Annotated in this window: 109 protein-coding genes and 1 riboswitch (2 of these 110 cut by a window edge); of the genes, 88 read left to right on the top strand and 21 right to left on the bottom strand. The window is 74.6% G+C overall.

The genetic code is table 11. The features are described from left to right. The 6 genes from ruvB to TK50_RS25905 all read left to right on the top strand — a co-directional run. A protein-coding gene (gene ruvB / locus TK50_RS25880; protein WP_043967887.1) for a Holliday junction branch migration DNA helicase RuvB crosses the window boundary here: on the top strand, window positions 1-563 show its 3' portion. The gene continues 508 nt to the left of window position 1, outside the view; 563 of the gene's 1,071 nt are visible here — the last part of the coding sequence; its start codon lies beyond the left edge, outside the window; it ends in the stop codon at window positions 561-563. 139 nt (window positions 564-702) lie between these two features. Next, window positions 703-1,056, top strand: a complete 354-nt coding sequence (gene yajC / locus TK50_RS25885) for a preprotein translocase subunit YajC (protein ID WP_082106610.1) — start codon at window positions 703-705, stop codon at window positions 1,054-1,056. A gap of 247 nt (window positions 1,057-1,303) precedes the next feature. Further along, window positions 1,304-3,190, top strand: a complete 1,887-nt coding sequence (gene secD / locus TK50_RS25890; RefSeq protein WP_043967889.1) for a protein translocase subunit SecD — start codon at window positions 1,304-1,306, stop codon at window positions 3,188-3,190. Between the two features lies 1 nt (window position 3,191). Next, window positions 3,192-4,379, top strand: a complete 1,188-nt coding sequence (secF, locus tag TK50_RS25895) for a protein translocase subunit SecF (RefSeq protein WP_043967891.1) — start codon at window positions 3,192-3,194, stop codon at window positions 4,377-4,379. A 96-nt stretch (window positions 4,380-4,475) separates the two neighbouring features. Beyond that, window positions 4,476-5,042: an adenine phosphoribosyltransferase gene (locus TK50_RS25900; RefSeq protein WP_043967893.1), complete on the top strand. Its 567-nt coding sequence runs from the start codon at window positions 4,476-4,478 to the stop codon at window positions 5,040-5,042. 241 nt (window positions 5,043-5,283) lie between these two features. Beyond that, window positions 5,284-7,791: a RelA/SpoT family protein gene (locus tag TK50_RS25905; RefSeq protein ID WP_422119958.1), complete on the top strand. Its 2,508-nt coding sequence runs from the start codon at window positions 5,284-5,286 to the stop codon at window positions 7,789-7,791. Between the two features lie 82 nt (window positions 7,792-7,873). Here the strand turns inward: TK50_RS25905 and TK50_RS25910 are convergent, their stop codons facing one another. Together TK50_RS25910 and TK50_RS25915 are read right to left on the bottom strand one after the other, a co-directional pair. Next, window positions 7,874-8,713 carry a peptidylprolyl isomerase gene (locus TK50_RS25910; protein WP_043967896.1) on the bottom strand — a complete coding sequence of 280 codons (840 nt, stop codon included), beginning with the start codon at window positions 8,711-8,713 and terminating at the stop codon, window positions 7,874-7,876. Window positions 8,714-8,783: 70 nt separating this feature from the next. Then, window positions 8,784-9,659, bottom strand: coding sequence for a peptidylprolyl isomerase (locus TK50_RS25915; protein WP_043967898.1), 876 nt, complete (start codon window positions 9,657-9,659; stop codon window positions 8,784-8,786). Window positions 9,660-9,915: 256 nt separating this feature from the next. Between TK50_RS25915 and TK50_RS25920 the strand changes: the two genes are divergently transcribed. The 5 genes from TK50_RS25920 to TK50_RS25940 all read left to right on the top strand — a co-directional run bounded on the left by TK50_RS25920 (window position 9,916) and on the right by TK50_RS25940 (window position 16,034). Beyond that, entirely contained in the window at window positions 9,916-10,635 is a 720-nt protein-coding gene (locus TK50_RS25920; protein ID WP_043967900.1) for an MBL fold metallo-hydrolase, read from the top strand. Between the two features lie 52 nt (window positions 10,636-10,687). Next, entirely contained in the window at window positions 10,688-12,016 is a 1,329-nt protein-coding gene (gene hisS, locus TK50_RS25925; RefSeq protein ID WP_043967902.1) for a histidine--tRNA ligase, read from the top strand. Between the two features lie 88 nt (window positions 12,017-12,104). Beyond that, window positions 12,105-13,040: an acyl-ACP desaturase gene (locus TK50_RS25930; RefSeq protein ID WP_043967903.1), complete on the top strand. Its 936-nt coding sequence runs from the start codon at window positions 12,105-12,107 to the stop codon at window positions 13,038-13,040. A 184-nt stretch (window positions 13,041-13,224) separates the two neighbouring features. Further along, the gene (locus TK50_RS25935; protein WP_043967906.1) at window positions 13,225-14,274 is read left to right on the top strand and encodes a S1 family peptidase; all 1,050 of its coding nucleotides are present in this window, start codon (window positions 13,225-13,227) and stop codon (window positions 14,272-14,274) included. A 161-nt stretch (window positions 14,275-14,435) separates the two neighbouring features. Then, window positions 14,436-16,034 carry an MFS transporter gene (locus TK50_RS25940; RefSeq protein WP_043967908.1) on the top strand — a complete coding sequence of 533 codons (1,599 nt, stop codon included), beginning with the start codon at window positions 14,436-14,438 and terminating at the stop codon, window positions 16,032-16,034. A gap of 14 nt (window positions 16,035-16,048) precedes the next feature. On the opposite strand, the gene TK50_RS25945 is transcribed toward TK50_RS25940, so the two are convergent. Next, window positions 16,049-16,681, bottom strand: coding sequence for a DUF998 domain-containing protein (locus TK50_RS25945; RefSeq protein ID WP_043967911.1), 633 nt, complete (start codon window positions 16,679-16,681; stop codon window positions 16,049-16,051). Between the two features lie 229 nt (window positions 16,682-16,910). Here TK50_RS25945 and aspS point away from each other — a divergent pair, with 229 nt between their 5' ends. From aspS to TK50_RS26020, 15 genes are all read left to right on the top strand, one after another. Beyond that, window positions 16,911-18,716, top strand: coding sequence for an aspartate--tRNA ligase (gene aspS / locus TK50_RS25950; protein ID WP_043967913.1), 1,806 nt, complete (start codon window positions 16,911-16,913; stop codon window positions 18,714-18,716). Window positions 18,717-18,783: 67 nt separating this feature from the next. Further along, window positions 18,784-19,596, top strand: a complete 813-nt coding sequence (locus TK50_RS25955) for a sugar nucleotide-binding protein (protein ID WP_043967915.1) — start codon at window positions 18,784-18,786, stop codon at window positions 19,594-19,596. A gap of 71 nt (window positions 19,597-19,667) precedes the next feature. Then, window positions 19,668-20,333: an ArsR/SmtB family transcription factor gene (locus tag TK50_RS25960; RefSeq protein WP_043967916.1), complete on the top strand. Its 666-nt coding sequence runs from the start codon at window positions 19,668-19,670 to the stop codon at window positions 20,331-20,333. Continuing rightward, a complete protein-coding gene (locus TK50_RS25965) occupies window positions 20,330-21,640 on the top strand; it encodes an MFS transporter (protein ID WP_043967917.1) in 1,311 nt (436 codons plus the stop codon). The genes TK50_RS25960 and TK50_RS25965 overlap by 4 nt, the downstream gene beginning before the upstream one ends. Before the next feature lie 104 nt (window positions 21,641-21,744). Beyond that, window positions 21,745-21,957, top strand: a complete 213-nt coding sequence (locus tag TK50_RS25970; protein ID WP_043967919.1) for a hypothetical protein — start codon at window positions 21,745-21,747, stop codon at window positions 21,955-21,957. Window positions 21,958-22,032: 75 nt separating this feature from the next. Beyond that, complete coding sequence (locus TK50_RS25975; RefSeq protein WP_043967922.1) at window positions 22,033-23,529, top strand: replication-associated recombination protein A; 1,497 nt, start codon at window positions 22,033-22,035, stop codon at window positions 23,527-23,529. 2,924 nt (window positions 23,530-26,453) lie between these two features. Beyond that, complete coding sequence (locus TK50_RS25980) at window positions 26,454-27,080, top strand: hypothetical protein (RefSeq protein ID WP_043969382.1); 627 nt, start codon at window positions 26,454-26,456, stop codon at window positions 27,078-27,080. A 149-nt stretch (window positions 27,081-27,229) separates the two neighbouring features. Next, window positions 27,230-27,691, top strand: coding sequence for a DUF948 domain-containing protein (locus tag TK50_RS25985; protein ID WP_043967924.1), 462 nt, complete (start codon window positions 27,230-27,232; stop codon window positions 27,689-27,691). 27 nt (window positions 27,692-27,718) lie between these two features. Continuing rightward, window positions 27,719-28,024 (top strand): hypothetical protein, encoded by a 306-nt coding sequence (locus TK50_RS25990; RefSeq protein ID WP_043967926.1) that lies wholly within the window; start codon window positions 27,719-27,721, stop codon window positions 28,022-28,024. Then, window positions 28,021-30,699, top strand: a complete 2,679-nt coding sequence (alaS, locus tag TK50_RS25995) for an alanine--tRNA ligase (protein WP_043967928.1) — start codon at window positions 28,021-28,023, stop codon at window positions 30,697-30,699. The genes TK50_RS25990 and alaS overlap by 4 nt, the downstream gene beginning before the upstream one ends. Before the next feature lie 137 nt (window positions 30,700-30,836). Continuing rightward, window positions 30,837-31,298 carry a Holliday junction resolvase RuvX gene (gene ruvX, locus TK50_RS26000; RefSeq protein WP_043967933.1) on the top strand — a complete coding sequence of 154 codons (462 nt, stop codon included), beginning with the start codon at window positions 30,837-30,839 and terminating at the stop codon, window positions 31,296-31,298. Continuing rightward, window positions 31,295-32,497 carry an endolytic transglycosylase MltG gene (gene mltG / locus TK50_RS26005; protein ID WP_043967936.1) on the top strand — a complete coding sequence of 401 codons (1,203 nt, stop codon included), beginning with the start codon at window positions 31,295-31,297 and terminating at the stop codon, window positions 32,495-32,497. The genes ruvX and mltG overlap by 4 nt, the downstream gene beginning before the upstream one ends. 152 nt (window positions 32,498-32,649) lie before the next feature. After that, entirely contained in the window at window positions 32,650-33,003 is a 354-nt protein-coding gene (locus TK50_RS26010) for a hypothetical protein (RefSeq protein ID WP_043969383.1), read from the top strand. A gap of 26 nt (window positions 33,004-33,029) precedes the next feature. Further along, complete coding sequence (locus TK50_RS26015) at window positions 33,030-33,869, top strand: shikimate dehydrogenase (protein ID WP_082106618.1); 840 nt, start codon at window positions 33,030-33,032, stop codon at window positions 33,867-33,869. Between the two features lie 231 nt (window positions 33,870-34,100). After that, complete coding sequence (locus TK50_RS26020; RefSeq protein ID WP_043967942.1) at window positions 34,101-35,972, top strand: glycerophosphodiester phosphodiesterase family protein; 1,872 nt, start codon at window positions 34,101-34,103, stop codon at window positions 35,970-35,972. Window positions 35,973-36,125: 153 nt separating this feature from the next. Here the strand turns inward: TK50_RS26020 and TK50_RS26025 are convergent, their stop codons facing one another. After that, window positions 36,126-36,866: a helix-turn-helix domain-containing protein gene (locus TK50_RS26025; protein WP_043967945.1), complete on the bottom strand. Its 741-nt coding sequence runs from the start codon at window positions 36,864-36,866 to the stop codon at window positions 36,126-36,128. A 246-nt stretch (window positions 36,867-37,112) separates the two neighbouring features. Here TK50_RS26025 and TK50_RS35500 point away from each other — a divergent pair, with 246 nt between their 5' ends. From TK50_RS35500 to TK50_RS26045, 4 genes are all read left to right on the top strand, one after another. Further along, the gene (locus TK50_RS35500) at window positions 37,113-37,241 is read left to right on the top strand and encodes a hypothetical protein (protein ID WP_277814347.1); all 129 of its coding nucleotides are present in this window, start codon (window positions 37,113-37,115) and stop codon (window positions 37,239-37,241) included. Continuing rightward, window positions 37,238-38,446, top strand: coding sequence for a helix-turn-helix domain-containing protein (locus tag TK50_RS26035; RefSeq protein WP_043967947.1), 1,209 nt, complete (start codon window positions 37,238-37,240; stop codon window positions 38,444-38,446). Before TK50_RS35500 ends, TK50_RS26035 begins: the two co-directional genes overlap by 4 nt. A 175-nt stretch (window positions 38,447-38,621) precedes the next feature. After that, window positions 38,622-39,800, top strand: coding sequence for a chorismate synthase (gene aroC, locus TK50_RS26040; protein WP_043967948.1), 1,179 nt, complete (start codon window positions 38,622-38,624; stop codon window positions 39,798-39,800). 26 nt (window positions 39,801-39,826) lie between these two features. Next, window positions 39,827-40,354: a shikimate kinase gene (locus TK50_RS26045; protein WP_043969385.1), complete on the top strand. Its 528-nt coding sequence runs from the start codon at window positions 39,827-39,829 to the stop codon at window positions 40,352-40,354. Here TK50_RS26045 and TK50_RS35505 read toward each other — a convergent pair. The 3 genes from TK50_RS35505 to TK50_RS26060 are packed head-to-tail and all read right to left on the bottom strand — an operon-like array spanning window position 40,344 to window position 42,274. Next, window positions 40,344-40,940: a hypothetical protein gene (locus TK50_RS35505; protein WP_043967949.1), complete on the bottom strand. Its 597-nt coding sequence runs from the start codon at window positions 40,938-40,940 to the stop codon at window positions 40,344-40,346. The two genes, TK50_RS26045 and TK50_RS35505, sit on opposite strands and share 11 nt — an antisense overlap. After that, window positions 40,937-41,746, bottom strand: coding sequence for a cytochrome c oxidase assembly protein (locus TK50_RS26055; protein WP_043967952.1), 810 nt, complete (start codon window positions 41,744-41,746; stop codon window positions 40,937-40,939). The genes TK50_RS35505 and TK50_RS26055 overlap by 4 nt, the downstream gene beginning before the upstream one ends. Window positions 41,747-41,752: 6 nt before the next feature. After that, window positions 41,753-42,274, bottom strand: coding sequence for a DUF2243 domain-containing protein (locus tag TK50_RS26060; protein ID WP_043967954.1), 522 nt, complete (start codon window positions 42,272-42,274; stop codon window positions 41,753-41,755). Window positions 42,275-42,551: 277 nt separating this feature from the next. Here TK50_RS26060 and aroB point away from each other — a divergent pair, with 277 nt between their 5' ends. From aroB to nusB, 4 genes are all read left to right on the top strand, one after another. Then, entirely contained in the window at window positions 42,552-43,628 is a 1,077-nt protein-coding gene (gene aroB / locus TK50_RS26065; protein ID WP_043967957.1) for a 3-dehydroquinate synthase, read from the top strand. After that, window positions 43,625-44,110: a type II 3-dehydroquinate dehydratase gene (aroQ, locus tag TK50_RS26070; RefSeq protein ID WP_043967959.1), complete on the top strand. Its 486-nt coding sequence runs from the start codon at window positions 43,625-43,627 to the stop codon at window positions 44,108-44,110. Before aroB ends, aroQ begins: the two co-directional genes overlap by 4 nt. Before the next feature lie 73 nt (window positions 44,111-44,183). Further along, the gene (gene efp, locus TK50_RS26075) at window positions 44,184-44,741 is read left to right on the top strand and encodes an elongation factor P (protein ID WP_007075814.1); all 558 of its coding nucleotides are present in this window, start codon (window positions 44,184-44,186) and stop codon (window positions 44,739-44,741) included. 23 nt (window positions 44,742-44,764) lie between these two features. Beyond that, a complete protein-coding gene (nusB, locus tag TK50_RS26080; protein ID WP_176734315.1) occupies window positions 44,765-45,175 on the top strand; it encodes a transcription antitermination factor NusB in 411 nt (136 codons plus the stop codon). Between the two features lie 115 nt (window positions 45,176-45,290). On the opposite strand, the gene bldD is transcribed toward nusB, so the two are convergent. Continuing rightward, the gene (bldD, locus tag TK50_RS26085) at window positions 45,291-45,779 is read right to left on the bottom strand and encodes a transcriptional regulator BldD (protein WP_007075816.1); all 489 of its coding nucleotides are present in this window, start codon (window positions 45,777-45,779) and stop codon (window positions 45,291-45,293) included. A gap of 284 nt (window positions 45,780-46,063) precedes the next feature. Here bldD and pyrR point away from each other — a divergent pair, with 284 nt between their 5' ends. The 18 genes from pyrR (at window position 46,064) to TK50_RS26175 (ending at window position 66,899) form a co-directional block, all read left to right on the top strand. Continuing rightward, entirely contained in the window at window positions 46,064-46,651 is a 588-nt protein-coding gene (gene pyrR / locus TK50_RS26090; protein ID WP_043967965.1) for a bifunctional pyr operon transcriptional regulator/uracil phosphoribosyltransferase PyrR, read from the top strand. After that, on the top strand, window positions 46,648-47,574 hold the full coding sequence (locus TK50_RS26095; RefSeq protein ID WP_043967966.1) for an aspartate carbamoyltransferase catalytic subunit: 927 nt from the start codon (window positions 46,648-46,650) through the stop codon (window positions 47,572-47,574). Before pyrR ends, TK50_RS26095 begins: the two co-directional genes overlap by 4 nt. Continuing rightward, a complete protein-coding gene (locus TK50_RS26100; RefSeq protein WP_043967968.1) occupies window positions 47,571-48,902 on the top strand; it encodes a dihydroorotase in 1,332 nt (443 codons plus the stop codon). Before TK50_RS26095 ends, TK50_RS26100 begins: the two co-directional genes overlap by 4 nt. Window position 48,903: 1 nt before the next feature. After that, window positions 48,904-50,067 carry a glutamine-hydrolyzing carbamoyl-phosphate synthase small subunit gene (carA, locus tag TK50_RS26105; RefSeq protein WP_043967970.1) on the top strand — a complete coding sequence of 388 codons (1,164 nt, stop codon included), beginning with the start codon at window positions 48,904-48,906 and terminating at the stop codon, window positions 50,065-50,067. Continuing rightward, window positions 50,060-53,437 carry a carbamoyl-phosphate synthase large subunit gene (gene carB / locus TK50_RS26110; RefSeq protein ID WP_043967973.1) on the top strand — a complete coding sequence of 1,126 codons (3,378 nt, stop codon included), beginning with the start codon at window positions 50,060-50,062 and terminating at the stop codon, window positions 53,435-53,437. Before carA ends, carB begins: the two co-directional genes overlap by 8 nt. A gap of 25 nt (window positions 53,438-53,462) precedes the next feature. Next, window positions 53,463-54,509: a quinone-dependent dihydroorotate dehydrogenase gene (locus TK50_RS26115; protein ID WP_043967974.1), complete on the top strand. Its 1,047-nt coding sequence runs from the start codon at window positions 53,463-53,465 to the stop codon at window positions 54,507-54,509. 49 nt (window positions 54,510-54,558) lie between these two features. Beyond that, complete coding sequence (locus tag TK50_RS26120) at window positions 54,559-55,833, top strand: adenosylmethionine--8-amino-7-oxononanoate transaminase (RefSeq protein WP_043967975.1); 1,275 nt, start codon at window positions 54,559-54,561, stop codon at window positions 55,831-55,833. Between the two features lie 108 nt (window positions 55,834-55,941). Further along, the gene (gene pyrF, locus TK50_RS26125; RefSeq protein ID WP_043967977.1) at window positions 55,942-56,778 is read left to right on the top strand and encodes an orotidine-5'-phosphate decarboxylase; all 837 of its coding nucleotides are present in this window, start codon (window positions 55,942-55,944) and stop codon (window positions 56,776-56,778) included. Between the two features lie 179 nt (window positions 56,779-56,957). Further along, window positions 56,958-57,275 carry an integration host factor, actinobacterial type gene (mihF, locus tag TK50_RS26130; protein WP_007075824.1) on the top strand — a complete coding sequence of 106 codons (318 nt, stop codon included), beginning with the start codon at window positions 56,958-56,960 and terminating at the stop codon, window positions 57,273-57,275. Between the two features lie 49 nt (window positions 57,276-57,324). Continuing rightward, window positions 57,325-57,858: a nucleoside/nucleotide kinase family protein gene (locus TK50_RS26135; RefSeq protein ID WP_043967979.1), complete on the top strand. Its 534-nt coding sequence runs from the start codon at window positions 57,325-57,327 to the stop codon at window positions 57,856-57,858. Between the two features lie 79 nt (window positions 57,859-57,937). Beyond that, complete coding sequence (gene rpoZ, locus TK50_RS26140; protein ID WP_007075826.1) at window positions 57,938-58,201, top strand: DNA-directed RNA polymerase subunit omega; 264 nt, start codon at window positions 57,938-57,940, stop codon at window positions 58,199-58,201. A 15-nt stretch (window positions 58,202-58,216) separates the two neighbouring features. Further along, a complete protein-coding gene (gene coaBC / locus TK50_RS26145; protein WP_043967982.1) occupies window positions 58,217-59,455 on the top strand; it encodes a bifunctional phosphopantothenoylcysteine decarboxylase/phosphopantothenate--cysteine ligase CoaBC in 1,239 nt (412 codons plus the stop codon). Window positions 59,456-59,508: 53 nt separating this feature from the next. Further along, a complete protein-coding gene (metK, locus tag TK50_RS26150) occupies window positions 59,509-60,702 on the top strand; it encodes a methionine adenosyltransferase (protein ID WP_043967984.1) in 1,194 nt (397 codons plus the stop codon). Next, window positions 60,699-62,672: a primosomal protein N' gene (locus TK50_RS26155; RefSeq protein WP_082106620.1), complete on the top strand. Its 1,974-nt coding sequence runs from the start codon at window positions 60,699-60,701 to the stop codon at window positions 62,670-62,672. The genes metK and TK50_RS26155 overlap by 4 nt, the downstream gene beginning before the upstream one ends. A gap of 137 nt (window positions 62,673-62,809) precedes the next feature. Then, entirely contained in the window at window positions 62,810-63,793 is a 984-nt protein-coding gene (locus TK50_RS26160) for an AAA family ATPase (protein WP_043967986.1), read from the top strand. 88 nt (window positions 63,794-63,881) lie between these two features. Further along, window positions 63,882-64,439, top strand: a complete 558-nt coding sequence (gene def, locus TK50_RS26165) for a peptide deformylase (RefSeq protein ID WP_043967988.1) — start codon at window positions 63,882-63,884, stop codon at window positions 64,437-64,439. A gap of 4 nt (window positions 64,440-64,443) precedes the next feature. Further along, window positions 64,444-65,370 (top strand): methionyl-tRNA formyltransferase, encoded by a 927-nt coding sequence (gene fmt / locus TK50_RS26170; protein ID WP_043967991.1) that lies wholly within the window; start codon window positions 64,444-64,446, stop codon window positions 65,368-65,370. Then, window positions 65,367-66,899, top strand: coding sequence for an RsmB/NOP family class I SAM-dependent RNA methyltransferase (locus TK50_RS26175; protein ID WP_043967992.1), 1,533 nt, complete (start codon window positions 65,367-65,369; stop codon window positions 66,897-66,899). Before fmt ends, TK50_RS26175 begins: the two co-directional genes overlap by 4 nt. Before the next feature lie 64 nt (window positions 66,900-66,963). On the opposite strand, the gene TK50_RS26180 is transcribed toward TK50_RS26175, so the two are convergent. Both TK50_RS26180 and TK50_RS26185 read right to left on the bottom strand, forming a co-directional pair. Beyond that, on the bottom strand, window positions 66,964-67,851 hold the full coding sequence (locus tag TK50_RS26180) for a septum formation family protein (protein ID WP_043969387.1): 888 nt from the start codon (window positions 67,849-67,851) through the stop codon (window positions 66,964-66,966). A gap of 87 nt (window positions 67,852-67,938) precedes the next feature. Further along, window positions 67,939-68,829 carry a septum formation family protein gene (locus tag TK50_RS26185; protein WP_043967993.1) on the bottom strand — a complete coding sequence of 297 codons (891 nt, stop codon included), beginning with the start codon at window positions 68,827-68,829 and terminating at the stop codon, window positions 67,939-67,941. A 258-nt stretch (window positions 68,830-69,087) separates the two neighbouring features. On the opposite strand from TK50_RS26185, the gene rpe reads away from it, so the two are divergent. From rpe to ribH, 7 genes are all read left to right on the top strand, one after another. Then, window positions 69,088-69,768: a ribulose-phosphate 3-epimerase gene (gene rpe, locus TK50_RS26190; protein WP_043967995.1), complete on the top strand. Its 681-nt coding sequence runs from the start codon at window positions 69,088-69,090 to the stop codon at window positions 69,766-69,768. Window position 69,769: 1 nt separating this feature from the next. Continuing rightward, the gene (locus TK50_RS26195; protein WP_043967997.1) at window positions 69,770-70,726 is read left to right on the top strand and encodes a GGDEF domain-containing response regulator; all 957 of its coding nucleotides are present in this window, start codon (window positions 69,770-69,772) and stop codon (window positions 70,724-70,726) included. An 80-nt stretch (window positions 70,727-70,806) separates the two neighbouring features. After that, window positions 70,807-70,979, top strand: a riboswitch (FMN riboswitch). A 150-nt stretch (window positions 70,980-71,129) separates the two neighbouring features. Beyond that, window positions 71,130-72,191: a bifunctional diaminohydroxyphosphoribosylaminopyrimidine deaminase/5-amino-6-(5-phosphoribosylamino)uracil reductase RibD gene (gene ribD, locus TK50_RS26200; protein ID WP_043967999.1), complete on the top strand. Its 1,062-nt coding sequence runs from the start codon at window positions 71,130-71,132 to the stop codon at window positions 72,189-72,191. A gap of 1 nt (window position 72,192) precedes the next feature. After that, window positions 72,193-72,870 carry a riboflavin synthase gene (locus TK50_RS26205; protein ID WP_043968001.1) on the top strand — a complete coding sequence of 226 codons (678 nt, stop codon included), beginning with the start codon at window positions 72,193-72,195 and terminating at the stop codon, window positions 72,868-72,870. After that, window positions 72,867-73,568 carry a nicotinamide riboside transporter PnuC gene (pnuC, locus tag TK50_RS26210; protein WP_043968003.1) on the top strand — a complete coding sequence of 234 codons (702 nt, stop codon included), beginning with the start codon at window positions 72,867-72,869 and terminating at the stop codon, window positions 73,566-73,568. Before TK50_RS26205 ends, pnuC begins: the two co-directional genes overlap by 4 nt. After that, window positions 73,565-74,830, top strand: a complete 1,266-nt coding sequence (locus tag TK50_RS26215; protein WP_043968005.1) for a bifunctional 3,4-dihydroxy-2-butanone-4-phosphate synthase/GTP cyclohydrolase II — start codon at window positions 73,565-73,567, stop codon at window positions 74,828-74,830. Before pnuC ends, TK50_RS26215 begins: the two co-directional genes overlap by 4 nt. 4 nt (window positions 74,831-74,834) lie before the next feature. After that, window positions 74,835-75,335 (top strand): 6,7-dimethyl-8-ribityllumazine synthase, encoded by a 501-nt coding sequence (gene ribH / locus TK50_RS26220; RefSeq protein WP_043968006.1) that lies wholly within the window; start codon window positions 74,835-74,837, stop codon window positions 75,333-75,335. Window positions 75,336-75,564: 229 nt separating this feature from the next. Here ribH and TK50_RS26225 read toward each other — a convergent pair whose 3' ends face one another. The 3 genes from TK50_RS26225 to TK50_RS26235 are packed head-to-tail and all read right to left on the bottom strand — an operon-like array spanning window position 75,565 to window position 78,028. Next, entirely contained in the window at window positions 75,565-76,308 is a 744-nt protein-coding gene (locus TK50_RS26225; RefSeq protein ID WP_043968007.1) for an amino acid ABC transporter ATP-binding protein, read from the bottom strand. Between the two features lie 5 nt (window positions 76,309-76,313). Further along, the gene (locus TK50_RS26230; protein WP_043968009.1) at window positions 76,314-77,156 is read right to left on the bottom strand and encodes an amino acid ABC transporter permease; all 843 of its coding nucleotides are present in this window, start codon (window positions 77,154-77,156) and stop codon (window positions 76,314-76,316) included. Then, on the bottom strand, window positions 77,153-78,028 hold the full coding sequence (locus TK50_RS26235) for an ABC transporter substrate-binding protein (protein ID WP_043968012.1): 876 nt from the start codon (window positions 78,026-78,028) through the stop codon (window positions 77,153-77,155). Before TK50_RS26235 ends, TK50_RS26230 begins: the two co-directional genes overlap by 4 nt. A 131-nt stretch (window positions 78,029-78,159) precedes the next feature. Here TK50_RS26235 and TK50_RS26240 point away from each other — a divergent pair, with 131 nt between their 5' ends. The 10 genes from TK50_RS26240 to pheT all read left to right on the top strand — a co-directional run bounded on the left by TK50_RS26240 (window position 78,160) and on the right by pheT (window position 87,160). After that, window positions 78,160-78,423 carry a phosphoribosyl-ATP diphosphatase gene (locus TK50_RS26240; RefSeq protein WP_036375234.1) on the top strand — a complete coding sequence of 88 codons (264 nt, stop codon included), beginning with the start codon at window positions 78,160-78,162 and terminating at the stop codon, window positions 78,421-78,423. 47 nt (window positions 78,424-78,470) lie between these two features. Further along, on the top strand, window positions 78,471-79,316 hold the full coding sequence (gene hisG, locus TK50_RS26245; protein ID WP_043968014.1) for an ATP phosphoribosyltransferase: 846 nt from the start codon (window positions 78,471-78,473) through the stop codon (window positions 79,314-79,316). Next, complete coding sequence (locus tag TK50_RS26250; RefSeq protein WP_043968016.1) at window positions 79,313-80,290, top strand: DMT family transporter; 978 nt, start codon at window positions 79,313-79,315, stop codon at window positions 80,288-80,290. The genes hisG and TK50_RS26250 overlap by 4 nt, the downstream gene beginning before the upstream one ends. Beyond that, entirely contained in the window at window positions 80,287-80,760 is a 474-nt protein-coding gene (locus TK50_RS26255) for a PH domain-containing protein (RefSeq protein WP_043968017.1), read from the top strand. The genes TK50_RS26250 and TK50_RS26255 overlap by 4 nt, the downstream gene beginning before the upstream one ends. A 342-nt stretch (window positions 80,761-81,102) precedes the next feature. Next, on the top strand, window positions 81,103-81,750 hold the full coding sequence (infC, locus tag TK50_RS26260; RefSeq protein WP_043968018.1) for a translation initiation factor IF-3: 648 nt from the start codon (window positions 81,103-81,105) through the stop codon (window positions 81,748-81,750). Between the two features lie 19 nt (window positions 81,751-81,769). After that, the gene (rpmI, locus tag TK50_RS26265; protein ID WP_043968020.1) at window positions 81,770-81,964 is read left to right on the top strand and encodes a 50S ribosomal protein L35; all 195 of its coding nucleotides are present in this window, start codon (window positions 81,770-81,772) and stop codon (window positions 81,962-81,964) included. A gap of 32 nt (window positions 81,965-81,996) precedes the next feature. Further along, complete coding sequence (rplT, locus tag TK50_RS26270; protein ID WP_007075852.1) at window positions 81,997-82,389, top strand: 50S ribosomal protein L20; 393 nt, start codon at window positions 81,997-81,999, stop codon at window positions 82,387-82,389. 83 nt (window positions 82,390-82,472) lie between these two features. Further along, window positions 82,473-83,279, top strand: a complete 807-nt coding sequence (locus TK50_RS26275) for a TrmH family RNA methyltransferase (RefSeq protein ID WP_043968022.1) — start codon at window positions 82,473-82,475, stop codon at window positions 83,277-83,279. Window positions 83,280-83,492: 213 nt separating this feature from the next. Next, the gene (gene pheS, locus TK50_RS26280) at window positions 83,493-84,572 is read left to right on the top strand and encodes a phenylalanine--tRNA ligase subunit alpha (protein WP_043968024.1); all 1,080 of its coding nucleotides are present in this window, start codon (window positions 83,493-83,495) and stop codon (window positions 84,570-84,572) included. 41 nt (window positions 84,573-84,613) lie between these two features. Further along, entirely contained in the window at window positions 84,614-87,160 is a 2,547-nt protein-coding gene (pheT, locus tag TK50_RS26285; protein ID WP_043968026.1) for a phenylalanine--tRNA ligase subunit beta, read from the top strand. A gap of 82 nt (window positions 87,161-87,242) precedes the next feature. Here the strand turns inward: pheT and TK50_RS26290 are convergent, their stop codons facing one another. Then, a complete protein-coding gene (locus TK50_RS26290; protein ID WP_229406717.1) occupies window positions 87,243-88,118 on the bottom strand; it encodes a Crp/Fnr family transcriptional regulator in 876 nt (291 codons plus the stop codon). 177 nt (window positions 88,119-88,295) lie between these two features. Between TK50_RS26290 and TK50_RS26295 the strand changes: the two genes are divergently transcribed. The 12 genes from TK50_RS26295 to TK50_RS34235 all read left to right on the top strand — a co-directional run bounded on the left by TK50_RS26295 (window position 88,296) and on the right by TK50_RS34235 (window position 101,409). Beyond that, a complete protein-coding gene (locus TK50_RS26295; protein ID WP_043969389.1) occupies window positions 88,296-89,111 on the top strand; it encodes a hypothetical protein in 816 nt (271 codons plus the stop codon). A gap of 191 nt (window positions 89,112-89,302) precedes the next feature. Then, a complete protein-coding gene (locus TK50_RS26300) occupies window positions 89,303-91,513 on the top strand; it encodes a hypothetical protein (protein ID WP_144420395.1) in 2,211 nt (736 codons plus the stop codon). Further along, window positions 91,510-92,337 (top strand): hypothetical protein, encoded by an 828-nt coding sequence (locus TK50_RS26305; RefSeq protein ID WP_043968030.1) that lies wholly within the window; start codon window positions 91,510-91,512, stop codon window positions 92,335-92,337. The genes TK50_RS26300 and TK50_RS26305 overlap by 4 nt, the downstream gene beginning before the upstream one ends. A 148-nt stretch (window positions 92,338-92,485) precedes the next feature. Beyond that, entirely contained in the window at window positions 92,486-93,487 is a 1,002-nt protein-coding gene (argC, locus tag TK50_RS26310) for an N-acetyl-gamma-glutamyl-phosphate reductase (RefSeq protein ID WP_043968032.1), read from the top strand. Further along, entirely contained in the window at window positions 93,484-94,656 is a 1,173-nt protein-coding gene (gene argJ, locus TK50_RS26315; RefSeq protein ID WP_043968034.1) for a bifunctional glutamate N-acetyltransferase/amino-acid acetyltransferase ArgJ, read from the top strand. The genes argC and argJ overlap by 4 nt, the downstream gene beginning before the upstream one ends. After that, on the top strand, window positions 94,653-95,540 hold the full coding sequence (gene argB / locus TK50_RS26320; protein ID WP_043968036.1) for an acetylglutamate kinase: 888 nt from the start codon (window positions 94,653-94,655) through the stop codon (window positions 95,538-95,540). The genes argJ and argB overlap by 4 nt, the downstream gene beginning before the upstream one ends. Further along, the gene (locus TK50_RS26325; protein WP_043968037.1) at window positions 95,537-96,718 is read left to right on the top strand and encodes an acetylornithine transaminase; all 1,182 of its coding nucleotides are present in this window, start codon (window positions 95,537-95,539) and stop codon (window positions 96,716-96,718) included. The genes argB and TK50_RS26325 overlap by 4 nt, the downstream gene beginning before the upstream one ends. Beyond that, window positions 96,715-97,641 (top strand): ornithine carbamoyltransferase, encoded by a 927-nt coding sequence (gene argF / locus TK50_RS26330; RefSeq protein WP_043968038.1) that lies wholly within the window; start codon window positions 96,715-96,717, stop codon window positions 97,639-97,641. The genes TK50_RS26325 and argF overlap by 4 nt, the downstream gene beginning before the upstream one ends. Further along, window positions 97,638-98,153 (top strand): arginine repressor, encoded by a 516-nt coding sequence (locus TK50_RS26335; RefSeq protein ID WP_043968040.1) that lies wholly within the window; start codon window positions 97,638-97,640, stop codon window positions 98,151-98,153. Before argF ends, TK50_RS26335 begins: the two co-directional genes overlap by 4 nt. Next, window positions 98,150-99,355, top strand: a complete 1,206-nt coding sequence (locus tag TK50_RS26340) for an argininosuccinate synthase (protein WP_043968042.1) — start codon at window positions 98,150-98,152, stop codon at window positions 99,353-99,355. The genes TK50_RS26335 and TK50_RS26340 overlap by 4 nt, the downstream gene beginning before the upstream one ends. Before the next feature lie 14 nt (window positions 99,356-99,369). After that, complete coding sequence (argH, locus tag TK50_RS26345; RefSeq protein WP_043968044.1) at window positions 99,370-100,833, top strand: argininosuccinate lyase; 1,464 nt, start codon at window positions 99,370-99,372, stop codon at window positions 100,831-100,833. A gap of 411 nt (window positions 100,834-101,244) precedes the next feature. Continuing rightward, on the top strand, window positions 101,245-101,409 hold the full coding sequence (locus tag TK50_RS34235; RefSeq protein ID WP_158499196.1) for a hypothetical protein: 165 nt from the start codon (window positions 101,245-101,247) through the stop codon (window positions 101,407-101,409). A 19-nt stretch (window positions 101,410-101,428) separates the two neighbouring features. On the opposite strand, the gene TK50_RS26350 is transcribed toward TK50_RS34235, so the two are convergent. Further along, the gene (locus TK50_RS26350; protein WP_043968046.1) at window positions 101,429-101,785 is read right to left on the bottom strand and encodes an MmcQ/YjbR family DNA-binding protein; all 357 of its coding nucleotides are present in this window, start codon (window positions 101,783-101,785) and stop codon (window positions 101,429-101,431) included. Beyond that, a complete protein-coding gene (locus tag TK50_RS26355; protein ID WP_043968048.1) occupies window positions 101,785-102,243 on the bottom strand; it encodes a hypothetical protein in 459 nt (152 codons plus the stop codon). The genes TK50_RS26350 and TK50_RS26355 overlap by 1 nt, the downstream gene beginning before the upstream one ends. A gap of 214 nt (window positions 102,244-102,457) precedes the next feature. Between TK50_RS26355 and TK50_RS26360 the strand changes: the two genes are divergently transcribed. From TK50_RS26360 to TK50_RS26380, 5 genes are all read left to right on the top strand, one after another. Further along, window positions 102,458-103,081 carry a DNA-3-methyladenine glycosylase gene (locus TK50_RS26360; protein WP_043968050.1) on the top strand — a complete coding sequence of 208 codons (624 nt, stop codon included), beginning with the start codon at window positions 102,458-102,460 and terminating at the stop codon, window positions 103,079-103,081. A gap of 170 nt (window positions 103,082-103,251) precedes the next feature. Continuing rightward, window positions 103,252-104,337: a WD40/YVTN/BNR-like repeat-containing protein gene (locus TK50_RS26365; protein ID WP_043968052.1), complete on the top strand. Its 1,086-nt coding sequence runs from the start codon at window positions 103,252-103,254 to the stop codon at window positions 104,335-104,337. Further along, window positions 104,338-104,613: a ubiquitin-like small modifier protein 1 gene (locus TK50_RS26370; protein WP_043968054.1), complete on the top strand. Its 276-nt coding sequence runs from the start codon at window positions 104,338-104,340 to the stop codon at window positions 104,611-104,613. A gap of 140 nt (window positions 104,614-104,753) precedes the next feature. Then, a complete protein-coding gene (locus TK50_RS26375) occupies window positions 104,754-105,908 on the top strand; it encodes an LLM class flavin-dependent oxidoreductase (protein ID WP_043968056.1) in 1,155 nt (384 codons plus the stop codon). Next, window positions 105,905-106,528: an FMN reductase gene (locus TK50_RS26380; RefSeq protein ID WP_043968057.1), complete on the top strand. Its 624-nt coding sequence runs from the start codon at window positions 105,905-105,907 to the stop codon at window positions 106,526-106,528. Before TK50_RS26375 ends, TK50_RS26380 begins: the two co-directional genes overlap by 4 nt. A gap of 39 nt (window positions 106,529-106,567) precedes the next feature. Here TK50_RS26380 and TK50_RS26385 read toward each other — a convergent pair whose 3' ends face one another. The 3 genes from TK50_RS26385 to TK50_RS26395 all read right to left on the bottom strand — a co-directional run bounded on the left by TK50_RS26385 (window position 106,568) and on the right by TK50_RS26395 (window position 111,254). Next, window positions 106,568-107,452 carry a universal stress protein gene (locus tag TK50_RS26385; RefSeq protein ID WP_043968058.1) on the bottom strand — a complete coding sequence of 295 codons (885 nt, stop codon included), beginning with the start codon at window positions 107,450-107,452 and terminating at the stop codon, window positions 106,568-106,570. 207 nt (window positions 107,453-107,659) lie between these two features. Next, entirely contained in the window at window positions 107,660-108,541 is an 882-nt protein-coding gene (locus TK50_RS26390) for a universal stress protein (RefSeq protein WP_043968059.1), read from the bottom strand. A 49-nt stretch (window positions 108,542-108,590) separates the two neighbouring features. After that, the gene (locus tag TK50_RS26395) at window positions 108,591-111,254 is read right to left on the bottom strand and encodes a cation-translocating P-type ATPase (RefSeq protein ID WP_043968060.1); all 2,664 of its coding nucleotides are present in this window, start codon (window positions 111,252-111,254) and stop codon (window positions 108,591-108,593) included. Between the two features lie 210 nt (window positions 111,255-111,464). On the opposite strand from TK50_RS26395, the gene TK50_RS26400 reads away from it, so the two are divergent. Both TK50_RS26400 and TK50_RS26405 read left to right on the top strand, forming a co-directional pair. After that, window positions 111,465-111,884: an Hsp20/alpha crystallin family protein gene (locus tag TK50_RS26400; RefSeq protein WP_091283338.1), complete on the top strand. Its 420-nt coding sequence runs from the start codon at window positions 111,465-111,467 to the stop codon at window positions 111,882-111,884. Window positions 111,885-111,941: 57 nt separating this feature from the next. Beyond that, window positions 111,942-112,418, top strand: a complete 477-nt coding sequence (locus TK50_RS26405; RefSeq protein WP_043968061.1) for a cyclic nucleotide-binding domain-containing protein — start codon at window positions 111,942-111,944, stop codon at window positions 112,416-112,418. A gap of 319 nt (window positions 112,419-112,737) precedes the next feature. Here the strand turns inward: TK50_RS26405 and TK50_RS26410 are convergent, their stop codons facing one another. Together TK50_RS26410 and pflA are read right to left on the bottom strand one after the other, a co-directional pair. Continuing rightward, window positions 112,738-113,043, bottom strand: coding sequence for a hypothetical protein (locus TK50_RS26410; RefSeq protein ID WP_082106624.1), 306 nt, complete (start codon window positions 113,041-113,043; stop codon window positions 112,738-112,740). Between the two features lie 62 nt (window positions 113,044-113,105). Continuing rightward, window positions 113,106-113,552 carry the 3' portion of a pyruvate formate-lyase-activating protein gene (gene pflA / locus TK50_RS26415; protein ID WP_338390912.1) on the bottom strand. It continues 345 nt past the right edge of the window, so 447 of the gene's 792 nt are visible here — the last part of the coding sequence; the start codon falls outside the window, past its right edge; the stop codon is at window positions 113,106-113,108.

Below are 113,552 nucleotides of genomic sequence, written 5' to 3' on the forward strand. Positions count from 1 at the left end.
GGCCGATGCGGGACCGCTTCGGCTTCGTCGCGCACCTCGACTTCTACTCGCCGGCCGACCTGGAGGTGCTGCTGCGCCGGTCGGCGCGCATCCTCGGGGTGCCGATCACCGACGACGGGGCCGCCGAGATCGCCGGCCGGTCCCGGGGCACCCCCCGGATCGCCAACCGGCTGCTGCGCCGGGTGCGCGACTTCGCCGAGGTCCGGGCCGACGGCACGGTCACGGTGGAGACGGCCCGGGCGGCCCTGACGGTGTACGACGTCGACGCGCTCGGGCTGGACCGGCTGGACCGGGCGGTGGTCACCGCGCTGGTCGACTCGTTCCGGGGCGGCCCGGTGGGCCTGTCGACGCTGGCCGTGGCGGTGGGGGAGCAGCCGGACACCGTCGAGGAGGTGTGCGAGCCGTTCCTGGTGCGGGCCGGGCTGCTCGCGCGTACGCCCCGGGGGCGGGTGGCCACCGAGGCGGCCTGGCGTCATCTGGGTCGTACCCCACCGAATGGTACATTTGGCACCGGTGCCCCTCCCGCGCCCGATCTGTTCTCCGCCGCGCCCGATGAGCCGTGATCCGTTCGTGATCTGTGCCGCATTCGGCGTTCCCAGGTGCAGGGACTAGACTCGCCGCGGTCTGTACAGGACGTGAGAATCCGCCTCCGCTCCGGTGCCCCTCGTGCCGAGCCGGAGGCCAATCGGAAGGTCAGTAACCGTGCTTTACGCAGCAGCGGGTGGCGGGGGAGCCGGCGGTCTCACGCCGATCCTCATGATCGCCCTGCTCTTCGGCGTCATGTACTTCATGATGATCCGCCCCCAGCAGAAGCGCCGCCGCGAGGCGGAGCGGATGCAGTCCACCCTCGGTCCCGGCGACGAGGTGGTCACCATCGGCGGTCTCTACGGCACGGTCACCGGCGTGGACGACGAGACCGTCCTGCTCGAGGTCGCCCCCGGCGTGCAGACCCGGTACGCCCGTCCGGCCATCGCCCGCGTCGTCAGCCAGGCCGAGCGGCCCGAGTCGACCGAGGCTACCGAGGCCACCGAGGACGCCGAGACCGTCAAGGAGTGACCGTCGTCCCGGGGACGGGGCAGCGGAGACAGCGATAAAACTGGATAGTTGGGCCCACGCCCGACGCCGACGCGTGAGCGCTGCCGGCTGCCGCCCCCGCGACGGCCGTGGGCAGCCGTGTCGACGTCGGGTCGCCGGCCCGGACACCCGTCGCCGGGACCCCCGGCCCGACCCTCGTGCCGCCGCCGAAGGCGGTGCGACCGTAACAGGGAGACAGACAGCCGTGGCACCACCACCTCAGGGACAGATGCGGCCCGGACGGCAGCTCGCCGTGCTCGGGCTCATCTTCGTCGTCCTCTATCTCTTGGTGTTCTTCTCGGGCGGCGCCAGTGGTGGCTTCAAGGACCGGCTGGAGCCCCGGCTCGGCCTGGACCTGGTCGGCGGCACCCGGATGACGCTGGAGGCGACGAACAGCCTCGACGGCCGGCCCCCGACGGCGGAGAACCTCGAAGAGGCCCGCCAGATCATCGAGAACCGGGTCAACGCCTACGGCGTGGCCGAGGCCGAGGTGGTCACCGAGGGCAACCGGAACATCGTCATCTCCCTGCCCGGCGAGAACCGCGACCTCACCGACGTCGGCAGCGCTGCCGAGCTGCGCTTCCGCAAGGTGCTCAAGGCCGCCGACGGCAGCGGCGCGGCGGCGGCCCCGGCGCCCACCCCGACGCCGGCCCCGTCCGGCAGCGCGTCGCCGAAGCCGTCCGGCAGCGCCAAGCCGTCGGGCAGCGCGTCGCCGTCCGGCGCGAAGGCCACCGCGTCGCCGAGCGCGGGCGGCCAGGGCGGCGGGGCGCCGGCCCCGAGCGCCAGCGCCACCCCGTCGCCCTCGGCGAGCGCCGCGCCGTCGTCGAGCGCCAGCGCCGAGCCGGTGCCGGCGGGCGTCGAGGAGCAGCGCAAGGCCGTCGAGCAGAAGGTCGGCGCCGCCGCCTGGCAGGCCGCGAGCGGCCTGCAGGCCCCGGCCGACCTGACCGCCGACCCGTCGCTGGCCGACAAGCTCAAGCCGTTCGGCGCGCTCAGCCCGCGCGAGGTCGCCGTGCTGCCGGCGGAGATGCAGTTCAACGTGCCGATGATCACCTGCGCGCAGCTCGACCAGCGCCCCCCGGCGTCGATCAAGGACGAGAAGCAGAAGGCGGTCGCCTGCGAGGACGGCGTCCAGAAATACCTGCTGGACGTGGCGAAGGTGCTCGGCACCGACGTCGGCGACGCCAACGCGGTGCTCGACCAGACCAGCTCCTGGGTGGTGAGCCTCGACTTCAAGGGCGCGGGCCAGGAGAAGTGGACCAACCTGACCCGCGAGGCGTTCAACAACGAGGGCCAGGCCTGTGACCAGACCGCGCTGGGCCAGGACGGCAAGTGCCGGGTCGCCGTGGTGCTGGACAACAAGGTCGTCTCCTCGCCGGAGATCCAGGGCGTGCTCACCGGTGACTCGCAGATCACCGGCAGCTTCGACAACAAGACGGCCAACGCCCTGGCCGGCCAGCTGCGCTACGGCGCGCTGCCGGTGACCTTCGAGGCGCAGGAGCAGCAGAACGTCACCGCCACCCTCGGCGCGAGCCACCTGCGCGCGGGCCTGCTCGCCGCCGGCATCGGCATGCTGCTGGTCATCATCTACTCGTTCTTCTACTACCGGCTGCTCGGCTCGGTCATCTTCCTGAGCCTGGTGCTGTCGGGTCTGCTGGTCTTCGGCGCGCTGGTCTTCCTGGGGCGGCAGATCGGCTTCACCCTCACGCTCGCCGGCATCGCCGGCATGATCGTCTCACTCGGTGTGGCGGCGGACTCGTTCGTCATCTACTTCGAGCGGCTCAAGGACGAGATCCGGGAGGGCCGCAGCCCGCGCAGCGCGGTGCCCCGGGCGTGGATCCGGGCCCGCCGCACGATCATCTCGGCCAACGCGATCACGATCATGTCGGCCGTGGTGCTCTACATCGTCTCGGTCGGCGCGGTGAAGGGCTTCGCCTTCGCGCTCGGCCTGGCCACGGTGCTCGACCTGGTCGTGGTCTTCCTGTTCCGTCACCCGATCATGACGATGTTCGCCCGGACCCGGGCGTTCCTGTCCCCGCGGGTCAGCGGTCTCGGCCGGATCCTTCCGCCCGCGCGGAGCGAGCAGGCCACCCGCACCTCGCGCGTCAAGGAGGCCTGAGATGGCTAAGACTGGTTTGGCGAGCCGCCTCTACGCGGGTGAGGCCGGCCTCGACGTCATCGGCCGGCGCAAGCTGTGGTTCGGCGTGGCCGGGGCGCTGATCCTCGTCGCCGTGCTCAGCTTCGCCCTGCGTGGCTTCACCCTGGGCATCGAGTTCGCCGGCGGCAACTCGTTCCAGGTGCCGGCCAGCGTCGGCACCCTCGACGACGCCGAGAAGACGGTCGACACGGCGCTGGCGAGCACCGCGGCGGGCGCCGAGGTGGTCACCGCGCAGAAGGTCGGCGGCACCGGCGGCGACTTCTACGAGATGCGCACCACGCAGCTCAACGCCGAGCAGGCCAACGCGGCGAAGGCCGAGATGGCCCGCGCGTTCGGCATCCAGCCCGACCAGATCAGCGGCAACCAGGTCAGCGAGGCGTGGGGCAGCCAGGTCACGTCCCGGGCGCTGCTCGGTCTGGTGATCTTCGTCCTGCTGGTGACGGTCTACCTGGTCCTGCGGTTCGAGTGGCGGATGGCGGCCGCCGCCGTCTCCTCGCTGTTCATGAACCTGATCCTCACCGCCGGCATCTACTCGCTGGTCGGCTTCGAGGTCACCCCGTCGACGATCATCGGCTTCCTCACGATCCTGGGCTTCGCGCTCTACGACGTGGTGGTGGTCTTCGACAAGGTGCAGGAGAACACCCGGGGCATCACGGCGAACAACAACCAGACGTACGGCGAGGCGGCCAACCTGGCCATCAACCAGAGCCTCATGCGGTCGCTGAACACCTCGGTGGTCGCGCTGCTGCCCGTCGGTGGTCTGCTCTTCATCGGCGCGGGCCTGCTGGGCGCGGGCACGCTGAAGGACCTCGGCCTGGTGCTGTTCGTCGGTATGGCGGTCGCCTTCCTGACCTCCATCCTGCTGGCCACCCCGCTGCTGGTGCTGCTGAAGAACTACGAGCCGCGGATCCAGGCGCACAACAAGCGGGTCCTGGCCCGGCGGACCGCCCTCGCCCGGGGCGAGATCACCCCGAAGGGCGCGGCGCGCCCGGCCGCCGACGCCGACGAGCCCGTCGACGCCGACGCGGCCCTGGCCGGGGCCGCCCCGAAGGTGGGTGCCCGGCCCGCCGGCAAGCGCGCGACCGGTGCCCGGGGCGGTCGCCCCGCCGGTGGCGGCGGCAACCGGCCGGGCGGCGCCAAGCGGCGCTGATCGGCCACACCGGTAGGAAACACGTTCCGGCGGCGTCCCGCAGGCTGTGCGAGCAGCGTGCGGGACGCCGTCGGCCATGAAGGGAGACGGGCCGCCGTGACGGAGACGCACAGCGCCGGGGTACGGGGAGACAGCGGCCCGCGGGTCGCCGAGCTGGTCGCCAGCCGCGTGCTGGACGTGCCGGACTTCCCGAAGCCGGGCGTGATGTTCAAGGACCTGATGCCGCTCTTCGCCGACGGCGAGGTGTTCCGACAGGTCGTCGACGGGATCGTGGCGTACCACGGGCGGGACGCGTTCGACGCCGTGGTGGGCATCGAGGCCCGGGGCTTCGTCGTCGCGGCGGCCATCGCGTACGCGGCGGGGGTGGGCGTGGTGCCGGTGCGCAAGGCCGGCAAGCTGCCCCGCCCCGCCTACTCGGCCTCCTACGCCCTGGAGTACGGCGAGGCGACGCTGGAGGTGCACGAGGACGCGTTCACCGCCGGGCACCGGGTGCTGGTGGTCGACGACGTGCTCGCCACCGGCGGCACCGCCGAGGCCACCCTCGATCTGGTGGAGCGGGCCGGCGGCACGGTGGCCGGCTTCACGGTGCTGCTGGAGCTGGGGTTCCTCGGCGGGCGCGAGCGGCTCGCCCCGCGCCCCGTGCACGCCCTGCTGAGCGTGTGAGCCGTCCGGGCCGCCCCGCGCCCCGGCGCCGACGACCCGGGGCGCGGCGCGCCGAGTGCCTGTTCGTGCCCCGGTGCCCGATTGGTGGCCCCGGCCGCCGGGCGGACCCGGTGGGGACCGTCCGGCGGAGCGGCGGGGCACCGTGCGTGCGGGTAGCATTGCCCATTGCTGACCGGGCGGGTGACCGTCCGGGCGGCGCGAGACCAGGCCGGCCGGACGGTCGGCGCATCCCCGGCGAGCGGTGAGGAGGCCGGTGTCCCACGATGTCGTCCCTCCGGTGGAGGGCACGGTGCACCCGACAGGCGACGCTGACGGTTCGGTGACCGATCGGGGCGCTGACGCCCTGGCCGTGGCGGGTGGGAACGGCGCGGGCCCCGGGTCCGCCGACGGCGCGGCGGCGGGTGCCGGGGCGTCGTTGTTCCCGGCCGACGCCGCCGACGATCCGTCGCAGCTCACCGGCGATCCGTCGCCGAGCGGCGGCTTCGCCCTCTCCAACGCGCCCACCGGGCGGCGGGTGCGGGCGAGGCTGGCCCGGTTCAACGCGCCCTGGCAGACCTCCCAGGTCAGCGAGGTGCTGGAGCCGCTGATCTCCAGCCACCGGGAGAACCACCCGAAGGCCGACGCGAAGCTGATCCAGACCGCGTTCGACACCGCCAACCGCTGGCACTCCGGTCAATACCGCAAGTCCGGCGACCCGTACATCACCCATCCCCTCGCGGTGGCCACCATCCTGGCCAACCTGGGCATGGACACCACGACGCTGGTCGCCGCGCTGCTGCACGACACGATCGAGGACACCGAATACACCCTCGACCAGATGAAGGCCGACTTCGGCCCCGAGGTGACCCTGCTCGTCGACGGGGTGACCAAGCTCGACAAGGTCAAGCTCGGCGACGCCGCGAAGGCGGAGACGATCCGCAAGATGGTCGTGGCGATGGCGAAGGACCCGCGGGTCCTGGTGATCAAGCTGGCCGACCGGCTGCACAACATGCGTACCCTCTCCTTCCTGCCCGCGCCGAAGCGGGAGCAGAAGGCGAAGGAGACGCTGGAGATCCTGGCGCCGTTGGCGCACCGCCTCGGCATGAACACGATCAAGTGGGAGCTGGAGGACCTCGCCTTCGGCACGCTGTTCCCGAAGCGGTACGAGGAGATCCTGCGCCTGATCGGGGAGCACCAGCCGCAGCGGGAGTCGCTGCTGCGCCAGGTGACGCAGAAGGTGGGCACCGATCTGAAGGCCGCCAAGATCAAGGCGGAGACGACGGGCCGGCCGAAGCACCTCTACTCGATCTACCAGAAGATGATCGTGCGGGGCCGCGACTTCAACGACATCTACGACCTGGTCGGGGTGCGCATCCTGGTCGACACGGTGCGCGACTGCTACGCCGCGCTGGGCGTGATCCACGCGAACTGGCAGCCCGTGCCGGGCCGGTTCAAGGACTACATCGCGATGCCCAAGTTCAACATGTACCAGTCGCTGCACACGACGGTCATCGGGCCCACCGGCAAGCCGGTGGAGATGCAGATCCGCACGTACGCGATGCACCGCACCGCCGAGTTCGGCATCGCCGCGCACTGGAAGTACAAGGAGCACAAGGGCACCCAGATCGTCGGCCCGCCCGCGCACATCGACGAGATGACGTGGCTGCGGCAGCTGCTGGACTGGCAGCGGGAGGCGGCGGACCCGAGCGAGTTCCTCGACGCGTTGCGCTTCGACCTGTCGAGCCAGGAGGTGTACGTCTTCACCCCGAAGGGTGACGTCATCCCCCTGCCGACGGGGTCGACGCCGGTGGACTTCGCGTACGCGGTGCACACCGAGGTCGGGCACAAGTGCATCGGGGCGCGGGTCAACGGCAAGCTGGTGCCCCTGGAGTCGACGCTGTCCAACGGCGACGTGATCGAGATCTTCACGTCGAAGTCCGACACGGCCGGGCCGACGCAGGACTGGCTGGGCTTCGTGAAGAGCCCCCGGGCGCGCACGAAGATCCGACAATACTTCAACAAGGAGCGGCGCGAGGAGGCGATCGAGGCCGGCAAGGACGCGATCGTCAAGGCGATGCGCAAGCAGGGCATGCCGTTGCAGCGGATGCTCACCTCCGACGCGCTGATGGCGATCGCCCGGGACCTGCACCTGGCCGACGTGGCGTCGCTGTACGCGGCGGTCGGTGACAGCCAGGTCTCCGCGCAGTCGGTGGTGCAGAAGCTGATGGCCGCGTACGGGGGCGAGGAGGGCGCGGCGGAGGACATCGCCGAGACCGCCGTTGCCACCCGGCCCCCGCGCAGCCGGCAGAGCAGCGCCGACCCGGGTGTGGTGGTGCGGGGCGTCAGCGACGTGTGGATCAAGCTGGCCCGCTGCTGCACCCCGGTGCCGCCCGACTCGGTCTTCGGGTTCGTCACCCGCTCCGGCGGGGTCAGCGTGCACCGCGACGACTGCGCCAACGCCGAGGACCTGCGGGCCCAGGCCGAGCGGGTGGTCGAGGTCAGCTGGAAGCTCACCTCCGCCTCCACGTTCCTGGTGGCCATCCAGGTGGAGGCCCTCGACCGGCACAAGCTCCTCGCCGACGTCACCCGGGTGCTCTCCGACGAGCGGGTCAACATCCTCTCCGCGACGGTCACCACCACCCGCGACCGGGTGGCGGTGAGCCGGTTCAGCTTCGAGATGGCCGACCCGAAGCACCTGGGGCACCTGCTGGCCGCCGTCCGCAAGGTCGACGGGGTGTTCGACGCCTACCGGGTCACCTCGGGGTCCTGAGCCACCCCGGGAAAGCCCGGACACGACAGCGCCCGCCGGCGGTGACCGGCGGGCGCTTCGTCGTGCGGGGTGGGGCGGGCGGTCAGCCCTGCGCCTCGCTCATCGTCATCTTCTTGATGACGACCTCCTTCTTGGGGTGGCCGCCGCCGGCCTGCTTGGCGTACGCGCCGTCGTCGCCGGCCTTCGCGACGTCCTTGACGATGTCCATCCCGCCGGTGATGGTGCCGAGCACGGTGTAGTTCGCGTCCAGCGGCGAGTCGCCGTAGACGATGAAGAACTGGCTGCCCGTGCTGCCCGGCTGCCCCGAGTTGGCCATCGCGATGACGCCCTCCGGGTACGGCGGGCGCTTGTCGGTCGGCAGGTTCTCCTCGGCCATCCGGTAGCTCGGGCCGCCGGTGCCGTCGGTGTCCCGCCAGCCCTTGCCGGTGGCGCTCGGGTCGCCGCACTGGAGCACCTTGATGCCCTCGGTGACCAGGCGGTGGCACTTGGTGTTGTCGAGGAAGCCCTTGCTCGCCAGGTGGGTGAAGCTCGCGGCGGTGCACGGCGCGGCCGACCGGTCGACCTTGGCGGTGATCGGGCCCAGGTTGGTGTCGAACGTCAGCGTCTGGGTGCCCGTGTTCGGTTGCTGGGCGGCCGGCAGCCCGACGTCCTTGATCTCCTTGGTCCGCTGCTCCTTGGGGACCTCGGTCCAGGCGCACTGCACGAAGCCGGGGGCGGCGGCGGTGTCCTGCTTCTTGTCGTCGTCGCCGCCGATGCTGGCGGCGAGCCAGACGGTGCCGGCGACCACGAGCAGCAGGGCCGCCCCGGCCCCGACGATCGCCTGCGTCTGCCGGCGCTTGCGGGCCCTGGCCGCGCGCTCGGCCATCTCCCGCTCGAGCCGGGCGCGCGCCGCCGCGCGCTGCCGCTCTCTGGTGGACGTCACGGTCGATCCTCCTGGACTGTCTCGGGCGCGGCCGGTGCCGCAAAAGGCTGTGGTGTGTGGGGGAGCCGGGTCAGCCGGCGCTCGGGCTGGCCGACGCGCCGCTGGGGGCCGGGGCCGGCGCGGTCGTCGGCTCGCCGACGGTGAGACTCTGGATCACCACGTCGGTCTTCGGCTTGACCTTGGCTCCACTCCCATTGTCCACGGTCGGCAGGGCACCGATCTTCGTGACCACGTCCAGGCCGCCGGTGACCTTGCCGATCACCGGGTAGGCCGGCTTGTCCGGGTCGAAGTCCTTGAAGAAGATCAGGAACTGGCTGCCGTTGGCGCCCGGCGGGTTGGCGACCATCGCCACCGTGCCCTTCGGGTACGCCGGGGGCTGGTCGGGCGCGGGGCTCGCCGACGGGCTGGCCTCGGGGGCCACCGGGACGTTCTCGTCGTAGAACGAGTACGTCGGGCCACCCAGCCCGGTGCCGCTCGGGTCGCCACAGCGCAGCGCGCCCTCGGAGGTGATCTCGTGGCACTTCGTGTTGTCGTAGAAGCCCTTGCTCGCCAGGTGGGCGATGCTCGCCCCGGCGCACGGGGCCGACGCGAGGTCCAGCTCGGCGGTGATCGGGGCGCCCTGGTTGGTGGTGACGGTCAGCGCCCGGGTGCCGGAGGTCGGCAGGCCCTGGGTGGCCGGGGTGCCCACGTCCTTGAGGTTGGTGTTCGCGGTGGCGTCCTGCGGCGTCCAGAGGCAGACGTCCTCGGCGGCCGTGTCCTGCTTCGGGTCGTCGTCGAAGGCGCCCAGCGCCCAGGCCGAACCGGCCACGATCAGCACGAGCACCACGGCGGCGCCGACACCGGCCTGGATCTGCCGTCGGCGTCTGGTCCGGGCGGCCCGTCGCGCCAGCTGCCGGTCGAGCTTGGCCCGCGCCAGTTTGCGCTGCCGGTCCCTGCTGGAAGCCACCCGTGCTCCCCTTCCTCTACCCTGATGGTCACCGGCGGTCGGCGTCGCGCCCCGTCGGGTGCCACGTGCGCCACGCCACACGCCCGCCAGAGTGTACGGGTAGCGGCTGGGAAAGTGGTGTACGAGGTCCGGGCTGGCTTTATCGGAGTTGCTCACTGGGCTGGTGGTGTCACGGGGGCGGGTGGGCCGGCGCGATGCGCCCGCCGCTGCGGCTAGGCTTCCGGTGCAGGCTAGACAGCGACGGAAGGGGAGCGCCGTGCTCGTGGCGAGCTTTCCCGCGGACGCCTTCGGCACCAACTGCTATGTGGTGGCGACCGGGCCGGGGGAGCAGTGCGTGGTGGTCGACCCGGGCATCGGGGTGATCGACCGGCTCGACGCCGTACTCGCCGAGCATCGCCTGCACCCCGCCGCCGTGCTGCTCACCCACGGCCACCTCGACCACACGTTCTCCGTCGCGCCGGTCTGCGGCGCGCGGGGCGTCACCGCGTACGTCCACCCGGAGGACCGGGAGCTGCTGGCCGACCCGGCCAAGGGGCTGTCGATGGACCTCCGCGGGCTCTTCGGCGGCCGGCTGCCCTACTCCGAGCCCGACGACGTCGCCGAGCTGACCGACGGCGCGACCCTGTCGCTCGCCGGGCTGGAGATCACCGTCGACCACGCCCCGGGCCATACCGGCGGGTCGGTGCTGTTCCGGCTGCCCGGCGCGGGCTCGCAGTGGGAGGCCGAGCAGGTCTGCCTCTCCGGCGACGTGCTCTTCGCCGGCTCGATCGGCCGCACCGACCTGTGGGGCGGCAGCATGCCCCGGATGCTCACCAGCCTGCGCGACAAGATCCTCCCGCTGGCCGACGACACGGTGGTGCTGCCCGGCCACGGCCCCGCGACCACCATCGGCCGCGAGCGCGCGAGCAACCCGTACCTCATCGAGGTGGCGGCCTCGGGCGACGCGCGCCCGGCCGCACCCACCCGCGGTCTCTAGGCCGCGCCTCGACCTTTCCCGCGCCGTCGGCGCGGGTGTTGAACGGAGCGTCATGAGCAAGCCCACGCCCATCTCCGGCTTCCCCGAGTGGACCCCGGCGCAGCGGATGATCGAGCAGTTCGTACTGGACCGGATCCGCGCCACCTTCGAGCTGTACGGCTTCGCGCCGCTGGAGACCCGCTCCGTCGAGCCCCTCGATCAGCTGCTGCGCAAGGGGGAGACCTCCAAGGAGGTCTACGTGCTGCGCCGCCTCCAGGCCGACGCCGACGGCCCGGCCGGCGACGACGCCCTCGGCCTGCACTTCGACCTGACGGTGCCGTTCGCCCGCTACGTGCTGGAGAACGCCGGCAAGCTCCAGTTCCCATTCCGCCGCTACCAGATCCAGAAGGTGTGGCGGGGCGAGCGCCCGCAGGAGGGGCGCTACCGGGAGTTCCTCCAGGCCGACATCGACATCGTCGACCGGGACACCCTGCCCGCGCACTACGAGGCGGAGATGCCGCTGGTCATCGGCGACGCGCTGCGGTCGCTGCCGATCCCGCCGGTGACCATCCAGGTCAACAACCGCAAGATCTGCGAGGGGTTCTACCGGGGCATCGGCCTGACCGACCCGGAGGCCGCCCTGCGCGCGGTCGACAAGCTCGACAAGATCGGCCCGGCGAAGGTGGCCGAGCTGCTCGCCGAGACGGCCGGGGCGAGCGAGTCGCAGGCCAAGGCGTGCCTGGCCCTGGCCGAGATCTCCGCCCCGGACGCCTCGTTCGCCGACGCCGTGCGCGGCCTCGGGGTGACCCACCCGCTGCTCGACGAGGGCGTCGCCGAGCTGGTCGCGGTGGTGGAGACGGCCGCCGCGCACTCCCCGGGGCTGTGCGTGGCCGACCTGCGGATCGCCCGCGGGCTCGACTACTACACCGGCACCGTCTACGAGACGTCGCTGGCCGGCTACGAGCGGTTCGGCTCGATCTGCTCCGGCGGCCGGTACGACAACCTGGTCAGCGCCGGTGGCGCGTCCTTCCCCGGGGTCGGCATCTCGATCGGGGTGAGCCGGCTGCTCGGGCTGCTCTTCGGCGCGGGCGCGCTCACCGTGTCCCGCAGCGTGCCGACGTGCGTGCTGGTCGCGGTGACCAGCGAGGAGCGGCGGGCGGCGAGCAACGCCGTCGCCGACGCGCTGCGCCGCCGGGGGGTGCCCACGGAGGTCGCGCCGAGCGCGGCGAAGTTCGGCAAGCAGATCCGGCACGCCGAGCGGCGCGGCATCCCGTACGTGTGGTTCCCCGGCGCCGACGGGGCGCCCGACGAGGTGAAGGACATCCGCTCCGGCGAGCAGGTGGTCGCGGCGGCCGGGGAGTGGACCCCGCCCCGGGCCGACCTGTCGCCCCTGGTGAGCTGAGGGGACGCCGCGCGGGCCGGGCGCTACTGGCGCGTACGGCGCGGAAGACCTACGGTGGCGTAAGTTACGCCACCGTAGGGAGAACCTCGTGACCGAACTCAGCCAGACCGCCCTGCTCGTCGAGCTCGAACCCGTCGTGGCGAAGAACCTCGACCGCCACCTCTCGATGGCGAAGGAGTGGTTCCCGCACGAGTACGTGCCGTGGAGCGAGGGGCGCACCTTCGACGGCCCGCTCGGTGGGCAGGCGTGGTCGCCGCAGGACTCGACGATCCCCGAGATCGCGCGCACCGCGCTGATCGTGAACCTGCTGACCGAGGACAACCTCCCCTCGTACCACCACCAGATCGCCACCCTCTTCGGCCCGGACGGGGCGTGGGGGACGTGGGTGGGCCGGTGGACCGCCGAGGAGGGCCGGCACGGCACCGCCATCCGCGACTACCTGACGGTGACCCGGGCGGTGGACCCGGTGGCGCTGGAGCGGGCCCGGATGGTGCACATGACCGCCGGCTACACCAACTCCCACGACGACTCGATGCTGCGCTCGCTGGCATACGTGTCGTTCCAGGAGCTGGCCACCCGGATCTCGCACCGCAACACGGGCCGGGTGGCCGGCGACCCGGTGTGCGAGGCGCTGCTGGCCCGCGTCGCCGCCGACGAGAACCTGCACATGGTCTTCTACCGCAACCTGCTCGCCGCCGCCCTGGAGGTGGCCCCGAGCCAGGCGATGCGGGCCATCGCCGAGGTCCTCGCCGACTTCCAGATGCCCGGCGTGGGCATCGAGGGCTTCGCCCGCAAGTCGGTGGCGATCGCCCTGGCCGGCATCTACGACCTGCGTCAGCACCGCGACGAGGTGGTCGTCCCGGTGCTGCGGCAGTGGGACATCTTCAACGTGACCGGGCTGAACGCCGACGGCGAGGCCGCCCGCGACCAGATCGCCGCCCACCTGGACACCCTCCAGGTGCACGCGTCCCGTTTCGAGGAGAAGCGCGACGCCCGCGCGGCCCGCCTGGCCGCCGCCCGCTGACCCGTCCCCCGGAACGGGGGTGGCGGGTGGCTCGGGTGAAACGGGGCGAAGCCGGGTCTTGCGAGTGAATCCAAGTATGTGAATACTTCAGTTCACTCGGCCGGTTCACCCCAGCTCCGGCCGGTGGTCCTCGGGTCCGTCACCCCCGGCGCGACCCGTTCACCCCCTTCCGGGAGGTTGTTACATGCGACCCACGAGGTCAACGCTCCTCCGCGCCGTGTCCGTCGCCGCCGCCGGCACCCTGGTCGCCACCGCGCTGATCGGCGCCCCCGCCCAGGCCGCCCCCGCCGCCTCGCCCGACGCTGCCGCCACCCTGGCCGAGCGGCTCGGTGACCGCTCCGCCGGCACGTACGCCGACGCCAGCGGCAGGATGGTCGTCACCGTGACCGACGCGGCCGCCGCCCGCCAGGTCCGCGCCTCCGGCGCCATCGCCAAGCTCGTCAAGCGGGGCGCCGCCGAGCTGGACCGGGCCACCGCCGAGCTGGAGCGCTCCGCGAAGATCCCGGGCACCGCGTGGTGGACCGACCCGGTCACCAACCAGGTCGTCGTCTCCGTCGACAGCACCGTCACCGGCGCCAAGCTGGAGCGCGTCAAGGCCGCCGCCGCCCGGACCGGCGGCGCCGTCCGCATCGAGGCCGAGGCCGGCGTGCTGAGCACCCGCATCTCCGGCGGCCAGGCGATCTACGCCGCCGGCGGCGGCCGCTGCTCGCTCGGCTTCAACGTGCGCAGCAGCTCCGGCGTGACCTACTTCCTGACCGCCGGGCACTGCACCAACATCGCCTCGACCTGGTACTCGAACTCGGGCCAGACCAGCGTCCTGGGCACCCGCGCCGGCACCAGCTTCCCGGGCAACGACTACGGCATCGTCCGGCACAGCAACTCCGCCAACGCGACCGGCAACGTCTCCCTCTACAACGGCAGCTACCAGGACGTCACCGGCGCGGCCAACGCGTTCGTCGGCCAGAGCGTGCAACGCTCCGGCAGCACCACCGGCCTGCGCGGCGGCACGGTCGGGGCGCTCAACGCCACGGTGAACTACGCCGAGGGCTCCGTCTCCGGCCTGATCCGCACCAACGTCTGCGCCGAGCCGGGCGACAGCGGCGGCTCGCTGTTCAGCGGCACCAGCGCCATCGGCCTCACCTCCGGCGGTAGCGGCAACTGCACCCGCGGCGGCACCACCTACTTCCAGCCGGTCACCGAGGCGCTCAGCGTCTACGGCGTCAGCATCATCTGATCCACCGCGCCCTCGCGAAGCGGGTCGCCGGCCTCCGGCGGCCCGCTTCCGGCGTACCCCGGCACCCGGCGGAGCCGGAAGAGGCCGGGACCGGCGGCCCGGTCGGGCGGGATCCGCGCGCGGATCGACTGGGCGGGCCGAACCGGGGTACCTTGCGCCCGGTGAGCGCCACACCGCCTTCCGCCCCGCCCGCGTCGGCCTGGGCCCCGCTGCGCCTCGCCGTGTTCCGCAGCCTGTGGCTGGCCGTGCTGGCCAGCAACGTCGGCACCTGGATGCAGACCGTCGGCGCCCAGTGGCTGCTGGTCGACCAACCCAACGCCCCCACCCTGGTCGCCCTCGTGCAGACCGCGAGCATGCTGCCGGTGCTGCTGCTGGCCCTGCCGGCCGGCGCGCTCGCCGACACCCTCGACCGGCGTCGGCTGCTCATCGGCGTGCAGTGCTTCCTGGCCGCCGTGGGGGTGCTGCTGACCGCGCTCACCGCCGCCGACCGGATGCCGCCGGCCCTGCTGCTCAACCTCACCTTCGCCCTCGGCGTCGGCCAGGCCCTCACCCTGCCCGCCTGGCAGGCGGTGATCCCGGAGCTGGTGCCCCGGGAACAGCTCGTCAACGCCTCCGCGCTCGGCTCGATCAGCGTCAACCTGGCCCGCTCCGTCGGCCCGGCGGTGGCCGGCGTGCTGGTCGCCCAGGCCGGGGTGGCGGTGGTCTTCGCGGTGAACACCGCGTCCTTCGCGATCTTCGCCGGGGCGCTGCTGCGCTGGCGGCCGGACCGCCCCGACGGCCCGGCCATGCCGGAGCGGTTCACCGCCGCGCTGCGCGCCGGCGGCCGGTACGTGCGCCACTCGCCGGTCGTCCGCCGCATCCTGCTGCGGGCCGCGCTGTTCGTGGTGCCCGGCAGCGCGCTGTGGGCGCTGCTGCCGCTGGTGGCCAGCCAGCGCCTCGGCCTGGGCCCCGGCGGGTACGGCGTGCTGCTCGCCGCGCTCGGCGTCGGCGCGGTCGCCGGCGCGCTCGTGCTGCCCCGGGTGCGCCGGGCGCTCACCGCCAGCCAGCTCCTCCTCGTCGCCGGGCTGGTCTACGGCGGGGCGCTGCTGGTGCTGGCCCTCGTGCCCGTGCCGGCCCTGGTCACGGCGGCGCTGGTGCCCGCCGGGCTGGCCTGGATGACCGTGCTGTCCACCGTGAACGCCGCGATGCAGCTCTTCCTCCCCGGCTGGGTACGCGCCCGGGGGCTGTCGGTCTACCAGATGGTCTTCGCCGGCGGGCAGGCGCTCGGCGCCCTCGCCTGGGGCGCACTCGGCGAGCTCGCCGGCCTGGTCACCGCGCTCGCCGTGGCCGGGGCGGCCATGGCCGTCGCCGCGCTCACCGTGCCGTTGTGGCCGCTGCGCGACACCCGCGGGGTCGACCGGGACCCGGCCGTCTACTGGCCCGAGCCGCACCTGATGCTGGACGCGCACCCGCGCACCGGGCCCGTGCTGGTGACCGTCTCCTACACCGTGCCGCCCGAGCGGCAGGACGCCTTCGTCGAGGCGATGCGGGCGGTGGGCCGGTCGCGGCGGCGCACCGGGGCGATGCGCTGGGGGCTGTTCCGGGCGGGGGAGCGGGCGCACGGCTTCGTCGAGGTGTACCAGGTGCCGTCCTGGGAGGAACACCTGCGCCAGCACGGCGGCCGGCTCACCGGCGCCGACCGGGCGGCGGAGGAGCGGGCGAGGGCGCTCACCGAGGGCGACGTCCACGTCGCCCACCTCCTCCCCGCCGACGAGCCGTAGCGACCGCGCCGTGGTCAGCGCCGGCTCAGCCACCCGGCGACCAGCGCGGGGCAGAGCGCCTCCGCGCCGGCGGCCACCCGCTCGGCCAGGCCGATCCGCTCCCCGCCGGTGGCCAGCTCGATCGCGAACCAGGCCACCGGCACCAGCAGCCCCACCGCAAGCGCGGCCCAGGCGGCCCGCCCGTGGGTGTGGTGAGCCGGGTGCCCGCCTCCCGGGCGCAGCGCGTCCCCGCGCGGGCGGCCGGCCCGTGGCCCCCCGGTGCCGGCGGGGGCGAACGCCGGCCAGACGGCCAGCGCGCCGAACGCTACGGCGGCGGCCAGCGCGTGCGGTGCCGAGCCGCCGTCGGCCGGCAGCGGGAACGCCGCCACCGCGAGCGTGGCGACCCCGCCCAGCGCGAGCAGCGCCCGCCCCCCGACCGCCAGCGGCCGCAACCCGGCGGCGGTCACGCAGTGGCACAGGCCGAGCCCGACGAGGCCGAGCGTCATGATCCACCGGTCGGCCGCGCCGACGGCCGCGAGCGCGCTGATCGTGCCGGAGACCTGGTCGAACCCGCCGGGCTGCCGGGCCGCGCCGAGCAGCCAGCCGCCGACCAGGAACACCGGCGCCGCGCCGGCGGAGAGCAGGGCCCACGGGGGTACGACACGCATCCGGCACACCGTACGCGGCGCGGGGCGGGTCGGCGCGTCGGCGGTGCTCCGGCGGCGCATCGGCGGCGCTCCCGCGGCGCGGGACGGGTTCGCAGGGGTCCCTTGTACAACAGAAAGCGTTGACAAGGGCCCTCCTTACCCCCCAACCGCGCCCGGTGACGGCAGGGGGCGGGGCACCCTGACAGAATGCGAGGGCAGACCGAACGCAGACGATGAGGAGACGCAAGCCGTGATCCGTACCCATGACGCCGGCAGCCTGCGCGCGACGGACGCCGGCACCACGGTGACGCTCGCCGGGTGGGTCGCCCGCCGGCGCGACCACGGCGGTGTCATCTTCGTCGATCTGCGCGACGCCTCGGGCGTCGTGCAGGTGGTCTTCCGCGAGGAGGACGCCCACGCGCTGCGCAACGAGTTCTGCGTGAAGGTGACCGGCGAGGTGACCCGCCGGCCCGAGGGCAACGAGAACCCGGAGCTGCCCACCGGCGGGATCGAGGTGACCGCGAGCGGGCTGGAGGTGCTCTCGGAGGCCGCGCCGCTGCCGCTGCCCGTCGACGACCAGGTCGAGGCCGGCGACGACATCCGGCTCAAGTACCGCTACCTGGACCTGCGCCGGGGCGGCCCGGCGAAGGCGATGCGGCTGCGGTCGCGGGCCAACCAGCTCGCCCGGGGCGTGCTGCACGAGCGCGACTTCCTGGAGATCGAGACGCCGACGCTGACCCGGTCCACCCCGGAGGGCGCGCGCGACTTCCTGGTCCCGGTCCGGCTCCAGCCGGGCAGCTGGTACGCGCTGCCGCAGTCCCCGCAGCTGTTCAAGCAGCTGCTGATGGTCGGCGGCATGGAGCGCTACTACCAGATCGCCCGCTGCTACCGCGACGAGGACTTCCGCGCCGACCGGCAGCCGGAGTTCACCCAGCTCGACATCGAGATGTCCTTCGTCACCGAGGACGACGTGATCGACCTCGGCGAGGCGATCGTGTCGGCGCTCTGGTCCGACCTGGCCGGCTACGAGATCCCCCGGCCCATCCCGCGCATCACCTGGCACGACGCGATGGCCCGGTACGGCTCCGACAAGCCGGACCTGCGCTACGGCGTGGAGCTGACCGAGCTGACGGACTACCTGCGCGGCACGGCGTTCCGGGTGTTCGCCGGGGCGATCGACGCGGGCGGGTACGTCGGCGCGGTCGTCATGCCGGGCGGCGCGGGCCAGACCCGCAAGGAGCTGGACGGCTGGCAGGACTGGGCGAAGGCGCGCGGCGCGAAGGGCCTCGCGTACGTGGTGCTCGACGCCGAGACCGGCGCGCCGCGGGGCCCGGTGGCGAAGAACCTCTCCGAGGAGCACCTGGCGGGGCTGGCCGACGCGGTCGGCGCGAAGCCCGGCGACGCGGTGTTCTTCGCGGCCAGCGCCGACGCCCGGGAGGCGCAGGAGCTGCTCGGCGCGGCCCGCATCGAGATCGCCAAGCGGGCGAAGCTGATCGACGAGTCGGCGTGGGCGTTCTGCTGGGTGGTCGACGCCCCGATGTTCGAGAAGACCGACGAGGGCGGCTGGACGGCCGTGCACCACCCGTTCACCTCGCCGAACGCCGAGTGGGTGGACCGGTTCGAGGAGGCACCGGACCGGGCGCTGGCGTACGCGTACGACATCGTCTGCAACGGCAACGAGATCGGCGGCGGGTCGATCCGTATCCACCGGGGCGACGTGCAGCAGCGGGTGTTCGACCTGCTCGGCATCACCCCCGCCGAGGCGCAGGACAAGTTCGGCTTCCTGCTGGAGGCGTTCAAGTACGGCGCCCCGCCGCACGGCGGCATCGCGTTCGGCTGGGACCGGGTCTGCATGCTGCTGGCCGGCGCGGACTCGATCCGCGAGGTGATCGCGTTCCCGAAGACCCGGGGCGGCTTCGACCCGCTGACGGGCGCGCCGACGCCGATCACCGCGCAGCAGCGCGCCGAGGCGGGCATCGACGCCAAGCCGAAGGCCCCGACCGGCGCGCACGCCGGCACCGCCGGCCCGGCCGCCCCGGTGGCCGACCCGGTCTGAGCGAGCGGCGATCCCGGCGGGCGGCGCTTCGGCGGCCGTCCGCCGGCCGGCGGGAGGAAGCGGGGGCGTGACGCTGCTCGTGGTGGGTGCCAGCGGGTACCTCGGCGGCGAGGTGTGCCGCCGGGCCGTCGCGGCGGGGCAGCGGGTGGTCGGCACGTACCACGCCAACCCCGGCGCGCCGGCCGGCGTCGAGGCGCGCCGGCTCGACGTGACCGACCGGGCCGCCGTGCGCGCGCTGGTCGCGGCGGTGCGGCCGGCCGCCGTGGTGAGCACCCCCTACCGGTACGACGACTGGACGGTCACCGCCGACGGCGCGGCGAACGTGGCGTACGCCGCCGCGGAGGCGGGCGCGCGGCTGGTGCACCTGTCCAGTGACGCGCTGCACGCCGGCCGGCCCGAGCCGTACGCCGACGACGACGTGCCGACGCCGGTGTTCGCGTACGGGGCGGCGAAGGCGGCGGCGGAGACCGCCGTGCGGGCGGTCGACCCGGGCGCGGCGCTGGTGCGTACCTCGTTGATCGTGGGCGACGAGCGGAGCAAGCAGGTCCGGCTCTGCCTGGCCGCCCTCGCGGGCCGGGGTGCCCTGTTCACCGACGAGCTGCGCTGCCCGGTCGACGTGGGCGATCTGGCCGCCGCCGTGCTGGAGCTGGCCGCGTCGGACTACGCCGGCCCGCTCAACGTGGCGGGCCCGGACGCGGTCAGCCGCGCCGAGCTGGGGCTGCTGGTGGCCCGGCGGTTCGGGCTCGACCCGGGCGGCCTGCGGACCGCCACGAGCGCCGCGTCGGGCCTGGCCCGCCCCGTCGAGGTACGCCTCGACAGCTCCCGCGCCGCCGGCCTGCTGCGCACCCGCCTGCGCGGGGTGCACGAGCTGCTCGGCTGAACCGACCCGTCGCATCCCCGACTCTGCACAGATGTTGTGCACAACTTCTGTGCACAGTTATTGTGCATGCCATGGAGAACGTCTCGGAAACCTCGGAGAACGGGGCGGCGCGGCCCGCGCCGCGTACCGTCCGGCTCGACCACCGGCAGGTGCGGGTGCTCGCCCACCCCCTGCGCATGCGCCTCGTCGGGGCGCTGCGGGTGAAGGGCCCGGCCACCGCCACCGACCTCGCCGAGACGCTCGGCACCAACACCGGCGCGACCAGCTACCACCTGCGGCAGCTCGCCGAGGTCGGCCTGGTCGTGGAGGACCCGGAGCTGGGCACCGGGCGGCAGCGCTACTGGCGCGCCGCGCACCAGGTGACCCAGTGGGAGCCCAGCGACTACGACGACGACCCCGACGCCCGCGCCGCGATCGAGTGGATCGAGGGCGACCAGGTGCGCTACCTGACGCAACACGCCGAGCAGTGGTTCGCCCGGCGGCACGAGTGGTCGCCGGCCTGGCGCGACGCGTTCGGCATGGGCGACGTGTTCATGACCGTCCCGCCCGAGCGCCTCCAGGCCCTCAAGGACGAGCTCTGGGCGGTCTTCGAGCGCTACCGGGCGGAGGCCGACCCCGCCGCGCCCGGCGCCGAGCAGGTGCAGATCTACCTGGCCGCCTACCCGATGCTGGCCGAGCTGCGGCTCGCCGCCCCGATCTCCGACACCGCCCCGCTTCCCGACGAGGACAAGCCGTGACTGCGCTGACCGTACGCCAGGTCCACGTCCGCTACCTGGTCCTGTACGGCCTGCGCTGGCTGCCGGGCGGCCTGATGATCCCGGTGATGATCCTGCTGATGCAGGAGCGCGGGATGTCGCTGTCCCAGATCGGCCTGGCCGGCATCGCGCAGGGCCTCATCGTCCTCGCGCTGGAACTGCCGACCGGCGGGCTCGCCGACGCGCTCGGCCGCAAGCCGGTGCTCGCCGCGGCCTGGGCCGTCGGCCTCGTCTCGTTCGCCGTCTTCGCCGTGGCGCACTCGTTCTGGCTGTTCTTCCTGGCCTGGGCGTTGCAGGGCGTCTACCGCGCGCTCGACAGCGGCCCCCTGGAGTCCTGGTACGTCGACGCCACCCTCGCCGCCGACCCCGACGCCGAGTACGAGCGCGGCCTCGGCCACGCCGGCACCGTCATCGGCCTCGCCATCGGCGCGGGCGCGTTGATCAGCGGCGGCCTCGTCGCCCTCGGCCCGGTCGGGCCGGTCAGCGCGCTGACCCTGCCGGTGCTGGCCGCCATCGTGCTGCAGGCCGTGCTGCTGGTCGCGTTGCTGGTCCTGCTCCGGGAGGCCCGCACCGCCCGGGGGCCGGCGGCCCTGCGCGCCTCGGTGGCGGCGGCCCCCCGCATGGTCGGGCAGGCGGTCGGCCTGCTGCGCCGCTCCCGGGTGCTGCTCGCCCTGGTCGCGGTCGAGCTGTTCTGGGGCTTCGGCATGGTCACCTTCGAGACGCTGCTGCCCGTACGCCTCGCCGAGGTGGTCGGCGACGCCGACCGGGCCGCCGCGCTGCTCGGCCCGGCCAGCTCGGCGGCCTGGCTGGCCAACGCCCTCGGCGCCGCGCTCATCCCGCTCCTGTCCCGCCGGATCGGGGCCGCGCCGGCCGCCGGGCTGCTGCGGATCCTGCAGGGCGCGACCGTGGTCGGCATGGGCCTGCTCGCCGGCCCGGTGGGGGTGATCGTCGCCTACCTGGCCTGCTACGCCGTGCACGGCGCGTCGAACCCGCTGCACATGGGGCTGCTGCACCGCCAGGTCGACGGCCCGTACCGCACCAGCGTGCTCTCGCTCAACTCGATGGTGGCCCAGCCGGCCGGTGCGCTCGGCGCGCTGACGCTGACGGCCCTCGCCGAGCACACCAGTGTCAGCGCGGCGATGCTGGTCGGCGCGGTGGTGCTCGCCATGGCCGCCCCGCTGTACCTGCCCGCCTGGCGGGCCGGTCGCGCCCCCGCCGTTGCCGATCCCACCCCCGCCCCCGCCGCTTCCAGGGAGCCCGTTCCTGCACCGCGGGCGAGCGGGCGGTGACCCACCGTCGCGCAGGCGAGCCCGGTCCACCGTGGAGATTGGCGATCGGACCGATTGGGTACATCACGCGGCGACCTACTGGGAACCCCCACCGGAGGACCGTCATGCTCGCCATTCTCGCGGCCGTCGTCTTCGGCTTCGCCCTGTTGCTCGACCTGCTCGACACCGACTTCGGCGCGCCGGACCTGTTCAACGTGCACACCCTGCTGATGCTGGGCCTGCTGCTGCTCTCCCTCTACCTGGCCGGCGTGGGCAGCGGTCCGCGCGGCGGTGGTGGCGGCCGCTGGTACCGGGGCCGCCGCCCCGGCCGCGGCTGACCGTAAATGATCTAACCGGGCCGGGCCCGCAGCGCAGTTCCGGCGCGGCGGACCCGGCCCGGTACTGTCTTCGTGATGGAGTCCGACGCTCTCTTCTCGCTCGGCGCACCCGCCGGGGCGCACGGTGCCCCCACGGGTGCCGTCGGCGTCGACGGCTTCACCCCCGTGGCGGCCGACTCCCCGCTTCCCGTCCGGATGCGCCCGGCCAGCATCGACGAGCTGGTGGGGCAGCAGCACCTGCTCGCGCCGGGCGCGCCGCTGCGCCAACTCGTCGGCGGCGCCACCCCGATGTCGGTGATCCTCTGGGGGCCGCCCGGCTGCGGGAAGACCACGATCGCCCACCTTGTGGCGAACGCCACCGACCGCCGCTTCGTGGCCATGTCGGCGCTCACCGCCGGGGTCAAGGACGTCCGCGCGGTGATCGACACCGCCCGCCGGCAGCGCCGCTCCGGGGGCCCGCCGACCGTCCTGTTCATCGACGAGGTGCACCGGTTCAGCAAGACCCAGCAGGATTCGCTGCTCGCCGCGGTGGAGGACCGGACGGTCACCCTGCTCGCGGCGACCACGGAGAACCCGTACTTCTCGGTCATCTCACCGCTGCTGTCGCGGTGCGTGCTGCTCACCCTCCAGCCGCTGGACGACGCGGCCGTGCGCGACCTGCTGCGCCGGGCGGTCACCGACGCGCGCGGCCTCGCCGGCGCGTTCACCCTCCAGGCCGACGCCGAGGACCATCTCGTCCGCCTCGCCGGCGGCGACGTGCGCAAGGCCCTGACCGCCCTGGAGGCCGCGGCGGCCTCGGCGGCGGCGCTGGGCGTCGACCGGATCGACCTGGCCACCGCCGAGCAGGCGGTGGACGTCGCGGCGGTGCGCTACGACCGGGCCGGCGACGCGCACTACGACGTGACCAGCGCCTTCATCAAGAGCATGCGCGGCTCCGACGTCGACGCGGCGCTGCACTGGCTGGCCCGGATGCTGGTGGCCGGCGAGGACGCCCGGTTCATCGCCCGCCGCCTGGTCATCTTCGCCAGCGAGGACGTCGGGATGGCCGACCCGGGCGCGCTGGGTGTGGCCACCGCCGCCGCGCAGGCCGTGGAGTTCGTCGGCCTGCCCGAGGCGCAGCTCAACCTCGCCCAGGCCGTGATCCACCTGGCCACCGCGCCGAAGTCCAACTCGGCGACCACCGCGATCGGGGCCGCCACGGCCGACGTCCGCGCCGGCCGGGGCGGACCGGTCCCGCGCGGCCTGCGCGACGCCCACTACTCCGGCGCGCGGGGGCTCGGCCACGGCACGGGCTACCGCTACCCGCACGACGACCCCCGGGGAGTGGTCACCCAGCAGTACGCTCCCGACGATCTTGTCGGTGCCGACTACTACCGTCCCAGCGGGCACGGTGCGGAGCGGGCGGTGGCCGCCCGGCTGCCCCTGCTGCGCCGGATCGTCCGGGGGCTGCCGGCCCCGGCGCGTCCGGACGAACCCGCCCCGGCAGGGAACGGCCGCCACCCGTCGGGCAACGGGCACGCCAGCGCGGCGGACGAGGACGGCACGGGCGCCGTCGGGGAGGGTCAGCAGTGAGATCCCGTGGTTCGGAGCGACCGGAGGACGGCCCCGAGGAGCGGCGCGAGCCGCGCCCCAAGGGGCGCCGGTGGGGCCGGGGCCGACCCGACAGCGAGCCCGAGGAGCCGGTGGCCGGCGAGGAGTTCGGCTGGATCGACGACCTGCGCTCCGCCAAGCAGCAGCGCGGCGAGCTGGGGCCCGGCGGCGCGCCGGGGCAGGCCCCGCCGCCCGACCAGCCCGACCCGCAGGCACGACAGGCTCCGACCGCGCCTGCGGCCCCGGCGCGCGGCGGCGAACCGGGTCCGGCGCGTCCGCGACCGGTCGACGGCCCGTGGCCCGGCTCGCCGCAGCCGGCCCGCCGCCCCGGGCCCGCCGAGCCGCCCCGCCCGCCGCAGGCCGCACCGCCGCACCTCCTGCCGCAGGGCCCTCCGCAGCCGCCCCACCAGCCGAACCGCCCGCCGCACGGCTCGGCGGAACCGCCCCGGGCTCCCCAGCAGGCGGCCCGGCCACCGCAGGGCCCCGCGCAGCCGCCGGCAGGGCCGTCGGCCCCGCCGGCCGGGCCGATGCCGGGGCCGGCCCAGTCGTCGGTCCCGCCCCGCCCGACGGGTCAACCGTCCGGGCCGCCGTACCCGGCGGGTCAGCCCGCCCGGGCCCCGTACCCGGCGGACGCCGCGCCCCGGCGTCCGCGCGACGACGGTGAACCGTCCGGCGAACTGCCCCGAGCGGCGGCACCGGCGGGCGAGCGGGCCGGCGGACCCTCGGCGTCGGCGACCGGTGCACCCGGGCAGCGCCCCCGCCCGCTGGGTCCACCCGGAGCACCCGTGGCCCCGCCCGCGCGTGGTGGTCAGCCCTCGACCGGCGACTGGCCGGTCGTCCCCGCCGGGTCGCCCCCGGCCGGCCGGGCCGCCGCCCCGGCACCTCCCGCCGGCCGGGCCGCCGCCCCGGCACCTCCCGCCGGCCGGGCCGCTGCCCCGCCGCCGCCTGCCGGCCGGGCCGTCAGCCCGCCGCCTCCGGCCGGTCGGGCCGCGGCTCCGCCGTCCGGGCCGCACCGCGCCGCGCCGGGGCCCGCGGGCCCGCCCTACCCGGCCCCGATGCCTCCCGGCGACGAGCCCCGGCGCGGGCCGGCGGGCGAGCGCCCCGGCGGCCCCGCCGCACCCGCCGCGGACGAGCCGACGGGTCGTGGCACCGCCGGGCCGGTCGCGCCCGTGCCCGGCCCGGTCGGTCGCCGGCGGGCCGCCGAGGAGCAGCCGCCGATCGTCCCGCTCAGCGGCAACGCCCCCGAGGTGCCCGGGCTGCCCAACGGCCCCACCGGCGCGGATCCGGCCGTCGCCCAGGGGCCGGCGGCCGCAGGCCGGGAGCCCGGCCGCCGCCGGGCCCAGCCCGAGGCGGACCCGGGCGAGGCGACGTCGCACCGTCCGACCGGCCCCGTCGACGCCGGGTACCCCGGCCCCGTCGAGCCGGGCGGCCCCCCGCAGGGCCGGGGCGACCGGCCGCAGCGTCCGGCGGAGTGGCTGCGCCAGGCCGGTCGGGGCACCCACACGGACACCGCGATGCCGATGGTCAACCGGGCGGGCGTGCCCGCGCCGCCACCGGGTGTCGCGCCGCCGGTCGGGGAGCCGGGCCACCGGCCCGGTGACGGCGGCCGGGGCACCGGGGCGCCGCACGGCACCGGTGCCGGGCCGGCAGCCCCGATGGGCAGGGCCCGGCCCGCCACCGCGCCCGTCGACCCGGCGGAGGAGCCGGTCCCACTGCCCACCGGCCGGGCGGCGGCGCCGTCCCGTCCGCAGGTCGCGGGCCCACGCACCGGGGAACCCCGTCCGCCGGCAGATCCCCGTGCGGGAGGCCGCCGTCCGGCAGCGGACCCGCGTACGGGCGAGGTGGGCCGGCCACCGGTGGACCCGCGTACGGGTGAGCTGCGGCCGCCGGTGGCGGATCCGCGCACCGGTGACGTGCGTCCCGGGCCGGCGGAGGAGCGCCGCCCGCAGGCCCCGCCGGTCGGGTCCGGCCCTCGGCCCGGTGCCGGCCGCCGCTCCAACCCGGATCCCCGGTCCGGGGCTGCCGCCGGCCCTCGGCCCGCAGGCTCCGCCCCCGAGTCCGGGCCGACCGCCCGGGCGTCGGCGGCCCCCACCGCGCCCGGTCGAGCCACCCCACCCGGTGGTCCCGCCGCCGGCCGGGGGGTCGTTCCCGGGCCCGGTGGCGCCGGCCCGGTCCACCCGCCGTCCGGCCCCGCCGGCCGGGCCGCGCCTCCGTCCGGTCCCGCCGCACCTCCGCCCGGTCCTGCCGGCCGGGACGTGCCTCCGTCCGGTCCCGCAGGGCGCGCGACGCCACCGGGGGGTCCCGCCGGCCGGGCCGCGCCGCCCGGCGCACCGACCGCCGGCCCCCACCAGCCCGGCGTGGCACGGGCGGTGATCCCGCCCGGTCGCCCGGGCGAGCGGCCGGGCGACCAGGCCGACGGCCGCGCGGCCCCGCCGCAACGCGACTCCGGCAGCGCGGCGGTGCCGCAGCGCGACGCGGGCAGCGCGGCGGTGCCGCAGCGCGGCCCCGTGCCGCCGGCGCAGCCGGGCGGGCCCGGCGAGGCGCACCCGCACCACCGTCCGCCGGAGCCGTCCGCCGGTGCGGCGTCGGTGGTCCGCCCCGACCAGCCGCCCGCGGTGGCCCGGGCCGCCGCCGTGGTGCCGGCCGTCGACGCGCCCCCGTCCCGACCCGGCCCGGACGCGGACCGGTCCGGCCCGCAGGAGCACCGGCCCGGCCTGGAGGTGCACCGGCTCGGCCCGGGCCCCGCCGCCCGTCCGGGCGGCGACGCATCCGGCCCCGGCCCCGACGGCGCGGAGCCTGCCGGGGCGGCCCAGTTGCGCCGGGCCGCGAACGCGGACGACCCGGACGTTGCGGACGAGGACGCGTCGGGCGGCCTGCGCGGCGCCCGGTCGGAGCTGCGGCGGCAGATGCGGGAGCGCCGTCGGCTGCGGATGGGCGTGCTCGCGCTGGTCAGCGTGGTGCTGCTGGGTGCCCTGCCGCTCTACTTCGGCATCCGTACGCTGAGCCGCGACCCCGTCTTCGACACCCTCGACGGGCTGAACGTGCCCGGCTGGGCGGCCACGAAGACCGTCGACAACGTCAGCGGCAGCCGCTGGTGCGTGGAGGAGTGCCGGCTGCGCGAGCGCACCGTCGAGTCGCAGCGGCCGGTCGAGGAGACGGCGCGGGCCTACGAGCGGGCCCTGACCGAGTCCGGCTGGCAGCCGTGGAAGGTGACCCGCTGCCCCGAGCAGCCGGCGAAGGGCGACTACACCTGCTGGCGTCGCGACGAGCTGACCCTCGACCTGTGGGTACGCGAGCCGACCTGCGTCCCGCCGCCGATCGACGGGGAGCCCGCGCCGACGTCCCTGGCCACGCCCCCCGCAGCGGGGGAGTGCAATGGGTCGTTGGTGTCGGTGAAGGTCCGCAACGCCATCGACGACGAGCGGACCCGGCCCCAGCCGAGCACCGACCCGTCGCTCACCGGCGAGGATCCCTTCCCGACCCTGAGCGAGGATCCGCTCGGCGAGTTGACGCCGACACCGTCACCGTCGTGAGCCGGGTTTCATCACTGACGGTAGGGTCTGGGGCTGGTAGGCCCGCCTGCCCCCGCTGACCCGGGGCGGGTCGCCGTACGACGGTGTGGGTTTCACGGTCGCGCGTTCCGGGGCGTCGGGCCCCGGAACTCTGCTCGAGGAGGACAGGCGTGAGTTTTGGAGAGGTCGCGGCGCTGATCGCGGCGATCGCGTTCGCGATGCTCGTGTTGATCCTGACGCTGCCCATCCTGCGGCTGCGGCACACCGTGGACGCGGCCACCCGCATGATCAACGACCTCAACGACCGCACCGCGCCCCTGCTCGGTGACGTCAACACCACCGTGAAGAACGTCAACACCGCCCTGGAGCAGGTGCAGGTCTCGCTGGACGGGGTCAACCTCCAGCTGGCCAAGGTGGACACGATGACCACCCACGCCCAGAACGTCACCGCCAACGTGGCGAACCTGGCCACCGTGGTCTCCGCCGCCGCCGCGAACCCGCTGGTGAAGGTGGCCGCCTTCGGCTATGGCGTACGCCGGGCCGCGGCCGCCCGCCGGCACGCCGAGACCGAGCGCGAGGTGCGCGACACCATCAAGCAGCAGCGCCGCGCCGCCAAGCGCGGCAACGCCTGAGCCGGCCGGCGACGGAGGGATGAGATCATGAGGCGCCTGTTCTGGCTGGGCATCGGGCTGGCCGTCGGCGTGGTGGTGGTGCGCAAGGCGACCCAGGCCGCGCACGCGTACACGCCGGCCGGCATCGCCGGTGGCCTGTCGCAATCCGCTGGCGGTCTGGTGGAGTCGCTGCGTAGCTTCGTGGAGGACGTCCGGATCGGGATGGCCGAGCGCGAGCAGGAGATCCACGAGGCGTTCGCCCGGGGCGAGGCGTTCGACGACCAGTTCGCCGAGCTGCGGGAGGACCCGCGCATCGGCGACCGAGAGATCTTTCCGGAGGAGCACCAGCGATGAAGACGGCGGAGATCAAGCGGCGGTATCTCGCCCACTTCGAGGCGAACGGCCATGCCGTGGTGCCGTCCGCTCCGCTGCCCGCCATCAGCGACCCGAACCTGCTGTTCGTCAACGCCGGCATGGTGCAGTTCGTCCCCTACTTCCTGGGGCAGCACACCCCGCCCTACTCCCGGGCGGTCAGCGTGCAGAAGTGCATCCGCACCCCGGACATCGACGAGGTCGGCAAGACCAGCCGGCACGGCACGTTCTTCCAGATGAACGGCAACTTCTCCTTCGGTGACTACTTCAAGGCCGGGGCGATCCCGCTCGCCTGGGACCTGGTCACCAAGTCGGTCGCCGAGGGCGGCTTCGGGCTGGACCCGGAGCGGATCTGGGCGACGGTCTACCTCGACGACGACGAGGCGGCCGAGATCTGGCGTTCCGTCGGCATGCCGGCCGAGCGGATCGTCCGGCGGGGCAAGAAGGACAACTTCTGGTCGATGGGCATCCCCGGCCCGGCCGGCCCGTGCTCCGAGCTGTACTACGACCGGGGCCCCGCCTACGGGCGCGAGGGCGGCCCGGAGGTCGACGAGGACCGGTACCTGGAGTTCTGGAACCTCGTCTTCATGCAGTTCCAGATCGACGACGTGCAGAGCAAGGAAATCTTCCAGATCGTCGGCGACCTGCCGAAGAAGAACATCGACACCGGCATGGGCCTGGAGCGGATGGCGTCCCTGCTGCAGGGCGTCGACAACCTCTACGAGATCGACGAGGTCCGGCCGATCCTGGCCCGCGCCGCCGAGCTGACCGGCAAGCGGTACGGCGCGCACTCCGGCCACGTCGCCAGCGAGTCGCACCCCGACGACGTGCGGCTGCGGGTGATCGCCGACCACGTGCGCACCGCGCTGATGCTGATCGGCGACGGGGTCACCCCGAGCAACGAGGGGCGCGGGTACGTGCTGCGCCGCATCATGCGCCGCGCCATCCGGGCGGTGCGGCTGCTCGGCTGGCAGGACCGGGCGCTGCCCGAGCTGCTGCCGGTGGCGCGGGACTGCATGGCCCCGTCGTATCCGGAGCTGGCGGCCGAGTTCGACCGGATCTCGCAGTACGCGTACGCCGAGGAGGACGCCTTCCTGGCGACGCTGCGCGCCGGGACGACGATCCTGGACACGGCGATCGCCGAGACCAAGTCGGCGGGCAAGCCGGCGCTGTCGGGCGACAAGGCGTTCCAGCTGCACGACACCTACGGCTTCCCGATCGACCTGACCCTGGAGATCGCGGCCGAGCAGGGTCTCCAGGTCGACGCCGACGGCTTCCGCCGGCTGATGGCCGACCAGCGGGCCCGGGCCAAGGCCGACGCGCGGGCGCGCAAGACCGGGCACACCGACCTGTCGGCGTACCGGTCGGTGCTGGACGCGGGCGGGCCGGTGGAGTTCACCGGCTACACGGAGCTGAACCGGGAGTCCCGGGTCCGCGCCGTGCTCTCCGGCGGCGACCAGGTCGGCGCGGCCGCCGAGGGTGACACGGTCGAGCTGGTGCTCGACACCACCCCCTTCTACGCCGAGGGCGGCGGCCAGCAGCCCGACCAGGGCCTGATCACCGTCGGCGGCGGCCAGGTCGAGGTCTTCGACGTGCAGCAGCCGGTGCCGGGCCTGATCGTGCACCGCGCCCGCGTCGTCCGGGGCGAGGTGCGCGCCGGCGAGACCGGGTACGCCGAGATCGACGTGACCCGACGGCGGGCCATCTCCCGCTCGCACACGGCCACCCACCTGGTGCACCAGACGATGCGCAACTTCCTCGGCGAGTCGGCCACCCAGGCGGGTTCGCTGAACGCGCCGGGCCGGCTGCGGTTCGACTTCAACACGCCGACCGGGGTGTCGCCGAGCGTCCTGCACGACGTGGAGCAGCAGGTCAACGAGGTGCTCCTGGCCGACCTGGAGGTGCACGCCTTCGTCACCAGCCAGGAGGAGGCCCGCCGCATCGGCGCGATGGCGCTGTTCGGCGAGAAGTACGGCGAGCGGGTGCGGGTCGTCGAGGTCGGCGACTACGCCCGGGAGCTGTGCGGCGGCACCCACGTGGCCCGCTCGGCCCAGCTCGGCCTCGTCAAGATCCTCTCCGAGGCGTCGGTCGGTTCGGGCGTACGCCGCATCGAGGCGCTCGTCGGCATGGACGCGTTCGGCTTCCTGGCCCGCGAGCACCTGCTGGTCTCCCGGCTCGCCGAGCTGTTCCGGGTCCCCGGCGACCAGGTCGCCGACCGGGTGGAGCAGACCGTCACCCAGCTCCGCGACGCCGAGAAGGAGCTGGAGAAGCTGCGCGCCCAGCTCGTGCTCGGCGGAGCGGCGGCCCTCGCCGGGCAGGCGAAGGACGTGCGCGGGGTGGCGTACGTCGGCACCGAGGCGCCCGAGGGCGCGGCCGGCAACGACGTGCGGACCCTGGCCCAGGAGATCCGCGGCAAGATCGACCCGGCGCGGCCGGCCGTGGTGGCCGTGGCGGCCCGGTCGAACGGCAAGGCGTCCCTCGTGGTGGCCGTGAACGCGGCGGCCCGCAGCCGGGGCCTGGCGGCGAAGGACCTGGTCAAGGCGGCGTTCTCCGGTCGGGGCGGCGGCAGCGACGACCTGGCCCAGGGCGGCGGCCTGCCGGCGGCCGAGGCGCCGAAGCTGCTGGCCACGGTCGAGCAGGCGATCGCCGACGCGTAGCGCGCCGCACGTCGGGTCAGGGCGGGCCGTCACGGTCCGCCCTGACCCGTTCCAGGGCAGGACGAAAACCGCTTCCGGGCGGACAACGGTCTTTTCAGGGCAGGATGAACGGTCTTTCAGGGCAGGATGAACGGAAGATGACCGAAACGGTGCACGGTGTCCGGCTGGGCGTCGACGTGGGGCAGGTGCGGGTCGGGGTCGCCCGGTCCGACCCGCACGGGGTGCTGGCCACCCCGCTGGTGACACTCGCCCGGGACCTGACAACGGCCGAGGACGCGGTGCCCAGCGACATGGCCGAGCTCGTCGCCCTGATCGCCGAGCACGAGTGCGTCGAGGTGGTCGTCGGCCTACCGGTCAACCTCTCCGGCCAGCACGGCCCGGCCGCCCGGAATGTGAAGGCGTATGCTGACCGGTTGGCTGACGTAATAGCGCCCGTTCCGGTAACGCTCACCGACGAGAGGATGTCGACGGTCGTGGCTTCTCGTAGGCTTGCCGAGCGTGGCGTCCGGGGAAAGCGCCAACGCGCGGTGGTCGACCAGGCCGCCGCGGTCGAGATCCTGCAGAGCTGGCTGGACGCGCAGCGGAGGCGGACGCGATGATCGACGATCTGGACCTCGGTTTCGACGAGTCGGAACGGAGTGGTGACAAGGGCAAGCACCGGCGCAGCTACGTACGCAAGCGCAAGGGCGAGTCGGGCGGGAGCGGGGGCAAGACCGCGCTCGCCCTGCTGATGGCCTTCGTGCTGCTCGGCGTCATCGGCGGCGGGGCCTTCTACGGCTTCGACCGGGTGCAGAGCTACTTCGTCACCCCCGACTACGACGGGGCCGGCACGGGCGAGGTGACCGTCGAGATCAAGCAGGGCGCGCTGATCGCCGACATGGCCGTCGCGCTCTACGACGCCGGGGTGGTCAAGAGCGCCAAGGCGTTCATCGAGGCGGCCGAGGCCAACTCGCGCAGCAAGAACATCCAGCCCGGCACCTACAAGGTGCGCAAGCAGATGAGCGGCGAGCAGGCCCTGGTCATGCTGCTCGACCTGAAGAACAAGATCACCAACCAGATCACCATCCCCGAGGGGACCACGGCCAAGCGCACCTACAAGCTCCTGTCGGAGAAGACCAAGATCCCGATCAAGGAGTTCGAGGCCGCCGCGAAGGACCCGGAAGGGCTCGGCGTGCCGGACTGGTGGTTCAAGCGCACCGACGGCAAACCGGCGAAGAAGTCGATCGAGGGCTTCCTCTACCCGGACACGTACGAGATCCCGCCGAAGGCCACCGCCGAGATCCTGCTGTCGACGATGGTGCAGAACTTCCTCACCGTCACCGGCGAGATGAAGTTCGCCGACCGGGTGCAGGAGGAGCGGGGCGGCATCAGCCCGTACGAGGCGCTGATCGTCGCGTCCCTCGCCCAGGCCGAGGCCGGCAACAAGGACGACCTCGGCAAGGTCGCCCGGGTGGCCTACAACCGGGTGTACGGCGAGTTCCCGTGCAACTGCCTGGAGATGGACGTCACGGTCAACTACTACCTGGAGCTGACCGGGCAGAAGACCAAGACGTCGAAGGACATGACCGACGCCGAGTTGGACGACAAGAAGAACCCGTACAACCGCAAGCTGCGCGGGATGATCCCCAGCCCGATCAACAACCCTGGCAAGCAGGCCATGGAGGGGGCAATGGACCCGCCGCCCGGTAAGTGGCTCTACTTCGTGGCGATCGACAGGCAGGGGCACTCCGCCTTTGCCGAGACGTACGAGGAGCAGCTCCGCAATCAGAGGAAGGCGGAAGAGGCCGGAATCATCTGAGTTGCCGAGGGATCGTCCGGTCCGCCCAACGGGTGGGCCGGACCGTCGCGGGTCGGGTCTGCATCGATAATCACCTTGATGAGCTATTGATGGATCCCTACGCTCTGACGGACGGTAGTCACTACACGGACGGGGAGCGGGCTTTGATCAAGATGAACGCATGGGCCACGAGGGCTGGAATCGTCGCTACGGGCACCGCGGTGGTGCTCGCTTTCGCAGCGGTGCCGGCCCAGGCGGCCGAGATCACCAAGAGCACCACCGGCGCGTCGGGACGTGCTGTCTACATCAAGAATGGTGACTGGGACCTCTTTGCCACCGACACGCTGACCGACGGGCACTGCGCGCGTTGGCAGGAGCGGGCCCCCAGCAGTAGCAGTTGGTCTTACAAGGGCAACTCCATCTGCACCGCGACCGAGGGTTGGGCGGGTTTTGCGCGCTCCGGCTACTCCTACCGGATCTGCCGCACCGGTGTCGGCAACTGCTCGACGGTGGCTACGCTTCCCTAGTTCGGAACCTTGGATGAGGGAGTGACGTGTCGGTTTACAGGGCGGCGGTGGTCGGCAAGCCGATCAGTCACTCCCTCTCCCCGGTGATCCACAACGCCGGCTACGCCGCCGCCGGCCTCGCCGGGTGGTCGTACACGACGATCGAGTGCGCGGAGGCGGAGCTGGCGGCGATGGTCGCCGGCCTCGGCCCCGAGTGGGCCGGGCTGTCGGTGACCATGCCCTGCAAGGAGGCCACCCTCACCCTCGCGGCCGAGGTGTCGCCCGTCGCCGCCGCGATGGGCGCGGCGAACACGCTGGTCCACCGCCCCGACGGCTCCTGGTACGCGGACAACACCGACGCCGCCGGCATGATCGAGCTGCTCGGCGCGGCCGGCGTGCCGCCGGGGGCCCGGTTCACCGTGCTCGGCGCGGGCGGCACCGCGCGGGCCGCCCTGGCCGCCGCCGCCCGCCTCGGCTCGGGCACGGTGACCGTGGTGGCCCGCCGCGCGTCGGCCATCGACGAGCTGCGCCCGGCCGCCGACGCGCTCGGCCTGCGGCTGGCCGGTGCCGACTGGGCCGACGCGGCCGGGCACACCGACGCCGACGTGGTCGTCTCCACCGTCCCGAAGGGCGTCGCCGACCCGATCGCGGCGCAGGCCCGGTGGCGGCCCGGCGCGGTCTACTTCGACGCGTTGTACGACCCGTGGCCCACCCCCCTCGCCGCCTCGGCCGAGGCGGCCGGCTGCCGGGTGGTGTCCGGGCTGGACCTGCTGGTCGCCCAGGCGGTCGGCCAGTTCGAGCACTTCACCGGCATCCGCGCCCCGGTCGCGGCGATGGCCGCCGCGCTGTCGGCCGAGGTGGGCATCGAGATCCGCCCGACCCGCTAGCCCCGGTCCTGCCAGCCCCGGCTCGGTCGCCCGCCCCGCCCCGCGCGGCGGCGCGCTCGGTTCAGCGCCGCCATGTCGGCGACATGGCGGTATCCGCACCCACGGATACCGCTACCTCCCCGACATTCGCCGTCGACCGAGCGGGCCGGGCCCCCGGTGTGCATCCGGGGGCCGGCCGGCGTCAGTGGGGGCGACACCGGGAGTTCGGGTGCGGTTCCTAGCGTCCGGGGCATGTTGACCTTGAACCGACGGCCGCGCCGGCCCGTGGCCGTTCTCGCGGCACTCGCCACGACCGCCGGCCTGCTCGCCGCCGTCCAGATATCCGCCCCCGCCCCGGCCGCTGCGAAGCCCGGTGACGTCGTCGTCGCCGAGGACTTCTCCGCCGGTACGCTGCCCGCCGGCTGGCGGGCCATCGACGGGGAGTGGACGGTGCGCGACGGCCGGCTGCGCGGCACCGCCACCAGCGGCACCAAGAAGATCACCTTCGGCCGGCACCTCACCGACTTCCGGTTCTCCGCGACCGTCCGCTTCGAGTCCGTCGCCGAGGCGACCCGGTGGACGGCGCTCGGCCTCGACGTGCCCGCCGACGGGCGCACCCCGTGGTGGATCGCCACCATGCGCAGCGGCACCACCGCCGCGAACGGCCTGGAGTTCGCCCAGCTCACCACCGCCAACGCCTGGAACGTCACCAACACCGGCTCCGCGCCGTACGCCGCCGGGACCGGGCGGGACATGTTGGTCGCCGTGGAGGTGCACGGCAACCAGGCCCGCTGGTTCCTCGACGGCCGCCAGCTGCTGCGCACCACCAGCCTCACCCGGTCCACCGACGGCGGGCAGGCCCTGATCGTCAACGGCGGCAGCGTCTCCTTCGACGACGTGCTGGTCACCGAGCTGCCGCCGAACGGCTACCTACGCCCGGCCGGTGCCCCGATGACCATCATCGCCCACCGGGGCGCGTCCGCCGCCGCCCCCGAGAACACCCTCGTCGCGCAGGAGATCGCCCGCCGCTCCGGCGCGGACTTCGTCGAGAACGACGTCCAGCCCAGCCGCGACGGGGTGCCGTTCGTGCTGCACGACGCCACCGTCGACCGCACCACCGACGGTTCGGGCGCGATCCGTACGCTCACCGCCGCCCAGCTCAAGGCGCTCGACGCCGGCTCCTGGTTCGCCCCGCAGTACGCCGGGGCCCGGCTGCCCACCCTCGCCGAGCAGCTCGCCGACCTGCGGACCCGGGGCGGCAACCTGCTGCTGGAGATCAAGGGCGCGCACACCCGTGACGAGGTGGCCCGCATCGTCGAGGTGATCCGCGCCGAGAAGATGACGACCCGCGTCTTCGTGCAGAGCTTCGAGGTCGACGCCCTACGGTTCACCCGGGAACTCGCCCCCGAGCTGCCGACCGGCCTGCTGCGCAGCGGCCTGGACGCCGATCCGGTCGCCATGGCGCGGGAGCTGGGCGTCACGGCGTACAACCCGACGGGTACGGCGCTGCTGGCCCGGCCGTCGGTGATCGCCGACCTGCACGCCGCCGGTGTCGCCGTCATGGCCTGGACGGTCGACTCGCCGGCGCAGTGGCAGCAGCTGGAGCGGATCGGCACCGACGGGATCATCACCAACCGGCCGGCGGAGCTGGCCGGCTGGAACGCCGCCGGTCAGCTCGGCGCGGCGGTCCCCACCGTGTCGATCGCCGCCCCGGCCGACGGCGTCGAGCTGGACCGGGCGCAGCGGCCGGTGCTCACCGTGCCGGCCACCGACGCCGACACCGTGACCGTCACCCTTGACGGGGCGGCGGTGCCGGTGGGCAAGCCCCTCGACCTGACCGGGCTGGCGGCCGGCGCGCACCGGCTGCGCGCCGTGGCGAGCGGCCCGAAGGGCACCGCCACCGCCGAGGCCACCTTCACCGTCGCGGTGACCCCGGCCGGCCTCGGTCACCTGGTGCTCACCTCCGGCGCTGCGGACCAGGCGCTGACGGTGCTCACCAACCACCTGGTGAAGGGCCGGTACGCGCAGCTGGCCCGGTACGCCGAACGGCACGCCGGCCGCTTCCTGCCGGAGGCGAAGGCCCGCGTCATCGCCGCCGACGCCCGCACCCTGGCCACCCGCTAACCCCGCCCCGCCCCGCCCCCCGCTTGCGCCCCGCCCCGCCCCGCCCCGGTCGGTGATCAAGAGGTTTGCGTCATCGTGAAGATCAAACTTGACGCTTTTCTCTTGATCACCGGGCCCGGGGCGGGAGGGGAGGGGTGGCGTGGCGGTTGGGGCTCAGTGCCGTGGGGCAGGCTTGCCGTCGGTCCACAAGGACTCGAAGTGCTCGACATACCGATCGAACGCTCCCCCGTCCTGGCACCGTCGCAGGTGCAGCGTCACGGAGTCCTGCCCGAGCCCCGCCCCGATGTGTGTGGCGACTATGGCCTCCTCGTCGAAGACCCACACGGACATGGCGAGATGACGGGTAGAGAAGCGGACCGGAATCACGGTGCCGACCTTGCTCAGTTCTGCCCGTGTCATCGCGATACGAGTCGACAGCGTGAGCGGAGTCGCTTCGATCCTCTCCCGCTCGGCTGTGACCGGGCTGTCCGGATCCCCGAGCAGGAATCGCAGGTCGGCCCCGGCGCTTGCCTTGGCTTCGAGCGTGGCGGAGACACCGGGCATCTCCAGCCAGAGGAAGTAGCTGGTGTATCCGCCGAACCACAGCCGAGAACTGGCGCGCCCGATGGCGTCACGGAACACCGACTGGGGCAGGTCTGCGCGGCGTGGATAGACGCCGAGCAGTTCCCGGTCGCTTCCAACCTTCACGGCACGTCGGATCATCTCAGGCCACAGCACCCCCACATCCTCGCCCAGCACCTCTGCTACGCGCACTCTGGAGCGAGGATGAGGGACGCGTCCCCGGCTGACCCATCTCTGCACGGTCTTCGCGTCCACATCGCACCTCTCGGCGAGGTCGGCAAAGGAGAGACCGGCTGCCACGATCGCAGCCTTGAGTGCATCGTTCCGCGCCATGGCGAATAGGACCTTTCGTAGACGTCCCCGCATAGTCACACGCGAGCGGTCCCACCGTCCGTGACACGCTGGCAGCTTTCAGTGCATGCCATGTTCCGCGCAGCCGGTGCTGTTCGTTTCGCACCCGTCACAGGTAACGCGCCCCCTGTGCTGGGCCGGGTGGCTGGATCCGAGGGGCCCAGGCAGGCCAACGTGCCGACCCTCCATCCCCCAAGAAGGCGACGGTTTCTGGTGATCTCCGATGCCGTGTCGATTGTGTTCGGTGGGCTGGTGCCGGGCTTCCTGCTCGGGCTGCTCGCGTTCCGGGTCAAGTCCCGCTGGTGCCCGCGTTGCGGCGAGCACACCTACGCCATGCCGCCGGAGCAGGACAGATGACCGCGCCGGTTCCCCGCGCCCGCGCCGAGGTGCCGATCGGGCGGCGGATGGCCGAGTTACGGGCCCGCCGGGGGATGAGCCAGCAGGTCTTCGCCGACCGGATCGGCAGGTCGAAGAGCTGGGTCGACAAGGTCGAGCGAGGCGTACGCACCCTCGACCGGCTCTCCGTCATCGAGACCGTCGCCGGGGCGCTGGGGGTCGCCCCGGCGGTCCTGCTCGCCGACAAGCCGCGCCGGGAAGCCGTCACCGACACCGAGGCAGCCGTGGAACGCATCCGGGCGGCGCTGGCCCGCCACGACCCGCCCGATGCCGACGGCCCGTGCGTGCGGCAGCTCGACGACCAGGCCGGGTACGCCTGGGCCGCGTACCGCAAGGGCCATCATCCGCAGGTGCTGCGCACCCTGCCCGACCTGCTCGCCGCCAGCCGGCACGCCCACCACACCCCGACCGGGGACGCGTCCGTCGCCGATCCGCTCGTCCGCGTCTACCGGCTCGCCGCCCAGACGCTGGTCAAGCTCGGTGAACCCCACCTCGGCCTGCTGGCCGCCGACCGCGCCATGATCGCTGCCACCGGAGACGCACACCGCACCGGGCTCGCCGCCGTCTCCCTCGCCCAGGCGCTGCGCGCCCTGCGCCGGGGTCGCCTCGCGAAGGCTGCCGCGCTCAGCGCCGTACACCAGCTCGACCTGACGCCGTCGCGTGCCCTGCTGGCCGACGAACCGGGACTGACCGGGACCCTGTTGATCGAGGCCGCCGTCGCCGCCGCTACCTGTGGTGACGCCGCCACCGCCCACGACCTCACCGAACGCGCCGTCGCCCTCGCCCACGGCAACCGGCAGTACGACGGCGACGGCGTCGCCTTTGGCCCCGTCGCTGTCACCCTCGCCCGTGCCCTGGTCGCCACCCACCTCGGCGACCACCACCACGCCGTCACCCTCCACCGACACGCCGCCAACAGCGAGGGCTGGCACCGGCTCCCCGCCGAGCATCGCGCCGCCCACCTCGTCGACATCGCCCGCGCCCACCTCGACCTCGGCGACCCGGCGGCTGCCGGCCGTGCTCTCCTCACCGCCGACCGCCTCGCCCCCGCAGAGACCCGAGCCCGTTCCGCCGCCAGGGCCACCCTCACCACGATTCTTCGCACGGGCCCCACCTCTGCCGACGTCACCCGCCTGGCCGCCGTCCTCGGGCTGACCCGGCAGTAGGCGCCAGACCTTGGACACCTACTGTCAGCCGCTCGGACAGCAAGCGTCCAAGATCTCGTCTGTTCCGGGGTCGGGTACCCGCGCCGGGCCCGTGGCGTCCGGGCGGCGCGTCCGTAGGGCGGGACGCGGTGGGCGGCCCGGTGGGACGTAACCCGGGCGTGACAGACTTGCCCACGTGTTGCGCTGGTTGACTGCAGGTGAATCGCACGGTCCCGCCCTCGTCGCGATGCTGGAGGGCGTGCCCGCCGGGATCGAGGTGACCACCGGCGAGATCGCCGGTGAGCTGGCCCGCCGCCGGCTCGGCTACGGCCGGGGCGCCCGGATGGCCTTCGAGCAGGACGTCGTCGAGATCATCGGCGGCCTCCGGCACGGCGTCACCCTCGGCAGCCCCGTCGCCATCCGGGTCGGCAACTCCGAGTGGCCCAAGTGGCAGACGGTGATGGCCGCCGACCCGGTGGACCCCGACGAGCTGGCCCGGCAGGCCCGCAACGCGCCGCTGACCCGCCCGCGTCCGGGCCATGCCGATCTTGCCGGCATGCAGAAGTACGGCCACACCGACGCCCGGCCGATCCTGGAGCGGGCCAGCGCGCGGGAGACCGCCGCCCGGGTCGCCGTCGGCACCGTGGCGAAGGCCCTGGTGAAGCAGGCCCTCGGCATCGAGATCGTCTCGCACGTCGTGGAGCTGGGCCCGGTCGCCGCGAAGCCGGGGCTGCGCCCCACGCCGGAGGACGCCGAGCGGATCGACGCCGACCCGCTGCGCTGCCTCGACTCCGACGCGAGCGCCCGGATGGTCGCCGAGGTCGATGCCGCGAAGAAGGCCGCCGACACGCTGGGCGGCGTGGTCGAGGTGCTGGCGTACGGGGTGCCGCCGGGCCTGGGCAGCCACGTGCAGTGGGACCGCAAGCTCGACGCCCGGCTCGCCACCGCGCTGATGTCGATCCAGGCGATCAAGGGTGTGGAGATCGGCGACGGCTGGTTGCAGGCCCGCTCCCGTGGCTCGGAGGCGCACGACGAGATCGTGCCGACCGCGACCGGGGTGCGCCGGGTGACCGACCGGGCCGGTGGCCTGGAGGGCGGCATCACCACCGGCGAGCCGCTGCGGGTGAAGGCGGCGATGAAGCCGATCTCGTCGCTGAACCGGGCCCTGGCCACGGTGGACGTGACCACGAGGGAGCCGGCGACCGCCATCAACCAGCGCTCCGACGTGTGCGCCGTGCCGGCCGCCGCCGTGGTCGCCGAGGCGATGGTGGCGCTGGTGCTCGCCGAGGCCGCCGTGGAGAAGTTCGGCGGCGACTCGGTGGCCGAGATGCGCCGCAACCTGGCCGGCTACCTCGACTCCCTGGTGATCCGGTGAGCCCGACTTCGCCCGACGACTCGGCGCTGCCCGGTGACCCGGTCGGCCGGACGCGGCCGGTGGTCGTCCTCGTCGGGTCGCCCGGCTCCGGGAAGACCACCGTCGGGGAGACGCTCGCCGCGCTGCTCGGGGTGGAGTTCCGCGACACCGACGCCGACATCGAGGCGATGGCCGGCAAGCCGATCCCGGAGATCTTCGTCGACGAGGGCGAGGACCACTTCCGCGCCCTGGAGCGGGCCGCCACCGCCGCGGCGCTGACCTCCTGCGCCGGGGTGCTCGCCCTCGGCGGCGGCGCGGTGCTCGCCGAGGAGAACCGCGCCGCCCTGGTCGGGCACACCGTGGTGCACCTGAGCGTCGAGCTGGCCGACGCGGTGAAGCGGGTCGGGCTGGGTGCCGGCCGGCCGCTGCTGGCGATCAACCCGAGGGCGACGCTGAAGCACCTGATGGACCAGCGCCGCCCGCTCTACGCGGAGGTGGCGACCGCGACGGTGGTCACCGACGGGCGTACGCCGGAGGAGATCGCCGCCGAGGTCGCCGCCCTGCTCAAGCCCTGACGCGCTCCCCGCCCCCGGTTGCCTTCATGGAACTGAGCAGCCCGACCTCCGGCTCCAGCGCGCCGTCCTGACCCAGCGACAGGAAGTCGGCCTCGACCGCCGCCCGGTCGAGCACCCCCGCGCGCACCGCGTGGTAGCGCACCACCGACCAGACGAAGACGTCGAGGCTGTCGAAGCGGGTGCCGCCCTCGACGACCTCCTCCTCGTGGAACCACAGGCCGACCTGCCCGTTGGCGAGCACCACGTGCAGGTTGCCGCCCCCGTCGGCGCCGACGGAGTAGACGTCGTCGTCGGTGAGCACCGTCTCGTAGTCGGCGTCCAGGATTCCGCAGTCGTTGCCCGCGAAGTCGAACCCGTAGGACCAGTCGTAGATGTCCAGGAACTGGGGCATGCGCCCCGACCGCACGCGCTGGTCGAACGCCGCCAGGGCGGTGGCGGCCGTCGGCGGGAGCCGGTCGAGCATCGGCGCGACCGGCCGGGTCCCGGCGGGAACCGTGACGGGCGGACGGTCGGCGAACCAGCGGGCGAGGTCGGCGTCGAGCCCGTTGGCGACGTAGCCGACGAGGTCGTCAGGGGTGAGCGTCACCGGCGGATGCTAACCGGCCCCACCGACACGCGACGGTGCCCCACCTGAGGACGCCAGGTGGCGAGGAGGGCCAGCGCCAGGGCGATCTCGGCGAGGTCGCCGCCGTAGTACATGACCGTCGCCCCGGCGCGCAGCTGCTCCGGCGGGGCCGGGACGTCCACGGCGAGTCCCGCGTACAGCAGTTGGGCCAGGGTGGCGTGGGCGGCCACGGCGACCCCGAGCACCACGAGCCGCGCCGGCACCCGGGGGCGGTGCGGGCCGGGGTCGGGGCCGGCGACCGACCAGGTGAAGAGCAGCCCCGAGAGCAGGAAGTGCAGGTGCACCAGGTGGTGCAGGGCCGGGTGCGCCAGCGTCGCCCGGTACAGCGGCGTCAGGTACAGCACGTACAGCCCGCCGGTGGTGAGCGCGAGGCCGGTCACCGGGTGGGCGAGCGCGGCGAGGGCGGGGCGGCGCAGCAGCCGCACCAGGGCCCGGCCGCGCCGCCGGTCGATGCTGCGCAGCGCCAGGGTGACCGGCGCGCCGAGCACCAGCCCGAGCGGCGCGAGCATGCCGACCAGCAGGTGCTGCCAGGCGTGCGCGGCGAAGCCGCCGGCCGGCAGGGCCAGCCCCACCGCCAGCAGGCCGGCCCCCGCGCCGAAGGCCGCCGTGCGCCGGTGCGGCCAGCCGCCGCCGTCGGGCCCGCGCTGCCGCAGCGCGGCGGCGAGATAGACCCAGAAGATCACCAGGGGTACGAGCAGCGCGGGCCCCGGCGCGTACCCGTCGTGCCCGCCGTGGCTGCCTCCGCCCACTGCCAGGCCCCCGATCATGTCGGGTCACCGGCGGTCGGCGCAGACGTCCACGGTCGTGCCGCGGCGCTGCACCAGCCAACCGACGGCGACCAGCGCCGCCCCGAGCGCCAGGAACCCGAGGTCCCACCACGTCCGGTACGCGCCCTCGCGCACGTGGTGGATGCCGAGCAGGTGGTGGTCGACGATCCCCTCGACGAGGTTGAACAACCCCCAGCCGACCAGTGCCCAGCCCCACAGCACGGGGGAGCGCCACAGCAGCCCCCGCGACCCGGTGACCCGGGCGTAGAGCAGGGCCAGGCCGGTCAGCACCGCCACCCAGGTCACCACGTGGAAGATCCCGTCCCACAGGGTGTTCATCTCCAGGCCGGGCACGGTGTCCACCGGGTACGCCTTGACCCCGACGTTGTCGCTGCCGGTGCCGCTGAGCATGTGGTGCCACTGGAGCACCTGGTGCAGCACGATGCCGTCGGCGAAGCCGCCGAGGCCGACGCCGAGGATCGTGGCGGGCAGCCGGATGTCGGCGCCCTCGGTGCTGGGTGTGCTCATCGCGGGGTACCTCCGCCTCGTCGGCCGGCCCGTGCCGGAACGCCGTCCGTGCTGGAAACGCTGCCCCCGCCCTGCCCGGCTAAACGCCGCCGGCCGCCGCCGGTGACGTGCGGGTGGCGCTGCGCCGAGCGCGGGCGTCGCGCCGCGCGTGGTGTTAGGAAGGGGCCCTTCCTATGCAGGAAGCGTTAACAAGGTGCCCTTCCTTGCATGCGATCCGTGCGCCACGGAGTGGACAGGCGGCGTCGTGGGGGCCGTGGCTGGACTAGGCTGCCGGGCGATGGACGAGGTGACCCGGATTCCGGTCGGCGGCGAACGGCCGTACGACGTGTTGGTGGGACGCGACCTGCTCGATTCGCTCCCGACGTTGCTGCCCGGCGCGACCCGGGTGGCGGTGCTGCACGCGCCGCCGCTGAAGGGGCTGGCCGACGCGATCGGCGCGCGCCTGGCGGCGGCCGGGGCGGCCCCCCTGCTGGTGGAGGTGCCGGACGCCGAGGCGGGCAAGGCCATCGAGGTGGCCGCCGCGTGCTGGGACCGGCTCGGCGAGGCGGGCTTCACCCGCACCGACGCGGTGGTGGGGGTGGGCGGCGGCGCGGTCACCGACCTGGCCGGCTTCGTCGCGGCCTGCTGGCTGCGCGGGGTGCGCTGGGTGCCGGTGGCGACGTCGCTGCTGGGCATGGTCGACGCGGCGGTGGGCGGCAAGACGGGGATCAACACGGCGGCCGGCAAGAACCTCGTGGGCGGCTTCCACCCGCCGGTCGGGGTGCTGTGCGACCTCGCGGTGCTCGACAGCCTCCCGCCGGCCGACCTGGCGGCGGGGCTGGCCGAGGTGGTCAAGTGCGGGTTCATCGCCGACCCGGTGATCCTCGACCTGGTCGAGCGGGACCGCGCGGCGGCGACGGACCCGACGTCGCCGGTGGTCCGGGAGCTGATCGAGCGGGCGATCCGGGTGAAGGCCGACGTGGTCTCCGGCGACCTGCGCGAGTCCGGGGTGCGCGAGGTGCTCAACTACGGTCACACCCTGGCCCACGCGATCGAGAAGGTGGAGGGGTACCGCTGGCGGCACGGGCACGCCGTGTCCGTCGGCCTGGTCTACGCGGGGGAGTTGGCGCGGCTGGCGGGCCGGCTTGACCCGGAGACCACGGCGCGGCACCGCACGGTGCTGACGGCGCTGGGGCTGCCGACGGCGTACCGGGCCGACGCGTGGCCGCAGCTGCTGGCCGCGATGCGGGTCGACAAGAAGAGCCGCGGCTCGCGGCTGCGGTTCGTGGTGCTCGACGCGCTGGCCCGCCCGGCGATCCTGGAGGGCCCGGACGACGAGCTGCTGCACGCCGCCTACCGGGAGGTCTCCTCATGAGGGTGTACGTGCTCAACGGGCCGAACCTGGGCCGGCTGGGCACCCGCCAGGTCGACGTGTACGGGGCGACCAGCTACGCCGACCTGGTGGGGCTGTGCGAGGCCACCGGCCGGGAGCTGGGGCTGGACGTGACGGTGCGGCAGACCGACGCCGAGCACGAGCTGGTGGGCTGGCTGCACGAGGCGGCCGACGAGCAGGCGGCGGTGGTGCTCAACCCGGCCGCCTGGTCGCACTACTCGATCGCGGTGCGGGACGCCTGCGCCCTGCTGCGCGGCCCGCTGGTGGAGGTGCACATCTCCAACATCCACGCCCGGGAGGAGTTCCGCGCGCACTCGGTGGTCTCGGCGGTGGCGACGGGGGTGATCTGCGGGTTGGGCGTGGACGGCTACCGGCTCGCCCTGCACCACCTGGCGGCCCGCGCGGAGGCGGCCGGCGCGAGCGCGGAGGCTGCCCGCGCGGGCGCGGGAACGACCGGCGGCTGACGGCGGGTACGGCCGGCGGCGGCAGCTAGTAGACTTGCCAGGTCTGTCCGCCAATTGATGATCAAGGCAGGAAATGGCCACCACCAACGACCTGAAGAACGGCCTGGTACTCAACCTCGACGGGGAGCTCTGGGCCGTCGTGGAGTTCCAGCACGTCAAGCCCGGTAAGGGTGGCGCCTTCGTGCGTACCACGCTGAAGAACGTGCTGTCCGGCAAGGTGGTCGACAAGACCTTCAACGCGGGCACCAAGGTCGAGACCGCGACCGTGGACAAGCGCACGATGCAATACCTCTACGCCGACGGCGAGGACTACGTCTTCATGGATCTGGAGACGTTCGACCAGATCACCGTCCCCGGGGGCACCGTCGGCGAGGCCGCCAACTACCTCCTGCCGGAGGCCGAGGCGACCGTCGCCACCCACGAGGGCGTGCCGCTCTACATCGAGCTGCCGACCTCCGTGGTGCTGGAGATCACCTACACGGAGCCGGGCCTGCAGGGCGACCGGTCCACCGGCGGCAACAAGCCGGCGACGGTCGAGACCGGCGCGACCGTGCAGGTGCCGCTCTTCATCACCACCGGCGAGAAGATCAAGGTCGACACCCGCGACGGCCGTTACCTCGGCCGCGCCTGATGGCCGAGGGGCCCAAGCAGCAGATGCCGGCGCGCCGCAAGGCGCGCAAGCGGGCGCTGGACGTGCTCTTCGAGGCCGACCTGCGCGACCGGCCGCCGGTGGAGGTGCTCGCCGGCTACGTCGAGCGGATCGAGAAGCCCCACCCGGAGCACCTGGGGTACGCGGTCGGCCTCGTCGAGGGGGTGGCCGCGCACCTGGACCGGATCGACGAGCTGATCGCCAGCTACGCCGAGGGGTGGACGCTGGACCGGATGCCGGCGGTGGACCGCAACCTGGCCCGCATCGCCGTCTACGAGCTGCTCTACGTCGACGAGCTCGACGACGCGGTGGCGATCAGCGAGGCCGTCGAGCTGGCCCGGCAGATGTCGACCGACGACTCGCCGCGCTTCCTCAACGGGGTGCTCGGCCGGATCGCCGAGTACGCCACCCGCTGACCGTCGCCCCTCGGGGCGCCGGCCGGCGAGGCGGTGTCGAAAAGGGCCCGTGCCTGCGGCACGGGCCCTTTCGGCGTGACCTTTGTCGGGGCGCGAAGAGCTCCCCGTGGGCGCGTCAGGACGCGAAGAACGCCCGCGGGTCGGCGACGAGCACGCCGTGCTCGGTGAGGCGCTCGATCAGCCCGGACGGCGAGGCGTCGTAGACGATCGCCAGGGCGCGCAGGTCGTCGGCGCGGATGGAGAGCACCCGGCCGTTGTAGTCGCCCCGCTGCTGCTGGATGGCGCGGGCGTACCGGGCGACGTAGGCCAGGTCCTCGGAGGCGTCGTCGTAGAGCCGCTCCAGGTCCAGGACGATCTTGCTGGTGGGCTCGTGTCGCACCCCGCTGCCGTCGGGCAGCAGCTCGGAGACGGGCACCCGGTAGAAGTCGGCCAGCTCGGCCAGGCGGGACACCGTGACGGCGCGGTCACCGCGCTCGTACGAGCCGACCACCACGGCCTTCCACCGCCCGTTGGACTTCTCCTCCACTCCCTGCAGGGACAGGCCCTGCTGCTGGCGGATGGAGCGCAGGCGGGCGCCCAGCGACTTGGCGTATTCAGAGGGCATTCGGACACTCCCAGTGCTGCTCGGGGTTCACCCCGCGATCGCTACGGAGCGTGACGGTACGGGGATTGCGACAACTGGTCAAGTGGTCGTGACCCTACCGTTGGGCTGGGCGGGTGGAGTTATCCCGATTCGCCAGCCTGATTCTGGGGTCAGTGCCGGCGTCGGCCCCTCCCATGACCGCTGGTAACGTGGCATGCAGCCCCCGCCCGGGTCGCCCGCGGCCCGCCGGAGGCGTCAGACGTCCTTTAACGACCCGTCCCGTGAGGCGGGGAAGGAGGTCCGCCGTGGCCTACCCGTCGGCTGCCCACACGTCGCCACCGCGACAACCCTCGGTGAAGGTGATCCTCGCCGCAGCGGACGTCTCGCGCGTGGTCGACCGCATCGCACACCAGATCCTCGAGAAGACCCAGGGCGCCGCCGACACGGTGCTGCTCGGGATTCCCACCCGCGGGGTGCCGCTCGCCCGGCGACTCGCCGCCCGGATCGGCACCTTCGAGGACGTCGCCGTCCCGGCCGGCGTGCTCGACATCACCCTCTACCGCGACGACCTGCGCCGGCACGCCACCCGCGCGGTCGGCCCGACCCAGCTCCCGGCCGGCGGGATCGACGGCAAGCGGGTCGTCCTCGTCGACGACGTCCTCTTCTCCGGCCGCACCGTCCGGGCCGCCCTCGACGCGCTCAGCGACGTGGGCCGCCCCGCCTCGGTGCAGCTCGCCGTCCTGGTCGACCGCGGCCACCGGCAGCTCCCGATCCGCGCCGACTACGTCGGCAAGAACATCCCGACGGCGCTGGCCGAGAACGTGAAGGTCACCCTCGCCGAGACCGACGGCGCCGACGAGGTCAGGCTGTACGGGGAGGCGACCGCCGCATGATCCGCCACCTGCTCTCCGGCGCCGACCTGGACGCCGCCACCGCCACCCTGATCCTGGACACCGCCGCCGAGATGGCCACGGTCGCCGGCCGCGAGGTCAAGAAGCTGCCCGCGCTGCGCGGGCGGACCGTGGTGAACCTCTTCTACGAGGACTCCACCCGCACCCGGATCTCGTTCGAGGCGGCGGCGAAGCGGCTCAGCGCCGACGTGATCAACTTCTCGGCCAAGGGCTCCAGCGTGACCAAGGGCGAGAGCCTGAAGGACACCGCGCTCACCCTCCAGGCGATGGGGGCCGACGCGGTCGTCGTCCGGCACCCCGCCTCGGGCGCCCCGCACCGGCTGGCCGACTGGGTCGACGGGTCGGTGGTCAACGCCGGCGACGGCACCCACGAGCACCCCACCCAGGCGCTGCTCGACGCGTACACGATGCGGGCCCGGCTGGGGCGGCTCGCCGGCCTGCACGTCGCGGTCGTCGGGGACGTGCTGCACTCCCGGGTCGCCCGCTCCAACGTGCTGCTGCTGTCCACCCTCGGGGCGAAGGTCACCCTGGTCGGGCCGCCCACGCTGATCCCCGTCGACATCGCGCAGGCCCTCGCGCCCGGCATCGACGTCTCCTACGACCTCGACGCCGTGCTGCCGAACGTGGACGTGGTGATGATGCTGCGGGTGCAGCGGGAGCGGATGACCGACTCCTACTTCCCCTCGGCCCGCGAGTACGCCCGCCGCTACGGGCTCGACGCGCCCCGGATGCGCCGGCTGCCGGAGCACGCGATCGTCATGCACCCCGGGCCGATGAACCGGGGCATGGAGATCACGCCCGAGGTCGCCGACTCGCCCCGCTCCACCATCGTCGAACAGGTCGCCAACGGGGTCTCCGTGCGGATGGCCGTCCTCTACCTGCTGCTCGGGGGGAACAACCTGTGACCGCGTACCTGATCACCAACGTGAGCGTCGTCGGCGCCGCGCCGACCGACCTGCTGATCCGCGACGGCGTCGTCGCGCAGACCGGCGCCGCCCTCACCGCGCCCGACGCCACCGTGGTCGACGGCACCGGGCTGGTCGCCCTGCCCGGCCTGGTCGACCTGCACACCCATCTGCGCGAGCCGGGCCGCGAGGACGCCGAGACCGTGGAGTCCGGCTCCCGGGCGGCGGCGCTCGGCGGCTACACGGCGGTCTGCGCGATGGCGAACACCTCCCCGGTCGCCGACACCGCCGGCGTGGTCGAGCAGGTCTGGCGGCTCGGCCGGGAGGCCGGGCTGGTCGACGTGCAGCCGATCGGCGCGGTCACCGTCGGCCTGGCCGGCGAGCGCCTGGCCGAGCTGGGCGCGATGGCCGACTCTGCGGCCCGGGTGCGGATCTTCTCCGACGACGGGCACTGCGTCGCCGACCCGAAGCTGATGCGCCGGGCGCTGGAGTACGTCAAGGCGTTCGACGGGATCATCGCCCAGCACGCCGAGGAGCCCCGGCTCACCGAGGGCGCGCAGATGCACGAGGGCGAGGTGTCCACCCGGCTCGGGCTGACCGGCTGGCCGGCGGTCGCCGAGGAGGCGATCATCGCCCGGGACGTGCTGCTCGCCGAGCACGTCGGCAGCCGCCTGCACGTCTGCCACGTCTCCACCGCCGGCAGCGTCGAGGTGCTGCGCCAGGCCAAGGCCCGGGGGGTACGCGTCACCGCCGAGGTGACCCCGCACCACCTGCTGCTGACGGACGCCGTCGTGAGCGGGAGGAGCGAGCTTGCGAGCCCCGCACTCGCGAACAACTGGAGCCCAGCCGGAGCCTACGACCCGGTGTTCAAGGTCAACCCGCCGCTGCGCACGGCCACCGACATCGCCGCGCTGCGCGCCGCGCTGGCCGAGGGCGTGATCGACGTCATCGCCACCGACCACGCCCCGCACGCCGTGGAGGACAAGGAGTGCGAGTGGGCGTACGCCCGGCCGGGCATGCTCGGCCTGGAGACGGCGCTGTCGATCGCGCTGGACGTGCTCGGCCCGCAGTGGGACCTGATCGCCGAGCGCATGTCGCGCGCCCCGGCCCGCATCGCCGGGCTGGACGGCCACGGCGTCGACCCGGCCCCCGGCGTGCCGGCCAACCTGACCCTGGTCGACCCGGCGGCCCGCCGGGTGATCGAGCCCGCGGAGCTGGCCAGCCGCAGTCGCAACACCCCGTACGCCCGCATGACGCTGCCGGGTCGCATCGTGGCGACCTTCCTGCGCGGCGAGCCGACGGTCCTGGACGGAAAGGCTGTTAACTAATATGGAGAAGCGCAGGAGCGCGATCCTGGTCCTGGAGGACGGGCGTACGTTCCACGGCGAGGCGTACGGCAGCGTCGGCGAGACGTTCGGCGAGGCGGTCTTCAACACCGGCATGACCGGCTACCAGGAGACCCTGACCGACCCGTCCTACCACCGGCAGGTGGTGGTGCAGACCGCCCCGCACATCGGCAACACCGGCGTCAACGCCGAGGACGACGAGTCCGCCCGGATCTGGGTCGCCGGCTACGTCGTGCGCGACCCGGCCCGGGTCCCCTCGAACTGGCGGTCCACCGGCACGCTGGCGGACCGGCTCGCCGCCGAGGGCGTGGTCGGCATCAGCGGCGTGGACACCCGGGCGCTGACCCGGCACCTGCGCGAGCGCGGCGCGATGCGGGTCGGCATCTCCAGCGTCGACGACGACCCGCGCGCCCTGCTGGCCCGGGTCCGCCAGTCGCCGCAGATGGTCGGCGCGGACCTCTCCGCCGAGGTGAGCACCGCGCAGCCGTACGTCGTCGAGGCCGAGGGCACGCACCGGTTCACGGTGGCCGCCCTGGACCTGGGCATCAAGCGCAACGTGCCGCGCCGGCTCGCCGCGCGCGGCGTCACCACCCACGTGCTGCCCGCCGGGTCGAGCATCGACGACCTGCTCGCCACCGGCGCGGACGCCGTCTTCTTCTCGCCCGGTCCGGGCGACCCGGCGACCGCCGACGGCCCGGTGGGGCTGGCCCGGGAGGTGCTGACCCGGCGGATCCCGCTGTTCGGCATCTGCTTCGGCAGCCAGATCCTCGGCCGGGCGCTGGGCTTCGGCACCTACAAGCTCGGCTACGGCCACCGGGGCATCAACCAGCCGGTGCTCGACCGGGCCACCGGCAAGGTCGAGGTGACCAGCCACAACCACGGCTTCGCCGTGCAGGTGCCGGGGGCCGGGCAGGGCGCGGTCGTGCCCGACCAGGTGATCGACACCGAGTTCGGCGGCGTCGAGGTGTCACACGTCTGCCTCAACGACAACGTGGTCGAGGGGCTGCGGGCGCTCGACGTGCCCGCCTTCACCGTCCAGTACCACCCGGAGGCGGCGGCGGGCCCGCACGACGCGGACTACCTGTTCGACCGCTTCGCCGAGCTGATCGAAGGCCGGACCCACAGCGAGGGGCGCGCGCATGCCTAAGCGGACCGATCTCAAGCACATCATGGTGATCGGCTCGGGGCCGATCGTCATCGGGCAGGCCTGCGAGTTCGACTACTCCGGCACCCAGGCGTGCCGGGTGCTGCGCAGCGAGGGGATCCGGGTCAGCCTGGTCAACTCCAACCCGGCGACGATCATGACGGACCCGGAGTTCGCCGACGCCACGTACGTCGAGCCGATCACCCCGGAGTTCGTCGAGCTGGTCATCGCCAAGGAGCGCCCCGACGCGCTGCTGCCCACCCTCGGCGGGCAGACCGCGCTGAACACGGCGGTCGCCCTGCACGCGGCGGGCGTGCTCGACAAGTACGGCGTCGAGCTGATCGGCGCGAACATCGAGGCGATCAACCGGGGCGAGGACCGGCAGCTGTTCAAGGACATCGTCGCCAAGGCGGGCGTACGCCTGGGGCTGGACGACCCGGCGGGCCTGGTGCCCCGCTCGCGGGTCTGCCACTCGATGGCCGAGGTCGAGGCCACGGTCGCCGAGCTGGGCCTGCCGGTGGTGATCCGGCCGTCGTTCACGATGGGCGGCCTCGGCTCCGGCATGGCGCACACCGACGCCGACCTGCAGCGCATCGCCGGGGCCGGCCTGGCCGCCAGCCCCGTGCACGAGGTGCTCATCGAGGAGAGCGTGCTCGGCTGGAAGGAGTACGAGCTCGAACTGATGCGCGACCGCCACGACAACGTGGTGGTCGTGTGCTCGATCGAGAACGTCGACCCGATGGGCGTGCACACCGGCGACAGCGTGACCGTCGCCCCGGCGATGACGCTGACCGACCGGGAGTACCAGCGGCTGCGCGACCTCGGCATCGCGGTGCTGCGCGAGGTCGGGGTGGACACCGGCGGCTGCAACATCCAGTTCGCGGTGAACCCGGCCGACGGCCGGATCGTGGTGATCGAGATGAACCCCCGGGTGTCGCGCTCGTCGGCCCTGGCGTCGAAGGCGACCGGCTTCCCGATCGCGAAGATCGCCGCGAAGCTGGCCATCGGCTACACCCTCGACGAGATCCCCAACGACATCACGTTGAAGACCCCGGCGGCGTTCGAGCCGACCCTGGACTACGTGGTGGTGAAGATCCCCCGGTTCGCGTTCGAGAAGTTCCCCGGCGCGGACCCGGAGCTGACCACCACCATGAAGTCGGTCGGCGAGGCGATGAGCCTCGGGCGCAACTTCACCGAGGCGCTCAACAAGGCGATGCGCTCGATGGAAACCAAGGCGTCGGGTTTCTGGACCACCCCGGACCCGGAGGGTGCGACGAAGGAGAACACGCTCGCCGCGCTGGGCACGCCGCACGACGGCCGGCTCTACACCGTGGAGCGGGCGCTGCGGCTCGGCGCGTCGGTCGCGGAGGTCTCCGCCGCGTCCGGCGGGATCGACCCGTGGTTCCTGGACCAGATCGCCGCGCTGGTGGAGCTGCGCGCGGAGATCGTCGACGCCCCGGTGCTCGACGTGGACCTGCTGCGTCGCGCCAAGCGGGCCGGCCTGTCCGACCGGCAGCTCGCCGCGCTGCGCCCCGAACTGGCCGCCGAGGACGGGGTACGCACCCTGCGCCACCGGCTCGGCGTCCGCCCGGTCTACAAGACGGTGGACACCTGCGCCGCCGAGTTCGAGGCGACCACGCCCTACCACTACTCGACGTACGACTCGGAGACCGAGGTCGCGCCGTCGGCCCGGCCCAAGGTGATCATCCTGGGCTCGGGGCCGAACCGGATCGGCCAGGGCATCGAGTTCGACTACTCGTGCGTGCACGCCGTCCAGGCGCTGCGCGCCGCGCCCGTCGGCTCGGCCGCCGCCGGTGGCGGCGGCTACGAGACCGTCATGGTCAACTGCAACCCGGAGACCGTGTCGACGGACTACGACACGGCCGACCGGCTCTACTTCGAGCCGCTGACCTTCGAGGACGTCCTGGAGGTCTGGCACGCCGAGGACTCGTCCGGCAAGGCGGCCGGCGGGCCGGGCGTGGTCGGGGTGGTCGTGCAGCTCGGCGGGCAGACCCCGCTGGGCCTGGCGCAGCGGCTGAAGAACGCGGGCGTGCCGATCGTGGGCACCTCCCCGGAGTCGATCCACCTGGCCGAGGAGCGCGGCGCGTTCGGCGCGGTGCTGGCGCGGGCCGGGCTGCGCGCCCCGGCGCACGGCATGGCCACCTCCTACGAGGAGGCGAAGGCGATCGCCGCCGAGATCGGCTACCCGGTGCTGGTCCGCCCGTCCTACGTGCTCGGCGGGCGGGGCATGGAGATCGTCTACGACGACCCGACGCTGCGCGACTACATCGGGCGGGCCACCGACATCTCCCCGGACCACCCGGTGCTGGTGGACCGGTTCCTCGACGACGCCATCGAGATCGACGTGGACGCCCTCTGCGACGCCGACGGCGAGGTCTACCTCGGCGGCGTGATGGAGCACATCGAGGAGGCCGGCATCCACTCCGGCGACTCGTCCTGCGTGCTGCCGCCGATGACGCTGGCCGGCTCGCACCTGGCGCAGGTGCGCCGCTACACCGAGGCCATCGCCCGGGGCGTGGGGGTGCGCGGCCTGCTCAACGTCCAGTACGCCCTCAAGGACGACGTGCTGTACGTGCTGGAGGCCAACCCCCGCGCGTCGCGGACGGTGCCGTTCGTGTCGAAGGCCACGGCGGTGCCGCTGGCCAAGGCGGCGGCCCGGATCGCGCTCGGCGCGACGGTCGCCGAGCTGCGCGCCGAGGGGCTGCTCCCGCCGACGGGCGACGGCGGCACCCTCCCGGCCGACGCGCCGATCGCGGTGAAGGAGGCGGTGCTGCCGTTCAAGCGGTTCCGCACCCCGACCGGCAAGGGCGTCGACTCGCTGCTGGGCCCGGAGATGAAGTCCACCGGCGAGGTGATGGGCATCGACACCAAGTTCGGGCACGCCTTCGCCAAGAGCCAGTCCGCCGCGTACGGGTCGCTGCCGACGTCCGGGCGGATCTTCGTCTCGGTGGCCAACCGGGACAAGCGCGGCATGATCTTCCCGATCAAGCGCCTGGCCGACCTGGGCTTCGAGATCGTGGCGACCGCCGGCACGGCGGAGGTGCTGCGCCGGCACGGCATCGCCTGCGAGCAGATCCGCAAGCACTACGAGGCCGGGGCGGGCGCCGACGCGGTGTCGATGATCCTCGCCGGCGACGTGGCGCTGGTGGTGAACACCCCGCAGGGTTCCGGGGCGAGCGCCCGTTCCGACGGCTACGAGATCCGCAGCGCCGCCGTGACGGCGGACATCCCGTGCATCACCACCGTCCCGGGTGCGGCGGCGGCGGTGATGGGCATCGAGGCCCGCATCCGGGGCGACATGACCGTGCGTCCCCTGCAGGACCTGCACGCCACCCTGCGGGCGGGCGAGTGACCGCCGACGGCCGGGGGAGGGGCCGGTGATCTTCGAGCGGGTGGTGCGGCCCGGCCTGTTCCGCCTCGGCGGCGGCGACGCCGAGGCCGCCCACGAGTGGACGCTGCGCCGGCTGGCCGCCGTGTCGCGGTCGCCGGTGGCGCTCGCCGCGCTGCGGGCCCGCTACGCCGTGCGGGCGCCCCGGACGGTGTTCGGGGTGGACTTCCCGAACCCGGTGGGGCTGGCCGCCGGGATGGACAAGGACGGCGCGGCGCTGCCGGCGTGGCCGGCGCTGGGCTTCGGCTTCGTCGAGGTCGGCACGGTCACCGCGCACGCCCAGCCGGGCAACCCCCGGCCCCGGCTGTTCCGGCTGCGCGACAGCGAGGCCGTGGTCAACCGGATGGGCTTCAACAACGCCGGGGCGCGGGCCCTGGCGGACCGGCTGGCGGCGCTGCCCTGCCCGGTCGGCGCGCCGCTGGGGATCTCGCTCGGCAAGTCCAAGGTGACCCCGCTGGACGAGGCCGTGGAGGACTACCTCACCTCCTACCGGGCGCTGCGCGACCACGGCGACTACTTCGCCGTGAACGTCTCCTCGCCCAACACCCCGGGCCTGCGCTCGTTGCAGGACCGCGCCCACCTGGACGCGCTGCTGGCGGCCCTGGTGGGGGAGAAGCCGGTGCTGGTGAAGATCGCCCCGGACCTGACCGAGCCGGCGATCGCCGAGCTGCTGGAGGTCTGCCTCGACCGGGGTGCGGCCGGGGTGATCGCCACCAACACGACCCTGGCCCGCGACGGGCTCGCCCCCGCCGACCGGGAGCGCGGCGGGCAGGCGGGCGGCCTGTCGGGGCGTCCGCTGGCCGCGCGCGCCCGCGCGGTGGTGTCGTTCGTCCACCGGGAGACCGGCGGGCGGCTGCCGGTGATCGGCGTGGGCGGCATCGTCGACCCCGACGACGCCGCGCGCATGTTCGACGCGGGGGCGGCCCTGGTGCAGCTCTACACCGGCTTCATCTACCGGGGCCCCGGCCTCGTCCGCGCCGCCGCCCGGGCCGCCCGCCCGCTGCCCGCGCCGGTGCCGTCGGGCGGTCGGTCGTGACCGGGGAGCCGGCCACAGCGGGTCCCGCCGGGGGCCGGAGGGGGCGCGGGTGACGCCGGAGGAGATCCTCGCCGCCGATCGGCAGCACGTGTGGCACCCGTACGCGCCGCTGCCCCCCGCGACGCCCCCGTACGTGGTGGCGGGCGCGCGGGGGGTGCGGCTGCGGCTGGCCGACGGGCGGGAACTGGTCGACGGGATGTCGTCGTGGTGGGCGGCGATCCACGGCTACCGGCACCCCGTGCTGGACGCGGCGGTCGTCGACCAGCTCGGCCGGATGAGCCACGTGATGTTCGGCGGGCTCACCCACGAGCCGGCCGTGCGCCTGGCGCAGACGCTGGTCGAGCTGGCCCCGGAGGGGCTGGAGCGGGTCTTCCTGTGCGACTCGGGCTCGGTGAGCGTCGAGGTGGCGGTGAAGATGTGCCTGCAGTACCAGCGGGCGCTCGGGCGGCCGGAGCGCCGGCGGCTGGGCACCTGGCGGGGCGGCTACCACGGCGACACCTTCCACCCGATGAGCGTGTGCGACCCCGAGGGCGGCATGCACCACCTGTGGGGCGACGTGCTGCCCCGGCAGGTCTTCGCGCCCGTGCCGCCGGCCGGCTTCGACGCCCCGCCCGACCCCGCGTACTGCGCGGCGCTGGCCGACGCGGTGGCGCGGCACGCGCACGAGCTGGCCGCCGTGATCGTGGAGCCGGTGGTCCAGGGCGCGGGCGGGATGCGCTTCCACCACCCGCACTACCTGCGGGTGCTGCGCGAGGTGACCCGCGCCCACGGGGTGCTGCTGGTCTTCGACGAGATCGCCACCGGCTTCGGCCGCACCGGCACGATGTTCGCCGCCGAGCACGCCGGGGTGAGCCCCGACGTGCTCTGCGTCGGCAAGGCGCTCACCGGCGGCTACCTGACGCTGGCCGCCGCGCTGTGCACGGCGGAGGTGGCGGCGGGCATCTCCCGCGACGGGGTGCTCGCGCACGGGCCCACGTTCATGGCCAACCCGCTCGCCTGTGCGGTCGCGAACGCCTCCATCGGCCTGCTGCGGGCCGGAGACTGGGCGGCTGAGGTGTCAAGGGTGGGCGCGGCCCTGCGCGCTGGCCTGGAGCCGCTGCGGGGCGCCCCCGGGGTGGCGGACGTCCGCGTGCTGGGCGCGATCGGGGTGGTCCAGCTCGACCACGAGGTGGACCTGGCGGCGGCGACCGCCGCGGCGGTGGACCGGGGGGTGTGGCTGCGGCCGTTCCGCGACCTGGTCTACGCCATGCCGCCGTACGTCGCCGACGACGCGGACGTCGCCCGGATCGCCGCCGGGATGGCCGCCGCCGTGGCGGCCGGCTGACCGGCGTTCCCGGGCGGCCGTGCGGGGTGGCCGCATGACCGCGATCGGACAGGCATGGCGCGCCGGCGGACGCCGGGTGCCCGGAGGAGTCGAGAGGAAGAGGCGCGGATGGAGACCTTCGGTGACCGGTTGCACCGGGCGATGGAGCAGCGCGGCCCGCTCTGCGTGGGCATCGACCCGCACCCGGGGCTGCTGACCCGCTGGGGGCTGACGGACGACGTCGACGGGCTGGAGCGGTTCTGCCGCACCGTGGTGGAGGCCCTAGGCGACCGGGTCGCGGTGGTCAAGCCCCAGTCGGCGTTCTTCGAGCGCTTCGGAGCGCGGGGCGTGGCGGTGCTAGAGTCAACTATCCGACAGTTGCGGGATTCTGGCTCGCTCGTTCTGCTCGACGTCAAGCGCGGAGACATCGGCTCCACCGTCGCCGCGTACGCCTCCGCGTACCTCGATCCATCCAGCCCGCTGTATGTCGACGCGGTCACCGCGAGCCCCTACCTGGGAGTAATGTCGCTGGCCCCGATGTTCGAGCTCGCCGCCACGCACGGCGGCGGGGTGTTCGTCCTGGCGCTCACCTCCAACCCCGAGGGAGCCGCCGTGCAGCGCGCCGTGGGCGCCGACGGGCGCACCGTCGCGCAGGCGGTCATCGACGAGATTGCCCAGCTCAACCGGGGTGCGCAGACGCTGGGCAGCTTCGGTCTGGTGGTCGGGGCGACCATCGGCGACACCGGCCACGACCTGTCGGCGGTGCGCGGCCCGCTGCTCGCCCCGGGGCTCGGCGCGCAGGGCGCCACGGCCGCCGACCTACGGACCGTGTTCGGCGCGAGCCTGCCGTGGGTCCTGCCGTCGTACTCCCGCGAGGTGCTGCACGCCGGGCCCGACGTGGCCGCCCTGCGGGCCGCCGCGCAGCGGGCCCTGGCCGACTGCCGGGCGGCCCTCGACGGCTCCTGACTGAGTGACGGCTCGGTCATTTTGCCGTGGTCGTGGCGTGCCCACGTTGCCGAATGCGTCCGCGACCGCTAGTTTTCCCCGCGCTGGGAACCACGGACCCCTTTGGTTTCCGGCGACTCCACGTTTCACATCTGCGGCGTGGCGTCCCGCCCGTCGCGACAAGGACCTGAGGAGAACTGGTGCCCCTCCCGTCACTTACCCCCGAGCAGCGCGCAGCTGCGCTCGAGAAGGCTGCGGAGATCCGCAAGGCCCGCGCTGAGCTGAAGGAGCAGCTCAAGCAGGGCAAGACCACCCTCGCCGCGGTCCTGGAGCGGGCCGAGGGCGACGACGTCGTCGGCAAGCTGAAGGTCTCGGCCGTCCTGCAGGCGATGCCGGGCATCGGCAAGATCCGGGCGACCCAGATCATGGAGAAGCTCAAGATCGCCGACAGCCGTCGCCTGCGTGGTCTGGGCGAGCAGCAGCGCAAGGCCCTGCTCGGCGAGTTCGCCGCCAACTGAGCCCGGCGGTTCGCCGCCGGCCGCGCACGGCGCCGTGTAGAAACGAGCCGTGAGCACGGATGACGAGGCGCGCCCGGCGGCTCGGCTCACCGTCCTGACCGGTCCCTCCGGGGCTGGCGTGGGCAGTGTCGTCGAGCCGTTCCGGGCGCGTTCTCCGTCGGTCTGGATCCCGGTGCCGGCCACCACCCGGCCCCGCCGGGCGGGCGAGGTGGACGGCGTCGACCGGGTCTTCCTCGCCCCGGCGGCGTTCGACCGGCTGATCGCCGCCGGCCAGCTGCTGGAGTGGGCCCGCATCGGGCCGTACGCCCGCGGCACCCCGGCCCCGCCGGTGGCCGGGCGGCTCGCCGCCGGCCGGCCGGTGCTCCTCCCGCTCGACCTGCCCGGCGCGCTCGCCGTCCGCGCGGCGCATCCCGACGCCCGGCTGGTCCTGCTCGCCCCGCCCGGCTGGCGGCCGGAGGCGGTCGACCCGGCCGGCGACGCGCACGTCGTGGCGCACGACCACACCGAGCGGGCGGTGGATGAGCTGGTAGGCTTGTTCGGTTCTTCCCATCTGGCTCCGGCCCGACCGCGGCGGAGCGGCTGAGTGACCCACCAACCGCGTCCGCGTGGTGGGGCCAGACGAACCGCGTCCGCGCGGTGACGACAGACGCAGAGGTTATTTCGTGGGATCCATCGCCAACCCCGAGGGCATCACCAACCCGCCGATCGACGAGCTGCTCGAGAAGACGACGTCGAAGTACGCCCTGGTGATCTTCGCTGCCAAGCGCGCCCGCCAGGTCAACGCCTACTACAGCCAGCTCGGCGAGGGCCTGCTGGAGTACGTCGGTCCGCTCGTGGAGACCACCCCCCAGGAGAAGCCCCTCTCCATCGCCATGCGCGAGATCAACGCGGGCCTGCTCACCGCCGAGCCGACCGACCAGCCGTAACCGCGCCGCACGCCGATGTCCGCCGAGATCGTCCTCGGGGTCGGCGGCGGCATCGCCGCCTACAAGGCGTGTGAGCTGCTGCGGCTCTTCACCGAGTCGGGCCACCGGGTCCGCGTGGTGCCCACCGCGTCGGCGCTCCGCTTCGTCGGGGCGCCGACCTGGGCCGCCCTGTCCGGCCAGCCGGTCGCCGACGACGTCTGGGCCGACGTGCACGAGGTCCCGCACGTCCGGCTCGGCCAGCGGGCCGACCTGGTGGTGGTCGCCCCGGCCACGGCCGACCTGCTCGCCAGGGCGGCCCACGGCCTCGCCGACGACCTGCTCACCAACACCCTGCTCACCGCCCGGTGCCCGGTGCTGCTCGCCCCGGCGATGCACACCGAGATGTGGGAGCATCCCGCCACCGTGGCCAACGTCGCCACGCTGCGCTCCCGGGGCGTCCGCGTCGTCGAGCCCGCCGTCGGCCGGCTCACCGGCGCCGACACGGGCAAGGGCCGGCTGCCCGACCCGGCGGAGATCTTCGCCGTCGCCCGGCGGACCCTGGCCCGCGGCCCGCACGCCCCGGCCGACCTCGCCGGCCGGCACGTGGTGGTGACCGCGGGCGGCACCCGCGAGCCGCTCGACCCGGTGCGGTTCCTCGGCAACCGCTCCTCCGGCAAGCAGGGTTACGCCTTCGCCCGGTCGGCGGTCGCCCGGGGCGCCCGGGTCACCCTCGTCGCCGCCAACGTGGCGCTCGCCGACCCGGCCGGCGTGGACCTGGTGCGGGTCGGCACCACCGAGGAGCTGCGGGAGGCCACGCTTCGTGCGGCGGCCGGCGCGGACGCCGTGGTGATGGCCGCCGCGCCCGCGGATTTCCGCCCCGCCACCTACACGTCGGCCAAAATCAAGAAAACAGCAGCCGGGGCACCTACGATCGACCTCGTCACCAACCCGGACATCGCCGCCGAGCTGGGCCGGCAACGCCGACCGGAGCAGGTGCTGGTGGTGTTCGCCGCGGAGACGGACGACGCCGAGGCCAACGGCCGGGCCAAGCTCGCCCGCAAGCGGGCCGACCTCATCGTCATCAACGAGGTCGGGCCGGACAAGGTCTTCGGCGCCGAGACCAACGCGGCGACCGTCATCGGCGCGGACGGCTCGGTGCACCCGATGGCCGAGCAGTCCAAGGAGGATCTGGCCGACGCCGTCTGGGACCTCGTCGTGGCGCGCTGGCCACCTTCCCGACCAGTGACCGGGAACCGACCGTTTCAGCGCGGTTAGAGGTCGGATGACTACACTTCCGCGGAACGACTTTTCCATAACTTAGGAGTGCCGTGACACGCCGCCTCTTCACGTCCGAATCGGTCACGGAAGGCCACCCGGACAAGATCGCCGACCAGATCAGCGACGGCATTCTCGACGCACTGCTGGCTCAGGACGCGCACAGCCGCGTCGCCGTCGAGACCCTGATCACCACCGGCCAGGTGCACGTGGCCGGCGAGGTGACCACCAAGGCGTACGCCGACATCCCGACCATCGTGCGGGAGACGATCCTCGACATCGGCTACGACTCGTCGAAGAAGGGCTTCGACGGCGCGTCCTGCGGCGTCAGCGTCTCCATCGGCGCGCAGTCCCCCGACATCGCGCAGGGCGTCGACAACGCGATGGAGCTGCGCACCGGCTCCTCGGAGAGCGCGCTGGACGCCCAGGGCGCCGGCGACCAGGGCATGATGTTCGGCTTCGCCTGCTCCGAGACGCCCGAGCTGATGCCGCTGCCGATCGCCCTGGCGCACCGGCTCGCCCGCCGGCTCACCGCGGTCCGCAAGGACGGCACGATCCCCTACCTGCGGCCGGACGGCAAGACCCAGGTCACCATCGAGTACGAGGGGCTGCGCCCCGTCCGGCTGAACACCGTCGTCGTGTCCAGCCAGCACGCGGCCGACATCTCGCTGGACTCGCTGCTCACCCCGGACGTGCGCGACCACGTCATCGCGCCGGAGCTGGAGAGCCTCGGCCTGGACACCGACGGCTACCGGCTGCTGGTCAACCCGACCGGGCGGTTCGAGATCGGCGGCCCGATGGGCGACGCCGGCCTCACCGGCCGGAAGATCATCGTCGACACCTACGGCGGGTACGCCCGGCACGGTGGCGGCGCGTTCTCCGGCAAGGACCCGTCCAAGGTGGACCGCTCGGCGGCGTACGCGATGCGCTGGGTCGCCAAGAACGTGGTGGCCGCCGGCCTCGCCGAGCGCTGCGAGGCGCAGGTCGCGTACGCGATCGGCAAGGCGCACCCGGTGAGCCTGTTCATCGAGACGTTCGGCACCGAGACCGTGCCGGTCGCCTCGATCGAGAAGGCCGTGACCGAGGTCTTCGACCTCCGTCCGGCCGCCATCATCCGGGACCTGCACCTGCTGCGCCCGATCTACCGGCAGACCGCGGCGTACGGCCACTTCGGCCGGGAACTGCCCGAGCTGACCTGGGAGAGCACCGACCGGGCCGCCGACCTCAAGTCGGCCGCGGGAGCCTGACCGGCAACACGCGCGGCGACCGGCGACCCGCCGACGGGTCGCCGGTCGCTCGCGTCTGTGTCGACGTGCCCCTGGCCCACCTCGACCGCCCCTTCGACTACCTGGTCCCCGCCGAGCTGGCCGACGCGGCCGTCCCCGGCACCCGGGTGAAGGTGCGCTTCGCCGGCCAGCTCGTGGACGGCTGGCTGCTGGAACGGGCCGACGACTCGGGGCACACCGGCAGGCTGGCCTGCCTCGACCGGCTCGTCTCGCCCGAGCCCGTGCTCGCCGACGAGGTCGTCCGGCTGGCCCGGGCCGTCGCCGACCGGTACGCCGGCAGCCTCGCCGACGTGCTCCGGCTGGCCGTGCCGCCCCGGCACGCCCGGGTGGAGAAGGAGCCGCACGTCCCGCCGGAGCCGCCCGCGCCCCTGGCCCCGCCGGAGGCGGCCGGCTGGCGGGCGTACCCGGCCGGGCCGGCGTTCCTGCGGGCGCTGACCGAGGGCCGCCCCGCCCGGGCGGTCTGGTCCGCGCTGCCGGGGGAGGACTGGCCCGCCCGGTACGCCGAGGCGGTCGCCGCCACCGTGGCCGGCGGGCGGGGGGCGGTGGTCGTCGTGCCCGACGCCCGGGACCTCGACCGCCTCGACGCGGCGCTGACCGCCGCCCTCGGCCCCGGGCGGCACGTCAGCCTCTCCGCCGCCCTCGGCCCCGCCCGCCGCTACCGCGCGTTCCTGGCCGCCCGGCGCGGGGACGTGCCGGTCGTCATCGGCACCCGCGCGGCGATGTTCGCCCCGGTGGCCCGGCTCGGCCTGGTCGCCATCGTCGACGACGGCGACGACCTGCACGCCGAGCCGCGCGCCCCCTACCCGCACGCCCGCGACGTGCTGCTCACCCGCGCCCGGCTCGCCGACGCGGCCGCCCTGGTCGGCGGGTACGCCCGCAGCGCCGAGGCGCAGCTGCTGGTGGAGACCGGCTGGGCGCGGGAGGTGGTCGCCGACCGGGCCACCGTGCGGGCGCGTACCCCCGCCGTCGCGCCGACCGGGGACGACCCGCAGCTGGCCCGCGATCCCGGCGCGGCGACGGCCCGGCTGCCCAGCCTGGCCTGGGCCGCCGCCCGGGACGCGCTCGGCGCCGACGCCCCGGTGCTGGTCCAGGTGCCCCGCCGCGGCTACCTGCCGTCGATCTCCTGCGCGGACTGCCGCACCCCGGCCCGCTGCCCGCACTGCGCCGGCCCCCTCGCCCTGCCGTCGGCGCGGGGGACACCGGCCTGCCGCTGGTGCGGCCGGATCGCCGCCGCGTACGCCTGCCCGGAGTGCGGCGGGCGGCGGCTGCGCGCGGCCGTCACCGGCGCCCGGCGCACCGCCGAGGAACTGGGCCGGGCCTTCCCCGGGGTGCCGGTGCGCACCTCCGGCCGGGAGGAGGTGCTCACCACCGTGCCCGGCGGCGCCGGCCTCGTGGTGGCCACCCCGGGGGCCGAGCCGGTCGCCGACGGCGGCTACGGCGCGGTGCTGCTGCTCGACTCGTGGGCCCTGCTGACCCGGGCCGACCTGCGGGCCGGCGAGGAGGCGCTGCGCCGCTGGCTGGCCGCCGCCGCCCTGGCCCGACCCGCGACGGCCGGCGGCCGGGTGGTGGTGGTCGCCGACGGCGCCCTCGCGCCGGTGCAGGCCCTGCTGCGCTGGGACGCCGCCTGGTTCGCCGCCCGGGAGCTGGCCGAGCGCCGCGAGCTGGGGTTCCCGCCGGCGGTGCGGATGGCCAGCGTCACCGGCCCGCCCGAGGCGGTGGCCGACCTGCTGGCCGCCGCCCGGCTGCCCGAGGAGGCCGAGGTGCTGGGCCCGGTCCCCGCCGACGGCGAGAAGGAGCGGATGCTCGTCCGGGTGCCCCGGGCGCGGGCGGCGGCCCTCGCCGAGGCGCTGCACGCCGCCGCCGGGGCGCGCACTCTCCGTAAGGCCACCGATCCGGTCCGCGTCCAGATCGACCCTCTTTCGCTGTTCTAGTCGATCGGAGTGGCGGTCACGATCCGTGGTCGCCGCTGCGTGATAGCATCGCCCGTCATGCCCGGGCGCACGACGGCGTGTCGGTACGACGCCACGTCGACGACGCCAGTCAGCCGGTGATCAGGGGTGGACCAGTCGTGACCGTTCGTCAATCGATCGTCTTCAACGGTGACCTCGGCAGCGGCAAGAGCACCGTGTCCGTCGAGATCGCCAAGCGGCTCGGGCTGCGCCGGGTCAGCGTCGGCGACCTCTACCGCCAGATGGCGCAGGAGCGGCAGATGACCGCGCTCCAGCTCAACCTGCACGCCGAGCTGGACCAGGCCGTCGACGGCTACGTCGACCAGCTCCAGCAGGACATCGCGGCCTCCGGCGAGAGCCTGGTCATGGACTCCCGGCTCGCCTGGCACTTCTTCACCGACGCGCTCAAGGTGCACATGATCACCGAGCCGACCGAGGCGGCCCGCCGGGTCCTGGCCCGCCCCTCCGGCCCGGCCGAGAGCTACGCCTCGCTGGAGGAGGCCAGGGCCAAGCTGCGCGAGCGCAGCGAGAGCGAGCGGGGCCGGTTCATCGTCCGCTACGGCGTCGACAAGGCCCGGCTGCGCAACTACGACCTGATCTGCGACTCCACCCGGGCCAACCCGGAGCAGGTGATCGGCCACATCATCGACGTGTACGAGGGGCGGCTCGGCGCGGACGTGCTGCGCGACGCCCCGCCGCTGCTGCTGCTCGACCCGACCCGGGTCTACCCGACCGAGGACGTCGGTGCCCTGCGCGGCCTGTGGGACGCGGGCTTCGTCGACGAGGTCGCCGCCGCCGGCGACGAGGCGCTGGAGCCCCTGACCATCGGCTTCACCGGGGAATACTTCTTCGTCGTCGACGGCCACCGGCGGCTCAGCGCGGCCATCCGCAGCGGCTTCCCGCTGGTGCCCGCGCGGCTGGTCGCCGAGGTCGACGAGCCGGTGGTGGGCGGGACGAGCGCGGCGGAGTACTTCACCGCCCAGGTCCGCCCCGGCACCGTGTACGACTGGGAGGCCGCCCACGGCATCACCCTGCCGCTGCCGGCGCACTGCCTGCTGGCCGGCGACGCCGTGCTCGCCGGCGATCCGGCCCCCGGCGCCTGACCCGTCCCGGTCGCGGGCGGGGGGAGGCCCCCGGGCAGTCCGTAGACTGGTACGGCCCTGACCCGCCCGACCGAAGGAGCCATCCCGCGTGACCGTCCAGCCCATCCGTCTGTTCGGGGATCCGGTGTTGCGCACGCCGGCCGATCCGGTGGTCGACTTCGACGCCGAGCTGCGCAGGCTCGTTGCCGACCTCACCGACACGATGCGTGAGCAGAGCGGCGCGGGTCTCGCCGCGCCCCAGCTCGGAGTGGGCCTGCGGGTGTTCACCTTCGACGTCGACGACGTGCTCGGCCACCTGGTCAACCCGGTGCTGGAGTTCCCCGACGCCGAGGAGCAGGACGGCCCCGAGGGCTGCCTGTCCATCCCCGGGCTCTACTTCGACACCAAGCGCCGGCAGAACGTCGTCGCCAAGGGCTTCAACAGCTACGGCGACCCGGTCCAGATCGTCGGCACGGGCCTGATGGCCCGCTGCGTGCAGCACGAGACCGACCACCTCGACGGCGTGCTCTTCGTCGACCGGCTGGACCCGGCCGGCCGCAAGGAGGCGATGAAGGCGATCCGCCAGGCCGAGTGGTACGACGCGGCGGCCCCGCCGACGGTCAAGCTCGACCCGCACGCCGGCAACCCCTTCGGCCTGGGGCGGTGACCCGGTGCGCCTGATCTTCGCCGGCACGCCGGCCGTCGCCCTGCCCGCCCTGGACGCCATCGCGGCCTCCGGCCACGACCTCGTCGCCGTCGTCACCCGCCCCGACGCCCCCGCCGGCCGGGGCCGGGGCCTGGTCCGCTCGCCCGTCGGGGCCTGGGCCGACGAGCGCGGCGTCGAGGTGCTCACCCCGGCCCGCCCGCGCGAGCCGGAGTTCCTCGACCGGCTGCGCGCGCTGGCCCCCGACTGCGTCCCGGTGGTCGCCTACGGCGCGCTGGTGCCCCCGGTCGCGCTGGAGATCCCCCGGCACGGCTGGATCAACCTGCACTTCTCGCTGCTGCCCGCGTGGCGGGGCGCGGCCCCCGTCCAGCAGGCCGTGCTGCACGGCGACGAGCTGACCGGGGCGAGCGTCTTCGCGCTGGAGGAGGGGCTGGACACCGGCCCGGTCTACGGCACCGTCACCGACGAGATCCGCCCCACCGACACCTCCGGCGACCTGCTGGAGCGGCTCGCCCACTCCGGGTCCGGCCTGCTGGTGGCCGTCCTCGACGCGCTCGACGCGGGCACCGCCCGGGCCGAGCCGCAGCCGGCCGACGGGGTGTCGCTCGCGCCGAAGCTGACCGTCGACGACGCCCGGGTGCGCTGGGGCGACCCCGCGTTCGCGGTGGACCGGCGGATCCGGGCGTGCACCCCCGCGCCCGGCCCGTGGACCACGTTCCGGGGCGAGCGGGTCAAGCTCGGCCCGGTCGTCCCCGTGCCCGACGGCCCCGACCTGAAGCCCGGCGAGCTGCTGGCGGAGAAGTCCCGCGTGCTGGCCGGCACGGCCACCGTCCCGGTGGCCCTCGGCGAGGTGCGGGCCGCGGGCAAGAAGGCCATGCCGGCGAGCGACTGGGCGCGCGGCGCCCGGGTCGGCGCGGGGGAGGAGCTCGCGTGACCGGGCCCACGGAGCGGCCCCGACGACGGTACGACGAGCAGTCCGCCCCCCGCACCGACCGGCGGCCCGACCGGTCGACCGGCGGCCCCCGGGGCGACCGCCCGGCCTTCGGCGACCGCCCGGCCCGGGGCGGCCGGGGCGACGACCGGCGCGGCGCGCGGCCGGCGCGGCCCGCCGTCGACCTGCCCCGGCACGTCGCCTACCAGGCGGTCGCGGCGGTGCACCGCGACGACGCGTACGCCAACCTGGTGCTGCCGGCGTTGCTGCGGCAGGAGCGGCTGACCGGCCGGGACGCCGCCTTCGCCACCGAGCTGACGTACGGCACGCTGCGCCACATCGGCACCCTCGACGCGATCCTCACCGACGCGGCCGGCCGGGACGTGGCCCGGATCGACCCGCCCGTGCGCGACGCGCTGCGGCTGGGCGCCTACCAGCTGCTGCACACGCGGGTGCCGGCGCACGCGGCGGTCTCCTCGACCGTCGACCTGGTGCGCGCGGTCGGCATCGGGGCGACGGGCTTCGCCAACGCGGTGCTGCGCGAGGTGGCGGGGCGCGACGCCGACGCCTGGGTGGCGAAGCTCGCCCCGGCCTTCGAGACGGACCCGATCGGGCACCTGGCCCTGGCGTACAGCCACCCCCAGTGGATCGTGCGGTCCTTCGCCGAGGCGCTCGGCGGCGACCTCGGCGAGACCACCCGGCTGTTGATCGAGGACAACGAGCGCCCGCCGGTGCACCTGTGTGCCCGGCCCGGCCTGGCCGACCCGGTCGCCCTGGCCGACGAGGTCGGCGGCGCACCGGGGGCGTTCTCCCCGTACGCGGTCTATCTCGCCGGCGGCGCCCCGGGCGACCTGCCGGCGCTGGCCGAGGGGCGGGCGCACGTGCAGGACGAGGGCTCCCAGTTGGTGGCCAACGCCCTCGCGGTCGCCCCGCTCGACGGCCCGGACGCCCACTGGCTGGACCTGTGCGCCGGGCCGGGCGGCAAGTCCGGCCTGCTCGGGGCGCTCGCCGCCCAGCGGGGGGCCCGGCTGACCGCGGTGGAGGTCTCCGAGCACCGGGCCCGGCTCGTCGGCCAGGCCACGCGGGGGCTGCCGGTGACGGTGCTGCACACCGACGGCCGCACCGTGGGCGCCGACCCGGAGCTGCCGGAGGGGCACTTCGACCGGGTCCTGGTCGACGCCCCGTGCACCGGGCTGGGCGCGCTGCGTCGCCGGCCGGAGGCCCGCTGGCGCAAGCAGCCGTCGGACCTGCCGCCGCTGACCCGCCTGCAGCGGGAGCTGCTGTCGGCGGCGCTGCGGGCGGCCCGGCCGGGCGGCCTGGTGGCCTACGTGACGTGTTCCCCGCACACGGTGGAGACGCACGTGACGGTGACCGAGGCGGCGCGGCGGGCCGGGGTGCCGGCGGACTTCGTCGACGCCCGGCCGCTGCTGCCGGCCGGCATGCCGGGGCTGGGCGACGGGCCGTCGGTGCAGTTGTGGCCGCACCGGCACGGCACCGACGCCATGTTCCTGGCGGTCCTGCGCCGGGGCTGAGCCGAAACCGCGGTGGGGCGGCCCCTCCGGGCCGCCCCACCGCGTCAGCCGTCCGCCGGGCGGGTCACTGCACCGGCAGGCCCTTGGTGCCGACGCCCTTCACCGAGCGGGTGAGGTCGCGGTCGACCCAGAGGAAGCACTGCACGCCCCGGTTGCCGTCCTTCCACTCCTGCTCGAAGGGGTGGTAGAAGATGGTGCCCGCCCGATACTCCAGGTCGCCGTTGTTCGGCACCTTCGCGTACGAGGCGATCAGCGTCCGGCAGCCCTTGTGGATGCGCATCCGGTTCTTGTCGACCTGGGCGAAGGAGATGTCGGGGGCCTGGTAGACGCCGACGAACTCGACGCGGTGCTTCCTGGTGCAGGCGACGGGGGTCATCTCCTGCACGTCGTCCTTCTTGATCTTCGGGTTGAAGCAGCGGTGGGCCAGCGCCGAGGTGCCCTTCAACGCGCCGGCGAGGCTGCCGGTGCGGGGCACGGCGCTGGGGTCGTCGACGCTCTCCACCTCGCTCACGTCGCAGCGGAACCAGCGGGCCCCGCCCGACCAGGCCTGCCGGGACGGGAAGACGGTGGACAGGAACAGCCGCCCCGCGCGCCAGTCGGCCCCGAGGGCCTTGTTGACCTCCCGGTCGCACTCGGTGCGGACGGCCCGCATCCCGGCGGAACCGGCTGCGGGGGGCGCGCTCAGCTCGGCGGCTGACCCGGTCAGCGTGCCGACGTGCAGGGTCTCCACCCGGTGCGACGTCGCGCAGTCCACCGGGTTGTAGCCGCTGAGGTAGCCGACGTCGGCGAAGACGGTGTGGCACGTTCCGGCGGCGGGCACGAACTGCGTCGGCGCCGCCATCGTCCGCCAGTCGTCGGCGAGGTCACCGTCCAGCCCGGCCGGCGTGCCGCAGCCGGCCAGCGCAAGCGCCGCCCCCGCCGACACGGCGACCGCCGTCCACCATCGCCGCATCAGTCCGACCTCCCCGTCGCCGGTGGTCGCGGACACCGGCCTCCGTCGCCGGGCGCGCCACGGAGCGGCACTTTACGCCACCGGCGCTCAGCTCGCGGGTAGTCCCTTCGGCCCAGCGCCGCGCATCGACCGGGTGAGCTTGCGGTCGTCGCTCCACAGGAAACACCGCACCCCGCGGTCGCCCTCGTCCCACTCCCGCTGCGACGGGGGATAGAAGATCGACCCCGCCCGGTACGGCAACTCGCTGTTGTTGGGCACCTCGGCGAACTCGGCGATCAACCCCATGCAGCGGCGGTGCACCTTCTGGTTGGACCGGATGAACTCGGCCCAGGTCATGTCGCGTTCGGTGTAGACCCCGACGAACTCGGCGCGGTGCGGCTCGGTGCACAGCACGGGCGCCATGTAGTTCAGGTTCGCCCCGATCAGCTTCGGGTCGAAGCAGCGGTGGGTCAGCGGCGAGTCGCCGATCATCGCGCCGCGCAGGCTGCCGACGCGGTTGACCGGCCGGGTGTTGTCGATGCTGTCGGTCTCGCTGAGGTCGCAGCGGTACCAGCGGGCCCCGCTCGCCCAGGCCGACGTCGACGGCAGGGCGATGGTGAGGCTCAGCCGGGCCGAGTGCCAGTCGCCGCCGAGCACCTCCCGGGCCCGCTGGTCGCACTCGGCGCGGGCGACACGCAGGACGGGCGTGCCCGCCTCGGGGCGCGGGCCCGCGTCGATGGCCGGGTCGGTGAAGATGCCGACGTGGATCGTCTCGGCCAGGTGGCTGCGGGCGCAGTCCACCGTCTCGTACGTGCCGGCCTGCACGACCGCCGTGATCCGGGGCAGGCAGGCGTCGGTGGCCGGGATGAACATCTTCGGTTCCCGCAGCGTCGGCCAGTCGTCGGTGAGGTCGCCGTCTGCCCCGTGCGGGCGGGCGCAGCCGCCCAGCAGCATCACCACCGTGCCGGCCAGCGCCAGCGCCACAAGCCACCGTCGCATCGTCCGCCCTTTCCGGGAGCTGACGGTCGGGCGCCACGGCCCGTGGGGGCGTTTCCGCCACCGGGCGTGCAGCTTACGTGACCGTCCTGCATGGAGTCTTGCCGCGTTTCCCTCGATCGGCCAGTCGCGGCTGACTTTTCGTCCGGGATTCCCATCCGGACCGGTTTATCTTGCACCACCGGTCACGGCTGGGTCACAGCGCGTCCGGGAAGGTGCCGCGATGCGGGCGGCTGATGGCCGCGTTCGTACACTGACCTCGTGACCGTACCGCCGCCGATCATCGCGCCCAGCATCCTCGCCGCCGACTTCGCCCGCCTCGCCGAGGAGGTCCGCGCCGTCGAGGGCGCCGCGGACTGGTTGCACGTGGACGTCATGGACAACCACTTCGTGCCGAACCTGACCATCGGGCTGCCCGTCGTGCAGAGCCTGCGCGCCGCGACCGAGCTGCCGTTCGACGTGCACCTGATGATCACCGACCCGCGCCGGTGGGCCCCGGGGTACGCCGACGCCGGGGCGCACAACGTCACCTTCCACGCCGAGGCGTGCGACAACCCGGTGTCACTGGCCAAGGACCTGCGGGCGGCCGGGGCGAAGGCCGGGCTGGCGATCGACCGGGACACCCCGATCGAGCCCTACCTGGAGCTGCTGCCCAGCTTCGACACGCTGCTGATCATGACGATCAAGGCCGGCTTCGGCGGGCAGCGGTTCATCCCCGAGCTGCTCGACAAGGTGCGCGCCGCCCGCCGGCACGTCGACGCCGGCCACCTGGAGCTGCGCATCGAGGTCGACGGCGGGATCGCCGCCGACACCATCGAGCAGGCGGCCGCCGCGGGCGCGGACGCGTTCGTGGCCGGCACCGCCGTCTACGGCGCCGAGGACCCCGCCGAGGCGGTCCGCCGCCTGCGGGGCCTGGCGGAGCGCGCGACCGCCGGGGCCTGAGGTGGACCCGGCCGACGAGCGACCCGACCTCATCCTCGTCGTCGACGACGACGCCGACATCGCCCGGTTCGTCGAGTTCAACCTGCGGCTGCACGGCTTCGAGGTGATCCACGCCGGCGACGGCCAGGAGGCCCTGGAGGTGATCGAGCGGCAGCGGCCCGACCTGGCGGTCGTCGACCTGATGATGCCGCGCGTCGACGGGCTGGAGCTGACCCGGCGGCTGCGCGCCGACCCGATGACCTCCGCCCTGCCGGTGATCATGCTGACCGCCAAGGGGATGACCGTGGACAAGGTCCACGGGCTCAGCGCCGGCGCGGACGACTACCTGGTCAAGCCCTTCGACACCGCCGAACTGGTCGCCCGGGTCAGCTCCACGCTGCGCCGCAACAAGGAGTTCCGGGAGGTCTCCCCGCTGACCGGCCTGCCCGGCAACTCCCGGATCCGGCGGGAGATCAGCGACCGGGTCCGCAGCGGCGTCGACTACGCCGTCGGCTACGTCGACATCGACCGGTTCAAGAGCGTCAACGACCGGTACGGCTTCGTCCGGGGCGACGAGTTCATCTCCGCCCTGGCCCGCAGCCTGCACCGGGCTGTCGTGGCGATCGGGCTGCCACCGGCCTTCCTCGGCCACGTCGGCGGCGACGACTTCGTCATCGTCTGCGCCCCCGACCAGGTGCGCCCGCTCACCTCCCGGGCCGTCGTCGACTTCGAGACCGCCGCCGACAAGCTCTACGACCCCTCCGACGCCGCGCGCGGCTACGTCGAGCTGAAGGACCGGCGGGGCAACATCCGGCGGGCCGCCCTGGTCACCCTGTCGATCGGGGTGTCCGTCTCCGACGCCGGCAAGCGCCTGACCAACCCGCTGGACGCGATCGCGGTCGCCTCGGAGATGAAATCCGTGGCCAAGAGCCAACCCGGCTCGTACGTGGCGGTCGACCGGCGACGCAGCCTTTCTTGAATCTTGCCCACCTGTGTGAGGTAGCTCCCCGAGGGCAGACGCGCGGCGGGTGCCGTGCCACACTTCTCGCAGTACCCACCACGCGCTGGCGGGACTCGGTGTAATTCCGAACCGGCGGTGATCCACGGCTGCGGCCGTGGTAAGCCCGCGACCCGGACGGCCCTGCCGCCCGGTGGACCTGGTGAGACTCCGGGGCCGACGGTTGGGGGCGGGCCAACCCACCCCCAGACAGTCCGGATGGGAGACAGCGCGCGGGACGGGGCGGGCCCTGTGCCGACGGCTGTCCTCGGCCGCCGCGTGGGCTCCCCGGGGTCGGCTCTGCCGTCCCCGGACCGCCGCCGCCTGCCCGCGGCCTCCCGTGTTCGCCCGCGCGGACCGGCGAGTGAGAGGGCAGGACAGGGCGATGGCCAGCGTCTCCGTGGACGACGCGATGCGTCGGGCGATTGCGCTCGCGGCCCGTGGCCTCGGCACCACCAGCCCCAACCCCGTGGTCGGCTGCGTGCTGCTCGACCCGGACGGCGAGGTCGTCGGCGAGGGATTCCACGCGTACGCGGGCGGACCGCACGCCGAGATCGTCGCGCTCGCCCAGGCCGGCCGGCGGGCCCGGGGCGGCACCGCCGTCGTCACCCTGGAGCCCTGCGACCACACCGGCCGCACCGGCCCCTGCAGCCACGCCCTCATCGCCGCCGGCGTCGCCCGCGTGGTGATCGCCGTGCCCGACCCGAACCCGGTCGCCTCCGGCGGCGCCGCCACCCTGCGGGCCGGCGGCGTCGACGTCGAGCTGGGGGTGCGCGCCGCCGAGGCCGAGGCCGGCAACGTCGCCTGGCTGACCTCGATGCGCCGGGGCTGGCCGTACGTCGTCTGGAAGTACGCCGCCACCCTCGACGGGCGCTCCGCCGCCGCCGACGGCACCAGCATGTGGATCACCTCCGAGGCCGCCCGGACCGACGTGCACGCCCTGCGCGGCACCGTCGACGCGGTCATCGCCGGGGTCGGCACCGTCCTCGCCGACGACCCCCGGCTCACCGCCCGCAACCTGCGCGACGGCACCCTGGCCATCCGGCAGCCGCTGCGGGTGGTCGTGGACACGTTCGGGCGTACCCCCGCCGACGCCCGGGTCCGCGACGGCGCCGCCCGGACGTGGGTCGCCACCGCCGCCGAGGTCGGCACCGGCCCGGACGGCCGGGTCGACCTGCCGGCGCTGCTCGCGGAGCTGCACCACCGGGGGGTCCGGGCCGCGCTGCTGGAGGGCGGCCCGAAGCTGGCCGGCGCGTTCCTCGCCGCCGGCCTGGTCGACCGGGTCGTCGCCTACGTCGCGCCGAAGCTGCTCGGCGCCGGGCCGACCGCGCTGGCCGACGCCGGCGTGGGCACCATCGCCGACGCCATCGACCTGGAGATCACCGACGTCACGCAGGTCGGTCCGGACCTGCGCATCACCGCGCTGCCCCGGAAGAAGGAGGGCTGACATGTTCACCGGCATCGTCGAGGAGCTGGGCGAGGTCGTCCGGACGGCCGAGACCGGCGACGACTCCGCGCTGGTCGCCATCCGGGGGCCGCTGGTCACCGGCGACGCCCGGCACGGCGACTCCATCGCCGTCAACGGGGTCTGCCTGACCGTGGTCGACGTCGACGGCGACGTCTTCACCGCCGACGTCATGGGCGAGACGCTGCGCCGCTCCGCCCTCGGCGCGCTGCGCCCCGGCGCGCCGGTCAACCTGGAGCGCGCCGCCGCGCTGGGCAGCCGCCTCGGCGGGCACCTCGTGCAGGGCCACGTCGACGGCGTCGGCGCGGTGCTGTCCCGCCAGCCGGCGGCGCAGTGGGAGACGGTCCGCTTCCGGCTCCCCGCCGCCCTGTCGCGGTACGTGGTGGAGAAGGGCTCGATCACCGTCGACGGGGTGTCGCTGACCGTGGCCGGCGTCGGGCCCGACTGGTTCAGCGTCGGGCTGATCCCCACCACCCTCAAGCTGACCACCCTCGGCGAGCGCGCCGTCGGCGACCCGGTCAACCTGGAGGTGGACGTGCTCGCCAAGTACGTCGAGCGGCTCCTCGGCGACCGGCTGCCCGGTGGAAGCGACCAGCCGCCCGGTGCGGGCGGGCCGACTCCCGGCGCAGTGGAGCCGACTCCCGGCGGGGGCGGGCGGTGACCGGCCCGCTCGGCTGGCTGCTGGAGGCCCAGGTGCACGTCGCCGGCTCGCCCGTGCTGGTCCGCGAGATCGTCGGCAACGCCTTCGGCCTCGTATCCGCCCTGCTCGGGCTGCGCCGGCTGGTCTGGGCCTGGCCCGTCGGCATGGTCGGCAACGCGCTGCTGCTCACCGTGTTCCTCGGCGGGGCGTTCGCCACCCCGCAGGCCCACGACCTCTACGGCCAGGCCGGCCGGCAGGTGTTCTTCTTCGCCGTGAGCGTCTACGGCTGGTGGCGCTGGACGCGCAACCGCCGCGCGGGCTCCGGCGGCGACGACGCGGCGGTCGCCCCGCGCTGGGCCACCCGGCGGGAGCGCCTCGGCCTGCTGCTGGCCGCCGCGGCGGGCACCGCCGCCGCGTACCCCGTGCTGGCCGCGCTCGGCTCCTGGGGGCCGCTGCCCGACGCGTGGATCCTCACCGGCAGCCTGCTCGCCACCTACGGCATGGCCCGCGGCTGGGTCGAGTTCTGGCTGGTCTGGATCGCCGTGGACGCCGTCGGCGTGCCGCTGCTGCTGCGCGGCGGGTTCTACCCGTCGGCGGCCATGTACCTCGTCTACGGGGCGCTCTGCGTCTGGGGCTTCGTCTCCTGGTGGCGCACCTCGCGCGCCGCCCGCCCGGCCCCCGCCACCCTGTCACCCACCTACTCGGAGGTCGTGGCATGACCACCTTCGCCAGCATCGAGCAGGCCGTCGCGGACATCGCCGCCGGCCGGCCCGTCGTCGTGGTCGACGACGCCGACCGGGAGAACGAGGGGGACCTGATCTTCGCGGCCGAGCTGGCCACCCCGGAGCTGGTCGCGTTCATGGTCCGCTACACCTCCGGCTACGTCTGCGTGCCGCTGACCGAGGACGAGTGCGACCGGCTGGACCTGCCGCCCATGCACCACACCAACCAGGACCGCCGGGGCACCGCGTACACGGTGACGGTGGACGCCCGGGAGGGCGTCGACACCGGCATCTCGGCGGCCGACCGCGCGCACACCATCCGGCTGCTCGCCGCCGCCTCCACCGACCCGACCGACCTGGCCCGGCCGGGGCACGTGGTGCCGCTGCGCGCCCGCGCCGGCGGGGTGCTGCGCCGCCCCGGGCACACCGAGGCGGCCGTCGACCTGACCCGGCTGGCCGGCCTGCGCCCGGCCGGCGTGCTCTGCGAGCTGGTCAACGACGACGGCACCATGATGCGCCTGCCGGACCTGGAGAAGTTCTGCGCCGAGCACGGCCTGACCCTGGTCACCATCGCCGACCTGATCACCTACCGGCGGCGCACCGAGAAGCAGGTCGAGCAGGTCGCGGCGGCCCGGATGCCCACCCCGCACGGGGTGTTCACGGCCTTCGGATACCGCGCCGAGCACGACCCGGCCGAGCACGTCGCCCTGGTCATGGGCGACCTCGGCGACGGGCAGGACGTGTTGGTGCGGGTGCACTCGGAGTGCCTCACCGGCGACACGTTCGGCTCGCTGCGCTGCGACTGCGGCCCGCAGTTGCAGGCCGCGCTGGCCCGCGTCGCCGCAGAGGGGCGCGGGGTGGTGCTCTACGTGCGCGGGCACGAGGGGCGGGGGATCGGCCTGCTGCACAAGCTGCGGGCGTACCAGCTGCAGGACCTCGGCCGCGACACCGTGGACGCGAACCTCGACCTGGGGCTGCCGGCCGACGCCCGCGACTACGGCACCGGCGCGCAGATCCTGCACGACCTGGGCGTGCGGTCGATGCGGCTGCTGACGAACAACCCGGCCAAGCGGGCCGGGTTGGAGGGGTACGGCCTGACCGTCACCGGCCGCGAGTCGTTGCCGATCCGGCCGCACCCGGAGAACGTGCGCTACCTGCGCACCAAGCGGGACCGCATGGGCCACCTGCTGGACGAGTTGGACGAGACGACCGAGGCGCCGCTGGGCCGCCCGGTGGCGAACGACGAGATCGGAGCGTAGGGCGATGGCGGGTTTCGGTGAGCCGGGGGTGGCGGCGGTCGACGCCGGAGGGATGACGGTCGGCGTCGTCGCCGCCCGCTGGCACGGGGAGCTGACCGACCACATGCTCGACCGGGCGGTGGCCGCCGCGCAGGCGTGCGGGGCGCGGGCCGTGGTCGCCCGGGTCGCCGGCTCGGTGGAGCTGCCGGTGGTGGCGCAGGCGATGGCCCGCCGCTTCGACGTGGTGGTCGCCCTCGGCGTGGTGGTGCGCGGGGCCACCGCCCACTTCGACTACGTGTGCAAGTCGGTCACCGAGGGGCTGACCCGGGTCGCCCTCGACGAGGGCAAGCCGGTGGCGCACGGGGTGCTCACGGTGGACACGATCGAGCAGGCCCGGGACCGGGCCGGGCTGCCCGGCTCCGCCGAGGACAAGGGCTGGTCGGCGACGGTGGCGGCGCTGGACGCGGCGCTGGCGGTGCGCGGCCTGGACGCGGCGGCGGCCCACCGGGTCGGCTTCGGCCGCTGACCCGCCCCGCCCGGTCTGGCCCGCCCCGCCCGGCTGGGCTGGGCTGGGCGGCCTGGCTGGGCGGGACGGGGGCGGCCTGGCTGGGCTGGGCGGGCGTCGGGCGGGGCGGGCGTTTGGGCGTCGCCATGTCGGCGACATAGCGGTATCAGCGGGCTCGGGATACCGCCATGTCGCCGACATGACGCGGGCGTCGGGCGGCGCGGGGCGGACAGGCGGGCGGCCGGCGCCGTCAGAGGCGTCCCGCCTCGATGATGCGGCGCAGGAACTGGCGGGTGCGGGGCTCGGTCGGGTCGCCGAGCACCCGTTCCGGCGGCCCCGACTCGACGACCCGCCCGCCGTCGAGGAAGCACACCTGGTCGGCGACCTCGCGGGCGAAGCCCATCTCGTGGGTGGCCAGCACCATCGTCATCCCGTCGGCCTTCAGCTCGCGGACCAGGGCCAGCACCTCCCCGACCAGCTCCGGGTCCAGCGCCGAGGTGACCTCGTCGAGCAGCATCAGCCGGGGCGAGTTGGCCAGCGCGCGTACGATCGCCACCCGCTGCTGCTGGCCGCCGGAGAGCCGGTCGGGGTAGGCGTTCGCCTTGGCCCCCAGCCCGACCCGGTCGAGCAGTTCCCGGGCCTGCGCCTCCGCCTCGGCGCGGGGCCGCCGGTGCACCCGCACCGGGGCGAGCGTGACGTTGTCCAGCACGCTCAGGTGCGGGAACAGGTTGTACGCCTGGAAGACCATCCCGATGCGCCGGCGCACCCGGTCGGGGTCGACCCGGGGGTCGGAGATGTCCTGGCCGTCCAGCTCGATGGTGCCGTCGTCCAGCTCTTCGAGCAGGTTGACGCAGCGCAGCAGCGTGGACTTGCCCGACCCGGACGCGCCGATCAGCGCCACCACCCGGTGCTCGTCGATGGCGAGGTCGAGCCCGTCGAGCACCACGTGACCGCCGAAGGTCTTGCGCAGCCCCCGGCACCGCAGCAGGCTCATCGTCGTCACCTTCCCTGCCGGCGGGCCGCGCGCAGCGTCACCCAGTCGGTGACGGCGATCAGCGGGATCGCCAGCAGCACGAACAGCGCCCCGGCCACGATGTACGGGGTGTAGTTGAACGTCTCGGCGGTGGCGATCTGCGCGGCGCGTACCGCGTCGATCGGCCCGGCGAGGGAGACCAGCCCGACGTCCTTCTGCAGCGCGACCACGTCGTTGAGCAGGGGCGGGGCCACCCGGCGGACGGCCTGCGGCAGCACCACGTGCCGCATCGTCTGCCGGTAGGTCAGCCCGAGCGACCGGGCCGCCGCGAGCTGGCTGGGGTGCACGGACTCGATGCCGGCCCGGAACACCTCGGCCAGGTAGCCGCCGTAGGTGAGCACCAGCGCCAGCCCGCCGAGCACCAGCACCGGCGGCATGCCCTGCAACCGCAGGCCGGGCACGCCGAGGGTGAGCACATACAGCACGATGATCAGGGGCAGGCCCCGGAACGTGTACGTGTAGCCGGCCGCGAGGGCCCGGACCGGGAAGAAGACCGGGCCCCGCAGCGTGCGCAGGATCGCCACGAGCAGGCCGAGCAGCAGCGCGCCGGCCGCGCAGCAGACCAGCAGCCGCACGTTGAGCCATAGCCCGGCGAGCACCTCGGGCAGCGCGTCCCGGGCGATCGCCGGGTCGGCGAAGGAGGCACGGACCCGGTCCCAGCCGGGCGCGCCGGTGACCGCGACGACGAGCAGCGTGCCGAGCGCGGCCGTGGAGGCGGCGGCGACCAGCACGCTGGTGACGGTCTGGCGGCGGCGGTACGCCTGCCGCCGCCGCTGCGCCGCGGAGGGTTCGTGCGGTGCGAGGATCACTTCAGCTCGTACGCCCCCGCGACCTGGGTCAGCCACTTCTGCTCCAGCTTCTTGAGCGTGCCGTCGGCGGTGAGCTGGCCGACCGCGCCGCTGAGGCAGGGGGTGAGGGGCGAGTTGTGGTCCAGCAGCAGCCCGAACACCTCGGGCGTGCCGACCTGCGGCAGCTGCCCGACGACCGTCGCGTCGGTGATCTCCGCGCCGGTGATGTAGAACGCGGTCGGCAGGTCCACCACGAGGCCGTCGATCTGCCCGTTCTGCAGCGCCTTCTTGGCGTCGTCGTTGCTGTTGTAGACCTGCGGCTTGGTCTTCGGCTTGATGACGTCGGTGATCGCCTGGTAGCTGGTGGTGCCGACCTGCGCGCCGAGTTTGGCGTCCCGCAGGTCGGCCAGCGACGTCTTCCCGGCGATCTTCGCGGACTTCCGCGCGATCACGGCCTGCCGGACCAGGTAGTACGGCCCGGTGAAGTCGACGGCCTTCTTGCGCTCCTCGGTGATGGAGAACTGGTTGATGTCGAAGTCGAACTCCTTGGGGCCGGGGGCGACGGCGACGTCGAACTTCACCCGGGTCCAGGTGACGTCGGCGCGGGCGTACCCGAGCTTCTCGGCCACCGCGTAGGCCACCGCGGCCTCGAAGCCCTCGCCGGTCTCCGGCTTGTTGCCGACGAACCACGGCGCGTACGCCGGCTCGTCGGTGGCGATGGTGAGCTTGCCCGGGGTCCGGGTGGGCAGTTTGTCCTTCAGGCAGTCCGGGCCGGCGGTGGCGGCGGGGGTGAGTGCGGTGACGGGGGTGGCGTCGTCCTGGGGCGCGCAGGCGGCCACCGCGACGAGGACGGTGCCGGCGGCGGCGAGCGCGACGGTACGGGAGCTGAGCATGGCGGACAGCGTAGAGCCATCGACGCCCGTCGCGCAGGTGCGTCCCGCCGCCGTGCCGCCCGATCCGGGCCGGTGGGACCGGCGGACCCGCCGCGCGCCGGGCCGGGCGGGTGCTGGAAGAATCGCACCCCGTGAAGACGTTCGAGGAGTTGTTCGCCGAGCTGCAGGCCAAGGCCGCTGCCGGCACCCCCGGCTCGGGCACGGTGGCCGCGCTGGAGAAGGGGGTGCACTTCATCGGCAAGAAGGTCGTCGAGGAGGCGGCCGAGTCGTGGATGGCGGCCGAGCACGAGGGCCCGGAGCGGGCGGCCGAGGAGATCTCCCAGCTGCTCTACCAGGCGCAGGTGCTGATGCTGGCCACCGGGCTGGAGCTGAAGGACGTCTACCGACATCTGTGAGTGCGCCGTCCGCTGATCATCTCCACCGATCGAGGGAGCACTCCGTCATGCTGCGTGTCGCCGTACCCAACAAGGGCGCCCTGGCCGAGAAGGCCGCCCAGATGCTGCGCGAGGCGGGCTACCGTCAGCGCACCGACCCCAAGGACCTGGTCTGCCCGGACGAGGCCAACGACATCGAGTTCTTCTACCTGCGGCCGAAGGACATCGCCACCTACGTCGGCTCGGGTGACCTCGACGTCGGCATTACCGGCCGGGACCTGCTGATCGACTCCGGCGCGCCCGCCGAGGAGGTGGTCGACCTGGCGTTCGGCCGGGCCACCTTCCGGTTCGCCGCCCGGCCGCAGGACGTCGCGGGCGTCCAGGAGCTGGGCGGGCACCGGATCGCCACCGCGTACCCGGGGCTGGTCGAGCGGTACCTCGCGGAACTCGGCATCAAGGCCGAGGTGATCCGGCTCGACGGCGCGGTGGAGAACGCCATCCGGCTCGGCGTCGCCGACGTCGTCGCCGACGTGGTGGAGACCGGCGCCACGCTGCGCCAGGCCGGGCTGGTCGTCTTCGGCGACCCGCTGCTGCGCTCCTCGGCGGTGCTGGTGCGCCGGGTCGACGCCCCCGAGCACCCGCAGGCCGCGCAGCTGCTGCGCCGGCTGCACGGGGTGCTGGTCGCCCGCCGCTACGTGATGCTCGCCTACGACGTGCCGGCCGGGCTGCTGGACCGGGCCAGCTCGCTGACCCCCGGCATCGAGTCGCCGACCGTCTCGCCCCTGCACCGCGAGGGCTGGGTGGCGGTGCAGGCGATGGTGCAGCGCGACGACGTGCACCGGATCATGGACGAGCTGTACGAGCTGGGCGCCCGCGCCATCCTGGTCACCAACATCCACGCCTGTCGGCTGTGAGGCCGCTGCCGCCGGCAGCCGCCCTCGCGACCGTGGTGCTGGGCGGGGTGGCGTCGGCGGCGCAGGCGGCGGGCAACGCGGTGCTGGGGGAGCGGGCCGGCGACCCGATCCTCGGCGCGCTGGCGAACAACCTCGGCGGCTGCCTGGTGGTCCTCGTCGGCCTGCTGGGCCTGCCGTCGACCCGGGCCGGGCTGGACGCGCTGCGCCGGGCCCGGCTGCCGTGGTGGTCGTACCTGGGCGGGCTCGGCGGGGCGGCGATCGTCACCGTCGCCACGTACGTCGTCCCGGTGCTCGGGATCGCGGTCTTCACCATCGCCCAGGTGGCCGGGGGCAGCCTCGGCGGGCTCGCGGCGGACCGGGCGGGCCTGGCCCCGCTCGGCCGGCTGCGGCTGACCGGGCCCCGGGTGGCCGGCGCGCTGCTCGGCGTCCTCGCCGTGGCCCTGGCCCAGCTCGGCCGGCCGGTCGGCGGGGTCGCGGTCGGCGGGGTGCTGATCGCCGTCGCGGGCGGGGCGGCGGTGGCCGTGCAGTCGGCCCTCAACGGGCGGGTGTCGGCGGCGGGCACCACCACCGCCGCGATCGCGGTCAACTTCGCCGTCGGCACCCCGGTCGTCGTGCTGGTGGCCGCGTTCGTCGGGGCCTTCTCCGGCCCGGCGCCGACCTGGCCGCACGAGTGGTTCCTCTACCTCGGCGGCCTGTACGGCGTCGGCATCGTCCTCGCCCTGATGCTCGGCGTGCGCGCCGTGGGGGTGCTGCGCACCGGGCTGGCCCTGGTCGCCGGGCAGCTCGGCGGCGCCCTGCTGCTGGACGTGCTGCTGCCCGGCGGGGCCGGGCTGCGCTGGCCGGTGCTGGTCGGCGCGTTGCTGACCCTGCTGGCGGTGGTCGTCGCCGGCCGCGGCCCCGGCTTGCGGCGGGCCGGCGACACGGTGGGACCGCGCAGCGGCCCCGCGCCGGTGGGTGGCAGACTGGGCGGGTGAGCGAAACCGCACCGGTGACCCTGCGTCCCCGCCGGATCCGGCTGGTCTGCTGGGCGTCGGCCGCCACGCTGCTGGTCGTGTTCAGCCTGGTGGCCACGTCGCTGGCCGGCCCCACCGGCAACGGCTACGGCACCTTCCAGCGTGGCGACCAGCTCGCCATGGCCGGCCTGGGCGTCCTCGGGGCGCTCGGCATCCTGCTGTTCACCCGGCCCCGCGTCGAGGCCGACGCGCTGGGCGTGCGGGTGCGCAACGTGCTCGGCTCGTACGAGCTGCCCTGGGAGGTCGTGCGGGGGGTGCGCTTCGACCGGGGCGCGCCGTGGGCGAGCCTGGAGCTGCACGACGACGACCTGGTGCCGATGGTGGCTCTCCAGGCGGCCGACAAGGAGCTGGCGGTCGAGGGCGTGCGTGCCCTGCGCCGGCTGCACCAGGCCCACCTCGCGGCGCTGGCCGAGGGCGCGGCCGGGCGCTGACCCGCCGCGCCGGGCCCGGCGCCCGGTTTGGGGGCCGGCCCGGTGACGGTGTAGTGTTGCTGAGTCGACCAGACTGCCCCCGTGTCCCACGTGTGGGTGGTCCTGAAGCGGAGCGCCTGCTCCCACCCGAGTCGCCCCAGTTGGTGGCCGGGTCCCGGTCACCGGTTCCGGGCACGTCCCGGTCCCGGATGCGCGATCCTGTGATCGTGCCGACCGGTCGAGCGGGCCCTGGCATGCGCCGGGGCCTTCTGCTTTCCGGGTCGGCCCCCGCCACGGGGGCTGCGGGAGTCGGCCACCGCAGAGCACTCGACTCGAGGAGGCCCCATCAGCGTCGAACCACGCGTGAACGAGCAGATCCGGGCACGTGAGGTCCGACTGGTCGGTCCCGAGGGTGAGCAGGTGGGCATCGTCCCGCTTGAGCGCGCCCTTCAGCTGGCCGCGGACGTCGACCTGGACCTGGTCGAGGTTGCGCCGATGGCGCGCCCGCCGGTGTGCAAGCTCATGGACTTCGGCAAGTTCAAGTACGAGAGCGCACTCAAGGCGCGCGAAGCGCGGCGTAACCAGCAGCAGACCGTCATCAAGGAAATGAAGCTCCGACCGAAGATCGATCCGCACGACTACGAGACCAAGAAGGGTCACGTGGTGCGGTTCCTCAAGGCCGGCGACAAGGTCAAGGTGACGATCATGTTCCGCGGTCGGGAGCAGAGCCGCCCGGAGCTGGGTTACCGGCTCCTGCGTCGGCTCGAGTCCGAGATCACGGAGCTGGGCTACGTGGAGGCCGCCCCGAAGCAGGACGGCCGAAACATGATCATGGTTCTCGCTCCGCACCGGGCCGTCAAGGCCTCCGCGGTCGCCGCCACGGCGTCCCGCGGCGCCGGCCGGGAGCGTCCCGCGGAGGAGTCCGCGGCGCCGGCGGCGGGCGAGACCCCGGCGGGCGAGACCGCAGCAGCCGGTGAGACCGGCACGACCGCCGACACCGGCGGTCAGTAACAGGGGAGAGACGTTCCACATGCCGAAGATGAAGAGCCACACGGGTATGGGCAAGCGGGTCAAGGTGACCGGCAAGGGCAAGATCGTCGCCGAGCAGGCCGGCAAGCGCCACCTGCTGGAGAAGAAGTCGTCCACCCGGACCCGTCGGCTGACCGGCACGGTCGAGCTGGCCAAGGCCGACACCAAGCGCATCAAGAAGCTGCTCGGCCGCTGACGCGCGCCACCTGAACCGAAGAAGGAGTTGAGATGGCACGCGTCAAGCGGGCTGTGAACGCCCAGAAGAAGCGTCGTACCCTGCTGGAGACCGCGAGCGGCTACCGCGGTCAGCGCTCCCGGCTCTACCGCAAGGCCAAGGAGCAGGTGCTGCACTCGATGCAGTACGCCTACCGGGACCGTCGCGACCGCAAGGGCGACTTCCGGCAGCTGTGGATCACCCGGATCAACGCGGGTGCCCGCGCCAACGGGATGACCTACAACCGGCTGATCCAGGGCCTGCGCCTGGCCGGCGTCGAGGTCGACCGCAAGATCCTCGCCGACCTGGCCGTCAACGACGCGGCGGCCTTCGCCGCGATCGTCGAGGTCGCCCGCGCCGCCGTGGCGGCCGAGGGCACCGGTGGCGCGGCGGCCCAGGCCGCCTGATCCGCCAGCACCCGACCGAGGCGCCCCCCGTGTCGTCCACGACGCGCGGCGGGCGCCTCGGTCGCGCTGCGGAGCCGCACACCATGCCCTTCACCCCGCGTACGCCCCGGGTCGTCGCCGCCCGCCGGCTGCACCGCCGCCGGGACCGCGACGCCACCGGCCGGTTCCTCGCCGAGGGCCCGCAGGCCGTCCGGGAGGCCCTGGCCCGCCCCGGCACGGTCGCCGAGCTGTTCGGCACCCCGGCCGCCCTCGACCGGCACGCCGACCTGGCCGCCCGCGCCGTCGTCGACGACGTGCCGGTGTCCGAGGTCACCGACGACGCCCTCGCCGCGCTCGCCGAGACCGTCGCCCCGCAGGGCCTCGTCGCCGTCTGCCGGCACCTCGACGTGCCGCTGTCCGAGGCCCTCGCCGCCGGCCCCCGGCTCGTGGCGGTGCTCGCCGAGATCCGCGACCCGGGCAACGCCGGCACGGTGCTGCGCACCGCCGACGCCGCCGGGGCCGGGGCGGTCGTCTTCGCCGGCGACGCCGTCGACCCGTACAACGGCAAGTGCGTGCGGGCCTCCGCCGGCAGCCTCTTCCACGTCGACGTGGTCCGGGCCGGCGACCCCCTCGCCGTCGTCGCCGCGTTGCGCGCCGCCGGGCTGGCGGTCCTCGCCACCACGGGGTACGGCGACCGTGACCTCGACGACCTCGCCGACGTCGGCGCCCTCGCGACGCCGACCGCCTGGCTGTTCGGCTCGGAGGCGCACGGGCTGCCCGACGGGCTGACCGCCGCCGCCGACGCCCGGGTCCGGGTGCCGCTGCACGGGCGCGCCGAGAGCCTCAACCTGGCTGCGGCCGCCGCCGTGTGCCTGTACGCTTCAGCCAGAGCACTGCGCCGCCGCCCCTGACGGGTGCGGCGCGGCCATCCAGCAGGGAGTCGCCCGAGATGATGAACGCGCCACGGCGTTCGTTTAGCCAGCCCGCCGGTGTCGGCGGGCGGCGGGCCTGACCCTTCCCCTGCACGAACTCCCCACCGGCGGGCTGCGGCGAAGCCGCGCGTCCGTAGACTCGCCTCGCCGCCCGCGCAGGGCCGGCGCCGCCGTGAGGAGTGCCCGTACGCCATGACCTACCGCAACGATCCGTACGACCCGAAGCAGGTCGCCCTGCTCGACCCGGACGCCCTGGCCGGTGCCGTGGCCGACGCCGAGCAGGCGTTCGCCGCCGCCGCCGACCCGGACGCGCTGACCGCGCTGCGCCCCGCGCACCTCGGCGACCGGTCCCCGGTCGCCCTGGCCCGCCGGGAGATCGGCGCCCTGCCGCCGGCCGCGAAGGCCGACGCCGGCAAGCGGGTCAACGAGGCCCGCCGCGCGATCGAGGCCGCCTACGCCGCCCGCGCCGAGGTCCTCGACCGCGAGCAGGCGCAGCGGGTGCTGGCCACCGAGCGGGTCGACGTCACCCTGCCCTACGACCGCCGCCCGCGCGGCGCCCGGCACCCGCTGAGCACCCTGATGGAGCAGATCAGCGACCTGTTCGTCGGCATGGGCTACGAGGTGGCCGAGGGGCCCGAGGTCGAGCTGGAGTGGACCAACTTCGACGCCCTCAACATCCCCGCCGACCACCCGGCGCGGGGCCTGATGGACACCTTCCACATCGCCCCGCCGGCCGGCGCGGACAGCTCCGGGCTGGTGCTGCGCACCCACACCTCCCCGGTGCAGGCGCGCACCATGCTGGCCCGCAAGCCGCCGATCTACGTCGTCGTGCCCGGCCGGGTCTACCGCACCGACGAGCTGGACGCCACCCACGCGCCCGTCTTCCACCAGGTCGAGGGCCTCGTGGTCGACAAGGGCATCACCATGGCCCACCTGCGCGGCACCCTCGACCACTTCGCCCGCGCCATGTTCGGCGAGGGCGCGAAGACCCGCTGGCGGCCGCACTACTTCCCGTTCACCGAGCCGTCGGCCGAGTTCGACGTGTGGTTCCCCGAGCACCGCGACGGGCCGCGCTGGGTCGAGTGGGGCGGCTGCGGCATGGTCAACCCCCGGGTGCTGCGCGCCTGCGGGATCGACCCGGAGGTCTACTCCGGATTCGCGTTCGGCATGGGCATCGACCGCACCGTGATGTTCCGCCACGGGGTCAGCGACATGCGGGACATGGCCGAGGGCGACGTGCGGTTCACCCGCGCGTTCGGGGCCGGGGCGTAGACGGTGCGGGCACGAGACAACGAGACGGTGGTCTGAGAGTCATGCGAGTTTCTGTCAGCTGGCTGCGGGAGTACCTCGACCTCCCCGCCGACCTGCCCGCCGCCGACCTGGAGCAGGCGCTGGTCGACCTCGGCATCGAGGTCGAGTCGATCGTGGACCTGCGGTCGACGGTCACCGGCGCGCTCGTCGTCGGCGAGGTCCTCGACATCGAGGAACTGACCGGCTTCAAGAAGCCGATCCGGTTCTGCCGGGTCGACGTGGGCGCCGCCAACGGCACCGGCGAGCCGCAGGAGATCGTCTGCGGGGCGCGCAACTTCGCCCCCGGCGACCGGGTCGTGGTGATCCTCCCCGGCGGCGTGCTGCCCGGCGGCTTCGCCATCGGCGCGCGCAAGACGTACGGGCGCAACTCCCACGGCATGATCTGCTCCGCCAAGGAGCTGGGCCTGGGCGACGACCACTCGGGCATCATCGTGCTGCCCGAGGACACCCCCGCCAAGCCCGGCGACGACGCCCGCCCGGTCGTCGGCCTCGACGACGTGGTCGTCGAGGTGGAGATCACCCCCGACCGGGGGTACGCGCTCAGCGTCCGGGGCATCGCCCGGGAGCTGGCCCACGCCCTCGGCGTGCCGTTCCGCGACCCGGGGCTGGCCCCGGCCCCCGGCGCGACGGCCGAGCCGGCGTACCCGGTGGAGGTCCGCGACACCGTCGGCTGCGACCGGTTCGCCGCCCGGATGGTGCGCGGCATCGACCCGACCGCGCAGACGCCCGGCTGGATGCGGCAGCGGCTCACCGTCGCCGGGGTGCGCAGCATCTCGCTGCCGGTCGACATCACCAACTACGTGATGCTCGAACTGGGCCAGCCGATGCACGCCTTCGACGCCGCCCGGATCACCGGCCCGCTCGTGGTGCGCCGCGCCGCGGCGGGGGAGAAGGTCACCACCCTGGACGGGGTGGCCCGCACCCTCACCGCCGAGGACATGGTCATCTGCGACGACACCGGTCCGGTCTCGCTCGCCGCCGTGATGGGCGGCGAGACCAGCGAGGTCGTCGCGTCCACCACCGACGTGCTCTTCGAGGCCGCCCACTGGGACCCGGTGATGGTGGGCCGCACCGCCCGCCGGCACAAGCTGTTCAGCGAGGCGGCGAAGCGCTGGGAGCGGGGCGTCGACCCCGCCCTGCCGCTCGTCGCCATCGAGCGGGCCGTCGGGCTGCTCACCGCCCACGCGGGCGGCACCGCCGGGGCCGAGATCCTCGACCTCGACCACGTCGGGCCGCGTACCCCGGTCACCCTGCCGGTGGACCTGCCGGGCCGGCGGGTCGGCGTCGCCTACTCCCCGGAGCGGGTGGTCTCCCTGCTGGAGCAGGTCGGCTGCCACGTCACCCGGGGCGTCGACCGGCTCGGCGAGGACCCGGGCACGGCCGGCGTGCCGGCCGGCGGCGCGGACGTGCTCACCGTCGTCCCGCCGAGCTGGCGTCCGGACCTCACCGACCCGGCCGACCTGGTCGAGGAGGTGGTCCGCCTCGACGGGTACGACCGGGTGCCGTCGGTGCTGCCCACCGCGCCCCCCGGGCGCGGCCTGACCTGGCAGCAGCGCCGCCGCCGGGCGGTGGCCCGCTCGCTGGCCGAACGCGGCTACGTGGAGGTGCTGGCCCACCCGTTCGTCGCCGGGTCGCTGGCCGACCTGCTCGGGTTGCCCGCCGACGACCCGCGCCGGGCGGCGGTGCGGGTGGCCAACCCGCTGTCGGAGGAGGAGCCGCTGCTGCGCACCACGCTGCTCGGCCCGCTGCTCGGCATCCTCAAGCGCAACCTCGGCCGGGGCCACCGCGACCTGGCCCTCTACGAGATCGGGGCGGTCTTCCACCCGTGCCCCGGCGTCGGCGCCCCGCCCGCCATGGGCGTGGACCGGCGGCCCACCGACGCCGAGTTCGCCGCCGCCGACGCGGTCGTGCCCGACCAGCCCCGGCACGTCGCCGTGGTGCTGACCGGGGACGTCGAGCCGGCCGGCTGGTGGGGCGCGGGTCGCCCGGCCGGCTGGGCGGACGCCGTCGAGGCCGGCCGGGCGGTCCTCGCCGCCGCCGACCTGCCCGCCGACCGGGTCGAGGTGCGGGCCGCCGAGCACGCCCCGTGGCACCCCGGCCGCTGCGCCGAGCTGCTCGTCGACGGGGTCGTGGTCGGGCACGCCGGTGAGCTGCACCCGGCGGTGCTGGCCGCGCTGGAGCTGCCGAAGCGCACCAGCGCCATGGAGCTTGACCTCGACGCGCTCCCGGCCGCCCCGGTCGCCCCGGCCCCGACGATCTCCGGCTTCCCGCCGGCCCTGATCGACGTGGCCCTCGTGGTCGACGAGCGGGTGCCGGCGGCGCAGGTGCAGCAGGCCCTCGTCGAGGGCGCGGGCGAGCTGCTGGAGGGCGTGCGGCTGTTCGACGTCTACGCCTCCGAGCAGCTCGGGGCGGGGCGGCGGTCGCTGGCGTACAAGCTGACGTTCCGCGCCCCCGACCGCACCCTGACCGTCGAGGAGGCGGTGGCGGCCCGCGACGCGGCGGTGGCCCGCGCGGCCGAACGCTTCGGGGCCACCCTCCGCGGCGCCTGAGGTGTAAGCAGGGGCCCCCTCCTCACGCTTTCTGTGAAGGTGGGGCCCCTGCTGGCCGCCGCTGCCCGGGCCCGGTGGGCCGTCAGCGCTCCTCGGGGTCCAGCTCGCCGAGGGCGCGCAGCCGGGGCAGGTCGCGTACGGTGATGCGCCGGTAGTCGGTGTCCACCAGGCCGTCGGCCCGCAGCTCGCGCAGCGTCTTCTGGATGGACGTCTCCGCCGCCCCGCAGATCGTGGCCAGCTCCGGCTGGGTGAGCCGGACGTCGATGACCACCCCGTCGCGGCTGCGCCGGCCGTGGGTGCGGCACAGCTCGGCGATCACCCGCGCCACCCGGATCTTCACGGCGTACGAGGTGAAGTCGATCCGACGGCGGTTGGACCAGCGCAGCCGGTCGGAGACCATCGCCGCCAGTTCGAGCGCGGCCTGCGGGTGCGTCCGCAGGAACTGGTTGAACCGGTCCCGGGAGATGACGCTGTAGACGGTGGGCCCGCAGGTGGTGACCGTCGCCGAGCGGGGCTTGTCGTTGAGGGCCGACATCTCGCCCATCAGGTCCCCGCCGACGCGCAGCGACAGCAGCGCGGCCCGTCCGTCGGGCACACTGGCCGTCACCTTCGTCAGCCCCTCCTCCAGCAGCACCAGGTGCGACTCGCGGACCCCCTCGTGGATCAGGATCTGTCCGGCCGGCACCTGGCGCCGTACGCCCAGGTCGAGCAGCGCGGTGCGGGCCGGCGGCTCCAGCCGCCGCAGGAAGGTGCCGTACGGCCACTCGGCCCGGGGCGGTTCGTGGTGTCGCATCGACGACCTCGCACTCCTTGTCCGACGGAAACCGTCGAAGCGTAGCCGCCCCTGCGCGTAGCGCGAGACCCCCGCGCGGATCAGGGCGACCGCCACGGTCTGGAGGGCCAGTGCCACGAGTGCCTCGACCGGCGACCAGCCGGCGGCCAGCAGGAGTTCGGTCATGCGTCCAGCACACCCGGTCCGGCCCGCCCGGATACCGGATCCGAGGGGGATGACCTGTGTTGGACAGATTCCGCGAAAGCCGTACTTCTACGGGGTCCCGGCCGGCCTCCGCCGTTTCGATGTTCCGGGCGGCCCTCCCCGACGGGGGCGGGCCCGGTGACGAAGGGCGGCACGGCGATGGACCATCCCGAACGACGACTGCTGATCTCCGTGGACATGGAGAGTTACAGCCGGCGCGGGAACATCCTGCAGTACGAGGCGCAGCAGGCGTTCCACGATCTGCTGCACGCGGCCGCCGGGGCCGTCGGGCTGGACCGGGTCGCCTGGAGCACGCAGCGGGCCGGCGACGGGGAACTGGCGATCCTGCCGCGCGACGTCGCCGAGTCGCGGGTGATCGGCCGGTTCGTGCCCGAGCTGGACCGGCGGCTGCGGGCGTACAACAGCAGTCGGCTGCCGGCGGCTCGGGTGCGGCTGCGGATCGCCGTCCACCAGGGGCTCGTGCACCTCGACGGGGCGAACGGCTTTCCCGGCAACGCCGTGGTGTTCGTCAGCCGGCTGTGCGACGCCGACCCCGTCCGGCGGGCGCTGGCGGCGTTCCCCGACGCGGGCGTCGCCCTGGTGGTCTCCACCGACATCTACCGCGACGTGGTGCTCGAGTATCCGGAGGAGATGCGGCCCGAGCGCTTCCGCCGGGTGCGGATCAGCAAGCCCGACAAGGGCTTCGACGAGTACGCCTGGCTCTGCGTGGTGGACGAGGACCTGTCGATGGTGCCGGCGCTGACCTGGGACGGGCCGGACGGTCCCGAGGGCGGCGCCGGAAGTCCGGCGGTCCCGCCGCCGGGGCCGGTCCGCCCCGACTCCGGCCAGGCGTCCCCGGCCGGCGGCATCAGCGTCGGCGACGTCCGGGTGCGCGGGCAGAACGCGATCGGCCCGGGGGCCACGGCGATCGGCTCGGTCGGCCGGGACGCGATCCTCGGCGGGGGCGACCGGTGAGCGGGCCGCCGGCCTGGTCCGTGCCCCGGCACGCCGGGCACGACGCCGATCCGGGCGGTTCGGTGGCGGACCCCGAGGGGGTCCCGGGGGAGCCGCCCGGCGGCGCGACCCCTCCGGACGCCGACGGTGGGTGGGCAGGCCCCGGCGGCGGCCCGGAGAGCCCACAGCAGGCAGAGCCGGCGGAACAACCCGTGGATGTGCCGGACGAGGAGCCCGACGACGTGCTGGCCGACGAGCCGGAGGAGACGCCGGATCCCGGGGAGATCCTCACCCGGCTCGCGTCCCTGCTCGGGCCCTCGTCGGCGATCGGCGTCGGCGACGTGTGGGTGCGGGGCCAGAACGCCACCGGGCCCGGGTCGACGGCCATCGGCACGCTGAACATCACGACGGCGCGGACGGACGGCAGCGGCCGGACCTGGGCCGAGACCCTCACCGGGACCTGGGTGCGGCAGTTGGCCGACGGCTATGCCCCCACGCCGAGCGACCCGCAGCTCGACCGGTGTCTCAAGCAGCGTCACCTGGTCTGCCTGTCGGGTGCCGCCGGCACCGGCCGGCACGCCGCCGCGTGCCTGTCCTCGGCCCGCCGGCACGGTTTCGACCGGGTGGCGGTGCTGCACGCGGAGCAGCCGAGCGACCTCCTGCTGCCCGAAGCCCCGTGGCGCGACGGGCACGGCTACGTGTGGCGGCTCACCGAGACGGCCGTACGGGACCTGGACGGGATGGCCCTGGTCGGGCTGGCCGCCCGGGCCGAGGCGAGGGGCGCCACCCTGGTGCTGGTCGGCGACTTCGACCACCGCGACCAGGAGCTGGCCGGTCACCTGGTGGAGCACCGGCCGGCCGCCCCCGTCGACGTGTTCCGGGCCCAGCTGCGCCGCCAGTTACGGGGCCGCTGCGTCGGGTGGTGCGCCCCCGGCTGCGTCGGTGACTGCGTCGACGGCTACGTCGAGGACGAGTGCGTCGGCAACCCGCTGCTGGCGGCGCACCTGGCCGCCGGTCCCCGGACCGGTGAGGTGGTCCGCCTGGCGGAGCTGCTGGCCCGCACCGCGCCCCGGGGCGCGCAGCTCACCGAGCGGCTGGAGCGCCTGCTTCCGCGCCAGCTCCGGGAGCGGGCGGCCCGCGTCCTCGCCGCCGCCGACGGCGGCGACACGCCCGCCTGGGGCGTCGACCGGCGACGCGCGTTCCGGCTGGCCTGCGCGGTGCTGGCCGGGCAGCCGGTGGCCGAGATCCACGCCGCGGCCGGGGCGCTGGCCGCGCCGGGGCTGGCCGGTGTCGGGCTGGAGCCGGCCCCGGACCCGGGCGGCGTCCCGGGCCCGCCGGGCGCGGGCGCGGTGCCGGGCTTCCCGTTCGCCGGTGCTCCGCTCGCACCACCCACCGGCCGGTCGGGCGGGGCGCTCGACGCGCTGCTCGGCCCGGTCCTGCGGGAGGCGGTGCTGGTGGTCGACGACGACCGCGTGCCGGGCGGGCGGCGCATCGAGTTCGCCCCGGGCAACGACCCGCTGCGGCGCAGCCTGCTGGAGGTCGCCTGGTCGGACTGGTGGCTGCCGGAGCAGCTGCTCGGCTGGCTGGGCAGCCTCGTGCGGGACGGCACCCCCGGGGTCCGGCAGGCCGCCGCCGGGGCGGTCGGCTGGTCGGCGGCGCACGGGGTGCACGCCGCCCTGCGCGTGGTGGACCAGCTCGCCCGGGAGCGCCGGGCCGGGGTCCGGCAGGCCGCCGCCATCGCGCTGGTCGGCATGGCCATGCAGCCGGAGGTGCGCCAGCGGGTCCGGATCGAGCTGGACCGGTGGGCGGCCGGCGGGGCGGCGCACCTGCGCGACACCGTCGCGCGGGCGTACGCGCTGGGCCTGGCCCGGCTCTGGCCGGAGACCGCCCTGGGGCAGCTGCGCCGGGTCGCCGAGGCGCGCATGCAGCGGCGGAACAACTCGGTGGTACGCGGCCTGGTCGAGGTGTACGTGGGTGGCCATGCGGCCAGCGTGCTGCCGGCGCTGGCGCAGTGGGCCGTCGACGAGGACGAGCCGGAGGTGCGGCTGCACGCCGGGCGGGCGCTGCGGGTGCTCGCCGACCGGTGGGCCCCCGCCCCCCGGGAACGCTGGCCGGAGCTGCTCGACCTGGCTCGCGGGGGCACGGTGCGGATGGCGGACCTGGCGACCTGCTGGGCGACGGCGCTCAGCCTGCCGGGGACCGCGTACCGCGCGTGGCGGACGCTCGGCTTCTGGCTGAGTCGGGCCGAGGGGCACCCCGAGGTGTCTGACCTCTGCCTGCGTCTGATCGGCCTGGTGGTGGAGGGGCGGGAGCCGCTGCGCCGCCGGCTGGACCACCAGCTCCGGCACGTATGGGGCCCCCTGATGCGCGACAACACCCTGCTGCACGACGTACGACGCCTGATCGACGAGGACCCCGCATGAGCACTCGGTACATTCCCCGCCCGTCGGCCCGGCGGCGCTGGTGGCAGATCCTGCTCTCGCTGTTCGGGCCGGCGCCCGTGAGTCCGCCGCCCGCGCCGCCCCTGCCGCCGCTGCCGCCGCCGGCACCCCCGCAGGTGGTCACCTACCGCCTGGACGCGCCGCAGCCGATCCTGGTGCCGGCCAGGGGAGACGCGTTCGACTTCCGCCTGTTCGCCGTCTACAGCTGGCGGGCGCAGCACATGAGCGCCGAGGCGTTGCGCCAGCGTGCGGAGAGCTACCTCGCCTGGGCCGCCGGGATCGTCCGGGAGCGGGCCGCCGACCTGGCCCGGGAGCACGAGCCGCACCGTTCGCACGAGCTGGAGCGGGCCCTGAACAACCTGCTGCTGGGCCAGCACTGGCCGCGGGACGAGAGCCGGCCGCACTTCACCGTGCAGGTGCGGGTGAGCCCGGACGAGCGGGTCCGGGAGCGGCTGCGCCCGTACTGGGAGGAGCGGATCAGGTTGGAGTGCGACCACGAGTTGCAGCAGCTGCGGGCCCGCCACACCGACGAGCTGACCCGCCGGTGGTGCGAGGTGCTGCGGGCGCTGGAGGACGATCCGGTCACCGCGCACGCCGCCCGCCTGGCGGGGGAGCAGTTCGCCGAGGTCTTCCGCCGCTACGTCACCGAGCGCCGGGAGGCGGTGCCGGAGCTGCTGGGCCTGCTGCGGGAGGCGGTACGCGGGCACAACGACCTCGGCCTGGGCCCGTCGGAGTACACCGAGGCGTGGGACGCCGCGCTGCGTACGTACCAGCGGCAGCACGGCATCGACCAGCGGGCCAACTGACCGGCTCCCTTCCCGGCGCTCCCCCGCCGGGAAGGGGGTCTCCAGGCCTACGGCTGTGCCTTCTCATGCCCATGCAGTGGGGTGTATGACCTTGCGATGCGGCGTAATGAGCGGGTAACCTTCTCTGCATAGTCATGCGGAGGTTAGAATGGGTATCCGAGTTGCGGTCGCCGGGGCGAGCGGCTACGCCGGGGGCGAGCTGCTGCGCCTGATCGCCGGCCACCCCGAGCTCGACCTGGTCACCGCCACCGCGCACAGCCAGGCCGGCGCGCCGGTCACCGCCGTACACCCGCAGCTCACCGGGCTGGACCTGGTGTTCGCGGCGACCGAACCGGCGGCCCTGGCCGACGCGGACCTGGTCTTCCTGGCCCTGCCGCACGGCGAGTCGGCGGCCCTGGCCGCCGCCCTGCCGGAGTCGGTCCGGGTGGTCGACCTTGGCGCGGACCACCGGCTGCGCGACGCCGCCGCCTGGTCACGGTACTACGGCGGCGAGCACGCGGGGGCCTGGGTCTACGGCCTGCCCGAGTTGCCCGGCCAGCGCGCGCGCGTCGCCGCCGCGACCAGGGTGGCCAACACCGGCTGCTATGCCGCGGCCATCACCCTCGCGCTCGCCCCGCTGGTCGCCGCCGGTGCGGTCGCCCCCGCCGACGTGGTCGTGGTCGCCGCCTCCGGCACCTCCGGCGCGGGCCGGGCCGCCAAGGCGCACCTGCTCGGCAGCGAGGTGATGGGCGACCTGTCGCCGTACAAGGTCGGCGCGCACCAGCACGTGCCGGAGATCAAGCAGGCCACCGGCGCGACCAGCCTGTCCCTCACCCCCGTGCTCGCGCCGATGCCGCGCGGCATCCTCGCCACGGTCACCGCCGTGCCGGCCGGCGACGCCGACCCCCGGGCGGTCCTCGCGGCGGCGTACGCGGACTCGGCGTTCGTGCACGTGCTGCCCGAGGGGACGTGGCCGCACACCGCCGCCACCCTCGGCGCCAACTCCTGCCACCTCCAGGCGACCGTCGACGTCGACTCCGGCCGGGTGATCGTGGTCAGCGCCATCGACAACCTCGGCAAGGGCGCCGCCGGCCAGGCCGTGCAGTGCGCCAACCTGATGCTCGGGCTCCCCGAGACCACCGGCCTGTCCACCTACGGAGTAACCCCATGACCGTCACCACCCCCCGGGGGTTCCGGGCGGCCGGCGTGGCCGCCGGCCTCAAGAGCGGCGCCGCCGCCGACGTCGCCCTCGTCGTCAACGACGGCCCCGACGCCGGGATCGCCGGGGTCTTCACCGCCAACCGCGTCAAGGCCGCCCCCGTGCTCTGGACCCGGCAGGTCGTCCGGGGCGGGGTGGCCCGGGCCGTGATCCTCAACTCCGGCGGCGCAAACGCCTGCACCGGCCCGGCCGGCTTCCAGGACACCCACGCCACCGCCGAGCACACCGCCGCCGCGCTCACCTCGGCCAGCCCCCGGCTGCGGCTCGGGGCCGGCGACGTGGCCGTCTGCTCCACCGGCCTGATCGGCGAGCGGCTGCCGATGGACAAGCTGCTGCCCGGCGTACGCGCGGCGATCCGCGCACTGTCCCGCGACGGCGGCGCGGCGGCGGCCGAGGCGATCATGACCACCGACACCCGGCCGAAGACCACCGTGGCGGCCGGCGGCGGCTGGACCGTCGGCGGGATGGCCAAGGGCGCCGGCATGCTGGCCCCGGCCATGGCGACCATGCTGTGCGTGCTCACCACCGACGCGGTGGCCGGGCCGGCGGCGCTCGACGCCGCGCTGCGCGCCGCCTGCCGGGTCACCTTCGACCGGGTCGACTCCGACGGCTGCATGTCCACCAACGACACGGTGCTGCTGCTGTCCAGTGGCGCGTCCGGCGTCGAGCCCACCGAGGCCGAGCTGACGGCGGCGGTCACCGCCGCCTGCCACGACCTGGCCCAGCAGCTGGTCGCCGACGCGGAGGGCGCCACCAAGCAGATCGCCATCGAGGTCGTCGGCGCGGCCGACGAGGACGACGCCGTCGAGGTGGGCCGGTCGGTGGCCCGCAACAACCTGGTCAAGACGGCGCTGTTCGGCAACGACCCGAACTGGGGCCGCATCCTCGCCGCCGTCGGCACCACCGCCGCCGCGTTCGAGCCGGACGCCCTCGACGTCGCCGTCAACGGCGTCTGGGTGTGCCGCTCCGGCGCCGCCGCCGAGGACCGGTCCAAGGTGGACCTCACCGGCCGCGACGTCACCATCCGCATCGACCTGCACGCCGGAGGGGCCCAGGCCACCGTGTGGACCAACGACCTGTCGCACGCGTACGTGCACGAGAACTCGGCGTACTCCACGTGAGCGCCGTCGACGACCTCGCCCGGGCCCAGGCCCGGGCCGAGACGCTGATCGAGGCGCTGCCCTGGCTGGCCCGCCTGTCCGGGGCCACCCTCGTGGTCAAGTACGGCGGCAACGCCATGATCGACCCCGAGCTGCAGCGGGCCTTCGCCGCCGACATGGTCTTCCTGCGCTACGTCGGCATCAAGCCGGTCGTGGTGCACGGCGGCGGCCCGCAGATCTCGGCCATGCTCGGCCGGCTCGGCATCGACAGCGAGTTCCGCGGCGGCCTGCGTGTCACCACCCCCGAGGCGATGGACGTGGTCCGCATGGTGCTCGTCGGCCAGGTCGGCCGGGAACTGGTCGGGCTGATCAACGCGCACGGCCCGTTCGCCGTCGGCCTCTCCGGCGAGGACGCCGGCCTGTTCACCGCCGTGCGCCGCCCCGCGTACGTGGACGGGGAGCCCGTCGACGTCGGCCAGGTCGGCGACGTCGAGTCGGTGAACACGTCGGCGGTGACCGACCTGATCGCGGCCGGCCGCATCCCGGTGATCTCGACCGTCGCGCCGGACGCCGACGGGGTGCTGCACAACCTCAACGCCGACACGGCCGCCGCCGCCCTGGCGATCGCCCTCGGGGCCCGCAAGCTGGTCGTCCTCACCGACGTGCCGGGCCTCTACGCCAACTGGCCGGACACCGACAGCCTGGTCAGCGAGATCACCGCCGACGAGCTGGCGGAGCTGCTGCCGTCCCTGGAATCGGGGATGGTCCCCAAGATGGAGGCGTGCCTGCGGGCGGTGCGCGGCGGGGTGCCCGCCGCGCACGTCGTCGACGGCCGGGTCGCCCACTCCACACTGCTTGAGGTCTTCACCTCGGAAGGATTCGGCACGATGGTGATCAACTCATGAGTCAGTTGGTGGAGCGCTGGCAGCAGGCGCTGATGGACAACTACGGCACGCCGCCGCTGGCGCTGGTCTCCGGCTCCGGCGCCGTCGTGGTCGACGACGCCGGCCGCGAGTACGTCGACCTGCTCGGCGGCATCGCCGTCAACGCCCTCGGCCACGCCCACCCGGCCGTGGTGGCCGCCGTCTCCAGGCAGGTCGCCACCCTCGGGCACGTGTCCAACCTGTTCGTCGCCGAGCCGCCGGTGGCCCTCGCCGAGCTGCTGCTGGCCCTCGCGGGGCGCCCCGGCCGGGTGTTCTTCGCCAACTCCGGCGCGGAGGCCAACGAGGCCGCGTTCAAGCTGTCCCGGCTCACCGGCCGCTCGCACGTGGTCGCCACGGTCGGCGGTTTCCACGGCCGCACCATGGGCGCGCTCGCGCTCACCGGGCAGCCCGCCAAGGCGGATCCGTTCCGCCCGCTGCCCGGCGACGTCACCCACGTCCCGTACGGCGACGCGGCCGCCCTCGCCGCCGCGGTGACCGACGCCACGGCCATGGTCATCCTGGAGCCGGTGCAGGGCGAGAACGGCGTCGTCGTCCCGCCCCCCGGCTACCTCGCCGAGGCCCGGCGGATCACCGCCCGGCACGGCGCGCTGCTGGTGCTCGACGAGGTGCAGACCGGCGTCGGCCGCACCGGGCACTGGTTCGCCCACCAGGCCGAGGGCGTCGAACCCGACATCGTCACCCTCGCCAAGGGCCTCGGCGGCGGCCTGCCGATCGGCGCCTGCCTGGCCTTCGGCCCCGCCGCAGACCTGCTGCGCCCCGGCTCCCACGGCACCACCTTCGGGGGCAACCCGGTCAGCTGCGCCGCCGCCCTCGCGGTGGTGTCCACCATCGCCAGCGAGGGGCTGCTCGACCACGTCAAGCGGGTCGGCGAGCGGCTGCGCCGGGGCGTCGAGGCGCTCGGCCACCCCCTCGTCGCGCAGGTGCGCGGCGCGGGCCTGCTGCTCGGCATCGTGCTCACCGCCGACGCCGCCGGGCCGCTCGCGGCGGCGCTGCGCGACGCCGGTTTCCTGGTCAACCCGGTGCAGCCGGGCGTGATCCGGCTCGCTCCGCCGCTCATCCTCACCGGCGGGCAGGCCGACGCGTTCCTGGCCGCCCTGCCCGCCGCCCTCGACGCCGCCACCCCGGAGGCCACCGCATGACCCGCCACCTGCTGCGCGACGACGACCTCTCGCCCGCCGAGCAGGCGACCGTGCTCGACCTCGCCGCCCGGATGAAGGCCGAACGGTTCGCCCACCGGCCGCTGGCCGGGCCGAGGTCGGTGGCCGTGCTGTTCGACAAGCAGAGCCTGCGCACCCGGATCTCCTTCGACGCCGGCATCGCCGAGCTGGGCGGCCATCCCCTCGTGGTGGACACCCAGGTCACCCACTTCGGCCGGGGCGAGACCCTCGCCGACGCCGGCCGGGTGCTGTCCCGCTACGTGGCCGCGATCGTGCTGCGCACCCACGGCGACGACCGGATCGCCGAGGTCGCCGCCGGGGCCAGCGTCCCGGTGATCAACGCCCTCACCGACGGCTTCCACCCCTGCCAGCTCCTCGCCGACCTGCTCACCGTCCGCGAGCGGTGCGGCGGCACCCACGGCCGGACCCTGGTGTACGTGGGGGACGCGGCGAACAACATGGCCCAGTCGTACCTGCTGGCCGGGGCGACCGCCGGGATGCACGTGCGCGTCGCCGGCCCCGACGGGTTCGACCCCGACCCCGAGGTGGTGGCCCGCGCGGAGAAGATCGCCGCCGGCACCGGCGGGTCGGTGCGCGTGCTGCGCGACCCCGTCGCCGCCGTCCGCGACGCCGACGTGCTGGCCACCGACACGTGGACCTCGATGGGGCAGGAGGACGACGGGCTGGACCGGATCACCCCGTTCCTGCCGTACCAGGTCAACGCGGAGCTGCTCGCGCACGCCGCGCCGGGCGCGATCGTGCTGCACTGCCTGCCGGCGCACCGGGGCGAGGAGATCACCGACGAGGTGCTCGACGGCCCCGCCAGCGTCGTGTTCGACCAGGCGGAGAACCGGCTGCACGCGCAGAAGGCCGTGCTGACCTACCTGCTGGAGCAGTCGGCATGACCGCGCCGCTGACCCGCGCCGCCCGGCACGCCCGCATCGTCGAGCTGATCCGCGACAAGGCGGTCCGCTCGCAGACCGAACTGGCCGACCTGCTCGCCGGCGACGGCGTCGCCGTCACCCAGGCCACGCTGTCGCGGGACCTCAAGGAACTCGGCGCGGTCACCGCCCGCGGCGGCGACGGCCGCCCCGTGTACGTCATCCCGGAGGACGGCCACCGGCCCCTGCGCGACGCCGAGGCCGCCCCGGCGCGGCTGATCCGGCTGCTGCGGGAGCTGCTCAACGAGGTCGACTCCAGCGGCAACATCGCCGTGCTGCGCACCCCGCCGGGCGCAGCCCAATACCTGGCCAGCGCGTTGGACCGGGCGGGCCTGCCCGAGGTCGTCGGCACCATCGCCGGCGACGACACCATCCTCGTGGTGGCCCGCGAGGCCGTCGGCGGGGCCGCGCTGGGCGAGAAGCTCGCCGCGTGGTCCCGCCGCGAGGAGAGCGCGGAAGGGAACACCACACCATGACCGAGCGGGTCGTCCTCGCGTACTCCGGAGGGTTGGACACCTCCGTCGCGATCCCCTACCTGGCCGAGCAGACCGGCGCCGAGGTCGTCGCCGTCGCGGTGGACGTCGGGCAGGGCGGCGAGAACCTCGACGTGATCCGGCAGCGCGCCCTGGACTGCGGGGCCGTCGAGTCGGAGGTGGTCGACGCGCGCGACGAGTTCGCCGCCGACTACTGCCTGCCGGCGCTGCGCGCCAACGCCCTCTACATGGACCGCTACCCGCTGGTCTCCGCGCTGTCCCGGCCGCTGATCGTCAAGCACCTCGTCGCCGCCGCCCGCCGGCACGGCGGCACGATCGTGTCGCACGGCTGCACCGGCAAGGGCAACGACCAGGTGCGCTTCGAGGTCGGCCTCGGCGCGCTCGCCCCCGACCTGAAGATCATCGCCCCGGCCCGGGACTTCGCGTGGACCCGGGACAAGGCGATCGCCTTCGCCGAGGAGAAGGGCCTGCCGATCGACGTGTCGGCGAAGTCGCCGTACTCCGTCGACCAGAACCTGTGGGGCCGGGCCGTGGAGACCGGGTTCCTGGAGGACATCTGGACCGCCCCGGTCGAGGACCTGTACGCGTACACGGCCGACCCGGCGCAGGAGCGCGACCCCGACGAGGTCGTCGTCACGTTCGACGCTGGCGTGCCGGTGGCGATCGACGGCGAGACCGTCACCCCGTACCAGGCGATCCTGGAGTTGAACCGGCGGGCCGGCGCGCAGGGCGTCGGCCGGCTCGACATGGTCGAGGACCGCCTCGTCGGCATCAAGAGCCGCGAGGTGTACGAGGCCCCCGGCGCGATCGCGCTGATCACCGCCCACCAGGAGCTGGAGGCGGTCACCGTCGAACGCGACCTCGCCCGGTTCAAGCGGGGCGTCGACCAGCGCTGGGGGGAACTGGTCTACGACGGCCTGTGGTTCTCCCCGCTCAAGCGGGCTTTGGACGCGTTCATCGACGACGCTCAGCGGCAGGTCAGCGGCGAGGTACGGCTGGTGCTGCACGGCGGCCGGGCCACCGTCACCGGCCGGCGCTCCGAGGCCGGCCTGTACGACTTCGGCATGGCCACCTACGACACCGGCGACACCTTCGACCAGTCCCTGGCGAAGGGATTCGTGCAGCTGTGGGGCCTGCCGAGCAAGCTGGCCGCCGCGCGGGACGCCCGGTGGGGAGGCTGCTGACCGTGGGAACCAGAATGGGCGACGTGGACGACAAGAGCCTCACCGAGAACAGCGCCGCGACCAACCGTACGAGCCTGTGGGGTGGCCGCTTCGCCGGCGGCCCCTCCGAGGCGCTGGCCCGGCTGTCCGTCAGCGTGCAGTTCGACTGGCGCCTCGCCCCGTACGACATCGCCGGGTCCCGCGCGCACGCCCGGGTCCTCGCGGGCGCGGGCCTGCTCGACCCCGAGGAACTGGGCAGGATGCTGGCGGCCCTCGACGACCTGGAGGCCGCCTGCGCCTCCGGGGCGTTCCGGCCCACCGTCGACGACGAGGACGTGCACACCGCCCTCGAACGGGGGCTGCTGGAACGCCTCGGCAGCCTCGGCGGCAAGCTGCGCGCCGGCCGGTCCCGCAACGACCAGGTCGCCACCGACCTGCGCCTCTACCTGCGCGACCACGCCCGGGGCGTGGCCGGTCGCCTCGTCGAGCTGGCCGAGGCCCTGGTCGAGCAGGCCGCCCGGCACGTCGACACCGCCGCGCCCGGCATGACCCACCTCCAGCACGCCCAGCCGGTCACCTTCGGGCACTGGCTGCTGGCCCACGTGCAGCCGCTGCTGCGCGACCTGGAGCGGCTGCGCGACTGGGACCACCGCACGGCGGTCAGCCCGCTCGGCGCGGGCGCGCTCGCCGGCTCCGGCCTGCCGCTGGACCCGGTGGCCGTCTCCAAGGAGCTGGGCTTCCGCACGTCCTTCGCCAACTCGATGGACGCCGTCGCCGACCGCGACTTCGTCGCCGAGTTCCTCTTCGTCACCGCGCTGGTCGGGGTGCACCTGTCCCGCCTCGGCGAGGAGGTGGTGCTCTGGACGTCGCAGGAGTTCGGCTGGGTCGAGCTGGACGACGCGTTCGCCACCGGGTCGTCGATCATGCCGCAGAAGAAGAACGCCGACATCGCCGAACTGGCCCGGGGCAAGTCCGGCCGGCTCGTCGGCGGGCTGATGGCCGTGCTCACCATGCTCAAGGGCCTGCCCATGACGTACGACCGGGACATGCAGGAGGACAAGGAGCCGGCCTTCGACGCCGTCGACACCCTGGAACTGCTGCTGCCGGCCCTCGCGGGGATGATCTCCACCATGACGGTACGTGTCGACCGCCTCGTCGCCGCCGCCCCCGTCGGCTTCTCCCTGGCCACCGAGGTCGCCGACTGGCTGGTCCGGCGCAACGTGCCGTTCCGCGACGCGCACGAGATCACCGGCAAGCTGGTGGCGCTCTGCGCCGTCCGCGAGTGCGCGCTCGACGAGGTCTCCGACGCCGACCTGGCGGCGGTCAGCGAGCACCTCGACCCGTCGGTGCGGGACGTGCTGTCGGTGCGGTCGGCCCTGGCCGCCCGGATCACCCCCGGCTCCACCGGCCCGGGGCCGGTCGCCGACCAGCTCGCCACCGCCGCCGACAAGCTGGCGGGCTGGCGGGAGTGGGCCGCCGAGACCGTCGTACCCCGCTGACGTCCCGCGTCACCCCGAAGGCCCTCCGGCAGCACGCCGGGGGGCCTTCACCGTGCTCCCCACCGCATTCACCGGACCGTCGCCTGCGCCGTGCGGCCCTGCGCCGTGCCGTCGCCCCCGCCGGCTCGCCCCGCCACCCGCTCGCCGCCACCCCACCCTGCGGCGATCTTGCACATTGGGCCCGGGCAAAAGGGGTGAAGCGCCCTTCTTTGGGGCCCTAAGTGCAAGATCTGTGCGTGGTGGGGGAGCGGGCCGGGGTGCGGCGGGGCTGGGTGTGGTGCGGGTGCCGGGGGAGCGCACTCGATCAGGGAAAGAGTGGGATCGGTGCGACGCCGATGCCACTCATTCCGGGAATGAGCACGATCTTGCGCGCCAGCCTTGGGCACTTCGCCCGGAGGCGTGCGCGTAGCGGTGGCCGAGGCAGTGTCCCGGCTGGCCCAGCTCATGGTGGAGGCGCGCGCGCAGCTCGCCCGGCTCCACCCCGAGCGCGCCCCTGACCTGCATGAACGGTTCCTCAGTTGGGCCCGGGCCCGGGGCGACGCCGCACCCCGCCCCGACGGCGACCCGGATCGCTGACCACGCCCCGGTGCCGGGATCAGGCCGGCGTCGTCGGGCGCTCGCGGCGCGGCAGTTTCGCCACCACCGCCTCGTACGACGTGTCCACCGCCTCGAGCAGCTCGTCGTCGTCGATCGCCCCCGCCAGCCGGAGGCTGTTCCAGCCGAACCGCCCGACGTGCGAGGACGCGACGGCGTCGCCGGGGAACCGGTGCAGCCACTCGTCGGCCAGTTCCCGGGTCGGGGCGCACTTGAGGCCCACCCGGTCGTCGGAGTCGGGGCCGAGGAAGGCGAAGATCTTGTTCCCGACCTTGACCACGACCTCGGCGTCCCACGGCTGGTCGAGCCACGCGCCGGGTTTGCCCAGGCAGTACGCCATCAGCTCCGCGCGGTCCATCACGCCTCCCCGTCGTTGTCGGTGCCGGTGTGCGGGTCTCCGCCGACCCGGCCGGCGAGTCGTTCGTGGCGCTGCCGGGCGGCCTGCGCCGAGCCGAGCCCCAGCCCGTGGCCGATCGCCTGCCAGGTCAGCCCCCGGTCGCGGGCGAGCCGGAGCAGGCCGGCCTCCAGCACGTCCACCTCGGCGCGCAGGTGCGGCACGAGGGTGAGCGCGGCGACCAGGTCGGCCTGGTCGACCGGCTCCTCGCCGTCGGCCAGCTCCGCGCCACCGGCGGCGAGTGCGGTCACCAGGGCCACCGCCTCGTACGGGTCCAGCACGTGCGGGTGGGCGTAGCGGCGGCGGCGCGCCTCGTCGCCCGCGTGCCGCTCGGCGATCCGGGCCAGCGCGGCGTAGGTGCGGTGCGCCCGCGCCCGCCCCGGATCGGGCGCGGCGAACGGTTCCTGCTGCTCCAGACTCATGCCCCGATACCATCACTTGAACGGTACGTTGTCAACGTGCCGTTCATGGATGGCGTAATGATCGACTCCATGTCGGCGACATGGGGCGGTCCCGGCCCCGGGGAAGCCCCCATGTCGCCGACATGGCGACGCCCAGCCCAGTCCCGCCCCGCCCCGCCCAAGCTCGCCCCGCCCAGACCGGCAGGGCGGGTCGGGGCTGGGTAGGGTCGGGCTCATGTCGTACCCCGACGTGGGTGTCGCCGGGCTGGCCGAGCTGCTCGCCGGGCCCGTCGTGCCGGCCGCGCGCGGGCTGCTCGGCTGCCGGCTCTCGGCCGGCGGGGTCACCGTCCGGATCACCGAGGTCGAGGCGTACGCGGGCACGGCCGGCGATCCCGCCTCGCACGCGCATCGCGGGCGCACCCCGCGCAACGCCGTGATGTTCGGCCCGGCCGGGCACGCCTACGTCTACTTCACCTACGGCATGCACTGGTGCGTGAACGTGGTGACCGGGCCGGAGGGGGAGGCCTCGGCGGTGCTGCTGCGGGCCGGCGAGGTGGTCGAGGGCGTCGAGGTCGCGCGGTCCCGGCGCACCGCCGTACGCCGGGATGCCGACCTGGCGCGCGGCCCGGCCCGCCTCTGCGCCGCCCTCGGCATCGACCGCACGACGTACGGGCGCTACCTGCTCGGCGACGGGCCGGTGCGGCTGCGGCCGGCGGCCGAGCGGGTGCCCGACGCGGCGATCGTCGCCGGGCCCCGGGTCGGGGTGACCGGGGCGCACGACGTGCCGTGGCGGTTCTGGGTCGACCGCGAGCCGACCGTGAGCCAGTACCGCCGGCACGTGCCCCGCACCCGCCGTTGACCACCCACGCTCCCGCCGTTGACCACCCCGCTCCCGCCCGTCGGCCTGCCCCGTTGCGCGCCGCTGACCTGCGGCTGGGCCCCGCCGTTCCCGGTGCGTCGCCCGGTTTCTGTCGGACCCGGTGGTGATAATCACGCCATCCGGCTCCCGGCTCGGCGAAGGACGCACCCATGACGACCCTGCTCGCGATCGGCACCGGCAAGGGCCTCTTCCTCGCCACCAGCACCGACGGCCGCCGCACCTGGCAGCTCAGCGGCCCCCACCACCCCATGACCGGGGTGTACGCGGTGGCGGTCGACACCCGGCGCGAGGTGCCCCGGTTGCTCGCCGGGATGACCAGTTCCCACTTCGGGCCGAGCGTGGCCACCAGCGACGACCTGGGCACGTCCTGGCAGGAGCCGGAGCAGGCCCCGGTCGCGTTCCCGGCCGACACCGGGGCGAGCCTCGGCCGGGTCTGGCAGCTCACGCCCGCCGGGCCGGCGGAGCCGGACGTGGTCTGGGCCGGCACCGAGCCGTCGGCGCTGTTCCGCTCCACCGACGCGGGGCGCACCTTCGAGCTGGTCCGCGCGCTGTGGGAGCACCCCCACCGGGAGCAGTGGGGCGCGGGCTTCGGCGGCCAGGCGGTGCACACCGTCCTGCCGCACCCGCACGACCCGACCCGGATCGCGGTGGCCATGTCGACCGGCGGGGTCTACCACTCCGCCGACGCGGGCGCGAGCTGGGCGCCGGGCAACACGGGCATCCGGGCCTACTTCCTGCCCGACGAGTGGCCCGAGTTCGGCCAGTGTGTGCACAAGGTCGCCCGGGACGCCGGCGACCCGGAGCGGCTCTACGCGCAGAACCACCACGGCGTCTACCGTTCCGACGACGGGGGCCGCACGTGGCTGTCGATCGCCGCCGGCCTGCCCAGCGACTTCGGCTTCCCGATGGTGGCGCACCCCGCCCGCCCGGGGATGATCTGGTCGTTCCCCCTCGCCGCCGACTCCCGGCGCTTCCCGGTCGACGAGCGCTGCCGGGTCTACCGCTCGGCCGACGCGGGCGGGACGTGGGAGGCGCTCTCGGCGGGCCTGCCCGCCGGGCCCTACTATCCGGCGGTGCTGCGCGACGCGATGTGCGCCGACGACGCCGACCCGACCGGCGTCTACTTCGGCACCCGCTCCGGCGAGGTCTACGCGAGCCGCGACGAGGGAGACTCCTGGTCCCTGGTCGCCGCCCACCTGCCCGACGTGCTCTGCGTCCGCGCCGCGGAGGTCTGAGTGGTCACCGTCCTGGTGCCGGGGCCGCTGCGCGGCGAGGTCGGGGGCGCGGCGCGGCTCACCGTCGCCGCGGCCGGCACGCTGCGCGACGTCCTCGACGAGCTGGCGGGGGAGTGGCCCCGGCTGGCCCGGCGGCTGCGCGACGAGCGCGGCGAGGTGCGCCGGCACGTCAACGTCTACGTCGATGGCGAGGACTGCCGCCACCTGGGCGGGCTGGACGCGCCGGTTCCGTCGGGCGCCGAGGTGCAGGTGCTCCCGTCGGTGGCCGGCGGCTGACCCGTTCCACTGGGTGACCCCGCCGCGGCGTCCGGTCCCCGGGACCGGGACCCCCCGACCGGCGGAATAGTTGACTCGTCAAATATGTTGTGCGCTGCGTCCGGGGCCGGAACGGTCCGGCAGCCACACGAGGAGTCGTCATGCAGTTCGGGGTCTTCACCGTCGGAGACGTGACCGTCGACCCGACCACCGGGCGGGAGCCGTCGGAGCACGAGCGGATCAAGGCGATGGTGACCATCGCGCGCAAGGTCGAGGAGGTCGGTCTCGACGTCTTCGCCACCGGCGAGCACCACAACCCGCCGTTCGTGCCGTCGTCGCCCACCACCATGCTGGGCTGGATCGCGGCCCGCACCGAGCGGCTGCTGCTCTCCACCGCCACCACCCTGATCACCACCAACGACCCGGTGAAGATCGCCGAGGACTACGCGATGCTCCAGCATCTCGCCGACGGCCGGGTCGACCTCATGCTCGGCCGGGGCAACACCGGCCCGGTCTACCCGTGGTTCGGCAAGGACATCCGGGCCGGCATCCCGCTGACCATCGAGAACTACGACCTGCTGCGCCGGCTCTGGCGCGAGGACGTGGTCGACTGGTCGGGCAAGTACCGCACCCCGTTGCAGTCGTTCACCTCGACGCCGCGCCCCCTGGACGGGGTGCCGCCGTTCGTCTGGCACGGCTCGATCCGCAGCCCGGAGATCGCCGAGCAGGCCGCCTACTACGGCGACGGCTTCTTCGCCAACCACATCTTCTGGCCGAAGGAGCACACCCAGCGGATGGTCGGCCTCTACCGGGAGCGCTTCGCCCACTACGGGCACGGCTCGCCGGACCAGGCGATCGTCGGCCTCGGCGGCCAGGTGTTCATGCGGCGCAACTCGCAGGACGCGGTGCGCGAGTTCCGCCCGTACTTCGACAACGCCCCCGTCTACGGTCACGGGCCGGCGCTGGAGGACTTCATGGCGCAGACCCCGCTGACCGTCGGCAGCCCGCAGCAGGTGATCGACCGTACCCTCGGCTTCCGCGACTACGTCGGCGACTACCAGCGGCAGCTCTTCCTGATCGACCACGCGGGCCTGCCGCTGAAGGCCGTGCTGGAGCAGCTCGACCTCCTCGGCGAGGAGGTGGTCCCCGTGCTGCGCCGGGAGTTCGCCGCGCTGCGGCCCGCGCACGTGCCCGACGCCCCGACGCACGCGTCGCTGAAGGCCGCCCGGGACGCCGCCGCCACAGCCGAGGCCGCCGTCGACGCGGCTGCCGACCCCACCGACGCCGTCGGTGCCGGCGCGGAGGTGGGGCGATGAGCCGCCGTACCCTCGCCGTGGTCTCCGCCGGGCTCTCCCAGCCGTCGTCGACCCGGCTGCTCGCCGACCAGCTCGCCGCGGCCACCCGCGACGAGCTGGCCCGGCGCGGCGTCGAGGCCGAGCTGCGCCCGATCGACCTGCGTGACCACGCCCACGACGTGGTCAACCACCTGCTCACCGGCTTCCCGCCGCCGGCCCTGCGCGACGCGCTGGACACGCTCGCCGCGGCCGACGGCGTCGTGGCGGTCACGCCGATCTTCAACGCGTCCTACAGCGGCCTGTTCAAGTCGTTCTTCGACCTGTTCGACGCCACGACGCTGGCGGACCGGCCCGTGCTGATCGCCGCCACCGGCGGCACCGCCCGGCACTCCCTCGCCCTGGAGCACGCCGTCCGGCCGATGTTCGCGTACCTCAGGGCGGTGGTCGTGCCCACCGCGGTCTTCGCCGCCACGGAGGACTGGTCGCAGGCGGCGGCCGACGGCGCCCTGCGCTCCCGGATCGTGCGCGCGGCCGGCGAACTGGCCGACCAGGTGGCGCGCCGGGCCCCCGCCGCGCCGCCCGACCCGTTCGCGCTCACCGCAGGCTTCGACGAGCTGCTCGCCGGCCGCGACCCCTCCTGACCGCCCGGGGCCGCGGGGCCGGCGGGGCGGCCGTCGAGGTCACGCCGCGTCGGCCGGCTGCGGGTGGGCGACCAGGACCGGACAGTGCGCATGCTGTACGAGCGCCTGGCTGACCGAGCCGAGCACGAGGCCGACGAAGCCGCCGCGCCCGCGCGAGCCGATCACCACCAGGGCCGCGTCCCCGCTCAACTCGATCAGGACGCGCTCGGGCTTGGCCGCCCGCACCGGCCGCCGCTCGACGGTCAGGCCCGGGTGGGCGGCCGTCACCTCGGCGGCGGTGGCGTCGAGCAGGTCCGCCGACTCCGCCCGGGCCGCCGCCCCGGACTCCGCCACCGCGTCGGGCACCGGGCGGGCGTCGTCGGCGCTCGCCACGTGCACCAGCACCAGGCCCGTGCCCCGGCGGGCCGCCTCGTCGGCCGCGAGCACGGCGGCGAGCCGCCCCGGCTCCGACCCGTCCACCCCGGCGACCACCGGGCCGCCGACCGGGATCGGCTGCTCCTCGGGCCGCACCACGAGCACCGGGCAGTGCCCGTGCCCGGCCACCTGCGCACCGACCGAGCCGAGCAGCAGGCCGGCGAAGCCGCCCAGCCCTCGGCTGCCGACCACCACCAGCTCCGCCCGGCGGGACTCCGCCACCAGGGTCGCGGCGGGACCGCCGGCCACCTGGTGCGCCTCGACGGCGACGCCGGGCCAGCGCCCGCGCAGCTCCTCCGCCGTCCGGTCCAGCATCCGCCGGGCCTCCTCGGTGGGCGCGGGCAACCCCATGTCGTACGGGTTGAGCGGCACGCCGTAGCCGAGCGGGTGCAGGTAGCCGTGCACCAGCAGCAGCGGCAGGGACCGCCAGGCGGCCTGCTGCGCCGCGTGCTCGGCGGCGACCAGGCTCGACGGGGATCCGTCCACCCCCACCACGACAGGTCGGTTCATCAGCTCTCCCGGTGCTCGATCAGGCCATTGTCGGCGTGGCCTCCGCCCACCACCGGCATTTACCCCGAACCCGCCGCGCCGCGCCCTTCTCCGCCGGTCGACGGCGTACCGCTGTGCGCGGCGTCGCGCGCACTGCATCGCGGGCGCGGCGTCAGGAAGGGCCCCTTCCTATGCAGAACGCGTTGAGAAGGGGCCCTTCCTTGCACCTCAGCGGTGGTGGCGGACGATCGCCAGCGGGGAGTCGGCGTGGTGCAGCACGGCGTGGCTGACCGAGCCGAGGAGCAGCCCGCCCCACGCGCCCCGGCCGTGCGCGCCGACGACCGTGAGCTGCGCGGTCCGCGACACCTCGACCAGCACCCGGGCCGGTGTGCCCCGGACCAGGCGCCGGTGCACCGTCACCTCCGGGTACCGCTGCGACCAGCCGGCGACGGACTCGGCGAGCACCCGCTCCTCCTCCTCGGCCAGCGCGTCGAGGTCGTACACCAGGGGCAGCACCGCGCCGGGGGCGGCCGGGGTGGGGAAGAGCCACGCGTGCACGACCACCAGGTCGGTGTCGCGGTGCGCCGCCTCCTCGAAGGCGAACCCGATCGCCTCGTCGGACAGCGCCGAACCGTCGACGCCCACCACCACGGGCCCGTCGGCGCGGGCCTCGCCGCGCACCACGAGCACCGGGCAGTCGGCGCGCGCGGACACCCCGATCGCCGCCGAGCCGACCAGCAGCTCGGCGAAGCCGCCCAGGCCCCGCGAGCCCAGCACCAGCAGGGCCGCGTCGCGGGACTCGCGCAGCAGCACCGGGACGGGGGAGCCGTCGACGAGTTCGCCGGTCACGTCCACCTCGGTGGAGACCTTCTTCGCCTCGGCGACGGCGTCGGCGACGATCCGCTCCGCGTAGTTGCGCAGCCCGGCGTCGGGCGGGCCGCCGGGGGCCGGCCCGAGCGGGGTGCCGAGCAGCGGCCAGATGAAGGCGTGCACCACCCGCAGCGGGCGGTGCCGCGCCTCGGCCTCCCGGGTCGCCACCCGCACCGCGTTCAGCGCGGAGTCGGAACCGTCCACGCCCACCACGACGGGGGCACCGGATCTGATGGTCATCACGTCCTCCTTCTTCCGCTTCCAGCCTGCCCCGACCGGGCCGCGCCGGTCAGGGCCGCCGGACCCGACCGGCGGGCCGTTGGTCCCGGTCCGGGTGCCCCGGCCCGTCGGTCGCCGGGTCGTGCGGGCCCTCCGAGGCGCCCCGGGGCCGCAGCAGGCGTAGCGCCACGCCGGGGAGCACGGCCACGGCCGCGCAGGCGAGCAGGTCCGCCGCGCCGAGCGGGTCGGTGCCGAGCAGCACCCGCAGCGGCTCGACCAGCACGCCGGCCACCTGCAGCAGCGCCGAGACGGCCACCGCGACCAGCAGCGCCGGGTTGCCCGCCCGCCCGGCCGCGAGGACGCTGCCGCGGCGCGCCGGCCGCGGGGCCCGCACCGCCAGCGCCACCCCGAGCTGGGCCAGCCCGAGGACCACGAAGACGACCGACTGCCAGGGCCGGTCCCACCGGGCGGCGAGCACCCCGGCGCCGAGCACCACGGCCGCGATCAGCGCCCCGGTGAGCAGCACGTCGCGCCCCAGGCCCGCGCCCAGCACCGACTCCTGCGGCGAGCGCGGTGCCCGGCGCAGGGTGCCCGGCTCGGCCGGCTCCGCGCCGAGCGCCACCCCCGGCACCCCGTGGGTGAGCAGGTTGACCCAGAGGATCTGCGCCGGCAGCAGCGGCACGGCCAGCCCGCACAGCGGGCCGAGCAGCATCACCGCGATCTCGGCGACCCCGCCGGACAGCGCGTAGCGCAGGAACCGGCGGATGTTGTCGTAACTGCGCCGCCCCTCGCCGATCGCGGCGGCCACCGTGGACAGGTCGTCGTCGACCAGCACAAGGTCGGCGGCCTGGCGGGCCACCTCCGTGCCGCCGCCCATCGCCACCCCGATGTCCGCGCGGCGCAGCGCGGGCGCGTCGTTGACGCCGTCGCCGGTCATCGCCACCACGTGCCCCTGCGCCTGCAACCCGGCGATGATGTCGAGCTTCTGCTCCGGCTGGGTGCGCGCGTACACCCGGGCCGCCGGGTGCGCGTCGGTCACGTCGCCGTCGTCGCCCCGCACCACCGGGTCGCCGTCGCGCCACAGGCCGAGCTGCCCGCCGATGGCGGCGGCCGTCGCCGGGTGGTCGCCGGTGACCAGCAGCAGCCGTACGCCGGCGGCGTCGAACCGGCGCGCGATCTCGGCGGCCCCGGCCCGCAGCGGGTCGCCGACCGCGACCAGCCCCACCGGGCGCAGCCCGGTCGGCGCGGCCGGGTCGGGGATCGTGTCCACCAGCGCCGCCGCGACCGCGAGCACCCGCAGCCCCGCCCCCGCCAGCTCGTGCGCCCGCGCGGTCAGCGCCGCGATCTCCGCGTCGTCCGCGTCGAGCAGCGGCGCGGCGAGCACGTTCTCCGGCGCGCCCTTGCACACCACCAGCCAGCGGCCGTCGCAGGACCGGTGCACCGTCGTCATCCGCCGGTTCGCCTGGTCGAACGGGTGCTCGGCGACCCGGGGCCACGCCGCCCGGGTCATCACCGGGTCCAGCCCGCACCGCGCGGCGAAGGCTACCAGCGCCGCCTCCAGCGGGTCACCGACCGCCGCCCACCCCGGCCGCTCCTGCGTGGGCGGGGCCAGCGCGGCGTCGTTGCAGAGCAGCCCGGCCCGCGCCAGGCGGCGCAGCTCGTCGGGTACGCCCACCGCCCCGCCCTCGCGGCGCACCGTCCCGCGCGGCTCGTAGCCGGAGCCGGTCACCTCGTAGCCGGAGCCGTCGGCGGTCACCGCCCGCTGCACCGCCATCCGGCCCTCGGTGAGCGTGCCCGTCTTGTCGGACGCGATGACGGTCACCGAGCCCAGCGTCTCCACCGCGTGCAACTGCCGGGGAATCGCCCGCGCCGTGGCCATCCGTCGCGCCCCCAGCGCCAGGGCCAGGGTCACCACGGCCGGCAGCGACTCCGGCACCGCCGCGACGACCAGGCTCACCGCCGTGATCGCCATGTCCACCACGGGCCGGCCGCCGAGCACGCCGATGCCGAAGACCAGCGCGGACAGCCCCACCGCGACCAGCCCCAGCAGCCGACCCAGGCCGGCGAGCCGGCGCTGCATCGGGGTGGCCCCGGGGCGGGTGGCCGACACCAGCGTGCTGATCCGGCCCAGGGCGCTCGCGGGGCCGGTGCGGACCACCGTGCCGGTGCCCCGGCCCACGGTCACCACCGTGCCGGCGGCGACCTCCTCGCCGACGTCCCGGCTCACCGGTACCGACTCGCCGGTCAGCGCCGACTCGTCCAGGTGCAGCCGGTTGGCCCGCTCCAGCCGCAGGTCGGCCGGGACGACGTCGCCGGCCTCGACGCGTACCAGATCGCCACGGACCACGGCGGATGCCGGCACGATCAGGTCCGTGCCGTCGCGGACGACCCGGGCGGTCGGTGCGGCGAGCTGGTCCAGCGCGGCGATCGCGCGGTCCGCGCGGACCTCCTGCACCACCCCGATCGCGGTGTTCACCAGCACCACCAGGGCGATGACGGCGGTGTCCGGCCAGTCGCCGAGCACGCCGGTGACCACGGCCGCGGCCAGCAGGAGCGCCACCAGCGGGTCGGCGAGCTGACGCAGGACGCGGGTCGCCAGGTGCCGGCGCTGCGGCCGGGCGACGCTGTTGGGGCCCTCGGCGGCCAGCCGCGCGGCGGCCTCGGCGGCCCCCAGGCCCGTCGGCTCGGCGGGGCCGTCCGGCGCGGCCGTGCGGGGTCGGGTGTCAGCGAGCATCGGTCCGCTCCCGTCCGACGGGTACTGCCACCACTGACCTCCCTGTCCGCGCGGCGCGTCACCGGGCACGCCGTCCCCCTCCACCGTCGCGCCGCCGGCCGGCGCGGCGGCAGAGGCGTTTCTCCCGCGTGGCCCGGGACCAACGGCCCTGACGCCACAGGCCGCACAGGAGTCGGATGGGAGGCAGGACGATCGACAAGGAGGTCGAAGATGTCCACCGTCACGAAGTTCAGGGGCGGCGGCACGCTCGCGCCGTTCGACTGGACCAACCTGTCCTGGCTGCCGATGCTGGCCCCGACCATCAGGGTCGAGGACTACCTCGACGGCGACCGGTACGTGGTGCGCGCCGAACTGCCGGGCGTCGACCCGGCCAAGGACGTGCGGATCACCCTGACCGGGGAGAACCTGCGGCTGGACGTGGTGCGCCGGGAGAGCCACGCCGACAAGGTCCGCACCGAGTTCCACTACGGCTCCTTCTCCCGGCTGGTCCCGCTGCCCGCGGGGCTGAAGCAGGAGACCCTCAGGGCCGCGTACGCCGACGGGATCCTGGAGATCACCGCCACGGTCGGCGAGACGGAGCCGACCGCCCGGGAGATCCCGATCACCGTCGAGCACGGCGGCGCCCACTGAGGTGACCACGGGGCCCGGCCGCGCGCCGGGCCCCTCCCACGACGAGGAGACCCGCCGATGACCCCGCTCGACATGCTCCGCGAACATCCGTTCCTGACCGGCGTGCCCGAGGAGTGGCTGCCCCGGCTCACCGGGTACGCCCGACCCGTCGTCTGGCACCCCGGGCACCGGCTGTTCCGGGCCGGTCAGCCCGCCGAGCGGTTCTGGCTGGTCCGGGGCGGTGAGGTGGCCCTGGACTTCCCGGTCCCCGGGCGCGGCGACGTGGGCATCGACACGATCGGCCCGGGCGGGGTGCTCGGCTGGTCCTGGCTGTTCCCGCCGTACCGGTGGCAGTTCGGCGCGGTCGCCGTGCGCCGCACCCCGGCCGTGGAGTTCACCGCCGCCGGGGTACGCCGGATGATGGAGTACGACGACGCGTTCGGCCGGCAGCTCACCACCCGGTTCATGAGCGTGGTCGTGGACCGGCTCCAGTCGGCCCGCATCCGCCTGCTCGACCTCTACGGCTACCCGATGGCGCTGCCCCCGACGGGCTGACCCGGACCTCGGGCCGGGTTCTGGCCCGTCTCGCCCCTGGGTGCGCCGTCCGGTGGGGGCGGCTCCTGCCGGCGCATAGGGAGCTGAGTCGAAAACGACATCACGCACTCACGCACTCACGCGCGCCCGCCGGGTTGACCTCGGCGACGACGCAGGCCTCTTGATCACCGTGCGCCGGGGCGGGGCGGGGCGGAGGGGTGGGTGATGACGTAGATGACTCAGCTCCCTATGTGCCGTCTCGCAGCATCGACGGCCCTGTCCCACGGCCTCGCCCCGGCTGCGGACCCTGGCCACGGCCGACCATCCCCGCGACCGGACGTCACCCGGCTTCGGTGGAGCCCCGGACGGCGTCGCCGTCGACGCGGCGGTGCACGATCAGCTCGTCGACCTCCAGCCGACCGATGCGCAGCTCCCGGATCACCGCCCGGCGGATCGCCAGCCGCCCGATCGCGACGACGGCCAGGGCGCTCGCCCCCACCGCCAGCGCCCCGACGGCCATCGCCCCCGCGGAGAGCGCGCCCACCGCCCGCGCCCCCGTCGCCTGGGCGCCGGTGGCCGCCGCGCCCGTTGCCCGCGCCGGGGCCAGCCGGCCCAGGACCCGATGGGACGTCCGTGATTCCCTCATGGCACCCGATCCTGTCATGATCCCGCGACCCGGCGGGCCGACGTCCCGGGACTGCCGGGTGCTCAGTTGACGGTCAGGCCCCGGGCGGCGAACTGGCCGCGTACCCGGTCCAGCAGCTCCGGCGTGGGCGGCTCGGTGTCGGCGAGCGGGAACGTCAGGCCCAGCTCGGCGTACTTGTGTGCGCCGAGCCGGTGGAACGGCAGCACCTCCACCCGTTGCAGGCTGGGCAGCTCGGCGGCGAAGTCGGCGACCCCGGCGACGTTGTCGGGCGCGTCGGTGAGGCCGGGCACCAGCACGAACCGGATCCAGATCGTGGTGCCCCGGGCCGCCAGCCGGCGGCCGAAGCGCAGGGTCGGGCCGATCTCCCCGGTGCGGGTCACCCGCCGGTACGTCGCCGGGTCGCGCGACTTGACGTCCAGCAGCACCAGGTCGGTGGCGTCGAGCAGGGCGTCGTCGGCGCGCGCACCGAGGAAGCCGGAGGTGTCCAGGGCGGTGTGCAGGCCCAGGGC

Source organism: Micromonospora haikouensis, from assembly GCF_000876225.1.
Taxonomy (GTDB): domain Bacteria; phylum Actinomycetota; class Actinomycetes; order Mycobacteriales; family Micromonosporaceae; genus Micromonospora; species Micromonospora haikouensis.

What these genes read in the sequence shown, in the direction of transcription:
- argH (WP_043968044.1), top strand. Translation starts at nt 99,370, where the DNA reads ATGGGCGACGTGGACGACAAGAGCCTCACCGAGAACAGCGCCGCGACC.
- pyrF (WP_043967977.1), top strand. Translation starts at nt 55,942, where the DNA reads ATGGAGACCTTCGGTGACCGGTTGCACCGGGCGATGGAGCAGCGCGGC.
- TK50_RS25980 (WP_043969382.1), top strand. Translation starts at nt 26,454, where the DNA reads ATGCGGGAGCGCCGTCGGCTGCGGATGGGCGTGCTCGCGCTGGTCAGC.
- secF (WP_043967891.1), top strand. Translation starts at nt 3,192, where the DNA reads ATGGCTAAGACTGGTTTGGCGAGCCGCCTCTACGCGGGTGAGGCCGGC.
- TK50_RS26395 (WP_043968060.1), bottom strand. Translation starts at nt 111,254, where the DNA reads ATGCTCGCTGACACCCGACCCCGCACGGCCGCGCCGGACGGCCCCGCC.
- aroQ (WP_043967959.1), top strand. Translation starts at nt 43,625, where the DNA reads ATGAGGGTGTACGTGCTCAACGGGCCGAACCTGGGCCGGCTGGGCACC.
- TK50_RS26095 (WP_043967966.1), top strand. Translation starts at nt 46,648, where the DNA reads ATGATCCGCCACCTGCTCTCCGGCGCCGACCTGGACGCCGCCACCGCC.
- carB (WP_043967973.1), top strand. Translation starts at nt 50,060, where the DNA reads ATGCCTAAGCGGACCGATCTCAAGCACATCATGGTGATCGGCTCGGGG.
- TK50_RS26205 (WP_043968001.1), top strand. Translation starts at nt 72,193, where the DNA reads ATGTTCACCGGCATCGTCGAGGAGCTGGGCGAGGTCGTCCGGACGGCC.
- TK50_RS26235 (WP_043968012.1), bottom strand. Translation starts at nt 78,028, where the DNA reads ATGCTCAGCTCCCGTACCGTCGCGCTCGCCGCCGCCGGCACCGTCCTC.
- TK50_RS25935 (WP_043967906.1), top strand. Translation starts at nt 13,225, where the DNA reads ATGCGACCCACGAGGTCAACGCTCCTCCGCGCCGTGTCCGTCGCCGCC.
- TK50_RS25945 (WP_043967911.1), bottom strand. Translation starts at nt 16,681, where the DNA reads ATGCGTGTCGTACCCCCGTGGGCCCTGCTCTCCGCCGGCGCGGCGCCG.
- TK50_RS26185 (WP_043967993.1), bottom strand. Translation starts at nt 68,829, where the DNA reads ATGCGACGGTGGCTTGTGGCGCTGGCGCTGGCCGGCACGGTGGTGATG.
- TK50_RS26405 (WP_043968061.1), top strand. Translation starts at nt 111,942, where the DNA reads ATGACCCCGCTCGACATGCTCCGCGAACATCCGTTCCTGACCGGCGTG.
- TK50_RS26035 (WP_043967947.1), top strand. Translation starts at nt 37,238, where the DNA reads ATGACCGCGCCGGTTCCCCGCGCCCGCGCCGAGGTGCCGATCGGGCGG.
- TK50_RS26215 (WP_043968005.1), top strand. Translation starts at nt 73,565, where the DNA reads ATGACCACCTTCGCCAGCATCGAGCAGGCCGTCGCGGACATCGCCGCC.
- aroB (WP_043967957.1), top strand. Translation starts at nt 42,552, where the DNA reads ATGGACGAGGTGACCCGGATTCCGGTCGGCGGCGAACGGCCGTACGAC.
- TK50_RS25970 (WP_043967919.1), top strand. Translation starts at nt 21,745, where the DNA reads ATGCTCGCCATTCTCGCGGCCGTCGTCTTCGGCTTCGCCCTGTTGCTC.
- argC (WP_043968032.1), top strand. Translation starts at nt 92,486, where the DNA reads ATGGGTATCCGAGTTGCGGTCGCCGGGGCGAGCGGCTACGCCGGGGGC.
- TK50_RS26060 (WP_043967954.1), bottom strand. Translation starts at nt 42,274, where the DNA reads ATGAGCACACCCAGCACCGAGGGCGCCGACATCCGGCTGCCCGCCACG.
- efp (WP_007075814.1), top strand. Translation starts at nt 44,184, where the DNA reads ATGGCCACCACCAACGACCTGAAGAACGGCCTGGTACTCAACCTCGAC.
- ruvX (WP_043967933.1), top strand. Translation starts at nt 30,837, where the DNA reads ATGACCGAAACGGTGCACGGTGTCCGGCTGGGCGTCGACGTGGGGCAG.
- TK50_RS26385 (WP_043968058.1), bottom strand. Translation starts at nt 107,452, where the DNA reads ATGAACCGACCTGTCGTGGTGGGGGTGGACGGATCCCCGTCGAGCCTG.
- TK50_RS25975 (WP_043967922.1), top strand. Translation starts at nt 22,033, where the DNA reads ATGGAGTCCGACGCTCTCTTCTCGCTCGGCGCACCCGCCGGGGCGCAC.
- ribH (WP_043968006.1), top strand. Translation starts at nt 74,835, where the DNA reads ATGGCGGGTTTCGGTGAGCCGGGGGTGGCGGCGGTCGACGCCGGAGGG.
- TK50_RS26305 (WP_043968030.1), top strand. Translation starts at nt 91,510, where the DNA reads ATGAGCACTCGGTACATTCCCCGCCCGTCGGCCCGGCGGCGCTGGTGG.
- TK50_RS26375 (WP_043968056.1), top strand. Translation starts at nt 104,754, where the DNA reads ATGCAGTTCGGGGTCTTCACCGTCGGAGACGTGACCGTCGACCCGACC.
- TK50_RS26360 (WP_043968050.1), top strand. Translation starts at nt 102,458, where the DNA reads ATGTCGTACCCCGACGTGGGTGTCGCCGGGCTGGCCGAGCTGCTCGCC.
- argF (WP_043968038.1), top strand. Translation starts at nt 96,715, where the DNA reads ATGACCCGCCACCTGCTGCGCGACGACGACCTCTCGCCCGCCGAGCAG.
- TK50_RS26400 (WP_091283338.1), top strand. Translation starts at nt 111,465, where the DNA reads ATGTCCACCGTCACGAAGTTCAGGGGCGGCGGCACGCTCGCGCCGTTC.
- TK50_RS26365 (WP_043968052.1), top strand. Translation starts at nt 103,252, where the DNA reads ATGACGACCCTGCTCGCGATCGGCACCGGCAAGGGCCTCTTCCTCGCC.
- TK50_RS26010 (WP_043969383.1), top strand. Translation starts at nt 32,650, where the DNA reads ATGAACGCATGGGCCACGAGGGCTGGAATCGTCGCTACGGGCACCGCG.
- TK50_RS26355 (WP_043968048.1), bottom strand. Translation starts at nt 102,243, where the DNA reads ATGAGTCTGGAGCAGCAGGAACCGTTCGCCGCGCCCGATCCGGGGCGG.
- ribD (WP_043967999.1), top strand. Translation starts at nt 71,130, where the DNA reads ATGGCCAGCGTCTCCGTGGACGACGCGATGCGTCGGGCGATTGCGCTC.
- TK50_RS26275 (WP_043968022.1), top strand. Translation starts at nt 82,473, where the DNA reads ATGCCCTTCACCCCGCGTACGCCCCGGGTCGTCGCCGCCCGCCGGCTG.
- TK50_RS26325 (WP_043968037.1), top strand. Translation starts at nt 95,537, where the DNA reads ATGAGTCAGTTGGTGGAGCGCTGGCAGCAGGCGCTGATGGACAACTAC.
- bldD (WP_007075816.1), bottom strand. Translation starts at nt 45,779, where the DNA reads ATGCCCTCTGAATACGCCAAGTCGCTGGGCGCCCGCCTGCGCTCCATC.
- argJ (WP_043968034.1), top strand. Translation starts at nt 93,484, where the DNA reads ATGACCGTCACCACCCCCCGGGGGTTCCGGGCGGCCGGCGTGGCCGCC.
- TK50_RS26390 (WP_043968059.1), bottom strand. Translation starts at nt 108,541, where the DNA reads ATGACCATCAGATCCGGTGCCCCCGTCGTGGTGGGCGTGGACGGTTCC.
- carA (WP_043967970.1), top strand. Translation starts at nt 48,904, where the DNA reads ATGGAGAAGCGCAGGAGCGCGATCCTGGTCCTGGAGGACGGGCGTACG.
- TK50_RS26335 (WP_043968040.1), top strand. Translation starts at nt 97,638, where the DNA reads ATGACCGCGCCGCTGACCCGCGCCGCCCGGCACGCCCGCATCGTCGAG.
- TK50_RS25960 (WP_043967916.1), top strand. Translation starts at nt 19,668, where the DNA reads ATGGAGAACGTCTCGGAAACCTCGGAGAACGGGGCGGCGCGGCCCGCG.
- TK50_RS26025 (WP_043967945.1), bottom strand. Translation starts at nt 36,866, where the DNA reads ATGGCGCGGAACGATGCACTCAAGGCTGCGATCGTGGCAGCCGGTCTC.
- TK50_RS26020 (WP_043967942.1), top strand. Translation starts at nt 34,101, where the DNA reads ATGTTGACCTTGAACCGACGGCCGCGCCGGCCCGTGGCCGTTCTCGCG.
- rplT (WP_007075852.1), top strand. Translation starts at nt 81,997, where the DNA reads ATGGCACGCGTCAAGCGGGCTGTGAACGCCCAGAAGAAGCGTCGTACC.
- pheT (WP_043968026.1), top strand. Translation starts at nt 84,614, where the DNA reads ATGCGAGTTTCTGTCAGCTGGCTGCGGGAGTACCTCGACCTCCCCGCC.
- hisS (WP_043967902.1), top strand. Translation starts at nt 10,688, where the DNA reads ATGAGCAAGCCCACGCCCATCTCCGGCTTCCCCGAGTGGACCCCGGCG.
- TK50_RS26350 (WP_043968046.1), bottom strand. Translation starts at nt 101,785, where the DNA reads ATGGACCGCGCGGAGCTGATGGCGTACTGCCTGGGCAAACCCGGCGCG.
- TK50_RS26180 (WP_043969387.1), bottom strand. Translation starts at nt 67,851, where the DNA reads ATGCGGCGATGGTGGACGGCGGTCGCCGTGTCGGCGGGGGCGGCGCTT.
- coaBC (WP_043967982.1), top strand. Translation starts at nt 58,217, where the DNA reads ATGTCCGCCGAGATCGTCCTCGGGGTCGGCGGCGGCATCGCCGCCTAC.
- TK50_RS26410 (WP_082106624.1), bottom strand. Translation starts at nt 113,043, where the DNA reads ATGAGGGAATCACGGACGTCCCATCGGGTCCTGGGCCGGCTGGCCCCG.
- TK50_RS26295 (WP_043969389.1), top strand. Translation starts at nt 88,296, where the DNA reads ATGGACCATCCCGAACGACGACTGCTGATCTCCGTGGACATGGAGAGT.
- TK50_RS26290 (WP_229406717.1), bottom strand. Translation starts at nt 88,118, where the DNA reads ATGACCGAACTCCTGCTGGCCGCCGGCTGGTCGCCGGTCGAGGCACTC.
- mltG (WP_043967936.1), top strand. Translation starts at nt 31,295, where the DNA reads ATGATCGACGATCTGGACCTCGGTTTCGACGAGTCGGAACGGAGTGGT.
- rpmI (WP_043968020.1), top strand. Translation starts at nt 81,770, where the DNA reads ATGCCGAAGATGAAGAGCCACACGGGTATGGGCAAGCGGGTCAAGGTG.
- secD (WP_043967889.1), top strand. Translation starts at nt 1,304, where the DNA reads ATGCGGCCCGGACGGCAGCTCGCCGTGCTCGGGCTCATCTTCGTCGTC.
- hisG (WP_043968014.1), top strand. Translation starts at nt 78,471, where the DNA reads ATGCTGCGTGTCGCCGTACCCAACAAGGGCGCCCTGGCCGAGAAGGCC.
- TK50_RS26225 (WP_043968007.1), bottom strand. Translation starts at nt 76,308, where the DNA reads ATGAGCCTGCTGCGGTGCCGGGGGCTGCGCAAGACCTTCGGCGGTCAC.
- TK50_RS26340 (WP_043968042.1), top strand. Translation starts at nt 98,150, where the DNA reads ATGACCGAGCGGGTCGTCCTCGCGTACTCCGGAGGGTTGGACACCTCC.
- alaS (WP_043967928.1), top strand. Translation starts at nt 28,021, where the DNA reads ATGAAGACGGCGGAGATCAAGCGGCGGTATCTCGCCCACTTCGAGGCG.
- TK50_RS25990 (WP_043967926.1), top strand. Translation starts at nt 27,719, where the DNA reads ATGAGGCGCCTGTTCTGGCTGGGCATCGGGCTGGCCGTCGGCGTGGTG.
- nusB (WP_176734315.1), top strand. Translation starts at nt 44,765, where the DNA reads ATGCCGGCGCGCCGCAAGGCGCGCAAGCGGGCGCTGGACGTGCTCTTC.
- TK50_RS26380 (WP_043968057.1), top strand. Translation starts at nt 105,905, where the DNA reads ATGAGCCGCCGTACCCTCGCCGTGGTCTCCGCCGGGCTCTCCCAGCCG.
- pheS (WP_043968024.1), top strand. Translation starts at nt 83,493, where the DNA reads ATGACCTACCGCAACGATCCGTACGACCCGAAGCAGGTCGCCCTGCTC.
- TK50_RS26055 (WP_043967952.1), bottom strand. Translation starts at nt 41,746, where the DNA reads ATGATCGGGGGCCTGGCAGTGGGCGGAGGCAGCCACGGCGGGCACGAC.